Raw genomic sequence first — 109542 nt, forward strand, 5'->3', positions numbered from 1 at the left:
TCCGGATGTCGGCCACCCCCGGCCGCTACCGGCACGTCCTCGTGCCGCGGGGTTCCCGGCGGCCGGAGTGGGAGGCCTGATGCGGATGAAGTTCTGCGAGGTGTTCGGAGTGGAGCACCCGATCGCCCAGGGCGGGATGCAGTGGGTGGGGCGGCCTCCGCTGGTGGCCGCGGTCGCCGAGGCCGGCGCACTCGGCTTCCTGACCGCGCTGACCCAGCCGACGCCCGACGACCTCGCGAAGGAGATCGCCCGGACGCACGAGCTGACCGGCAAGCCGTTCGGCGTGAACCTGACGATCCTGCCTTCGATCAATCCCCCGCCCTACGCCGAATACCGGGACGTGATCATCGACTCGGGAGTGCGGATCGTGGAGACGGCCGGGTTCAACCCCGCCGACCACCTGCCCGCGTTCCGCGCGGCGGGGATCAAGGTGCTGCACAAGTGCACGAGCGTCCGGCACGCGGTGAAGGCCCAGCGGCTGAGCGTGGACGGGGTCGGCATCGACGGGTTCGAGTGCGCCGGGCATCCCGGCGAGGACGACATCCCCGGCCTGGTGCTCATTCCCGCGGCGGCCGACAAGATCACCGTCCCGATGCTCGCCTCCGGCGGCTTCGGCGACGCACGTGGCCTGGTCGCGGCACTCGCGCTCGGCGCGGACGGCATCAACATGGGCACCCGGTTCCTGTGCACCGCGGAGTCTCCGGTGCACCAGCGCGTCAAGCAACGGATCGTCGAGGCGTCCGAACGCGACACCGACCTGATCTTCCGGCCGCTGCGCAACACCGCCCGGGTGGCGAGCAACTCGGTCAGCAGGAACGTCGTGGGCATCCTGGACGACGGAGGCACGTTCGACGACGTCCGCGCGCTCGTGGCGGGGGCCCAGGGGCGCCGGGTGTTCGAGGAGGGCGACCTGGAGCTCGGGATCTGGACCGCGGGCCTCGTGCAGGGCATCATCACCGACATCCCGACCGTCGCCGAGCTCGTGCGGCGGATCGTCGCCGAAGCCGAGGAGCTCATCACCGGCAGGCTCACCGCGATCACCGGCCCGTGATCACCCCCGGCACCCCCGCGTGGCGGTACTTCGGGGACTTCCGGGCCACGCTGCTCGCCGGGCAGGTGCTCGTGCTGCAGGTCGCACATCCCGTGGTGGCGGCGGGGGTCCGGGACCACTCGAACTACACCGAGGACCCGTGGACCCGGCTGATGCGCACGGCCGCCTCGCTGTCGATCTACGTCTACGGCGGGCGAGCGGGCGCCGAGTTCGAGGCGCGGCGGCTGCGGCAGGTGCACCGGGCGTTCACCGGCGTGCGCGACGACGGCCGGCGCTACTCGGCGCTCGACCCGCACGCCTACGCCTGGGTGCACGCGACGCTCGTGCAACTGGCCGTGGACACGCAGGCGATCTTCGGGCGCGGGATGCGGCCGGGCGAGGTCGAGGAGTACTACGCGCAGATGCGCCAGGTGGGGGTGATGCTCGGTGTCAAGGACCACCACCTGCCCCCGGACTGGGCCGCGTTCCGGGACTACTACGACAGGATGGTCGAGGGGTTCGGTCCGAACGGGACGATCAGCACGCTGTTCGACACGATTCGCACAGTGCCGAAGCCGGTCCGGTGGCTGCCGGACTTCGCGTGGTCGTGGTTGCGGGACAGGCAGGCGCGGCTGCAGCTGTTCCTCATCGCCGCGACGCTGCCCCCCGCGTTCCGGGAGCGCCTCGGTCTGGAGTGGACGGACGCCCGGCAACGGCGGTTCGACCGGTTCCGGCGGGCGGTGCGGTGGGTGGCGATGCTGGTGCCGCCGCCATTGCGGGCCGCCCACGTCCGGGCACTGGCGAAGGTGAACGTCCGGCACCGCGCACGGCCGGCCCGGCAACGGTAGCCGCGACGCGACTCCCCAGGGACTCGGCGGCCCCACGCAACCAGGACGCCCACACCCCCGCGCTCAGTTGAGCATCGGGTTCGCGGGCAGCTGCACGGCGAGCCGCGACCACGGCGCGACCGGGTGCCCGTGGGCGGGCATCGGCAGCGTCAGGTAGGCCCAGATACCCATGTTCTGCTCGCGGTAGTTGACACCCCAGCCGGCCGCTCCGGCGTCCTCGCCGCGGTCCATGAAGCCCGGGCGGCCGGGCGCGGCGAGCTCCGGGCCGTCGATGTCGACGCGCAGGTAGTGCGGGTCGACGCCGCGCACCAGGCACACCTCGATCGGGAACGCGCCCCGCTCCGACGCGGTGCTGCACACCTCGTCGACGAAGAGCAGCACGCTGACGACGGTCTCCGCGGCGCAGTCGAACAGCAGTCCGCAGATGGCGTTGCGCAACCGGTTGAGGTCGGAGAAGCCGGTCACCCTTCGCCAGACGATGTGCTCCCGATGAACTCGATCCAGGGTCATGCCGGACTCCTCCGCTGTTTCTCAACGGCCGGTTCCGGCGGATACCCGGATTCCGCCGCGGCAAACCACCCGATGGGACCCCGGCGGTGGCGGCGACCCCGCGGGGGGACGAGACTGGGCGGCATGACCGAGCGCGTGGCACCACCGAGGGACAACCCGGAGGAGAGCGAGCTGGGCATCGCCGCCGCGCTGGGCTCGGTCGTGCGCACCCTGGAGGCCGAGCCGGACGTCGACAGCACGGTCGAGCACATCGTCACCGCGGTCGTGAGCGCCGTGCCCGGCACCGAGGACGCCGGGGTCTCGCTGCTGGAGCAGGGCCGGATGCGCTCGGTCGCGCCGACCAGCGAGGTCGTCGCCAAGCTCGACCTGCTGCAGCACGAGCTGCGGCAGGGGCCCTGCGTCGACGCCGTGTTCGACGACCCGGCCTACCGCACCGGCGACCTCGCCACCGACCCCCGCTGGCCCGACTTCGCCGCCGCCGCGACCAAGCTCGGCATCGTGTCGATGCTCGGCGTGCGGCTGTTCACCAGCTCCACGAACCTCGGCGCGCTCAACCTCTACTCGACCAAGCCGCAGGCGTTCGACGCCGAGGCCGAGCAGGTCACCGGGCTGTTCGCCGCCCACGCGGCCGTGGCGCTGGCGGGCTCGCGGCGCCAGGAGCAGCTGCGCGAGGCGCTGCGCACCCGCGACACGATCTCCACGGCCAAGGGCATTCTCATGCAGCGGCACAAGGTCGGCCACGACGAGGCGTTCCACCTGCTGGTCAAGGTCTCGCAGCGGTCCAACCGCAAGCTGCACGAGGTCGCGAGCTGGCTCGTGCAGGAGGTCTCCCAGGGCCGGGACTGACACCACCGGCCGCGTCGCTCAGGCGGCGTCCTCGGCCAGCTTCGCCAGCACCTGTTCCGAGATCTCCCGCAGGGTCTCGACCTGCTCGGGCGTCAGCACGTCGAACACCAGGCGGCGCACGGTCTCCACGTGCCGCGGCGCGGCGTCCTCGATCGCCGCCCTGCCCTCGGCGGTCAGCACGATGAACGCCCCGCGGGCGTCCGACGGGCACTCCTCGCGCGCGACCAGCCCGCGCTTCTGCATCCGCGCCAGGTGGTGGGAAAGGCGGCTCTTCTCCCACTGCAGCTGCCTGGCCAGCTCGAACACGCGCACCCGGCCGTCGGGCACGTCGGTCAGCTGCACGAGCACCGCGAAGTCCGCGTGCGAAAGCTCCGAGTCCGCCTGCAGCTGCCTGCCCAGCCGGGCGGTGAGGCGCGCCTGCATGGTCACGTAGCCGCGCCAGGCGCGCTGCTCGGCATCGGTCAGCCAACGAGTCTCGGTCACGCCGTCGAGTATAGCGGGAATAGTTGACACGTCACCCTGGTTGGCTAGGCTGGATGACACGTCACCGACCCCAAGGAGGCATCCGATGACCGCTCCCGCGAAGTACGCGGACCTGACCGGCACCTACACCCTCGACCCGGCGCACACCCGGATCGGGTTCGTCGCGCGGCACGCGATGGTGACCAAGGTGCGCGGCGCGTTCAACGAGTTCAGCGGTACCGCCGAGATCGACGGGGCCAACCCGGAGAAGTCGAGCGCGACGGTGACCATCAACGTGCACAGCATCGACACCCGCAACGCCGACCGCGACGGTCACCTGCGCAGCAACGACTTCCTGCAGATGGACGAGTACCCGGAGATCACCTTCGTCTCGACGGAGGTCGCGCGGAGCGGGGACGACACGTTCGACGTGACCGGCGACCTGACGATCAAGGGCGTGACCAGGACGCTGACGATCCCGTTCAGCTACGAGGGCACGGCGCAGGACCCGTTCGGCAACACCCGGATCGGGTTCGAGGGCTCCGTGGTGATCAACCGCAAGGACTTCGGCATCACCTGGAACGCGGCGCTGGAGACCGGCGGCGTGCTGGTGAGCGACAAGGTGACCCTGGAGTTCGAGGTCTCGGCGGTCAAGAACGCCTGAGCCCCGGCACCGGTGAAGGAGGGCCCCGCCACCCGGCAGGGCCCCCTTTCGCGCGTCAGGCCGCGGCGGACTCCAGAGCCCGCTTCGTCAGCACCCGCGCCAGATGGGACCGGTACTCGGCGCTCGCGTGCGGCTCGGTGACCGGGCTGGCGTCCTGCGCGGCCAGTGCCGCGGCGTCGGCGACGGACGCTCCCGAGGCGAGCGCCTGCTCCGTCGCCGTGGCGCGGATCGGGGTGCCCGCCATGTTGACCAGCCCCACGGCCTGCCCGACGACCGCGACCCCGACGATCGCCCAGTCGATGGAGCGGCGGGTGAACTTCTCGAAGCCCCAGCCGACCCCGGCCCGCGCCGGCACGCGGACCTCGGTGATCAGCTCGTCCGGCTCCAGTGGCGTGGTGAACGGCCCCAGGAAGAACTCCGCCGCGGGGATCTCCCGCTGCCCGCCCGGGCCGCGCACGACGAGCGTCCCCTCCGACGCCAGCAGCGCGGCGGGCAGGTCGGCCGCCGCGTCGGCGTGCGCGAGCGAGCCGCCGATCGTGCCGCGGTGGCGCACCTGCTGGTCGCCGATCGCTCCCGCCACGTGCGCCAGCAGCGGCGCGTGCTCGCGCAGGACCTCGTCGTGGTGCAGGTCGTGGTACCGCGACAGCGCGCCGATCGCGACCGTCCCGTCCTCGACCCGCACGTAGCGCAACTCCTCCAGCGGCGCGACATCCACCACGATCTCGGGCGTGGCGAAGCGCAGCTTCATCAGCGGCAGCAGGGAGTGCCCGCCGGCGAGGACCTTGGCTTCGTCACCGTGCTCGCCGAGCACCGTCAGCGCTTCGTCCACAGTGGACACTCGCCGGTAGCTGAACTGGGCCGGGATCACCGGTCGACCTCCTGTCCCGACGCGTCGATCACGGCGCTGACGATGTTGTGGTACCCCGTGCAGCGGCACAGGTTGCCTTCCAGGCCCTCGCGCACCTCTTCGCGCGTGGGCTTGGGGTTGTGCGCCAGCAGCGACACCGACGCCATCATCATGCCCGGCGTGCAGAACCCGCACTGCAGCCCGTGCTGTTCGCGGAACGCCCGCTGCACGGGGTGCAGCTCGCCGTCCTCGCCCGCCAGGCCCTCGACGGTCATCACCCGGTGCCCGTCGGCCTGCGCGGCCAGCACCGTGCACGACTTCACCGACTCGCCGTCGAGCAGGACGGTGCACGCACCGCACGAGGTCGTGTCACAGCCGATGTTGGTGCCGGTCAGCCCGGCGTTCTCCCGCAGGTAGTGCACCAGCAGCGTGCGGTCCTCGACCTCCTCGGTCACCGCCTTGCCGTTGACCTCGATGGAGACCTTCACTTCGCCTCACCTTTCGCAGAAAGCGCTTCCCACACCCGCTGCGGGGTCGTGGGCATGTCCAGGTGGCGCACGCCGAGGTGCGCCAGCGCGTCCACCACGGCGTTGTGCACCGCGGGGGTGGAACCGATCGTCGCCGCCTCGCCGATCCCCTTGACGCCCAGCAGGTTGCGCGTCGTCGGCGTGGCCGAGTCGACCAGCTCGAAGTCCGGCAGCTCGGTCGCCGTGATGAACGAGTAGTCGGCCAGCGTGGCCGTGGTCGGGTTGCCGTCGGGGTCGTAGGCCATGACCTCCAGCAGCGCCTGCGCGACGCCCTGGCCGAGCCCGCCGTGCCGCTGCCCGCGGAACGCCAGCGGGTTGATCACCGGCCCGGCGTCGTCGGCGGCGATGACGCGGCGCACCACGACCTTGCCGGTCTCGGTGTCGACGTCGACGACCGCGAGGTGCGCGCCGAACGGGAACGTCGGCGAGCCCTCGCCGAACCACACGTCCGCCGAGAGAACGCCCTGCTCGGCCCGCGCCGCGAGCTGCACCCAGTCGACCGAGCCGCTCGCCGGCGCGCCGCGGACCTGCCAGGCGCCTTCGTCGACGTTCAGCTCCAGGTCCTCGGGCGCCGCTTCGAGCATGTCGGCGGCGATCTCCCTGGCGTTCGCGATCACCTTGTCCGCGGCCTGGCGCACGGCGGACCCGCCCAGCTGCAGCGACCGCGAGCCGAAGGTGCCGATCGCCTTGGGCACCTCGTCGGTGTCGCCGTGCCTGATGCTGATCCGCTCCATCGGGATGCCGAGCTGGTCCGACAGCAGCATCGTCAGCGACGTGTCGAGCCCCTGCCCGTGCGGGGAGCTGCCGGTGTACGCGGTGACCGTACCGTCCGGGTTGATGTCCACCCGGCCGCTCTCGCCGCCGGAGTCGCCGCCGGTGATCTCGACGTAGCTGGCGATGCCCAGCCCGAGCACGACCGGCTCCCCGGCCTCGCGCCGCCGCCGCTGCTCGGCACGCAGCCCGGCGTAGCCGGCCGCGTCGAGCACCTTGTCCAGTGCCTGGGCGTACTCACCGGTGTCGTAGTTCGCGCCGGACTTCGTCTTGTACGGGAACTCCTCGGGCCGGATGAAGTTGGCCTTGCGGACCTCCGCCGGGTCCATCCCGATCTCGGTGGCGAACAGGTCCATCGCGCGCTCGATCGCGGCTGTCGCCTCGGGACGGCCCGCGCCCCGGTACGCCGCGATCGGCGTGGTCGTGGTGACGACCCCGCGGCTGCGCGTCTCGATCTTCGGGAAGTGGTAGACGCCCGACGCCATCAGCTCGGTCAGCGTCGGCAGGAACAGCGTACGCGGGTAGGCGCCCGCGTCCTGGACGACGTCGAGCCGGAACACCTCGACCGTGCCGTCGCGGCGGCCGCCGACGGTGACGGTGTTCTGCTGGGCGCGCCCGTGCGTCATGGAGGTCAGGTTCTCGCTGCGCGTCTCGGTCCAGCGGATGGGACGCCCCGCGCGCTGCGCGGCCCAGCCCAGCACGACCGGCTCGGGGTCGGAGCCGATCTTGGCGCCGAAGCCGCCGCCGACGTCCGGGGTGATCACCCGGACCTTCTCCTCGCCCACGCCGAGCCCGGCGGCGAGCAGGGTGCGGCCGATCTGCGCGTTCTGGGTGGACAGCCAGACCGTGAGCCTGTCGTCCTCGCCCCACGCGCACGCGGCGCCGCGCACCTCCAGCGGAGCGGGCGCGACCCGCTGGTTCACGATGGTCTGGGTGACCACGACCTCGCAGCCGTCGAAGGTGTCCGCGGGAAACTCGGGCATCCCGTTGACCTGGACGACATTGGAACCCATGTCGGGGAACACCAGCGTCTCGTCCGACAGTGCGGCGTCGATGCTCGCGACGGCGTCGAGCGGGTCGTAGTCGATGTCGATCAGCTCGGCGGCGTCCGCGAGCTGGTAGCGGTGCTCGGTGAGCACCAGCGCGACCGGCTCGCCGACGTAGCGCACCACGTCGGACGCGAGCCACGGTTCCACGACCGGCCCCGCCTGGCGCGGCCCGAGATCCAGGTCCGCCGCGGTGTAGACCGCCACGACGCCGGGCGCCGCGAGCGCCTCGGCCGTGTCGATCGAGGTGATCCGGGCGTGTGCGATGGGACTACGCACGAACATGGCGTGCACGGCGCCGGTCAGCGCCTCCTCGCGCACGTCCTCGACGTACGTGCCGCCCTTGGTGATCAGTTTCTGGTCCTCGATCCGGACCACCCTGGTACCGACGATGCTCAACTCTGGGCCTCCAACTCCGGGTACCTGGAAGATCATGCCTCACCGAAGGCCCAACATACCCTCAGGACTTTTGTCTTCGTGCATGCGGAATCTCTGTCACGCGGTGAAGGCCTGCCAGCCGAGCGCCGCCGCGAGGCCGAGCCCGGCGAGCCCGATCGCGATCCGCAGCGGGGTGGCGGGCAGCCGCCGGACGATCGCCGGGCCGATCCACGAACCGAGCACGGATCCCAGGCACAGCACCACGACCGCCGGCCAGACGACCTTGCCGGTGCAGGCGAACACGACGGCGGCGACGAGGTTGGCCGCGCCGGTGGCGAGGTTCTTCGCCGCGTTCGACCGGGCCAGCGACTGCGCCCACACGGTCGACAGCAGTGCGAGCATCAGAACTCCTGCCGCGGCACCGAAGTAGCCGCCGTAGATCGCGACGGCGAACGCCGCCACGCCGGCGGCCGGGCTGAGCCCGTGTGCGTTCGCGTGCTCGGCGTACTTCCGCAGACGCGGACCGAGGAACAACAGTACCGACGCGCCTGCGATCAGAAACGGGACTATGACGGTGAATGTGCCGGAGGGGGTCAGCAGCAGCAGCGCGGCCCCGAACGCCCCGCCGACCGCGGTGATGAGGCAGAGGACCTTGAGGCGGGCGCGCTGGCCGGCCAGCTCGGGCCGCGACCCCGCGGTGGCGCCGACGGTCGTGCCGAGCATCGCGATGGTGTTGGTGACGTTGGCGGACACCGGCGGCAGCCCGACGGCGAGCAGCGCGGGATAGGAGACCAGCGACGCCAGGCCGGCGATCGACCCGGTGAGCCCGGCCCCGGCACCGGCGACGAACAGCAACAGCAGGGCAGGCAGGTGCGGGGTCACGATGATCCATTGTCGCCGATGGGCCGATCGGCCCAGCCGCCGGGCGTGGTGGGGCGCGCACGGGACCGCCGTCGTGGCGGGGATGTTCCCACCGCGGCGGCGCCGGTTCGGCATTGTGCGAGTAGGGCACCAAGGCCCGGACCGCGGCGAGTGGCGCCGTCGTGCGTGAGCACCGGACCGTGCCGGGGGCCGTGGTGGCGGAGGCGGCCACGGCCGGGACCGAGGCGCCCGGCGGAAATCGCCAGCCCGCGTTTCCCCGCACGACCGTCGCCACAGCCGAACTCTGCCCGGGCCGGAAAATACCTACCTAAGTCCCTTGAAGGTCTGGACCACTAGCTCCATACTTTTGTTTCCGCTGACAACAAAGTGCTGAGAGGCAGTGATGTCGATGAAGACCTCCACCCGCCTGTCCCGCCTCCTGCGGCTGACCGCGCCCGCGCTCGCGGTGGCCGCCATGCTGGTGGCGCCTGGCAACGCCGGCGCCGCCACGGTGTTCAGCGACGACTTCAACGGACCCGCCGGCGCGGCCGCCGACGCCTCCAAGTGGACGATGGAGACCGGGGACAACGTCAACAACCACGAGCTGGAGTGGTACACCCCGGGCGCGCAGAACGCCGCGCTCGACGGCCAGGGCCACCTGGTGATCACCGCACGCCAGGAGGGCGGGCACACCTGCTGGTACGGCCCGTGCACCTACACCTCCGCGCGGCTGAACACCTCCGGGAAGTTCACCCAGACCTACGGGCACTTCGAGGCGCGGATGAAGCTGCCGCGCGGGCAGGGTATGTGGCCGGCGTTCTGGGCACTGGGCAACGACATCGGCTCCAACGGCTGGCCGAACTGCGGCGAGATCGACTTCATGGAGAACGTCGGGTTCGAGCCGAACACCGTGCACGGCACGATCCACGGCCCGGGCTACTCGGGCGCGAACGGGATCGGCGCGGCCTACAACGGCCCGAACTTCTCCGACGACTTCCACACCTACGCCGTCGACTGGTCGCCGAACAGCATCAAGTGGTACGTCGACGGGAACCTGTACCAGACCCGCACCCCCGCCGACCTCGGCGGCAACCGCTGGGTCTTCGACCACCCGTTCTTCCTGATCCTCAACCTCGCCGTCGGCGGGGACTGGCCGGGCTCCCCGAACGGCAGCACGCAGTTCCCGCAGCAGCTGGTGGTGGACTACGTGCACGTGACGGCCTGAGGCCGCGGCCCTGCCGGCGAGGCGTCCCGCCTCGCCGGCAGGGCGCACGTGCTCGCCAAGCCTGGGTAGAACGTGTTCTAATCTAGCCCATGCGCCACGGCATCGTGTTGTTCACCAGCGACCGCGGGATCACCCCCGCTCACGCCGCGAAAGCGGCCGAGGAGACGGGGTTCGACTCCTTCAACGTGCCCGAGCACACGCACATCCCGGTCAAGCGCGAGGCGGCGCACCCGCGCACCGGCGACGCGACCCTGCCCGACGACCGCTACCTGCGCACCCTCGACCCGTGGGTCGCGCTCGCCACCGCCGCGGCGGTCACCACCCGGATCCGGCTCTCCACCGCCGTCGCGCTGCCGGTCGAGCACGACCCGATCACGCTCGCGAAGACCATTGCCTCCCTCGACCACCTCTCGGGCGGGCGGGTGACGCTCGGCGTCGGGTTCGGCTGGAACGTCGACGAGCTGACCGACCACGGCGTGCCGTCCGGGCGGCGCCGGACGATGCTGCGCGAGTACCTGGCGGCGATGCGTGCACTGTGGACGGACGAGGAAGCCGCCTACGAGGGCGAGTTCGTGAAGTTCGGCCCGTGCTGGGCGTGGCCGAAGCCGGCGGGCGAGGTGCCGGTCGTGGTCGGCGCCGCGGGCACCGAGAAGACCTTCGGCTGGATCAGCCGGTCCGCCGACGGCTGGCTGACCACCCCGATGGAGGACGAGCTGCCCAAGAAGATCGCGCTACTGCACCGGATGTGGCGCGACGCGGGGCGGGACGGCGCGCCCGAGGTCGTCGTGCTCGCGGGGAAGCCGCAACCGGAAACCCTTGCCGACTACGAGGAACTGGGCGTCACCGAACTCCTTTTCGGACTTCCCGACCGCTCGCCCGAGGACGTCGTCGGGTACCTCGCCCGGCTGGCCGGGAAGCTCGGCCTTCACTCCGAAGCCACCTCCGCCACCGGAAGCAGCACCTGAAACCGGGTGTTCCCCGGCTGCGAGCGGACCCGCAGGTCACCGTGGTGGCGTTCCACCACGATCCGCCACGAGATGTCCAGCCCCAGCCCCGTGCCCTGCCCCACCGGCTTGGTGGTGAAGAACGGCTCGAAGATCCGCTGGCGGATCTCCTCCGGGATGCCCGGCCCGGTGTCGCCGATCTCCACGCACACCTGGTCCTCGACCAGTGCGGTGTGGACGGTCAGCGTGCCGGTGCCGCCCATCGCGCCGAGGGCGTTGTCGATCAGGTTGGTCCACACCTGGTTCAGCTCGCCCGGGTACGCCGGCACCTCGGGCAGCGTGCGGTCGTAGTCCTTGACGACCTTCACCCCGGGCCCGATCTTGCTGCTGAGCATCACCAGCGTGGAGCCGAGCCCGTCGTGCACGTCGATCCACTGGTGCGGGGCGCGGTCCATCTGGGAGTACTGCTTGGCCGCGCCGACGAGCGCGGAGATCCGGGTGGTCGAGTCCTCGATCTCGCCCATCAGCATCTCGGTCTCCAGCGCGTAGGCGAGCCAGCGCACGGCACCGTCGATGAGCGAGTCGCCGACCGAGTCCAGGACCTCGTCGAGGTTCTGCCCGGACAGCCCGGCGCTGACGAAGATCGGCGCGAGGTCCCAGCCCTGTTCCAGCCCGTGCTCCTCGAGCCAGTCGCCGACCTCGTCCTCGCGGTCGGACTGCTGCATCGCGGTCAGCGGCGGTGCCGCGGCCACCTGCTTGACGAGCTGCTCCTGCACGTCGAGCAGCTGTTCCAGCAGGTTGGGGTCGATGTCCTTCTTCGCCAGTATCGCCAGCTTGTGCCGCATGCCCGCGACGCGCTCGCGCAGCGCCGCGGTCGCCCGGACCGCCGCGGCCGCCGGGTTGTTCAGCTCGTGCGTCAGGCCCGCGGACACCTGGCCCAGCGCCAGCAGCCGCCGCCGGGACCCGATGAGCGCGTCGGAGTTGCGCCAGCCGAGGTAGGAGCCCTCGAGCAGGTGCGTCGCCATCGGGAACCAGCCGCGGAACTGGTCGGCGAACTCGGCCGCGGGCAGGGTCAGGAACGTCAGGTCGCTCAGCGCGTAGACCGAAGCCGCGTAGCGCTGCTGGTTCTGCCCGTAGAAGAACTGGGTGGCACCGCAGTACGCGCCGCGCTGGTCCGAGCGGGTGGTCTCGACCTCGCCGCCGGAGTCCTGCTTGGTCATCCGCAGCGCGCCCGAGAGCAGCACGTAGAAGCAGGTGGCCGGCTCGCCCTCGGTGATCACCTTGGCCCCGCCCGGATAGTGCTCGACCGAGGCGTGCGCGAGGATCCAGTCCAGCTGGGCGTCGGAGAGGCTGGTGAACAGGAACAGGTCCCGGAGGAACTCCCGGGTCACGACGGGGTCGGTCATTGCTGCTCCAGGTATCGATGCACCAGCGTGACCGCCATCGCGCCCTCGCCGACCGCCGAGGCGACACGCTTCACTGACTGCGAGCGTACGTCTCCGGCGACGAACACACCCGGGATCGAGGACTCCAGGTGCTGCGGGTCGCGGTCGAGGGACCAGCCCGGCGGCCGCCGCCCCTCGACCAGCAGGTCCGGCCCGGTGCAGACGAACCCGTGCTCGTCGCGGACCACCTGCTCGCCCAGCCACTCCGTGCGCGGCGCCGCGCCGATGAAGACGAAGAGGTGACCGGCTTCGACCGTCTCCCGGTTGCCCTGCTGGTCGCACAGCGTGAGCTTCTCCAGGTGCTCCTCGCCGTGCGCCTGCACGACCGAGGTGTGCGTGCGGACGTCGACGTTCTTGATCTGCTCGAGCTGCTCGATCAGGTAGTGCGACATCGACGCGTGCAGAGACGGCCCGCGCACCAGGATCGTCACCTCGCTCGCGTAGCGGGAGAAGAACACCGCGGCCTGGCCGGCGGAGTTCGCGCCGCCGACGATGTAGACGTGCTGGTCCGAGCACTCGGGCGCCTCGGTGGCGGCGGACCCGTAGTAGACGCCGCGGCCGGTGAGCGGTGCGCAGCCCTCGGCCTGCAGCGCCCGGTAGGACACGCCGGTGGCGAGCACGACCGAGTGCGCGGCCAGCTCGGAGCCGTCCCCGAACTTGATCACCCGGGCCGAGCCGCGCGCCTCGAGGCCGACGACGTCGCGGGCGGTGAGCACCTCCGCGCCGAACTTCTGGGCCTGACGGCGGGCGCGGTCGGTCAGCTGCGCGCCGGAGACGCCGTCCGGGAAGCCGAGGTAGTTCTCGATGCGGGAGCTCTGCCCGGCCTGGCCGCCGGTCGCCTTGCGCTCGACGAGCACCGTGCGCAGCCCTTCGGACGCGCCGTACACCGCGGCGCCGAGGCCGGCGGGACCGCCGCCGACGACGATGAGGTCGTAGAACTCCTCCGCCGGCCGGGTGGACAGGCCGACCGCGCCGGCGATCTCCTCGCCCCCGGGCTTGCGCAGCACCGTGCCGTCGGAGGTGATCAGCACCGGGATCTCGTCGGCGGTGGCCCCCGCCGCCTCCAGCAGGCGCGCCGCCTCGGGCTCGTCGACGGGATACCAGCGGTAGGGCACCGAGTTGCGCGCGAGGAAGTCACGGACCTGGTAGGACGGGGCGGACCAGTGATGGCCGACCACCTTGATCTCCTGCACCGGCCGGTCCCCCGCCGCGCGCCAGGCGTCGACCAGCGCGTCCACCACCGGGTAGAGCTTCTCCTCGGGCGGGTCCCACGGCTTGAGCAGGTAGTGGTCCACGTCCACCACGTTGATCGCCTGGATGGCCGCGTCGGTGTCGGCGTAGGCCGTCAGCAGCGCGCGGCGGGCGTGCGGGAACAGGTCCATGGCCTGCTCCAGGAAGGCGATGCCGTCCATGTGCGGCATCCGGTAGTCGGCGAGGATCGCGGCGACCGCGTCCCCCCGCAGCTTGATCTCGCGCAGGGCGTCGAGCGCGTCGGCGCCCGAGCCCGCGCGCACCACGCGGTAGTCCTGGCCATAACGACGGCGGAGGTCACGAGCGACCGAACGGGATACTGCCGGGTCGTCGTCGACCGTCATCAGGATGGGCTGGCTCACGAGCAAACCCTACGGGCGGCGGGCACGTTAGTCGATTGTGTGCCCACCGTTGACCGTGATGCGCTCCCCGGTGAGGAACGACGCGGCGTCGGAGGCGAGGAAGCACACCGCCGCGGCGATCTCCACCGGCGTCCCGAACCGGCCCAGCGGCACCTCCGCCACGTAGTCGCGCCGATCCTGCTCGCTCACGTCCGCGTGCCGTTCCACCGGGATCCAGCCGGGCGCGACGAGGTTGACCGTGATGTCGTGCGGCCCGAGCTCGCGCGCCCAGCTTCGGGTCAGGCCCAGCTGCGCGCCCTTCGCCGCGATGTAGGCCGACATCCGGGGCAGGCCGCGCTCGAAGATGTCGGAGCCGATCTGGACGATCCGGCCGCGGCCCTTCCTCTTCATCCCGGGCAGCACGGCCTGCAGCAGCAGGGTCGGGCTCTTGACGAAGAACTCGAGCTGGTCCAGGTGCGCCTGCCAGGTGAGCTCCTCGACCGGCACCTCCGGCTGCGGGCCCGTCGCGTTGGCGACGAGCACGTCGACCGGGCCCAGCCGCGCCTCGACCTCCGCGACCAGGCCGCACACGCCGTCTTCGTCGGTCACGTCCGCGGCGAAGGCGTCCGCGACGCCGCCGTCCGCCCGGATCTCGCCGACCACGCGCCGCGCGCCCTCGGCGTCGGTGCGGTAGTTGACCGCCACGGCCCAGTCGTCGGCGGCCAGCCGCGCGGCGATGACCGCGCCGAGCCCGCGCGACGCGCCGGTCACGAGTGCGACCCCGCGGGGTGTGCTCACCTGGCCTCCTGGGTCAGTAGTAGTGCCGCAGGCCCGACCATAGCGCCGACCACGGCGCGGTGGTGCCGGTGCACAGGGCGATCCGGGTGCCCTGCTCGTCGTTGTCGATCGGGTTCTCCTGCGTGGCGTCGATCTGGCAGCCGGTGAACCCGGCGCGCGCGGCGTCGCCGACCAGCACGACGGGCGCGGTCATCGCGTCGGGCGGCGGGCCCCAGTCACCGAAGGACATGTGCCCGGAGTAGGGGGCGGGCAGGCCGTGGCCGCCGCCGTACTCGTCGATCGCGCCCGCTTCCCCGTAGTTGCTGGTGACGATCACCGCCCGGTCTCGGTCCTCGTCCGGAATGCGGTGCCACACCTGGGAAACCGTCGCGACGAACTGCGACCAGCCGACCTGCTCCCCCTGTTCGGCGTTCATGCCCAGCACGGGGCTCAGCGCCGTCACCGGGAGCACGGGCAGCGCGACCACGACGGAGATCACCACGCACGCCAGCGCCGGCGCGCCCAGGACCGCGCGCCGGGCGGCACCCCTGGCCAGCCACCGCAGCGAGGGTTGCGCGCCGGCCGCGACGAGCACCAACAGCATCGGCACGGCGTAGTACGGCTTTCCGCCCAGCGCCAGGAGTTCGACGCACAGCACGGGATAGCTCAGCGCGATGGCGCGGTAGCGGGGGTCGCGCCAGAGGCGCACGATCCCGGCGATCCACACGGGCACCAGGATCGGCGAGAGGTAGACCACCTGCATGGGCACGAACAGGATGCGGTTCTCCGTGCCGTCGTCCTCGCTGATGCCGCCGGCGACGGTGAGCATCGGAAAGCCGTTGCGCGCCTGCCAGACGACCGCGGGCGCGGCGATCGCGAGCCCGAGGACGAGCCCGGCCACGAGCCAGGCGCTGCGCAGGATCGCGCGTGGCCCGGCGACGAGCAGCGCGATGGCGAGCGCGGAGACGAGGAGGAACACGAGCCACTTGTTGAGGCTGCCGACGCCGACCGCCGCGCCGAGCGCCGGCCACCACCGCGGGTCCCGGGTGCGCAGCAGCTTCACGGCGAACAGCGCGACGACCGTCCACACGAGCATGTCGACGCTCGTCGTGGACAGCATGTGCGCCACCACGAGCGTCGCCGTGGACAACGCCGCGGCCACCGCGGCGAAGGCCTGCGCGCCGCGGCCGGCGCCGAGCTCGCGTGCGATGAGGGCGACGACCACGACGGTCAGCACGCCGGTGAGCGTCGCCGCGACACGCAGACCGACCGGTGTCTCACCGAAGATCGTCACCGCCGCTTTCGCCAGCAGCGGGGTCAGCGGCGGCTGGTCGGCGTAGCCCCAGGCGGGATGCTCGCCCGCGACGAGGAAGTACAGCTCGTCGCGATGGAAGCCGTAGCGGCCGGACAGGGCCGTCAGCACCGCGGTCTGCAGTACGACGACGAGGGCGACCGGCCCGGCCGCGAAGCCGGCGAGCCCGGTCGGCGTGGCCGGGCGGGCTTCCTGCGTGTGATCCATTGTGCTCATGGAACTCCCGCCACGCGGAAGCGCAATCGCCCAACCAGTCCAACCGGCGGCACCCGGGTGTAACGGAACGGCCGCCCGCCGAGAGTTCCACAGAAAGCAGGAACGAGGACTCGCGGTGTTTCGATTTCCTTTCGGCCGCCCGGCGCTCCGCCGCCCGCCCCGGGTGGCCGCCGGTGCGGCTGAGCTGTTCGTGCTCGGGGTCTGCCCGAGTGCCCTGCACGTGCGGTGGCAGCGGCCCGACGGCGTGGTGGCCGGCGCGCTCGCGGTGGCCGACGAGCCGACCGTGTTCTGGGACGGAAGTGATGCGGCGCAACGGATCGACCAGTGGCGGGACCAGGTCGGCTGGTCGGCGGACTGGGGGTCGGCCGGTCCCGCCGCCGGCAACGGCAGCTCCGGGCGCCACGTTGCCGAGCACGTGCTGCGGCCGCTCGGCGTCTCCGTGACCCGCGCGTATCTCACCGACTGCCTGCCGACGTACTTCGTGAAAAGAGGACCGTCTTCGCAGACGGCGGTGATCCGGAAGCTGTACGACCCGTTCGCCATCGAACAGGGTCTGCCGACCGCGGACCTTCCCGAGCGGCCGCCGCCGGAGGACCTCGTCGGGAAAGCGGTCGGGGAGGAAGGGCCGAGCCTGATCGGGCAGCTCGTGGACTCCGCCGCGCCGCTGGTCGTCACCCTCGGCCAGGAGGCCGCGGACGTGCTGGCCGCACTCGTGTCCGCGGACCGGGTACTGCTCAGCCCGGACGCGGGCTACGGCCGGACCCTGCCCGTCACCGTGGCCGGGCGCCGCAAGGAGTGGCTTCCCCTCGTGCACCCCGGCGACAGGGGCGGGCGGTGGCGCCGGGCGCACCGGGAGTGGACCGACGGGCTGGTCTAGACCGGGTCGACGCGGAACACCGCGATCCGCCCGGCGGCCGCGGCCACCCCGTCCGGAGTGGACGATTGCGCCAGACCTGTTGTCACGTAACGCCGTCCGACGCTGGCCGGGCTCGTCCGGACGAGCTCGTGCAGCAGCGGGCCGCGCTCGTCGACCGGGAGCTCGACCATCCGCACCGTGCGCGAACGCCGCCCCCGCGTCAGGGTGACCGTCTCGGCCCCGCGCACGTTCGCGACCCACGCCGCCTTCGGGAACGCCTGCACGACGTACTCCCCGCCGGTCAGCGGCAGCACCGCGACGGGGAACGTGCGCAGCTGCCCGCTGCGCCGCCCCCGCACGGCCAGCAGCTGCGTCGGGCCGAACGCGAGACCGAGGCGCTGCAGCCCGGTGATCACCTTGTTGATGGAGTTGACCTTGCGCCGGTAGCTCTGTGCCTGATCTGTCATGCCTCCAAGTTACTACGGAACTCGTAAAGTATCTACCTCGGAAGACCTACAGTGCGCGGGTGCGACCGCCGTCGACCGGGATCATCGCGCCGGTCAGGTAGGACGCGGCCGGGGAGAGCACGAAGGCGGCGACGCGGCCGAACTCCGCCGGCTGCGCGACCCGCCGGAGGGGGATGCTCGTGGTGTCCGGCGCGGCGACGTCGCGCATCCGGGCGGTCGCGGTGATCCCGGGCAGCAGGCCGTTGACCCGGATACCGGCCGGCCCCAGCTCGGCCGAGAGCGACTTCGCGACCATCGCCAGTCCCGGGCGCAACCCGTTGGAGATCCCGAGCTCCGGGATCGGCTCGTACACCGAGGTCGACAGCACGAACGCGATCGAGCCGCCCTCGCCCAGCTTCGCGGCGGCCGCGCGGGCGAGCCGGACAGTACCGAGGAAGACCGACTCGAACGAGGTCCGCCAGTCCTCGTCGGGCGCGGCGAGCACGGTGCCCGGCGGTGGCCCCCCGACGCTCACCAGCAGCCCGTCCAGCCGGCCGAACCGGCTCAGCGCCGTGTTCACCAGCAGCTCCGCCGCACCCGCGTCGGCGTTGTCGGCGCAGACGCCCTCGGCGTTCTCGCCGCCGAGCGCTTCGGCCGCCCCGTCGAGCCGGGACCGGTCACGCCCGCTCAGCACGACACGCGCGCCCTCGGCCACCAGCACCTCGGCGGTGGCCAGCCCGAGACCGGCACTTCCCCCGGTCACCAGGAAAACCCGGTCGCGCAGACCCAAATCCATTGCTGCCCCTCAGCCTCGACGCCCGCCGTGGCCGTCTCCCGTCGAACCGGGGACGACAGTACGCAGAGGCACCCGGCAAGTGACTCCCGGGCGCGGGGGGACAAGGGAGCCCGCACCCGGGAGCACCCGCCCACCACGACGCCCCGAGGGGGAGTCCGAGCGCCGGGCGAGACGGTTTCGCTGCCGGAACTACCGGCACGTTCCCGTTGTGACCGGTAGTCGCCGCTCCCCGCCACGCCGTTACAGCTTCGGGTTTCGTGGCCTTTTGTCATTCCGTGTCCGGTTGCGGCACGAAAGGGCCGGGAAAATGCCTCGAACGTGTAGCGGTGCCGTCAATTCCGCCGACTACACGCGGGTGCGGGAGTTTCTCCCCCTGCGGAAGGAAACGACTGTGGCGGAACGAAGACCCGTGGCTGTGGTGGTCGGCGCGACCGGGGGGATCGGCCGGGCGGTCGCGGCGAGCCTGGACGGCGAAGGCTACGCCGTATGGCTCGCGGGGCGGGACGAAGCGGCGCTCAAGTCGATGGCGGCCGGGCTGGCGGACGCGGCCTGCTGGACCCTCGACCTCTCCGACGGCGACACCGAGGTCCCACTCGAGCTCCCCGACGTCGACGTGCTCGTGCACTGCGCCGGGGTGTTCGAGTTCGGCGGGATCGAGCAGATGCCGGAAAGCCGGTGGCGCCAGGTGTTCTCGGTGAACCTGTTCGGCGTGGTGGGCACGACCCGGGCGCTGCTGCCGCGGCTCCGGGCCGCACACGGGCACGTGGTCGTGGTGAACTCGACCGTCGTACGGCGCTCGGCGGCGGGCCGTTCCGCCTACGCGGCGAGCAAGGAGGCGCTGCGTGTGTTCGCCGAGGCACTGCACCAGGAGGAGCTCGACCACGGGATCCGGGTGACGACCATCTACCCCGGCCGGGTGGCGACCGGGATGCAGCGCACCGTCCGCCGCTACGAAGGCGGACCGTTCGAACCGCGGCGCTACCTCACGGCGGAGACGGTGGCGGGCGCGGTGCTCGTGGTGCTGTCCGCGCCGCCGGACGCCCATCTCACGGAGTTCGTGCTGAAACCGGCCCCGCGCCGGTGATCAGCTCCGCCAGCCGTGAAAGCGCTTCCCGGACGTTGTCCTCGGTGGCCCCGGCACGCGCTTCGGCCACAGTGAGCCAGCGCAGCGGTGCGTCGGGCCGCTCGGGGCGGACCGCGTCCGGCTCGCCGGTCGCGAGCACGAAGCGCAGGTCCGCGTGCTCGTGTGCCGGTTCATCGCCCTTGGCGGCCACCGGGACCACGACCACCTGCAGCAGCGACGCGTCCGGCCAGGGAACCAGGTCGGCGAGTCCGGTCTCCTCCCGGCCCTCGCGCAACGCCACGGCGATCGGCTCGCGCTCCCCCGGGTCGCCGTGCCCGCCGACCTGGAGCCAGCCGCGCTGACGTGGATGCCACCGCAGCAGCACGCGACCGGTGCCGGGATGCACCACGAACGCGGAGGCGGTGACGTGCAAGGGGTGTACCCGCCGCCAGGGGTCGGCCGCCGAGCCGGCCAGCGTGCGCACCCTGGCGACATCGGCGGCTTCGGTGGCGGTCCTGGGCCGGTATCCGGCGAGCAGCTCGGCGACGGTCACGGGGGCGACCCTAGCTTGTGTTTCATCAGCGGTGGAGCCGCTTGCGCCTGCGCCGTCTGCTTGCACCGCCGCGGGTTTGACTGGGGCAGCCGCGCGGAGCGCGTCGGTTGAGGGTGGTGGTGGGCCGGCGGGTGGGCGGTTCCTCGCGAGGACAGCGCCGACGTGGTGACCTGGCGGTCATGAGGAGGCGATCCCACAGCGAGGAGCCGCCTCAGGTTCCGCCACCCGCACCGGCCCGCAAGCCACGTCCGAAACAGTCACTAGCCGGGAACGTCGAACTGGTATCCCTGCGCCACGAGCCAGGGCAGCAGCACGCCGAGCGCCTCGACGGTCTGCGCCCGCTTGCCGCCACCGTCGTGCAGCAGGACGACCGCACCGGGCTGGACGGTCTGCTGCACCGTGGTCACGATCTGCGCGGTGCCGGGCAGCGTCCAGTCGCGCGAGTCCACGCTCCAGGACAGCGGCTTCATCCCCTCCCGCGCGGTGACCTCGCGCATCACGTCCGACCAGGACCCGCCGGGCGCGCGGAAGTAGGACACCGGCACGTCGGCGTCGGCCGCGACCTGCAGGTCGGACCAGCAGCCCGCGATCTCCGCGGTGACCCGCTGCTCGGTGCGCTTGTCCAGGTCCTCGTCGTGGCTGACGGTGTGGTCGCACAGCCGCATGCCGTGGGCGAGCACGGCACGCACCAGCTCGGGATGACGGGTCACGTTGGCGCCGATCATGCAGAAGGTCGCCACCGCCCCGGCGCGTGAGAGCGCGTCGAGGATCTGCGGGGTGTAGACGGGATCGGGGCCGTCGTCGAAGGTGAGCGCGACGAACTTGCCGGTGCGGGCGGTGTGGCGCACCAGACCGGCCGGCTCGGGTGCGGCGGCGGGGGCCTCGGCCATGGCCTGCGCCGCGGCGACCGGTGCCGGGCTCGGGGCGCCCTCGGCGGAGTGGAACATCGAGACCGTCGCCGTGACGGCCACGACGAGTGCGCTGAGCAGCACCGCCCACCGGTAGCAGTACGGCGGGCGCAGCACCCGGTAGCGCATCTCCACCTCCAGCCCGGACACCCGGCGGAGTCAACTTGTCGACTCGCGCTGCACGATAGGGTGAAGGAAGGAGAAATCGGGGGAACTCGCCCGGAGTTTCGTGTCGTGGCGCCCGGAACCCCGGGGGTCATTCACGGGCGAGCGCGGCCCACTTCAGCTTTTCCTGTTCGCGGCGGGGAAGCCCGGCGACCACGAGGTCGTAGGAGTCCTCGATCATCTCGCGCACGAGCCGGTCGGGCACCGAGCCGTCCACGACGACGGTGTTCCAGTGCCGCTTGTTCAGGTGGTAACCGGCGGTGATCACCGGGTACTGCAGGCGCAGCTGCACCGCGACGTCCGGCTCGCACTTGAGGCTCACCCGCAGCGGCGCGCTGCGCAGCGGGCACAACGCGAACATCTTGCCCGCGACCTTGAACACGCTGCTGGCCTCGTCGAAGGGGAACTCCTCCCGCGCGCCGGGCAGGCCCAGGCAGACGCGCTTCAGCTCCGCGGGCTTCATGCCGACAGCCTAACCCGACTTCCGCACCAGGCCGGTGAACCCGGCGACGAACAGCGTGACGAACGCCCACGCGAGCGCCTGCAGCAGCCAGCTCGCGGCGACCACCAGCCCGCCGGCGCCCGCGGTGGCGAGCTGGCACCGTTGCTGCACATCGGGTTTGACGAGCGGGGTCGCGGTGTTCAGGGCCAGCCCCACCTGCTCGACGAGCGCGCAGGAGCCGGGCTGCCCGCCGTGCAGGGTCAGCCCGGCGGGCCCGGCCACCCCGACGACCAGCAGCACCGACAGCAGGAGCGCGCCGAGCCACCACAGCAGCGCCACGGCCGGGCGGTACCCGAAGCCGACGGTCAGCCCGGTGAGCCGGTGCCACAGCCGGGCGCCCGGCGCGAGATCGCCGCGGCGCAGCAGATCCCGTTGCCGCGCCAGGTGGATCCGGCGCACGTCGCGCTCGTTGCCCGCGCCGCGGTGCGCGGCCGCGAGCTGGAAGTACGGCTGGCTGGTGTAGTGCGATGTGCGGTGTGCCAGCAGGTGCAGCCACTCCCCCAGCCGGGCGCCGCGGGGCACGCCGTCGTAGCCGAACCCGTCGAGCTGCACCAGGCCCGGGGTGAAGGCGACGGGCAGCAGGACGTCGCCGCCGACGTGGGCCTGGGACAGGTTCAGCGCGAGGCTGCCGGGCTCGGCGGCGAAGGCGTGCCCGTCCAGCGCCGTCAGCCGCCCGCCGATGCGGGCGCCGACGAACCGCAGGGTGCCGTTGTCGCCGCGGCCCTCGGCGTGGAACCCGTTGTCGAGCATGAGGTTGCTGCGGGTGACGAGGTAGTCGGCGACGAGCGTGGGACCGTGCAGGTTCACCAGCCAGGCGCCGCCGAGGTTCAGCTGCCCGCCCAGCTCGGCGCCGGAGAGCCGGACCGTGCCGAGCGGGCCGCCGCCCTCGGCGCGGAACCCGCGGTTGAGGAACACCCCGCCCGCGGTGGTGAGGTTGTTGCCGTGGAAGGCAGGCCCGTCCGGCCCGGTGTTGACCAGGTGCGCACCCGAGAGGTCGAGCACCGACCCGACGTGCGCGGCGGCGAGGTCGACCGTGCCGTCGGCGCTCGCGCAGCTCAGCCGCGCGCCGACGAGCAGCAGGGCGCGGTCGAACCGCGTCTCGACGGCGACGACGTTCCGCCCCGCCAGCCCGGAAAGGTCCACAGTGGACAGCCGGGCGCCGCTGAGCACGACCGGCTCGGTGGTGCGGCAGTCGACCAGGCGCAGCGGCAGCCTGGTCTCGACCTCGCCGAGGTCGAGCCCGCCGGCCAGCTCCGCGCCCCGCAGCCGGATGCCGCGCGGGTCCGGCCCCGCGCCGTCCGGCCACGGGAACCGGCCGAGCAGCATCCGGCGGATCACCTCGCCGCGTACCGGTTCCCCGGCCGCGTCGAACCACTCCCCGCTCGCCACCGCCTTGGCCAGCCCGCGCTCGGCGGCGGTCGGCGTCTCCTCGTCCACGCCGGGCAGACTACGGCTTTCCCGCGCCCGCCGGGCCGGAACGCCGCACCGACACGGGATCGGTTCGACCCGGCGACCTGCAGCGGCATCGCCCGGCAGCCGCTGGACTTCACCCCCTGAGGAGAGCGGTCTCCCGCCCTCCTCAGGTGACCGGGCTCAGCAGCCGCCGTTGTCGGCCCAGACACCCGCCGGGCCGCCCGGGGTGTCGCCGTAGGTCCACCACTTCGCGGTCCACTTGTGTCCGTTGTAGGAAACAGTCGCGCCGCCGTTGTACGCCGTGGTGGCGTTCCAGGCCGCGACGGCGCAGCTGCCCCCGCCGCCGGTCGTGGTCGTCGTCGTGGTGGCCGGGGCGGTCGTCGTCGTGGAGACCGGCGGGGTCGCCCCGGCGAACTTCGCGGTGAACTTCGTGAAGTCCCAGTCACTCTGCGGCACGTTGCTGCACACGCCGTTGTCCGTGGTCGTGGTGCAGGCCCGGTCCCGGTTGACCGACCAGTACGTGAACCGGCCGAGGCGGTGGCTCGTCGCGTAGTCCAGGACGGTCTGGAAGTCCGCCTGGTAGAAGTACTCCGCGGCGTCGCTCTTGCCGTTCATGCCGGAGAACCCCTCGTGCGCGTAGGCGGTGGCGCTGTCCCAGCCGAGGTGACTCATCAGCAGCGAGTGGAAGGCCTCCAGTGCCGAGGTCTGGCTCGCGGCGCCGTTGAACCCGCCGTCGAAGGGCATGATCGAGAAGTTGTCCGGGGTGAAGCCGAGGGCCTTGGCCTTGTCGAGCAGCTGGGTGCCGAACCAGCCGGTGCCGGCGGCGGTGCCCGGCATGGTGACCGAGACGAACAGCCCGGAGTTGGCGCGCTGCAGGATCTGTGCCGCGCCCAGCTCGTTGCCGATCGCGGCGTCGTTCTCGTACTCGGGCTCTTCGAGGTCGAAGTCGATGGCGTGCAGCCCGTACTTGTCGATCACCTGCTGGTAGGCCGCGGCGGAGGCGGCCGGGGTGGCGCAGGTCTGGCCGAGCTTGGTGCCGCCGTAGCCGCCGACCGAAACCGAGACGTCGCCGCCGGCCGAACGGATCCTGCCGATGACGCCGGCGACCGCGGTGTCCGACGAGACCGCGGAGGTGCCGTCCCAGGTGGGCGTGCAGCCACCGCCGTTCGGGGCGAGGATGAACGCCAGCTGGAAGGCCTTCTGCCCGGTCGCGGCCATCACGGCGACCGGGTCGGGCGGGTTGTTGCTCTGGGGCATGAGATAGGGCGCCGAGGCGTACCAGTTGCTGCTCAGCGCGGTCGTGCCGACGGCGGCCGAGGCCCCGGCGTGCGAGACGAGCGTGAGCGCGGTACCGGCGACGACCGCGGCGGTGGCGAGTAGGGAGGCGATTCTCCGACGGTGCACTTGTCCTCCTCGGAAACGGGAGCTGCGCTCCCCGTAATCTGGACTAGACCATTGCGGAGGTCAAGGCTTTGGACTGGACCACTACCGGAGGACCGACTTTCGTCCGGCGAATCCGGGCATTTCGCAGCGGTGAGACGTCGCTGCCGCCGCCTGCCGATCCCGGACGACGCGTCCCGGAAATCCGGGGTCCCCTTCCGGGGAGTTCCCGATGCGGCGCGGCGCCGTGGGCGGGATCGTGGAGGCATGACGAACACGAAGACGTTGACCAGGTCGCGGTCGGACCGCGTGATCGCCGGTGTCTGCGCCGGCCTCGCCGAGCGGATGGGCTGGCGCCCCGGCACCGTGCGACTGCTGTTCGTGCTGTCCTGCCTGCTGCCGGGCCCCCAGTTCCTGATCTACCTCGTGCTCTGGGCGATCATGCCGCGGGGCGAGCGCTGAGCGCCTGGCTGTCGCGGCAGGCGCTGCGGATGCTCGGGGACGACGCGAACTAGGATCGTCGCCGACGCCACGAGAGGAATGCGCGTGACCCGCTGTGCCTGGGCCCTCGGCTCGGAGCTGATGACCACCTACCACGACACCGAGTGGGGCCATCCGTCCCACGACGACCGGTACCTGTTCGAGCTGCTGCTGCTCGAAGGCGCGCAGGCCGGGCTGTCGTGGTCGACAGTGCTGAACAAGCGGGAGAACTACCGCAGCGCGCTCGACGGGTTCGACTTCGCCCGGATCGCCCGCTACGACCAGGCGAAGCTCGACCGGCTCCTGCTCGACCCCGGCATCGTGCGCAACCGGCTCAAGATCTCCTCGACGGTGAAGAACGCGCGGGCGTTCCTCGCGGTGCGCGAGGAGTTCGGCACGTTCGACGCGTACCTGTGGCAGTGGGTCGACGGCACCCCGGTCGTCCACCGCCGCGGTCCCGCGGTCCCGCCGCCGGCGAGCACCGAGCTGTCGGACCGGATCTCGAAGGACCTCAAGCGCCGCGGCTTCACCTTCGTCGGCACCACGATCGTCTACGCGTACCTGCAGGCGGTCGGCGTCGTCGACGACCACGTGACGGGCTGCACCGCCATCCGGTGAGTTCCGGGCGCCCGGCGGGTCCACCGATCGTGGACGAGCTGCGGCGGGAGCGGCCGGCCCGGCTCGAAGGCGGGACCCCGGGCGGCAACGACGCGGTGCCACCGGAGATCGCGCCCACCGCCGAGGTCGGCAACCGCCCCGACGTGCTCGCGGCCGACATCCCCGCGAGCGGCAAGACCTCGGCCCGCGCGACCGCCCGGCTCTACCCCGCGCTCCTGGACGGCACGTTCGTCCCGGTGCGCCGTGTGGTGGCGCGAAGGGCGCACGGACTGCAGGATGACGGTCAGCCGGAGATCCCACGCGCAGGAGGTACCGGATGGGCCGCGGCGAGCGCTTCACCCCGCTGCCGCCCCGGCCCGGCGGCAGCCGCATCGCGTCCGTGCCGCTGCCCTACTTCTCCCCCGGGCTGCTGCGCTTCCTCGCCCGCGAGTCCGGCAGCGCCGCCGTGCTGCTGGCCTGCACGCTGGCGGGACTGGTGTGGGCCAACGTCCCCGGCGCGGGCTACGAGGCGTTCTGGACCACCGAGACCCTGTTCCGGGCCGGCTCCTGGGAGATGGCGCTGGACCTGCGGCACTGGCTCAACGACGCGGCGATGGCGGTGTTCTTCCTCAACATCGGCCTCGAGATCAGCCGCGAGGTCTCGGTCGGCTCGCTGCGCGACCGGCGGACGGTGATCGTGCCCGCGCTCGGCGCGGTCGGCGGGCTGGTCCTGCCCGCGCTGCTCTACCTCGCGTTCGAGCACAGCGGCCCGGCGGCGGCGGGCTGGGGCGTCCCGATGTCCACCGACACGGCGTTCCTGATCGGCATCCTCGCGCTGTTCGGCCCGCGCTGCCCCGACCAGCTGCGACTGTTCCTGCTCACGCTCGCGATCGTCGACGACATCGGCGCGATCACCGTGATGGCCGTCTTCTACACCGACCACGTGTCGGTGCTCGCGCTGGTGATCGCGGCCGGCCTCGTCGTGGTGCTCCTGCTGCTGCGCTGGACCGGGGTGTGGCAGCTCGCGCCGTACGTGCTGGTCGGGCTGGCGCTGTGGGTGGCGGTGTTCTCCTCCGGGGTGCATCCGACACTGGCCGGGGTCCTGGTGGGGCTGATCGTGCCCACGGTGCAACGCGACCCGCACGCGCACGACCGGCTGCGGTTCTACGGGCGCGCGGTGCTCGAGCACGCCGACCCGTTCCGCGCACGGCTGGCCACGGCCGCGGCGCGGGCCACGGTGCCGGCCGGGGACCGGCTGCAGGACGCGGTGCACCCGCTGAGCGCGTTCGTCGTGGTGCCGCTGTTCGGGATGGCGAACGCCGGGGTCCGGCTGGACTGGGAGATCCTGCGCGGCTCGCTGACCTCCGGCGTGACGATCGGGGTGTTCGTCGCGCTGGTCCTCGGTAACGCGGTCGGTATCTCGGTGATCACCGGTGTCGCGTTGCGGACGGGGCTGGGCGAGCTGCCGGGCCGGGTCCGCTACGGGCACCTGATCGGCGGCGCCGTGCTGGCCGGGATCGGGTTCACCATCTCGCTGTTCCTGACCGATCTCGCGTTCACGCAGGAGAGCCTGCGCACCGACGCCAAGATCGGCGTGCTGGCCGGGTCATTGGTGGCCGCCGTGCTGGGCTCGGTGCTGCTGCGCTACCTCGGCGAGCGGCTGCCGCTGTGCTCGATCGACACGGCCGCCGGTCCGCCGCCGCTGCCGTCCGGCCCGTGGCGGGACCCGACGCTGGCCTGACGTCAGCGGCGCAGGCCGAGCGCGCTGCGCAGCGCGGCGAGCTCCGCGCGCCCGGTGTAGAGGCGGCCGTCGACGAACAGCGTCGGCGTGCCGCGCACCCCGTCCGCGCCGCCCGCCGCGTAGTCGGCTTCGACCGCGGGCCGCAGCGCCTGGGCCGGTTCGCCCACCGCGCCGTCCACGCCGAGCTCGGCGGCGTAGCGGGCGAGGTCGGCGTCGGTGAGCCGGTCCTGGTGGGCGAACAGCAGGTCGTGCATCGACCAGAACCGGTCACCGGCGGCCTCGGCGGCCAGTGCGGCGGTGAGGGCGAACGGGTGCTTCTGGAACAGCGGGAAGTGCCGGAAGATCAGCCGGACGCGGTCGTCCGCGGCGTCGACGAGCCGGCGCAGCACCGGCGCCGCGGCACCGCAGTAGGGGCATTCGAAGTCCCCGTACTCGACGACCGTGATGGGCGCGTCCACGGGCCCGTAGCAGTGCCGGTCGAGGTTGACCGTCTCGGTGGCGGCGCCCCGCTGTGTCATGGAGCGAGTCTAGGCCGGGCGTCCGTCAGCAGCAGCGATTCCCGCGCCAGGCCTCCCGCCCCTCGCGCCCGGCGACCGCCGCGATCACCAGCGCCGCCAGGGGATCGGCCCAGTACCAGCCCCACAGCGCGTTCAGCAGCAGCCCCGCCAGCACCGCCGCGGACAGGTACGTGCACAGCAACGTCTGCCGCGAGTCCGCGACCGCGCTCGCCGAGCCCAGCTCCCGCCCCGCGCGGCGTTGCGCGTACGACAGCAGCGGCATGATCACGAGTGAGACGGCGGCGAGCACGATGCCCGCGACCGACTCCCCCGCCTTCCCCCGTCCCGCCAGCGACAGCACCGACTCCACCGTCACGTACGCCGCCAGCGCGAAGAACGACACCGCGATCACCCGCAGCGCCACGCGTTCCCGCGCCTCCGGGTCGGCACCCGAGAACTGCCACGCGACCGCGGCGGCCGAGGACACCTCGATCACCGAGTCGAGCCCGAACCCGATCAACGCGGTCGAACCGGCGACCGTCCCGGCCCAGATCGCGACGACGGCCTCGACGACGTTGTAGGTGATCGTCGCGGCGACCAGCAGGCGGACCCGCCGGGTCAGGACCGCTTTCCTGGCCGGCACGGCTCAGTCCACGCAGGCCGGGCCGGGGTCGACGGCGAGGACGACCTGCGCGAGCTCCGTCAACGCGCGGGCCAGGTGCGCATCGGCCAGTGCGTAGCGGACCTGCCGCCCCTCGTACGACGCGACGACGAGACCGCAGCCCCGCAGGCAGGCGAGGTGGTTGGACACGTTGGACCGGCTCAGGCCCAGCTGCTCCGCCAGCCGCGCCGGATAGGCGACCCCGTCGAGCAGCGCCACCAGGATCCGGCAGCGCGTCGGGTCGGCCAGCGCCCGCCCGAGCCGGGCCAGCGCGTCCTCCCTCGTCTCGGACTTCAGCACAGACCGAACAGTACAGCAGACGCTGAACTCAGGGAACGACGACGACCTGGTCCTTCCGCGTCGCCGACGCCAGGTCGTGCGCGGTCTCGCGCGGGGCGATCCCCTCGGTGATCCACTGGCCGAGCAGCAGCGCAACCTTCGCGCGCATCTCGGTGCGCAGGCGGTGGAACGAGTCCTGCGGGTCAGCGCCCACCTGCCCCAGCAGCAGCCACCACGCCCACGCCGCGGCACCGGCGTTCGCCACGAAGTCCGGGATCACCGGGATCCCGCGGGCCGCGAGCATCGCCTCGGCCTCGGGCGTCGTCGCCGCGTTCGCCGCCTCCACGACGACCTTCGCGACGACGTCGACGCTGTTGTCCGGGGTGAGCGCGTAAGAGATCGCAGCGGGCACGAAGATGTCCGCCTCGATGCCGACGACCGCGGCGCGCTGCAGCTGCCGTACCCCGGCCGGCAGCCGCGAGCGGTCGATCTCGCCGAAGCCGTCGCGCAGCTCCAGCAGCGCCGGGACGTCGAGACCACCCGGGTGGTAGAGCGTGCCGGCGGCGTCGGCGACCGCGACGACCCGCATGCCCGCCTCGTGCAGGTACCACGCCGCGCCGCCGCCCATGGTGCCGATGCCCTGGATGGCGACCGTCGTCCCGGCCGGTTCCCAGCCCCACGCGCTCGCGGCCCCGAAGCAGGCCTGTGCGACGCCGTACCCGCCGATCACGTCCCCGAGCAGGCCGCCGGGCACCGGCGCCGTCAGCCCCGCCCGCACCCGCGCCAGGGTCCGCTCCGGGTCGGCCGACCGGCTGATCGCCGCGTGGTAGGACTGCTGCAGGCCCAGCCGCGCGAACACCTCGTCGATCAGGTGCTGCGGGACGCCGAGGTCCTCGGCGGTCACCCAGTGGTCGTCGAGCCAGGGCCGCATCGCGGCGCAGAACCGCTCGAGCACGCCCACCGCCCGCGGGTCCTTCGGGTCGAAGTCGATGCCGCCCTTCGCGCCGCCGACGGGCAGCTCGAACGTCGCGGTCTTGGCCGCCATGCCGCGGGCGAGGTCCTCGACCTCCCGCATCGTGCACCCGGCACGCATCCGGGTGCCACCGGTGGCCAGGCCCGAGACCAGCGTGTGCACCACGAGGTAGCCGTGGGCCCCGGTGACCGGGTCGGTCCAGGTCAGCCGCAGCAGTGGTTCGGCCTCCCGCCGCGCGATCGAGAGCTCACCGCTCGTGCTCTGCCACGGGTCCTGCATGGTGGTCATCCGACCCCGCCCTCCTGTCACCGGATCTGCGCCTGCCGCGCGGCGGGCATGACGGGACCACTCACTGCTGGAGCAGGGGAATCCCGGGTCGTGCCCACCGGGTGCGACAAGTCCAGAGTGCGGGCGCGCACGCCTCCGCGTCCAGTTACGGATCATGCATGGTCGTGTTCACGCTTGCTGCACAACCGCGCCCCGCCTCTTAACCTGGACGCATGGAGCTTTCGTTGCACCGGCTGCGGATGCTTCGGGAGCTGCGCCGCCGCGGCACCGTCACCGCGGCCGCCGCCGCGCTGCACTACACGGCCTCCGCCGTCTCCCAGCAGCTCGCGCAGCTGGAGCGGGACGTGGGCGCCAAGCTCATCGAGCGCCTCGGCCGCCGCGTCCAGCTGACCGAGCTGGGCATGCTGCTCACCGACCACGCCGAGGAGATCCTGCGCACGGTGGAGCGGGCCACGACCGCGCTGGAAGAGGCGCAGGACGGCGTCACCGCCCGGCTCACCGCGGGCGTGTGGGCGTCCGTGGCGTCGGGCCTGCTGCCCTACGCCCTGACCGCGCTGGCGGCCGAGCATCCGGGCATCGAGGTGCGCACGAAGGAGCTCGCGCCGGAGGACACCGCGGGCGCGGTCCGCGACGGCGCGCTCGACTTCTCGTTCGTCATCGAGTACTCCGACTACCCCATGCCGTGGGATCCGGCGCTGACGAAGGTCGTGATCGCGGTCGAGCGGATGCACGCCGCGGTGCCGGAGGGCTCGGTGCCGACGGGCAGCGTGAAGATGATCGAGCTGGGCGAGTACCCGTGGATCCTCGCCGGCCCGCGGTCGCACTTCGGCCGCGCGGTGCGGCTGGCGTGCCAGCGCCACGGGTTCGAGCCGAAGATCGACCACGAGGTCGGCGAGCAGGCGACGGCGCTGGCGATGGTGGGGGCCGGGCTCGGTGTCACGCTCGTGTCGGACCTGGGGCTTACGCTGCTCCCGGCCGGGGTGGACATCGTCGCGCTGACCGAGCCGGTGATGCGGACGGTGTCGATCGCGCACCGCACGTCCAGCGGGACCCGGCCGTCGCTGCAGCTGGTGATCGACGCCGTCCGCGCCGCCGCGGCGGAGAAGGGCCTCGGCGCGGGAGCACCGCTGCCCTAACGGCGGACCGGCCGCCCGGGCAGCGCACCGGGCACCACCTGCCCGTCGCGCACCACGAACTCGCCGTTGACGAGCACGTGGACCGTCCCGGCCGAGGGTACGCTGCCGTGGTCGTAGGTCGAGCGGTCTTCGAACCGCGCCGGGTCGAGCACGACGATGTCCGCGTCGCTCCCCCGGGCGAGCCTTCCCTTGCGCCGCATGGCAGGCACCGCTTCTTCGAGCGTGCGGGCGGGCACCAGCGAGCAGCGCGCGATCACCTCGGGCAGGGTGAGCGCGCCGCGTTCGCGGAACAGCGTGCGGACGGCCTTGGCGAACGTGCCGGCCGTGCGCGGATGGGTCAGCGCCCCGGGCGGCAGCGGCCAGGCGAGAGGGTCGGGCGGGCCGGCGGGCCAGGTCAGCGGCATCGCGTCGCTGGCGATCGCGGTGTCCTCGAACAGCAGTGCGCGCTCGAGGCAGGCCCGGTCGGCCGCGTCGTTCTCGTCGAGGAAGTGCAGGATCGCCAGTGCGCCCGGGTCGGCGGCCCGCACCTCGAGCAGCCTGCGAGCGTCCGCCATCCGCTCCCCGGTCGCCACCGCGACCACGGCGTCGGGCCGCAACCCTTGTGCGGCAAGGGCTTCCGGATGCAGGAAGCCGGCGCCGATCGCGGTGGACCCCGCGCCGTAGGGGTAGGCCTCGGTGGTGACCACGGAGCCCTCCGCCCGGCACTGCCCGACCAGCGCGAGTACCCGGTCGACCCGGCGCGCGGACGTGCTGTTGACGTGGCAGTAGTGCATGTGCGCGCCCGTTTCCCCGGCCGCGCGCACGATCTCCTCGGCGCCGTCGACGGGCACCGCGGGGTCGACCTCGGCCAGCGCCCTGGCGTGGGTGAAGGTCGGCGCGCCCGCCTGCGCGGCGAGGCGGGCCACGGCGAGGTACTCGGCGGGGTCGACCAGCGGCGCGTACCCGAGGAGGACGCCGATGCCGAGCGCACCGTCGGCCAGGTCCCGGTACAGCCGGCCGAGAATCCGTTCGCGCTGGGCGGCGGAGGCCTCGCCCTGCCAGGCCGGGTCACCCAGATGCCGCAGGACGGTCCCTGCGCCGGGCGCGCCGTCGACCCCGGCCAGCTCGATCATCCGGGCCAGCGCCCACGACGTCGAGTACCCGTAGTTCAGCGGCCGCCCCTCGGCCGCGGCGTGCGCGTACGCGGTGGCGACCGGCGTGGTGCCCGCTTCCAGCTCGAGTGCCGTCGTCACCCCGTCCAGCGCCTGCAGCCGGTGCTCGGGCACAGCCTGGCCGTGGCTGTGCAGGTCGACGAACCCGGGGCTCACCACGAGGCCGGTGACGTCGAGCCGGCGCCCGTTTTCCAGCGGGGCGGTGGAAACGCCCGTCACGGACCCGTCCCGGACCTCGACGTCGGCCACCGCGTCGAAACCGCTTTCCGGGTCGATCACCCGGCCGCCGCCGAGCACGATCGAAGAGCTCATCACCCGAACGTAGCCGCGGCGGATCCCCTCGTGGCGAAAATTCCCCACCGATGTCGTACCCGGGTGGTAGGAAGGCCTGGTGACCACCGATGACCCGTTCGCCGACCTCGACGGCTACGTCGCACTGCCCCGGGCCGCGGGCCTGACCCTCTCGCCCGACGGGCGCCGGCTCGTCGTCGGCGTGTCGGCGCTCGACGCCAAGAAGACCAAGTACGTGCCCGCACTGTGGGAGGTCGACCCGGCGGGCGCACGCCCGGCCCGGCGGCTGACCCGCAGCAAGCAGGGCGAACCGGGCGCCGCCTTCACCCCCGGCGGCGACCTGTTGTTCGTCTCGGCGCGCCCGGTGCCCGACGCCGAGGAGGACGAGGCGCCCCAACCGGCGCTGTGGCGGCTGCCGGCGGACGGCGGGGACGCGGAGCTGCTCGCGGCGCCGCCCGGCGGCGTGCAGGGCGTGGTCGTCGCGCGCGAGGCCGGCACCGTGGTGATCGGCTCGCCGATGCTGCCCTCGGCCAAGGATGCCGCGCAGGACAGGGAGCTGCGGGCCAGGCGCAAGGAGACTGCGGTCTCGGCGATCCTGCACGAGGAGTACCCGGTCCGGTACTGGGACCACGACCTCGGCCCGGCCCGCACGCGGCTGCTCGCGGGCGCACCGGAGGACGAGCTGCGGGACATCACCGGGCACGCGGGGCGCGCGCTCGAGTTCGACCCGGTCTGGGACATCACGCCGGACGGCAGCACAGTGGTCGCCGCGTGGGCGGTGCCGGAGGCCGGGGGCTCGCAGCGGTTCGCCCTGGTGGCCATCGACGTCGCGAGCGGGGAGCGCCGGGTGCTCGCCGACGACGTGGACCACGAGTACGAGAGCCTGCGCATCTCCCCCGACGGCAGCCAGGTCGCGGTCGTCGTGCAGGAGCGCCCGACCGCGTCGAAGATCGGCGACAGCTGGCTGGCGCTGCTGCCGATCGGCGGTGGTGAGCTGCGCGCGCTGACCGCGTCGTGGGACCGCTGGCCGCACGGTCCGGAGTGGACACCCGACGGCAGCGCGCTGGTGGTCGTCGCGGACGACCAGGGGCACGCGCCGCTGTGGCGGGTCGACGCCGCGAGCGGCGAAGTCACCAGGCTGACCGAGTCGGGCGCGTACGGCAACGTGCAGATCTCGCCCGACGGGCAGTGGGTGTACGCCTTGCGTTCCTTTGTGGACAGTCCACCCGCGCCGTACCGGGTCGCGATGGACGGCACCGGAGCGGAGGCGCTGCCGGGCCCGGTGCCGGCCGTCGAGGTGCCGGGGCGGGTCGAGGAGGTCACCACGACGGCGTCCGACGGCGCGCGGGTGCGCGCGTGGCTGGCGTTGCCGCACGGGGCCAGCGCCGAGGAGCCGGCACCGTTGCTGCTGTGGATCCACGGCGGGCCGCTGGGTTCGTGGAACGCGTGGCAGTGGCGGTGGAACCCGTGGCTGGCGGTCGCACAGGGCTACGCGGTGCTGCTGCCCGACCCGGCGATCTCGGTCGGGTACGGGCTGGAGTTCATCCAGCGCGGCTGGGGCGAGTGGGGCGGCACGCCGTACACGGACCTGATGTCGATCACGGACGCGGCCGTCGAGCGGCCCGACATCGACCAGACCCGCACGGCGGCGATGGGTGGTTCGTACGGCGGGTACATGGCCAACTGGGTGGCCGGCCACACGGACCGCTTCAAGGCGATCGTCACGCACGCGTCGGTGTGGGCGCTGGACCAGATGGGCCCGACGACCGACGGCGCGTTCTACTGGGGCCGGGAGATGAGCCCGGAGTCGATCGCGAGGAACTCCCCGCACGCCTTCGCGGACGCCATCACCACCCCGATGCTGGTCATCCACGGCGACAAGGACTACCGCGTCCCGATCGGCGAAGGCCTGCGGTTGTGGTGGGACCTGCTGTCCCGCTCGACCGCCCCGGACGGTTCCAGCCCGCACAAGTTCCTCTACTTCCCGGATGAGAACCACTGGGTCCTCACGCCGAACCACACGAAGGTCTGGTATTCGACCGTGCTGGCCTTCCTGGCGCACCACGTCCGCGGCGAGGAATGGCACCGCCCGGAAATCCTGGGTTGACAGCGGCGCGGGCCGTGCCGGCGGTGTGGGCGGTGCCGGCCGTGCCGGCAGTGCCGGCGGCGCGGGCGGCGCGGGTGGCCGATGGCAGGGTCACCTCCCTGCCGCGGTCGGCACCGGGGGCCCGGACGCCACGGCGCCGACGGCGACTCCGGCCCCGTCGGCGGCTCGGGTTCGGGCCGCCTTCGGGTTCGGCCCTGTCGGCGGCTCGGGCACCAGGCGCCGCCAGTCCTGTCGGCCCACCGGCGACTCCGGCCCCGTCGGCGGCTCGACTCCGGCCCCGTCGGCGGCTCGAGCACCAGGCGCCGCCAGTCCTGTCGGCCCACCGGCGGCTTCGGCCCTGTCGGCGGTTCGGTTCGGGCCGCCTTCAGGTTCGGCTCCACCGGACGGCTCCGACGCCTGTGGCGCAGGCGGCGCATGGCGCCGGTGGCGGCACCGCTACGTGTAGGCCGCGCCGCGGTGGCGGTAGGTCCCCTACCTCACCGGCGACGACGTGCGCGGGTGGCGGCGGGAAGCTGGAGGTCACCGATGTTCCGCTGAAAGCGCTTTCAGCGCGATCCCGCGGCTGATCTCCGACCACAAAGGCGGCTGTAGCGTGCCCAGCCGTAGCCTCCCCGCCCGCGCCAACGTCGCCCGGCGCGCACCCGGGCCCCGTCCCACCGGAAAAGCTGCCACCCGGCCCCCGCCACGGGCGCCCCGCCCCGCGCGGCCGGGCACTCCACGAGTGCAAGCGCCAACGCGAACGTCACCCCTCCACCCCGCCCTGCGCCCAAACACGCCGCAAAGCGCCCTCAAAGACCCACAACACCCACCCTCAAACTTCAACAGTCAGTTGACCTCTTCAACAGGCCGTTGTACCGTCCCTCCTCATCGCGCCGCCTGCGACGCGGCCCACGAACCGAGGAGAAATGCGATGTCGGCCAGGTCACGTTTCGTGCGCTGGGGCGCACTGGTTGCCGGTTGCCTGCTGACCGTGACCGCCTGCGGCGGCGGCCCCGACGGAGCGGGCGGCACCGGCGGCACCGGCGGCACCGCGGGCAGCGGCGGCACGTCGGCGGGGATTCCCGACAACGCCGCGATCCTGCAGGCCGTGACCAAGGACGCCCAGCTGGCCGCGACCGTCCCGCCACAGATCGCGCAGGCCGGCTCGCTCAACATCGGCTCGAACCTGCAGTCCGCGCCCAACAACTTCTACGCCGCGGACGGCAAGACGCCGGTCGGCTTCGAGGTGGACCTCGCCAAGGCCATCGCCGCCAAGCTCGGCCTCACCGTCCGCTACAGCGACATGCCCTTCGGCTCGCTGATCACCAGCCTCCAGTCCGGCCGCCTCGACCTGACGATGGCCGGCATGAACGACACCAAGGCCCGCGAGCAGCAGATCGACTTCGTCGACTACTTCACCTCCGGCATCACGATCATGATCCGCAAGGGCAACCCCGACGGCATCACCGGCCCGGACACCCTCTGCGGCAAGACCGTCGCCGTCGTGCAGGGCACCAGCCACCAGGCCTTCGCCGCCGAGCAGAGCACCAGGTGCACCCAGGCCGGCAAGCCCGCGATCACCGTCACCGCCACCGACAGCGACTCGCAGAACCAGACCCAGCTGCGCACCGGCCGCGTCAACGCGATCCTCAACGACCTGCCCACCGCCGCCTACGTCTCCCAGAACGCGGGCAACGGCCAGTTCTTCGAGGTCGTGCCCGGCCGGCCGATCGACGGCGGCCCCTACGGCATCGGCGTCAACAAGACCGACCCGCAGCTGCGCGACGCGATCGCCAAGGCGCTGACCACCCTGGTGGACGACGGCACGTACGCCAAGATCCTCGATGCCTGGGGCATCAAGCAGGGCGCGCTGACCAAGGTGAGCGTCAATGCCGGAAGCTGACCTCCGCTCCCGCCACGGCATCGAGCTGCCGATCGTCCGGCTGCGCCACTGGGGCCGCTGGGTCAGCGCGGTGATCATCCTCGCCGCGCTCGCGGGGCTCGGGGTGCTCCTCGCCCAGGCGAAGATCGAGTACAACTCGGTCCCGGCCTTCCTGTGGTACCGCGTGATGGCCGTGGGCCTGCTCAACACCGTGCTGCTGGCGGTGATCTCGCAGGCCGTCGCCATCGTCATCGGCATCGTGGTCGCGCTCATGCGCCGCTCGGCCAACCCGGTCGCCCGCGTGGTGGCCGCGGTCTACGTGTGGCTCTTCCGCGGCCTGCCGGTGCTGCTGCAGATCCTGCTGTGGTTCAACCTGGCGCTGGTGTTCGAGTTCATCTCGATCCCGCTGCCGTTCGGCGGCTACCTGGTGCACGAGCCGACGAACGTCCTCGTCAGCGCGTTCGTCGCCGCGCTCCTGGGCCTGGCGCTGAATGAAAGCGCTTACATGGCGGAGATCGTGCGCGCCGGGCTGAACAGCGTCGACCGGGGGCAGACCGAGGCGGCGAAGTCGATCGGGATGACCCCGGCCGCGACGTTGCGCCGCGTGGTGCTCCCCCAGGCGATGCGGGTGATCATCCCACCGACCGGCAACGACTTCATCAACATGCTCAAGGGCACCTCGATGGCGTCGGTGATCGGGGTGACCGAGCTGATCCACGCGGCCAACAACATCTCCTCGAACAACCTGCTGGTGATGGAGACCCTGCTCGCGGCCGCGATCTGGTACATGGTCGTGGTCACCGTGGCGAGCATCGGCCAGCACTACCTCGAGCGCGCGTTCGGCGCCGCCGACCGGGCGGGCGTCGCGCCCGGGCCGTGGTCGCGGGTGGGCCGCGCGCTGCGCGCCATGCCGTTGCGGAGGGCCTGATGAACGAGCCACTGCTGCGTGCGGTCAACGTGCGCAAGCACTTCGGCGGCGTCGAGGTGCTGCGCGGGATCGACCTGTCCGTCCGGAAAGGACAGGTCGTCTGCCTGCTCGGCCCCTCCGGCGCGGGGAAGAGCACGTTCCTGCGTTGCGTCAACCACCTCGAGACGATCGACGGCGGGCAGGTGTGGGTCGACGGCGAGCCGATCGGCTTCCGGCTGCACAGGGGAAAGCTGTACGAGCTGCGTGAGCGCGAGGTGGCCCGGCAACGGCGCGACATCGGCATGGTGTTCCAGCGGTTCAACCTCTTCGCGCACCGCAGCGTGCTGGAGAACGTGGTCGAGGGACCGGTCCGGGTGCTGGGCCAGTCCCCCGCCGCGGCGAAGAAGACCGCGCTGGAGCTGCTCGACCGGGTCGGCCTCGCACACCGCGCGCGTGACTACCCCGAGCAGCTGTCCGGCGGCCAGCAACAGCGCGTCGCGATCGCGCGCTCGCTGGCGATGAAACCGAAACTGATGCTGTTCGACGAGCCGACGTCCGCGCTGGACCCGGAGCTCGTCGGCGAAGTGCTGGAGGTGATGACCTCGCTCGCGGCGGAGGGGATGACAATGGTCGTCGTGACGCACGAAATGGGCTTCGCGCGCGAAGCGGCCGACGAGATCGTGTTCATGGCCGACGGGGCCGTGGTCGAGACCGGGCCGCCGGGCGAGGTGCTCAGCGCGCCGGCACACGAGCGCACCCGCCAGTTCCTGGCGCGCATCCTCTGATGGCCAGGATCTCGCCGCGGTACCTGCTGCAGTTCGACGAGCCGGCCGGATATCTGGACTTCGCCCGGTTCGGCCCGCCTTCGCACGCCGTCCTCGACACCACCGCCCGGCTGCTCGAACAGTCCGCCAAGGCCGGTCCGTCCACTGTGGACGAGCTGATGCGGCAGGAGGTGCGCGCCAAGGCGGCGGTGGCGCGGCTGTGCCGCAGCGACACCGACCACGTCGTGCTCGTGCCGAACACCAGTCAGGGCCTGTTCCAGGCCGCGTTCGCGATGCCGGCTGGTGACGTGCTGGTGTCGGGCGCGGAGTTCCCGGCCAACACCTACCCGTGGGCGCGCGCGGAGGAGGCCGGGCGCCTGCGCGTCCGGCGCATGGACCCGCCCGGCTGCCACGTCACCGCGGACGCCGTCGCGGCCGGGCTGACCGGCGACACCACCGCCGTCTCGGTGAGCGTGGTCGACTTCCGCACCGGCTACCGCGCGGACCTCGCCGCGATCCGGGAGGTCGTCGGCGACCGGCTGCTCGTCGTCGACGGCATCCAGGGCTTCGGCGTGCTCGACGCGCCCTGGGAGGTCGCGGACGTCCTCGTGGTGGGCGGGCAGAAGTGGCTGCGGGCGGGCTGGGGCACGGGTTTCGCCGTGCTGTCGGACCGGGCGCTCGAGCGACTGAGGCCGGTGTTGTCGGGCTGGACCGGCGCGCACGACGCGGGCTTGTTCGACGACGAGATCCATCCGCCGACGGACACCGCGGCCAGCTGGTCGATCAGCAACCTGAGCCCGGTGACCTCGGGTGCCTTCGCGGCCGCGCTGGAGCTGGTGGAGGAGACCGGCGTCGCGGCGATCGAGGCCCGGATCGCGGAACGGGTCGGCGAGCTGGAGGAGACGCTGCTCTCGCTCGGCGCCGAGATCGTGTCCTCGACCGGACGGCGGGCCGGGATACTCGCGTTCACCCTACCCGGCCGGCCCGCGGAACAGGTCGGCGCGGTGCTGGCGTCCGAGGGCGTGGCGGCGACGGTGCGGGTCGAGCACGTGCGCCTGTCCCCGCACGCCTCCACCCCGCCCGCCGCGGCCGAGCAGCTGCGTTCGGCGCTGGCCCGCGGCGCGCGGACGAGCACGGACATCGTGTTCGGCACGGCCACCGGCGGCGATTCGGTGCTCACCGCGCTGATCCCGGCGGTGGAGGGCCTCGCCGCGATGCTGGGCCCTGGCAACGAGGTCGTGCTGCACGACCTGGGCAGGCTGCCGAACTCGATCGTCGCCATCGCGGGCACGGTCACCGGCCGCACGCCCGGGGGCCCGATGACGGACCTGTTGCTGGGCCTGGTCCGCCGCGGCACGACGCACGATCTGACGAACTACGAGACCCACGGCCCCGACGGGACGCCGATCAAGTCATCGACGATCTTCCTGCGGGACAACGAGGGCGTCGCGATCGGCTGCCTGTGCGTGAACAGCGAGCTGCCGGCCAGCGCCGCGGCGAGCGCGACCCGGCAGGAGACCTTCCCGCCCGACGTCGACAGCCTGCAGCGGTTCCTCGTCGAGCGGGCGGTGCGCAGCACCGGGATCCCGGTGGAGCTGATGAAGAAGCCGCACAAGGCCGCCGTCGTGCGCGAGCTCGACGAGGCGGGGTTCTTCCTGATCAAGGACGCCGTGGACTTCCTCGCCGGCGAGCTGAAGGTCACCCGCTACACCATCTACAACTACCTCAACGAGATCCGGGGCTGATCCTGTCCACGGTGGACGCGATGAACGCGGCTGCCGGACGCCGCGAAACGCGTACCGTGGCGGCATGGAGCTGCTGTCCGTCAACATTGGCAAGCCGCGCCCCAACCCGTGGAAGCGGCTCGCCGCGACGGGGATCGACAAGCGGCCCGTGACGGGGCCCGTCGCCGTGCACGTGCCCACCGCCACCGGCACCGGCGAGGTCGGCCTGGCGGGCGACCGCGCGCACGACGTCAAGCACCACGGCGGCCCGGACCAGGCCGTGTACGCCTACGCCCGCGAGGATCTCGACGACTGGCAAGCCACCCTGGGCACCCACCTCGCGAACGGCGGCTTCGGCGAGAACCTCACGACGAAAGACCTCGACGTCAACGGCGCGCTGATCGGCGAGCGCTGGCGGGTCGGGCCCGACGTCGTGCTCGAGGTGTCCGCCCCGCGCACCCCCTGCGCCACCTTCCAGGGCTGGCTCGGGCGCGCCGGCTGGATCGCGGAGTTCGTCCGGTCGGCGCGGCCCGGCGCCTACCTGCGCGTGCTCGAGCCCGGCGAGATCCGGGCCGGGGACCGGATCGAGATCGTCCACCGGCCGGCGCACGACGTGACCGTGGCCCTGGCCTTCCGCGCGCTCACCGGCGAGCCCGAGCTGCTGCCCCGCCTGCCGGCCGCCGACGCGCTGCCGGAGTCGACCAAGGACCTGGTGCGCCGCAGGACGGGCGCGGCCGCTGACAGAATCGGCGGGACCGGGTCGTGAACGTGGGAGGACCGCCATGCCGTTGCCCTCGGAACCGTTGCGGAAGCTGGGCTTTCTGACCATCGGGCTGTTCGACGACGCCGATCCGCGTCCGGGCCACGAGTCCACGCTGGAGATCATCCGGCTCGGCGAGGAGCTCGGCTTCGACAGTGCGTGGGTCCGCCACCGCCACCTGCAGTACGGGATCTCCTCACCCGTCGCGGTGCTGGCCGCCGCGTCGCAGCGGACCAGCCGCATCGAGCTCGGCACCGCGGTGATCCCCCTCGGCTGGGAGAACCCGCTGCGCCTGGCCGAAGACCTCGCCACGGTCGACATCCTCTCCGGCGGCAGGCTCAACCCGGGGATCAGCGTCGGGCCGCCGAGGCACTACGACCAGATCAAACGCGCGCTGTACCCGGACTCCGCCGACGCCGAGGACTTCAGCTACGAGCGCGTCCGGCGCCTGCTCGACTGCGTGCGTGGCGAACCCGTCAGCGATTTCGGTGGCACCGAAGGGTTCGAGGTGTTCTCCCAGCGCGTCCAGCCGCATTCGCCGGGTCTCGGCCGGCGGCTGTGGTACGGCGGCGCGAGCCTGCGCTCGGCCGAGTGGGCCGGGCGGCACGCGATGAACTTCCTCACCAGCAGTGTGGTCAAGGCCGAGGAGTCCGAGGGCTTCGCCGAGGTCCAGCTGTCCCACATCCGGGCCTTCCGGGCACACCATCCCGACGGGGACACCGCACGCGTCTCGCAGGGGCTCGTCGTCATCCCCACCGACTCCGCGACGTCCGCGCAGCGCGAGAAGTACGAGCGGTACGTGGCGGAGCGCACGCCGCGGACCGCGGTCCCGCAGGGCCCGGCGCGGATGATGTTCGCGCGGGACCTGGTCGGCACCTCCGCGCAGCTCGCCGGACAGCTTTACTCCCACCCCGCGTTCCGCGAGATCGACGAGGTCGCGTTCGCGCTGCCGTTCACCTTCGAGCACGAGGACTACGTGCAGATCCTCACCGATCTCGCCACGAAGCTCGGGCCCGCGCTCGGCTGGGCACCCAGGTAGTGCTGGTGTTCCCGTGGGGGTCACCCGAGGCGGTGGTCGCACGCGCGAAAAGTTCGTCGCTGCCCTGGTGGCGGGTACTCCATCCGCGTTCGCAAGCAAAAAACGGCGCAGGATGAGGAGTGGTGACGATGCGACGAATCGGAACACTGGCAGGTGCGCTCGCCCTGACCGCCGGGGCCGTGCTCGGAATGGCGGGAACGGCGTCGGCGCAACAGGTCAGCGTGCCGCCGGACATGTGCGTGGGTGGTGGCGGGACGCTGTCGCTCGTCGGGGAAGGTCCAGACCTCGTCTGCACGGGCGGCTGGTTCAACGGCTTCCCCGTCGTCATCGACAGCGACGGCGGTTGATGCACGGCAGGAGGGCCGGCCCGGAAGTTCCGGGCCGGCCCTCCTGCCGTCAGAGGGCGTCGCCGCCGGTGCGGTACGGGCCTCCCTGTTCCAGGTTCGGGCTGACGCGGGGGTGCCGGCCCTCCTGCCCCGGCACGGGCGAGGTCGTCGGCTCCTGCAGCTGCTGCTCCATCTCGTCGGCGCCCCGCTGCGGCTCGGCGACGGCGGCGCGCGCGTTCCAGTCCTCGACGACCTGCTCTTCGCGCCGCTGCGCGAGCACGGCGATCGTGATCGCGTGGGCGAGCGCCAGGATCAGCAGGTACACCCCGACCCGGCCCATCACGGCGGGGAACGAGCCGCCGCCGGGGAAGTGCACGGTCGAGATGAGCGCGAGCGCCCCGAGGACCACGACGTAGAACAGGGCCGTGACGAGCATCGTCATCGCCGATGCCGCCTCCGGTCGCCCGCGGTCGCCCTGGAGGTAGCGCGCACCGCTGCGGTAGATGATCTGGCCGTCGATCGCGGCCAGCAGGATCCCGATCACCAGGAAGGAAACATAGCTGTTCGTGTCCACGACCGACTCCCCTTCAGATCGCCGAGAACGCTCCTTTCCCGGCTACCCGCTGAAGGCCCTGGTCGCGCACCACCATGGGGTGAACTAGCGCTTGATCAGCGCCACGATCGAGCCGATCACGCCGACCGCGCCCGCCCCGAGGAACAAGTAGTAGCCCGGCGCGGTGCTGTCGGGGTTGGGCTCGCCCGAGGTGAGCCAGAAGATCATGCCCACGATCATCACCAGGGACACCACCAGCGCCAGCGCACCGACGATCCGCTTGTTGCGCATCGGGATGAACAGGACCGCGCCGGCGAGCAGGGCCAGGCCGCCGCCGATGAGCACGAGGTACACGCCGATCTGGATGATCGTGCCGCTGGAGCTGCCGAAGTCGCTCGCCTGCCCGGCGGCGTCGGCGACGTCGATGCCCGCCAGGCCCTGCCCGCGCACGCTGAACCACGGCAGGAAGAACTGCAGCACGCCGGCCAGGCCGCCGAGGACGAGCACGATGGCGGCCGGGATGTTGTTGCTCGCCGCCGTGCCGAACTGGCCGGGGCCCTGCGGGCCGTACCCGTACTGCGGCGCGGGATAGCCGTACTGGCCGGGATAGCCGTACTGGGGCGGGTAGCCGGGCTGCTGTGGCGCGCCGTACCCTGGCTGGCCCGGCACCGGCGCGCCGTACCCCGGCTGCTGCGGCGGCCCGTAGCCGGGCTGGCCTTCGCCGTATCCGCCGGGCTGCTGGCCTGGATAGCTCATGTCTCTCCCCCTCGACGACCGGCGCCGACCGCGCCCGAGGGTTGATGCTACTGCGCGTGGCGTGCTCGGTGGGTGAACGACGCCCGCGAGGTCAGCCGACCGGGGCGCGGACGTCGTCGAGACCGAACCAGAACAGCACCACGTCCGGGTTCTCGCTCCACGCCACCTGGTGCGCCTGCACGGTCCGGCCGCCGACGGTGCTGGTGATCCGCGCCGCGGGGCCCACGTAGTAGCCGAACACCGGCACGGTCGGCGGCAGCCCGGGGTCCCCGCCGTCGAGGATCCGGAAGCCCGGCGCGAGGTCGGAACCGTGGTGGACGTTGCTCATCAGCTGGCCTTCGAGCCGGCCGGCAGCGGTGCGGTGGCCTGCCATCAGTCCGAAGTGGACACCCGGAAGATCCGGTGTCCGGATCGCGACGAAGTAGAACACCCGCTCGCCCGAGGAGTCACGCGTCATCGCCGGCACGACCTCGCCGAGTAGCAGGCGTCCCGCCGGTCCGGCGGATCGCTCGCCGGTGCCGGGGCGGTGCTCGCCGGGCCGCCGCCAGCGGGTACGCGGCGTGCGTGAGCCGGTTGAGCCGCGGCGGCCGGAACTTCCCGGCACCGGAGCGGGGGCGGCAGCGAAGCCAGGGCTGCGGCACGGTGGCCGCCGGGGTGTAGCAGGATGTACGCATGCAGGCCCCAGACCCGGACTTCGCCGGGGTGCCGAGGATGACGGTCCGTACCGAACGCGCCGGTGACGCCGTCGTGCTGGCCGTCAGCGGCGAGGTCGACATGACCACCGCGCCCGAGCTGGACGCGCACACGAGCCAGGCGCTGCGGGACCGGCCGCCCGTGCTGGTGATCGACCTGACCGAGGTTACGTTCCTGGGTTCGGCCGGCATGTCCTCCCTCGTCGCCGCGGGCCAGGACGGCGGGGACACCTCGGTGCGGATCGTCGCCAGCGGGTCGGCCACCGCGCGGCCGATGCAGCTGGTCGGCCTGGACCAGCTGCTGGCCATCCACCCGACCCGCGCGGCGGCGCTGGCAGGCTGAGCGGGCGCGCATGTGTCGCGCGGCGCTGGGTACTTTCCGGACGACGGCCCGAGGACGGGCCCGCACCGAGAGGGGTGCGCGATGAACCCGCGTCACGACCCGGCGCGGCCGGCGGACCCGGCGTTCCGCCGCCGGGGGCCAGCACTGCCACGGCACGCGACCTGGCTGCGCCACGAGCTCGACGACTGGGCCCGCGCCCGTGCCCTCCCCGACCCGGTCCGTGAGGCGCTCGCGCTCGCGGGCTACGAAGCGATGGCCAATGCCGTCACGCACGCGTATCCCGCGCGAACAACGGGGTTCCTGGAGGTGACCGCGTGCGAGGAGGCGGGCGCGGCGACCGTCGTCGTGACCGATCACGGCCAGTGGCGCCCCCCGCCGCCGGTCGCCGGCGCGCTGCGCGGGCGCGGCCTGGCGCTCATCCACGCGTTGGCGGGCCGGACGTCGGTCGACACGCGCGAACACGGCACGACGGTCACGATGACCTGGCCGTTGCCGTGACCCGTCGCCGTAACCCGTTGCCGTAACCCGTCACCGTCCCGCCAGGTTTGCCGCGGCGGTGCACGGGGTAGCCGGGCGCGGCTTGACCGACCAGGCCTCCGGCGCGTGATGGGAACGATGAGCGGCAACAACTCCGGCGAGGACGCCCCTGCGCTCCTGCTCGACCTCGCACCGGACCACGTGCCACCGCTGGTGGAGGTCCGGCAATGGGCGGCCCGGACCCTGCCGCCCGCCGGGCCGGACTTCGTCTCCGACGTGCAGCTCGTGGCGACCGAACTGGTCAGCAACGCCTACGAGCACGCCGGGGGCGCCCGGCGGGTGCGGCTCGGCTACGACAAGGACACCGGGCGGCTGCTGGTGGAGGTCGAGGACGGCAGCAGCGACCCGCCCGTGCGCCAGGAGGCAGGCGGGTTCCGCGGCCGGGGGCTGGCGCTCGTGGACGCGCTGGCGCACGCCTGGGGCAGCCGCCCGCGCGCCGGCGGCGGGAAGACGGTCTGGGCGGTGCTCATGGCCGGGGGTCGTTGAGCCCGAGCTCCACCGCCCGGCGGATCTGCTCCCGGTTCTCCCGTACGACGGTGGAGAAGAACTCGTCGATCCGCGGGTCGAGCAGCACCTCCAGCAGCACCCGGAACGACGTGTCGACGACCCCGCGCACCAGCTCGTCGTGGAAGGGCATCCGCCGCAGGCGCCCGAGCTGCGGGTCCTGCGACACCTTCTCGGTGATGATCGCCCGCAGCTCGGCGCGGTGGGCGTCGAGGGAACGGGCGAGGTTCTCCGGGTAGCTGCCCGTCTCCAGCACCTTGACGACCTCGTCGAGCACGGCGATCGTCACCGGCTTCTTGACCGCGCGCACGATCGGCTCGGACAGCTTGTCCACCAGCCGGTAGGTGAACTGCTCCCCCACCGCCCGGTCGGCGGCCCGGCCGATGCGCACCAGCAGCAGCACCACCACGACGAACCGGTGCCCCAGCAGCGCCGGGTGCGCGACGGGGAGCATCGCGAACAGCTCGTACCAGTTGCGCATCAGGAAATGCTTGGCCCAGCGGCGTTTGCGCCAGCGCCACAGGAATTCCCCGAGGAACACCAGGCAGATCGCGCAGTCGGTGTAGAAGATCGCGAGCCCGGCCCCGCGGGAGGGCGGGCTGAGGATCATGAAGCCGAGCAGGCCCACGGAGACGACCGCGAGCGCGAGCATGACCCAGTCGTCGGCGCGCACGTTGCCGGGCATGATCCCGGAATTGAGCTCCGGCTCTCGAACGTCGCGCAGGCTGGCCATGGGCCCGATCATGGCATGCGCGCCCGCACCGGGCGGGGCGAGCCCGTCGGCGTGTCCGGCTCCGGCTCGTCGCGGAGCTCGGGCAGGCGGGGCACCACCGGGTTCGCGAGCCACTTCGGGGAACGGGCCCACCGATCCACAGTAGACAGTCCGCTCCGCGCGAAACGCGGCCTCTTCCGGTGGCCCGCCTGGCAGGCCCGGCCCATGGACGGGTTGCTGCGACAACGGAACTTCCGGTTGCTGTGGCTGGGCCGGACCACCAGCCGCTTCGGCAGCAACATCTCTGCCGTCGCGCTGCCCCTCGTCGCCGTGGTCGTGTTGCACGCCAACGCCTTCACGGCCGGGCTGCTCGCGGCCGCGGCGTGTTCCCGTGGCTGCTGCTCGGCCTTCCGGCGGGTGCGTGGGCCGACCGCGTCGCCCGGCGGCCGCTCATGGTGGCCTGCGATCTCACAGCAGCCGTGCTGATCGCCTCCGTGCCGGTCGCGGCGTGGCTCGGCGTGCTCACCATGGCACAGCTGCTCGCGGTCGCCCTGCTCGCGGGCGGCGCAAACGTGCTCTTCACCACCGCCTACCGCGCCTACCTGCCCGACACCGCGGCTCGGCGCCGGGAACGCGCTCCTGCGCGGCAGCGAGTCCGCGGCGCAGATCGCGGGGCGGGGGCTGGGCGGCGTGCCGGCCCAGGCGCTCGGCGCGGTGTCCGGCCTGCTCGCGGACGCGGCGACGTTCGCGGTCGCCCTGGTGTGCCTGCTGCGGATCCGGGCGCCCGAACCACGCGGCGCCACGGCCCGCTCGCTGCGCGAGGAGATCGCCATCGGACTGCGGTGGACGCCGGCCGATCCCCACCCGCGGGCGCCGGCGGCCTTCGGGTGCCTGACCAACCTGGGGCTGACCGGGTTCCAGGCGCTGCAGGTCCTCTTCCTCGTCGGTGACCTCCACGCGATCCCGGCGGCGGGGGTGGTCGCCGCGAACGTCGTCATCGGCGCGTTCCAGCAGAGCTACCCCCCGACCGCGATCCCGGGGCCGCGTGATCGCGACGGCCACCGTGGTGAGCTGTGCGGCCGACCCCGTCGGCGCCACTCTGCTCGCGACGCCGCTGCGCCGGACCCGTGAGCTCCCGCGGCCCGTCAGCTCCTGACCTCGCCCAGTCGCGGGATCAGCTCGGCGAGCCGCGCGGTGCCGCCGGGACGGAGGGTCAGGGTCCGGCCGTCGTCGTCGACGGCGACGGCGACGAGGTCCTCGGCGCGGAACCAGGTCAGGATCTCGTGGCCGAGAGCGCCGCCCAGATGCGGGCGGCGCAGGGTGCGGTCCACGCAGCTCGTGGCCACCTTGCGCCGGGTCGCGGCCAGGGCGCCGACGTCGATCCCGAAGCGGGGCAGCACTTTCCCGGCCGCCGGGCCGAGCTCGAGCGCGTCGCCGCCGCCAGCAGGCCGCCGTAGCGCGCGGTCGGCGAGCAACTGGTCCAGCAGCGCGACGCCGAGGCGGCCTGCCGCGTGGTCGTAGCAGAGCCGTTCCGGGGCCGCGGTCGCGCTCGGCAACGGCAGCGCCCCGCCCGCGTAGTCGGCCAGGACGTCGAGTACGGCCGTGACAGCCGGGTCCTTGAGCCGGTAGGTGACGTGCCGCCCGGACTGCTCGCCGACGACCAGCCCCGCGGTGCGCAGCTTCGCGAGGTGGTTGCCGAGCCGGGCCGGGCTGACGCCGAGGATGTCGGCGAGCTGGGTCATCCCGTGCGGGCCCTCGTGCGCGAGCAGCTGCAGCACGGTCAGCCGGATCGGGTCCGCCAGCTCACGGGCGAGTCCGGTCACCGTCGCGACGACGGGCTGCTCCGCGCTGGTCCATCCGGGAGACACGGACCGATCATAACAGAGCTTTCATATTTCACTGATACGTGATAGATGTCTGTAGATGGCTGCCGTGCGCAGGTACTGGCGCGAACAGGTCCCGCCCCTGGGCCCGTTTCGCGTGCTGGCGCTGGGGGTGCTCGTGACGACCGCGGGCGAAGGAGCCTGGTACACCACCTGGGCCGTGTACTTCACGACCGCGGCGGGGCTGCCCGCCGCGTCGGTCGGCCTCGGCCTGCTGCTCGCCGGGGCCGTGGCCCTGCTCGCCGCCACCCCGGTCGGCGCGCTGGCCGACCGGCTCGGCCCCCGCACGCTGCTGGCCGTCCTGATCGCGGTCGAGGGCGTGTCGATGGCCGCCTTCCTGTGCACTTCCCGCTTCGCGGTGTTCCTGCCCGTCGCGGTGGTCAACACGGTCGCCGACCGGGCTGCCGCCGGCGTCAGGACCGCCTACGTGGCCGGGCTCGCGGACGCGGGCAACCGGGTCGGGCACCTGGCGCGCCAGCGCGTCGCGAGCCATGTCGGCTACACGGTCGGCGCCGCGGGCGGGGCGCTGTGCCTGAGCCTGCACACGGCCGCCGCGTTCCACGTCGTGATCGTGCTCAACGCGGCCACGTCGCTGTTCCACGCCGCACTGCTCGCCCGCATGCCCGTGGTGCCCGCGGCACGGGTGCGCACCCCGGCCCTGGCCAGGGATCCGGCGTTCCTCGCCGTCGCGACGACGACCGGCCTGCTGTCGCTGTGCTGGGGCCTGGTCTCGACCGCGCTCCCGCTGTGGCTGCTGCGGAACACCGGCCTGCCGACGGCGCTGGCGGGCGCCGTCGTGATCGTCAACTCGCTCGGTGTCGCGTTGTTGCAGGTGCCGGCGAGCCGGGGCTGCACCACGGTCCGGCGTGCCGCCGCACGGGCGCTGTGGTCGGGTGCCGCGCTCGCCGGCGCGTGCCTGGTCCTCGCCGCCACCGCCGGCGGGCACGGCCTGCTCGCCGCCGGGCTCGTGCTGGTCGCCGCGGGCGCCCACCTGGCGGGCGAGCTGTGGTTCATCGCGGCCCGCTGGACCCTGACCCTCGACCTCACCCCGGCCGGTGCGACCGGGCGCTACCAGGGGGTCACCGCGACCGCAGAGGCGGCGGCGCAGATGCTCAGCCCGGCGGTGATGACCGTGCTGATCGGCACCTGGGGGCGCTCCGGCTGGTTCGTGCTGGCCGCCGTGTTCCTCGCCGCGGGCGCGGCCACCGTCCCCGCCACGCGGTGGGCGGTGCGGACCCGGACCAACGCCGTTCCCGGCGCAGCGTGACGAGCCCCGCGATCGAGCGCGGGATGAACGCGAGGACCACCAGCCCGGCCACCACGTACTCGGCCACCCGCCCGCCGTTGAGCGCGCCGCGCGTGACGACGAGCGCCCAGACCAGGAAGGCGAGCAGTACGAAGCCGAGCACCACGTTGAAGTAGGCACGGCCGAGGGTGTCGGGAACGATCTTCGTCCAGCTGACTTCACGCATGACACCCAGTCTCGGCGTCCCCAAGGCCCCGGCCTTCCCCCGCGGGACCGATTCCGGCCCGGTTCCCTCGACCGAAAGGACTAACCGGCGTCCCGCAGCGCGGCGGACGCGGCGGCCACGGCTTCGAGCACGCTCCCCGCCAGCTCGCGGCCCACCCGCTTGGTGCCCATCCGGCTCGAGGGCAGCACGACGTTGATCGACGCCACCGGCGCGCCCATCAGGTCGCGCACGGCCGCCCCGACCGCGCTCACGCCGTTCTCCCCCTCCTCCACGTTCATCGCGAAGCCGGCCTTCCGGATCGCGGCCAGCTCCCGGGTGAGCTGCGGCCAGCCCGAGATCGACGCGGTGGTGCGCCGTTCCAGGCTCCGCCCGGCGAACCGGCGGTCGAACTCGACCTCGGAGAGCACGGCCATGATCGCCTTGCCCGCCGCGGTGCAGTGCGCCGGGATGAGCACGCCGGTCCGGTTGCCGACCCGGACCGTGCGGTTGCCTTCGATCCCGTCCACGAACCGGATGTGCCGTCCCTCCAGGACCCCGAGGCTGACCGTCTCGCCGGTCGCCGTCCACAGCTGCTCGAGCATCGGCCGGACCACCTGCCGCACGTCCATCCGGTTGAGCGAGGCCAGGCCCAGCTCCTCGAGCACCGGACCGGGGCAGTACGGGCCGTTGCGCGAGCGCTGCTCGGCGAAACCCTGTGTGCGCAAGGAGTTCAGCAGCCGGTGCGCGGTCGAGGGCGCGACCCCCAGCAGGTCGGCGACCTCCGACAGGCGCAGCGCCCGGTGCTGGGCGAGCAGCCGGACGAGCTGGAGCGCGTTGTCGACCGAGCTCAGCGCGGGCTCGGTGCGCGATTTCGTCATAGCAGAATTGTAGAGGCTGAATCTTCCGCTCTCGCAAAACGCGTGCTTCGCTCGACCTCAGCCGCTTTCCGCCTCGGACAGCCAGGAGTGAACCGTGTCAGCACCAGTGCCGGTCGACGCGATCGAACAGCTGCGGACCGCGAGGTTCGGCCGCTTCCACCTGATGCTCGTCGTGGGCGTCATGCTCTCGATGGTCTTCGACGGGTACGACACGCTCAACCCGTCCTACGTCATCCACTACACCGCGAAACCCTGGCAGCTCAGCCACAGCGCGACCGGGCTGATGGTCGCCTCGGGACTGATCGGGTTCCTCGTCGGCGCGCTGGCGCACGGCCCCGTCGCCGACCGGATCGGCCGGCGGCCGGTCCTGCTCGGGGCGCTGTTCGGCACCGGCCTGCTCAGCCTGCTCACCGCCGTGGCCGCGAACGGGTTCGGCTCGTTCATCCTGCTGCGGCTGCTGACCGGGCTGTTCCTCGGCGTGATCATGCCGCTGGGCACGGCCTTCGTCAACGAGTTCGCCCCCGCCCGCTCGGCGAACCGGGTCGTCGCGGTGACGATCGCCGGGTACTGCCTCGGCGGCGTCCTCGCCTCGCTGGTCGGCATCTACATCACGCCGCACCTGGGCTGGCACTCGCTGTACTGGATCGGTGCCGCGCCACTCGTGCTCGGCTTGCTGCTGCTGCCGCTGCTGCCCGAGTCGGTGCAGTTCCAGGTGCTGCGCGGGCGGCACGAGGACGTCGCGAAGACGCTCGCGAAGATCCGCCCCGGCCAGGACTACGGCGGCGTGCGGTTCCTGCAGCCGCGCGAGCGCGCCTCGGCCAGGGAGATGATCGGCACCGTGGTGGGCCGCCCGTTCCGGCGGACGAGCATCGCGTTGTGGGTGTGCGCGTTCATGATCCTGTTCTGCATCTACGGGCTGTCGGGCTGGCTGCCGTCGGTGATGGAGAGCCGTGGCAACGACTTCGCCGCGTCGTTCTTCTTCCTGGCGATCCTGCAGCTGGCCGGGATCGTCGGCGGGATCACCGTCGCGATCGTGTGCGACCGGCGCCGGGGCGGGCTGGCCGTGGGCCTGGTCGTGCTGATGGTGGTCGCGGCGGTGGCCGTCCTGCTGGTCGGCGTGAGCACCGGATCGGCGGCACAGCTGGTGTTCACCGGCTTCGCCGGGTTCGGCATCATCGGCGGCCAGTCCGTTCTGGACACCCTGTCGGCACAGACTTATCCGGCGCACCTGCGCAGCACGGGCACCGGGATGATGTTCGGCGTCGGCCGCGTCGGCGGCATCCTCGGCCCCTACCTGATCGGCTGGCTGCTCGACTGGACCGGCGGCGCGACCGGGGTCGTCTTCGTCGTGATGGTGGTCGCGACGAGCGTCGCGGCCGTCACCGGTGGCGCGCTGGTCGTCTTCCGCCGCGGCATCCCGTCCACTGTGGACAGCCTCAGTGCCACCCGAGTCCCCGTTTCCTGAACACCGAGAGAGGAAGAGGATGACCGACACCAGCCCATTGACCACCGGCGGCGAGATCGGCTACCTGCGGATCGCGACCGAGGAGGCGTACGGGCCGCCCGAGCTGTTCGACCTGTACCGCAAGCTGCTCGAGACCACCGACGACATCGGTTTCCGCAGCCTGATGGGCCACTACCTCACCAGCGACGCCGAGCGGCCCCGGTTCGTCCGCGACCGGCTGCAGGACGCCGGGGAGAAACGGCTGTCCGAAATGGACGCGGCCGGGGTCGACCACGCGGTACTGGCACTCACCTCGCCCGGCACCCAGGTGCTCGCCGACGACGACGCGCGCGAGATCGCCACCATCACCAACGACCGCATCGCCGAGGCGACGGCGACGTATCCGGCCCGGTTCTCCGGCCTGGCGGCGGTGGGGTTCGGGGACGTCCCGGCCGCGGTGAAGGAGCTCGACCGGGCGGTGTCCTCGCTGGGGCTCAAGGGGCTGATCTGCAACTCGCACATCAAGGGCCACTACCTCGACGAGGCCCGGTTCTTCCCGCTCCTGGAGGCGCTGGAGTCCCTCGGCGTGCCGCTGTACCTGCACCCGAACACGCCGAACAACGACATGATCAAGCCGTTGTACGAGGCCGGGCTGGACGGCGCGATCTTCGGGTTCGGCCTGGAGACCGCGATGCACCTGCTGCGGATGATCACCGCCGGGGTGTTCGACCGGTTCCCGCGGCTGAAGGTCGTGGTCGGCCACCTGGGCGAGGCGCTGCCGTACTGGCTCTACCGGCTGGACTACATGCACGCCGGGCAGGTGAAGGCCAACCGGTACGAGGCGATCAAACCGCTGGAGCTGAAGATCAGCGAGTACTTCCGCCGCAACATCTGGCTCACCACGAGCGGGATGCCGTGGGCGCCGACGATCATGTACGCGCGGGAGGTGGTCGGCGCCGACCGCGTGATGTACGCGATGGACTACCCGTACGAGTACGTGCCCGACGAGGTCCGGATGCAGGACGCGCTGCCACTGGAGCCGGCCGAGCTCAAGCAGTTCTACCAGGACATCGCGATCGAGGTGTTCGGCCTCGACGAGGCGGTGCTGACCGGCGGCTGAGCGCGGGTGCGGGGCCGGACCGGCCCCGCACCCCCGGTCGTCTCAGGACAGCCGGCGGCGGATCCAGAAGAAGCCGAACCCGCACAGCGCCGCGGTCGCCAGCAGGAAGATCCCGGTCTCCAGTCCCTGGAACAGCCAGAACCGGCTGTCGGGCTGGTAGGTGATCCGCTGCTGGTAGCCGTTGTCGGCGAGCTGCGCGAAGCACGCCTTCTGCGCCTCGCCCACGACGGGCTCGTGCCCGTTCGGCGGCCCTATGCAGTCCTGGACCCAGCTGGGCAGGGTCGTCGCGGCCGCGCCGGACCGGTCGACGGTCTCGCTGGAGAGGATCCACGCGCCCGGCTGGCCGACGGTCACCGTCAGCTCCGTCGTGCCGTCCGGGCCGTTCACCCCGATGCCGTGCAGGTTATCCGCGGTGATCGCGGTGGTCACCGCCACCGGCGGGACCAGGTGCGGCCGGACCCACAGCGGCATCGCGAGCTGGACCCCGACGAACACCGCCAGCGTCACCGCCATCGCGGGAATGGTGCGCCGCACCAGCATCCCGACGACGACACCCAGCACGAAGGCGAACGCCGCGTACCCCATGGGCGCGATGTCGCGCGCGGCGAACCCGAGCGGGGCGAGCCGGGCGTACCCCGGGCCCGAGGCCTGCTGGACCGGGCCGGACCACCAGTTCACCGCGAAGCTGACGATGCCGGCGACGAGCATCGCGGTGAGGCCGACGAGGCCCAGCTTGACGGCCAGCCACCGGGTCCTGGTCACGCTCTGGCTCCACACCAGCCGGTGCGTCCCGGTCTCCAGCTCGCGGCTGATCAGCGGCGCGCCCCAGAACAGGCCGAGGATTCCCGGCACGACCATCGTGAGGATCGCGAGCGCGGAGGACACCGCCGTATGGCTGCGGGCGAACTCGGTGGTGAACGCCAAGCACGTGTCGTTCGCCTGCACGCCGCCATCCCCGCGCGGTAGAGCTCCGCCAGGTTCCCGCCGGTGAACGCGAGCACGGCTACCAGCACGGCGACCCCCGCGAACACCACGTACGCCTGCGTGCGGAACTGACGCCAGGTCAGCCGAATCATCGCAGCACCTCCAGCGCGGGCCGCGTGCCGGCGTGCCCGGACGTGGACATGTAGGCGAGGACGTGCTCTGCCGGTCGGTGTGGCTGGCGGAGACCACCTGCAGGTCCGCGGGGAGCGAGGCCGGGTCACGGCGCGGGCCGGTGAGCAGGTGGTGGCTCGCGAGCAGCTCGTCGACGTCACCGGCGATCCGCACCCGCGAGCCGACCAGCACGACCAGGTGGTCGCAGACGCGCTCGAGGTCGGCGACCAGGTGCGAGGACAGCACGACACTCAGCTCGTACTCAGCGGCCGCGGCCATCAGTCCCTGCAGGAACTCCCTGCGGGCCAACGGGTCCACGGACGCGACAGGCTCGTCGAGGATCAGCAGCTCGGGTCGTTTGGCGATGCCGAGGGTGAGCGCGAGCTGGGCACGCTGGCCGCCGGAGAGCTTTCCCGCCCGCTGCCGCCGATCCAGGCCGAGCCGCTCGACGCGCTCGCGGGCGATCGCGGCGTCCCAGCGCGGGTTCAGCCGCGCGCCCAGCCGCAGGTGCTCGCCGACGGTGAGCCCGCTGTAAGTGGGCGTGTCCTGGGCGACGAAACCGATCTTGGCCAGCTGCGGCGGCCCGGCGGCGGGACGCTCCCCGAGCACCTCGATGCTGCCCGAGGTGGGGGTGAGCTGGCCCGCGGCCAGGTTCAGCAGGGTGGACTTCCCGGCGCCGTTGGGCCCGACCAGGCCGACGACCCGCCCGGCGGGGATGGCCAGGGTGCAGTCCGACAGTGCCCAGCGGCGGCCGTAGCGCTTGCCCAGCCGCCGGGTCCGCAGCACGGTTGTCATGCTATTTCCTCCTCGGCGGCGGCCCGAAAGGTCGCCAGGAACAGGGCTTCGATGCTCTCGTCGTCGAGACCGGCCCGGCGCGCCTTCGCCAGCCGGCGGCGCAGGTCCTGGCGCAGCGGCCCGTGTGCGGCAAGGGATGCGTCGCTGAGCGTGCGCGTGACGAAGGTGCCCACGCCCGGGCGCGCCGCGACGAGGCCGTCGCGCTCGAGCTCGCGGTAGGCCTTGAGCACGGTGTTCGGGTTGATCGCCAGCCGCGACACCACTAGGTATAGGCGGGTCCGCTGTCAACCGGCGAGGTGATCCTCCCTGGCCGCGAGAGCAGCTCCCCGTTTCGCGGCCGGGCGGGGATTTCCGCGCCGCGCCAAGGCGAACGCACCGGCGAGGATGAGCACACAGCCCGCCAGCTGCGGCGGCGACGGGCGCTCGCCGAGCACGAGCGCGCCGAGCAGCACCGACCCGATCGGGGTCAGCAGCAGGAGGACCGCGCCGAGCTGGCTCGGCAGCTCCGGCGAGCACACCGCGACCAGCAGCCAGCCCACCACCTGCGCGCAGATCGCCGCGGCGGCGAGCCAGCCGAACGACGCGGCGCCCGGGGCGAGGTCGACACCGTGCCAGCAGACGCCGACGGCGAGCGACACCACGGCCGCCGACGCCATCACGAGCAGGTAGGGCTGGACCGGCGGCCCGCCCTGCCCGCCGCGGCGCAGGAGGAACAGGAAGCCCGAGTAGCACACCGCGGCCAGCAGGGCGTGCACCGTCCCCCACGTGGGGTCGGGGCCCGAGGGGGCGTGCCCGACCAGTCCGGCCGTGAGCACCACGCCCAGCAGCATCACCGGCACGCAGGCGAGGAACCGCCGGGTCATCCGCTCCCGGTCGACCGCCCACGCCAGCACCGGTACCAGCACGACCTGCAGGTTCACCAGCACGGTCGACAGGCCCGCGCCCACCTCGAAGATCGCCTGCGTCCACAACAGCATGTCCCCGGCGAAGAACACGCCGGCGAGCAGGGCGTACAGCGTCGCGCGGCGGGCAGGCGCACCGGCCGTGCGGCGTTCGCGCAGCGCCACGAGCAGCAGTGGCGGAAGCGCGATGACGCAGCGCCAGAACGACGCCGTGCCGGGCGAGACGGCCGACAGGCCGATGAGCACCGCCGACGCCGACACGCTCAACGCCGCCGTCGTCATCCCCCACACCGGATGGTTCCGCACGTCCGGGGGCTACCACCGGCTCTAACGACCGAAACGCCTTATTCTTGTTAGATGAGTTCCGAGCGCCCACTGGTCGGCGGCCATGTCGCGGTCGACCTGGTCAACACGGTGGCCTGGCGGCTCGACCCGGCCAGGCTCGTCGACGACGTGACCGACCCCGACGCCCTCGTGGCATGGCTGCGGCGGACCGGGTTGGCGCACGGGAAGCTCGCGGCGACCGAGCGGACGGTCGAGGAGGTCCGGCGCCTCCGGGAAGACCTCTACGCCGTGCTGTTCGCCTCGATCGAGCAGCGGGACCCGCCGCCGGAAGCGGCCGAGTCGCTGCGGGCGGCGATGCTGGCGGCGCTGTCCCGGGCGCGAGTGGCGACGATCGTGCCGCTGCGCTGGGAGTTCGAGCCCGCGCGGCCGGCGGACCTGCCGGTGCTGCTGACGCTGGAGGTCTGGCGGTTCCTGCAGTTCACCGACCTGACCCGGCTGCGCCAGTGCGCCGACGAGGGCTGCGGCTGGCTGTTCCTGGACGCGAGCAGGAACGGCTCCCGGCGCTGGTGCAGCTCGGCCGACTGCGGCAACCGCGCCCGTGCGCGCCGCCACTACCGGCGGGCGCGGGCCTGATCCCGGCCGCGCCGAACACGGGATGCCGGCCCTTGGCACTTCCGCCGCCGCGGCGCTGCGGGAGGTGGAAGTGGCCTCGTCCGACGGTAGCGTGGCCCGGTGGACACCTACGACTCCGTTCTCGACGCCATCGGAAGCACGCCCCTGATCCGGCTGACGCGGATCGCCCCACCGGGTGGCGCGCCGGTCTACGCCAAGGCGGAGTTCTTCAACCCGGGCGGCAGCGTGAAGGACCGGGCGGCGCTGTCGATGGTGCGGGCGGCCCGCGACGCCGGCACCCTCGTGCCCGGCGGGCGCATCGTCGAGGGCACCTCGGGCAACACCGGCATCGGCCTCGCGGTCGTCGCCGCGCAGCTCGGGCATCCGCTGACCGTCGTGGTCCCGGACAAGACCAGCGGCGAGAAGATCGCGGCGCTGAAGGCCTATGGCGCCGACGTCCTGGTGACCGCCGGCGGGGTGCCGTCGGACCATCCCGAGCACGTGCGGCAGCTGGCCCGCCGGATCGCGGACGAGACCGGCGGATGGCTCGCCGACCAGTACGACAACCCGGCCAACCCCGCCGCGCACCGGGAGTACACCGGGCCGGAGCTGTGGGCGCAGACCGGGGGCCGCCTCACGCATTTCGTCGCCGGGGTGGGCACCGGGGGCACGATCAGCGGGACCGGGGGCTACCTCAAGCAGGTCAGCGACGGGCGGGTCCGGGTGATCGGCGCGGACCCCGAGTACTCGGTCTACGGCGGTGGCGACGGCAGCCCGTACTTCGTAGAGGCGATCGGGCACTACGTCCACCCCGAAACCCGGGAGGACCAGTGGCCGCTGTCGTACCACCGGGAGGTCGTGGACGAGTTCGAGCGCATCGGGGACCGCGAGTCCATCCTCGCCGCCCGCCGCCTCGCCCGCGAGGAAGGGCTGCTGGCCGGCGGTTCGGCCGGGACCGCGCTCGCCGCGGCCCTGCGGGTCGCCGCCCGGCTGGGCCCGGACGACCTCGTGGTGGTGCTGCTGCCGGACACCGGGCGCGGCTACCTCAGCAAGTACTTCGACGATGACTGGTTGCGCCGCAACGGTTTCCTCGAGGAGCCCGAGGGCGCGACGGTCGGGGCGGCGATCGGCCGCGCCGCGCCGCCGCTACCGGCGCTGCCCGCGACGGCGACCGTCGCACAGGCGCGAGCGCTCGTCTCGGACGCGCCGCTGCCGGTGTTCCTCCCCCGGCCGAAGCCCGCGGGACCGCCCGCGGCGGCCGAGGTGCTCGGCACCCTGCGGGTGGAGCCCACGTGGGACCCGGCGGACCCGGTGTCGTCGCACCTGCTCGCCCCGCTGCCGACGGTGGGCATCGGCGAGGACGCGGGGGAAGCGCTGGCCCGCGTCGGTTCCGGCGAATGGGCCTGGGTGCTGCTCGACGGCCGCATCACCGCCGCGGTGCACCGCGACCAGCTCAAGGCCTGAGGCCCGGCCGACCGCACAGCTTCGCGACCGAAGCACCCCTGGTCACGGCTCACATCCCGCCCTCCCGATAGCAGCGGGTGACCGCTTGCGCAGTGCAGATTGCACCGCCAGCACCCGCAAGCCGCGCCCATGCCGGTCATTACACCCTTGCCCGGATCTCGCCGATCAGGGAGGATTCGACGGTTGCCGCAGGTCAGGAGGGGCGGGTGGACGCGTGACTGTTGCCGCATCGTCGGCGAGCACGCCGATGGGCCGCAAACTGCAACTTGCGGCACTACTTCGTCGCCTTCGCGAGCAGGCGCAGTTGACGCAGCGTGACGCCGGCGCTGCGGTCTGGCCGCAGTCGAGCCCGGGCAGCGTGCAGAACAAGGTCGCCCGGCTCGAAAGCGGAGACACCGGGATCGCGCTGGCGGACCTGCACCGGCTGCTCGGGGTGTACGGGGTGACCGACGGGGCGGTCACCGACCTCGCGTTCTTCCTGCAGGCGGCGCCGTCGCAACGCGGCCGGTGGAGCGGCTACCGCGCGGTCTACGACGACGCGGCCCGCCGGTACATCGACCTCGAGGAGGACGCGCGGCTGATCCGCTTCGTCGCCACCGAGCAGGTGCCGGGCCTCCTGCAGAGCCCCTCGTACCTGCGCGCCGAGTTCGGGACGGCGGTCTCGCCGGCACTGCGGGCCCGGCAGGGCCGCCAGCAGGCCGTGCTGTTCCGGGAGAACCCGGCCGACTTCTACGCGGTGCTCAGCGAGTCCTGCGTCCGCCGCGTACAGGGCGACCACGCCGTGATGCGGGAGCAGATCGAGCACCTGCTCGCGCTGTCGCGGCAGCCGCACATCACCATCCAGATCGTGCCGTTCGCCTCCCGCCCGACGCCGATCGCCGCGACCGGGATGCTCGAACGGTTCGCGCTGCTGCGCCTGGCCGCGCCCGGGGTGCTCGGCGAGCTGCCGGAGTACCTGGACTACGCGTTCAACCGAACCGGTACGGAGCTGAACTGGAGCGACAACGTGCGGCGGTACGAAATACTCTGGAGCCAGGCCACCGGCGCGGCGCTGACCCCCAGCGAAACCCGGTCCTTCCTCACCACGGCATTGCGCGATTTCCACTGAACCGGCAGAAGGCGGTACTCGATGTCCACCATCGGCGAAAGCTCCCGCAAGGTCCGCACCCAGGCCACCGCGGCCGGGGTGTACGAGTGGTTCCTCGGCGGCCGGTACAGCCAGGAGGCCGACGCGAACGCGGCGATCGCGAGCCAGCGGACCTTCCCGCTGCTGTCGCGGACGATGCGGTACAACCGGCAGTTCCTGCAGCGGGTGGTGCGCCACCTCGTCGGCGAAGGGGTCCGGCAGTTCCTCGACCTGGGCTCGGGGTATCCCAGCTCGGGGAACGTGCACGAGGTGGCACAGGAGCTCGCGCCCGGCGCACGGGTGGTGTACGTCGACTACGAGCCGGACACCGTCGAGGTCAGCCGCTCGATCCTCGCCGCCAACCCCGACGCCACCTGCGTCCTGGGCGATGTCCGGAGTCCCGGTGAGGTGCTCGCGAACCCGGAGGTGCGGGAGCTGCTTGACTTCGACGAGCCGATCGGGCTGCTGATGATCGCGGTCCTGCACTTCCTGCCGGACACCGACGCGATCACGCGGCTCGTGCGCCGGTACTCCGACGCCCTCGCGCCGGGCAGCTACCTCGCGATCAGCCATGGCCTGGTCGCTTCGGGCCGGGTGCGCGAGATCCAGTCGGAGGCCACGAAGGTGTACAACCACACGGTCAGCGAGAACGGCTATACCCGTAGCCTCGCCGAGATCGAGCAGCTGTTCGGCGGGATGGCGATGGTGCCGCCGGGGGTCGTGCTCGCGACCGACTGGCACCCCGACGACCCGGACCACCACCACGACGACGAGGACGAGGCGAGCGCCATCCTGGCCGGCGGGGTGGGCCGGGTCGAGCGCCGTCTCACGAAGGGATCCGGCGCGTCCTGACCTGTTCGACCACGAGGGCCGCCGCGGCGATCAGCATCAGCGCCGTCGCGTAGACGAGCGCCGTGGAGCGGAGGCCGAAGGCCGTGGTCGCCAGGCCCGCCGCCACGGCGGGCAGGCTGAACGCCACGTACGAGATCACGTACGCCACCGCGAACAGCTCGCCCCGCTCCGCGGGCGCCGAGATCCGCACCACGGTCCCGAAGCCGGCGAGCGCCGAAGCCCCGAAGCCCGTTCCCGCCACCAGCGTGCCCACGATGCCGAGCGCGACCGAACCACCGGAGATGCCGGCCAGGGTGACCGCGAGCCCCGTCGCCAGCAGCGCAGCCCCGGCACGCAGGATCTTCTGCACCGGGCGGTTCCGCAGCAGGAACGTCGTCATCGCGCCGGTCCCGCACAGCAGTGTCACGACGAGTCCGCCGATCAGGTGGTTGGTCAGGCCGAACAGCCCCGCCGCCACCGACGGCCCGAGCGAGAGGTACAGCCCGCCGAGGGACCAGCTCGCGATCAGGATCGGGACGAGCGCGAAGAACTCGGTGCGCAGCCGGGCCGGCACGCCGAGCCGCGGCAACAGCGACCGCAGCCCACCGGGACGCCGCGCCGAAGTCTCGGGCATCGCGGCGACGATCGCCACGGCGAGCACCATCGCACCCAGCAGCAGCGCGAACACCAGATGCGTCGGCGAAGGCGCGAACTGGATCAGCGCGCCACACCCCAGCGCACCGAGCGCCAGCCCGCTGGTCGGCGCGATGCCGTTGACGACGCCGGCGCGTGCCGGCCGGTGCGGTGGGTTGAGGTCGACGAGCGTCGCGGCCATGGTCGTCATCGCGGCGCCGGTCGCGACACCCTGCACCAGCCGCGCGAGGAACAGCACCGACACGTCCCCGGCGACGAGGAACAACACGAGCGCCACCGCCTCCAGGGCGATCGCGGAGGCCAGCACCGGCCGTCGGCCGACGTGGTCGGACAGTGCGCCCAGCACGAGCAGCGAAACGATCAGCCCGAGCACGTACACCGCGAACACAGCGGTGAGCGTGGTGGCGGAGAAATCCCAGTTCTGCTGGTAGACGACGTAAAGCGGAGACGGCGCGCTCGAGGCCGCCATGAACAGCACGAAGATCGCCGCGATCGCCACGAACGTGACGGCGTGCGGCAGGCGTCTCGGCAGTGCGGCAGGCGCCGGCAGCACGGCGACGGGTGACTCGGACAAGACCCACTCCTCAAAAAGCAATGATCAGTGCGTTAGCACACCATAGCGCAAAAGCAGCGATCGGTGCGATAAAGTGGTGTCATGGCCGTCACCACGAACACCACCAGGCCGGGCGGACGGTCGGCACGGGTGCGCGCGGCCGTGCACCGCGCCGTCGAGGAGCTGCTGGCCGAGAACCCGGCGGAAGCGGTCACCCTGCCGCTCATCGCGACCCGCGCCGGCGTGCACCCGACCACGGTCTACCGCCGCTGGGGCTCCCTCGCGGACCTGCTGAACGACGTCGCGACGAGCCGGTTCAGCGGGGACATAGTGGTGCCCGACACCGGCGACCTGCGCGAGGACCTGGAGCGCTGGGCGATCGCCGTGGCCACCGACCTGGCCGACCCGGACGTGCTCGCGCTGATGCGCGCGACGCTCGGCGCCTGCCCCGAAGGCGGCAGCGCGTGCGTCACCGACCGGCACGCCCAGCTCGAGGCGATGCTCGAACGCGAGCGGGCACGTGGCGGCGCGGCGCCGGGCGTCGAGGCGGCCGCCGACGCGCTGCTCGGGCCGCTGTACTACCGCGCCGTGTTCACCGGCCAGGTGGTCGAACCGGATTGGGTGCGCGGGCTGGTGCGTGCGCTGCTGACTTGACCTGGAGCGCACTTCAGGTTCGAGACTGGACGGCGTGGACGGACGAGACATGCACCAGATCGAAGTCGCCGCCTTCGGCGGGCCCGAGGTTCTGCGAGTCAGGCATGTCCCCGGGCCGGAACCGGGGCCGGGCCAGGTCGCGATCGACGTCGCGGCGGCCGGCGTCCTCGGGGCCGACCTCGTGCTCCGAGGACGCCGCGGCGCGGCCGAGCCTCCGTACGTGCCGGGCACCGGCGTGGCAGGCCGGGTGAGCGCGCTCGGCGAGAGCGTGCCGGCCGCGTGGCTCGGCAGGCGGGTGCTGGCCGAGCCGGTCGGCGGCGGCTACGCCGAACGGGTCCTCGCCGCGGAGTCCGGGCTGATCGCCATTCCCGACGCGGTGCACGAGCAGGAGGCGATGGCCCTGCTGCACGACGGCAGCACCGCGCTGGCGCTGCTCGACGCCGCCGAGGTCCGAAGTGGAGAGTCGGTGCTCGTGCTGCCTGCCGCGGGCGCGCTCGGGAGCCTGCTCGTGCAGCTGGCGCACGCCGCCGGGGCACGCGTGGTCGGCGCGGCCCGCGGCCGGACGAAACTAGAACTGGCCGAGGCCCTCGGCGCCGACGTCGTCGTCGACTACAGCGAGCCGGGCTGGGCCGAGAAGGCCGGGTACGCGGACGTCGTCTTCGACGGCGTCGGAGGCGAGATCGGCCGGGCCGCGTTCGAGCGCGCGAAGAGCCGGTTCGCCGGCTACGGCTGCGCGGGCGGCAACCGGGCGGACATCCCGCCCGGCGAGGGGCGCGGGGTCACGGTGCTCGGGATCGACCGGCTGAGCGGGCTCGCCCCGGACCGCGTGGCGCGGATCCTGCGTGAAGCCGCGCTGGGCCGGGTCGTCCCCCTCATCGGGCAGACCTATCCCCTGGTGCGCGCCGCCGAGGCGCACGCGGCGATCGAGTCGCGGCGGGCGATCGGGAAGACGCTTTTGCTGACCTGAGCCGGGTTTCTCCGGGTCCTGTCACATCTCGCGGGGCTGTTCCGTCAAGCAGGTGTAAGCACCGGCAACGGCGAAGGAGCCCTCATGCACGCGCGCTTGGACCTCTTCGGCAACCCGATCGGAGCGCAGTTCCTCAAGTACATCAACACGGCCGGACAGGCGGTGTCGAACTCGGCACTGCCGGCCGCGACCCAGGAGCTGGTGAAGCTCCGGGCCAGCCAGATCAACGGCTGCGGTATGTGCACGGACATGCACACCAAGGACGCGGCGCAGGCCGGGGAGACCCCGGTGCGCCTCAACCTCGTCGCGGCCTGGCGCGAGGCCACGGTCTTCACCGAGGCCGAGCGCGCGGCACTGGAGCTGGCGGAGCAGGGCACGCGGATCGCGGACGCGGCCGGCGGGGTCACGGACGAGGCGTGGGCGAACGCGGCCAACCACTACGACGAGGACCAGCTCGCCGCCCTGGTGTCCCTGATCGCCGTGATCAACACCTACAACCGGGTGAACGTGATCGTCCGGCAGCCCGCCGGCGACTACCAGCCCGGCCAGTTCGGCTAGGCCGGCCCCGCACTGACCTCGATCAGCTCGAGGCGGCCCAGATCGGCCGGGGACAGTGCGTTCGCCGCGGCGAGCACGCGTTCCTGGTGCTCGCTGATCCGCCGGTCGACCAGCGCACTGAGCCGGTAGGCCAGCGCGCCGGTCTGCCGGACGGTCACCTCGTCCAGCGGCGGCTGCGGCACCCCGGTGATGGCGATACCGCCGACCCGGCCGTCGGCGCTCGTGGCCGCGCCGACCTCGTAGCGCTCACGCGGGTTCGTGGCGGGATCGGCGTAGTGCTTGCGCAGCTGCCGCAGGACCTTGTGCCACTCCAGCACCTCGCCCGGCAGTTCGATCGAGCGCACGTCGTCCTCGGTGAGGCCCATTCCCCTTGCCCCGCCGGTGAAACAACGCGCGTACGAGATCAACGCAGTGGTCCAGACCCCTTCCACGACCACGTCGTCCGGGCGCCCGGCCAGCTCCCGCACCAGCCGTTCGCAACACCGCAGCACGGTCTGCAGGTCGTTGAAGATCGAGGCCAGGTCCGCCAGGGCCTCCGCGGCCGGGGTCACCAGTCGCCGTACGGTCGCCGGTTCGTTGATCGCGTTCGTCACCCGCTCACGGTAAGCGCCGCGGCGCGCTCGGCGTGTCTCAAATTGAGACAGGCCACCGCGCCGGGCCCGGGCCTCGCGGATGTGAGAACGTCTGACCATGGAAGCTGCCGACGGCCCGGCGGAACGGGGCTACCGGCGCTCGGCAGGCTCGCCGCGTGGCGAGGCCCGGCGCCAGGACCTGCTCGAACGGGTCACCGACGACCTCGCCGTCAACGGTCTGGTCGACTTCTCGCTCCGTCGTGCCGCGCGGGCGGCCGGCACGACGCACAAGGTCCTGCTCTACCACTTCGACGGGGCCGAGGACCTGCTCCGCCAAGCCGTCGCGAGGCTCCGCGAGCGGCGGATCGGCAACGCGCTCACCGCGATCGCCGGGGACACCGGCCACCCCACGCTCGCGGACCGGGTGCGCGCCGTCTGGCGCACGCTCACCGAGGAGGAGGCAGGGCTGCGGCGGGTGCTCGACCAGGCCATCGGGCTGTCGATGTACGACCCCGCGCGTTACAACGAGCTCAGCCGCGAGGCCTCGCAGCTCTACCTGCCCCTGCTGGAGTCCTTCTGCCCGCCGGACTGGCCGCCCGGTCGCAAGCTCGAAGTCGCCGAGATGATCCTCGCGACGCTGCGCGGCTTCCTGCTCGAACGCCTGGCGATCGGCGACTCCGCCGGGGTGGACGCGGGTTTCCGGGCACTGGTCCGGGCGCTGGAGCGCGAGGACGCCGCCGGATAGCCGTGGACAGTTTGCGAACCACGTGGTTCACTTGATCTCGAGGCGGGTATCCCCAGGAGGTCGGTATGCGGCGGAAAGTTCGGTTCACCAGCGGCGGCGACGAATGCGTCGGATGGCACTACCCGGGCACCAACGGCGGTTGCGTCGTGATGGCAGGCGGGTTCGCGGTGACGAAGGAGCCGGGCACGGACCTGTTCGCGCACCGGTTCCACGAGGCGGGGTTCAGCGTCCTGGCCTTCGACTACCGGCGGATCGGTGAGAGCGGCGGCAGCCCGCGCCAGGTCCTGCCGCTGAAGGACCAGCTCGCCGACTGGCAGGCCGCGGTCGCGGTCGCCGCGACCCTGCCCGAGGTCGACCCGGCACGCCTCGCCGTCTGGGGCTTCTCCGCCAGCGGTGGGCACATCTTCCGGGTGGCGGCGGAAAACCCGCGGCTCGCCGCGGCGATCGCGCAGACCCCGAACGCCGACGGGGTGGCCGCGGCGCGCAACGCGGCCCGGTACCAGAAACCTTCCGCGATGCTGCGGTTCGTCGGGCGCGCGATCCTCGACGTACTCGGCGGTCTCGCCGGCCGGGAGCCGCGGCTGGTGCCGCTCGCGGCCGAGCCGGGGACGGTCGCGATGCTCACCACGCCGGACGCCCTCGACGGCGAGCGCGCGCTCAACCCGGGCGGCAAGTACCCGCAGTGGCGCCAGGAGGTTGCGGCCCGCTCCGCGCTGTGCCTCGGCTTCTACCGGCCCGGCCGGCACGCCGCCCGCGTGCGCAGCCCGCTGCTCGTCCTCGTGTGCGAGGAGGACCGGACAGCCCTGGTCCAGCCGTCGGTCGATGCGGCGAACCGGGCTCCACGGGCTGAGCTGGTCCGGCTGCCCGGCGGGCACTACGAGCCGTTCCTCGGCGGGCACGAGCGGGCGCTCGACGCCGAGTTGTCCTTCCTGCGGCGGCACGTGCTCGCCGCCGCGCCCGCTACCCGATGAACTCCGCCGCGAACCGGCGGACGGTCGCGGGCTCGAGGGCGTCGTGGAAGCCGACGATCAGCTCGTCGACCCCGGCGTCCTCGAAGGCCGCGAGCCGTTTGCGGATCGTGCCGGCGGTGCCGATCAGGCCGTACTCGGCGAGATCGCCCGGAAACACCATGGGCGCCCACGGCGGGACGGCGGCCAGTGCCTCCTCGTCGGTGTCGGCCATGATGCAGTAGCCGGTCGAGGTCTTGGTGATCTCGGTGAAGTCCCGGCCCACGGCTTCGCAGTGCCGGGCGAGGATCGCGTACTTGCGGGCGACCTCGTCCGGCGGCTCCTGCACGTTGCACAGGTCGCCGTAGCGGGCGACGAGCTTGAGGGTCACCTGCTCGCCACCGCCGGCGATCATCAGCGGGATGTGCGGGCGCTGCACCCCGGCCGGCTGGTTGACGACCTCCCGCACCTGGTAGTACTTCCCGTCGAAGGTGGTGACCGGCTCCGTCCACAGTGCACGGATGAGCCGCACGGCCTCGCCGAGCTGCCGGAGCCGTTCGGGCCCGCTGGGGAACTCGTAGCCGAAAGCGGTGTACTCGTCGCCGTACCAGCCCGCGCCGATGCCGAAGGTGAGCCGGCCGCCCGAGATGACGTCGAGCGTCGAGGCCATCTTCGCCTGCAGCGCGGGGTTGCGGTAGCCGTTGCCGGTGACCAGCTGTCCGAGGCGGATCCGCCGGGTCTGCGTGGCGAGGGCCGCCAGTGTCGTCCACACCTCGAACACCGGGTCGGCGCCGGGGCCGAAGGGGATGAAGTGGTCGGGGGCGTACAGGCCGTGGAAACCGCTCTCGTCGGCCGCCACCGCGAGCTCCCGCACGGTCTCGAACGCCGCGACCGGGTCCGCGACCCGGGCGAACTCGTGGGTGGTCCCCGTCGGGAGGTACAGGCTGAGCTTCATGGGCTTCCTTCCCCTGGTGTGCGTGTCTCGGGAAGGAAGACCGCACGACGACCGGAAAGGAACCGGGCCCGGTGCGAGCAGCTTTCCGGCGGCCCTGGCGGACACCCGTCCGCGGTCCGGGAGCGCGGGTTAACCTCTTCGTATGCGGCGAGACGGAAACCCCGAGTTCATCGAAGCCCTGGCTCGTGGGCTCGACGTCCTGCGCTGCTTCGAAGCCGCGCGCCCGGCGATGACGCTGAGCGAGGTCGCGACCGCGACCGAGCTGGCGAGACCGACCGCGCGGCGAATCCTGATCACGCTCGAACAGCTCGGCTATGTCCGCAGTGCGGACGGCACCTTCTCCCTCACCCCGCGGGTGCTGGAGCTGGGCATGGCCTACATCGGCTCGGCGAACCTGTGGGAGCTGGCCCGGCCGCACCTGCGCGCGCTGGTGGACGAGACCGGCGAGTCGTGCTCGATCGCCCAGCTCGACGGGTCCGACATCGTCTACGTGGCCCGCGTCGCGGTGCCCAAGCTCGTGGCGCTGGCGGTGACCATCGGCACCCGGTTCCCGGCGCTGCCGACGTCGCTGGGCAAGGTGCTGCTCGCCGCGCTGCCCCCCGCCGAGCTCGACCAGGCACTCGCCGAACCGAGCCGGGCCGGCGTGCCCGCGCGGTGGACGCCCGGCCGGGAGGAGGTCGACGCGGCGCTACGGGAGGTGCGGGCCCGGGGCTGGGCCGGCACCGACCAGCAGCTGGCGCTCGGCATCCGGTCGGTCGCCGCCCCGATCCGGGACGGGGAAGGCCGCGTGGTCGCGGCGGTCAACGTCAACGCCCACGCGGCCGAGACGCCGATGGAGACGCTCGTCGAGCACCACCTGCCGTTGCTGCTGCGCGCGGCGAGCGCGATCAGCGCCGACTGGGCCGCCTGGCACTCCCGTCCACTCGAGACGGTGCGGCGCTAGCTGGTCCGGCGTTACGTCGCGATGTCCGGGTAGGGCAGCGTGAAGTGCGCCAGCCTGCGGGCGTACTCGGTCTGGAAGCCCATCGGCTCGTGGTCGCGCTCGAACAGGCCGATGAACAGCGTCAGCGTCAGGAACGGGTGCGCGCCCAGCTCGAACAGCCTCGGATAGTCGTGGGTGGACAGTGCGTCGCGCTCGGTGTCGTCGAAGCGCAGCCACGTGGAGGACTCGCCGCCGACGCAGTTGAGGATCCGGTTGGCCTGCTCGGCCTCCCACCACGCCACGGTGCCCACCGGGTCCTCGCGGTAGCGCTCGACCAGCTCCGGGTCGCGGTCGACGGTGTACAGGAACTTGTTCAGCAGGTACTTGCTCACCGCACGCCTCCGCCGGGGTACCAGGTGAAGTAGGCCTCCATGGTGTGGAACAGGTCGTAGCTGTCGACGTAGTCCGCCCGCTGTCCTTCGCCTGCCACCCCCATCATGAGCATGAAGTCCATGAACCCGTGGGTGGCGTTGCCGGGCAGGTGCAGGCTTTCCAGCGTCACCTCGCCCAGGCACTTCTCCAGGTCGCCCCCGGCGATCCAGTCCACGGCCTTGCGGTCGAACTCCGGGTCCGGCCCGTGCGGCCCGAACTGCCGCGGCCCGCCCAGCTCCAGGGACAGGTGCCCGGTACCGATCACCGCCACCCGCTGCTCCGACGGCCAGGACTCGACGAGCTCCCGAATCGTCTGTCCCAATTGGACGAAGCGCTTCGGCTGCGGCAGTGGCGGGGCGAAGATGTTGGTGTAGACCGGCACGATCGGCAGGTCGTTCTGCGGGCGCAGGGTGATGATCGGGCAGGTGATGGAGTGGTCGATCCGCAGCTCGTTGGAGAAGGCGAGGTCGAAGCCGGCGTCCAGGCCCTCGCGCAGCACGTACGCCGAGAGGTCCTCCTGTCCGCGCAGCAGCATCTTCGGCAGCCCGAACTCACGCTCTTCGTTGTAGAAGTTGGCGTCGTAGAAGGGCGCTTTGCCCACCAGGAACTGCGGCATGTTGTCCAGCCACAGCTGGTGGAAGTGGTCCGAGCCGACCATCACCAGCACGTCCGGGCGCGCCCGCGTCAGCGTCTCGCGGAACGACTCCACCTTGCGCACCCACTCGTCGGCGAACGGCGGCCGTTCCTCGCCGGTGGCGGTGCTGGCGCGGTAGTAGAACGGGTGGTGCGTGGACGCGATCACCGCGACCAGCTCAGCCATCGGTACCTCCATCGGGATCGGGTGGCACGGACACGTTGTTGAGGTCCACGGACAGGAAGATCTGGTTCGCCACCGGGTTGCGCAGCTCCTCGGCGAGCTGCCCGATCAGCCCGGCGGTACGGGCCAGCAGGGCGAAGCCGCGCAGCAGCTCCAGCGGCAGGCCGAGGTCGGCGAGCGCGGCGCCGCACGCCCCGGCGCCGTTGAGCGGCAGCGTCTTGCCCAGCACCCGCGGGTGCACCCGGCCGATCGCGGCGAACAGCGCGAGGTGCGGTCCGGCCCGGCCTTCTTCCTCCGCGATCTCGAACAACCGCGGGGTCCGCGGATCGCCGTTCTTGTGCACGTGATGCCCGAGCCCCGGGACGAACTTCCCGGCAGCACGCCGCGCGCGCACGGTCTCCAGTGCCAGCGCGTCCCAGCCCTCGTCGTCCAGCGGCGGCTGCACACCGGCGAGCACCTCGTGCAGGAAACGCCCGCAGTCCTCGGTGACGCCGAGGAACCGCGACCCGCCGCCGAGCAGGCCGGCCGCGAGCGCGCCCTGGATGGAGTCGGGGGCCGAGAGGTAGGTCAGCCGGGTGACGATCGCGGTCGGCGTGAAGCCGTGATCCGCCAGTGCCGCGAGCACCGCTTCGAAGACGCGGGTCTCCCCCGGCGTGGGCCGGCGCTGCGTCGCCAGCCAGAACGCGAGCTCGCCGAAGGACACCTTGCCCATCACGTCCTGGGCCAGGTCCTGGCCCAGCAAGGTGATCTTCTCCAGTGAAGACGCCCCGAGCGCGGTGGGATACTCAGTCACCCTTGTCCTCCAGCCACTTGCGCAGTTCCGCCCCGTGCTCGTCCAGCTCCGGCGGCGGCAGCCGGTAGCTCACCGGCGTCCCGGAGAACCGGATCGGATGCCTCGTCGTGGGCACGCCGCCGACCTCGACCACCGGGTCGAGCTCGAACCGTTCCGCCATCGCGAAACCGCCGTCGATGGTGTTGATCGGTCCACACGGGACACCCGCATCGACGAGCAGGTCGAACCACTCCAGCGCGCCGCGTTCGCGCAGCTGCGCGGCGAGGATCGGGCGTAGCTGCGCGCGTCGCTCGGTGCGGTCGGCGTTGCGTGCGAACCGCGGATCGTCCGCGATCTCCGGGATCCCGAGCACCTCGCACAGCTTGCGGAACTGGCCGTCGTTCGCGGCCGTGACGATGAGGTCGTTGTCCTTGGTGGGCAACGGTTCGTAGGGGAACACGCTCGGGTGCGCGTTGCCCATCCGGTAGGGCACCGTGTCCCCGGCGACGAAGGCCGAGCTGTGGTTCACCAGCCCGGTCAGCGCCGAGGACAGCAGGTTCACCTCGACGTGCTGGCCCTGCCCGGTCGCGTCGCGGTGCCGTAGAGCGGCCAGGATCCCGATCGTGGCGTGGTTTCCGGCCATCACGTCGAACACCGAGATCCCCGCCCGGTACGGCGGGCCGTCCGGGTCGCCGGTGAGGCTCATCAGCCCGGAGATCGCCTGCACCATCAGGTCGTAGCCCGGCACGTTCCGTCCCGCGCCCGAGCCGAACCCACTGATCGACGCGTAGACCACGCCCGGGTTCGCCGCGCGCACGGCGTCGAAGTCCAGGCCGTACCTGCCCAGCCCGCCCGGCTTGAAGTTCTCGATCACCACGTCCGCGCGGCGGGCGAGCTCACGCGCCACCCGGGCATCCCCGTCGTCGTGCAGGTCCAGCGCGATGGAGCGCTTGCCGCGGTTGACGCCGAGGTAGTACGTCGACACCCCGTCGCGCACCGGCGGCATCCACGTCCGGGTGTCATCGCCCTGCGGGCCTTCGACCTTCACGACGTCGGCGCCCATGTCGGCCAGCAGCATGGTCGCGTAGGGGCCGGCCAGGATCCGCGAGAAGTCGGCCACCAGGATGCCCGCCAGCGGACCGGTGGCGGGCGTGTGCTCAGGCATGGCGGCTGTGCGTCGCGGCGCTGCGGTAGTCGGTGTAGGTGTAGGGGTTGTCGAGGATCTTGGTCGCCGGGATGTCGGGGTTCATCCCCGTGCGCCAGGCCTCCTCCCCCATCGCCGAGCGCAGGTGACCGACCGTCTCCTCGACCTCCCGGCGGACGGCGGCGAGGTCGATGCCGACGAGCCGGTGGTCGTGCTTGACGACCCGGCCGTCGACCAGGACGGTGTGCACGTCCCCGCGCTGCGCCTGGAACGCGACGTGGCCGTAGGGGTTGAGCAGCGGGAACGAGACCGCGGAGTGGTCGTTCTTGAGCAGCACCACGTCGGCCTTCTTGCCCGGTTCCAGGCTGCCGAGTTGACCGTCGCGGCCGAGCGCACGCGCGCCACCGCGGGTCGCCCACGCCACCACCTGGTCGGCGCGCAGGCTGCAGTGGGTGACGGTGTCGCCCTCGGCGTGCGCCTGCAGGTGCTCGCGGGAGCGGTCGGCGCCGAGCGTGCTCCGCATGGCCGAGAACAGGTCGCCGCTCCACCACACCGAGGTGTCCATCGACAGCGAGACCGGGATGTCGTGCGCGCGGATGGCCCAGGTGGGCGGGTAGCCCTGCCCCGCGCTCTGCTCGCTCTCGGTCGAGACCGAGATGGAGCCGCCGGTCGCGGCGATGCGGTGGTAGGAGTCGGCCGAGAGCGACGCGGCGTGCACGTACACCGTCTCCGGCGTCATGAACCCGTTGTCGTGCATGAGCCGGATGCCGTCGTCGTTGGTCGCGCCCCACACGCCGGCGTGCGTCGTGACCGGGACGCCGAGGTCGCGCGCGACCTCGAAGGCGGGCTTCTCGGGGAACGCCGGGTCACCGGTGACGTCGAAGGCGATCTGGAAGCCGAGCATGTCGTCGCCGGTGATGCGGCGGTTCACGAAGTCGCGGAACTCGGGCGTGGCGGTCCATTCCGCGGGCGGGGCCTGGATGTTGCCGTAAGCGAGGACGAACCGGCCGGGCACCGACCGCAGCGCGTCGGCGGCGGCGTCGGCGTGCTCGACCGTCTGCAGCCCGTGGGACCAGTCGACGACCGTGGTGACGCCGGATTCGAGCGCCTCCACCGCGGCGAGCACGTTCCCGGCGTGCACGTCCTGCGGCCGGAAGAGCTTGCCGCTTTCCAGGTAGTACCAGACGAAGTACTGCGTCAGCGTCCAGTCGGCGCCGTAGCCGCGCATCGCGGTCTGCCACATGTGCCGGTGGGTGTCGATCATGCCGGGCATGACGATCCCGCCGCTCGCGTCGATGACGGCCGCGTCCGCGGGGACCGCCAGCTCCGGCCCCACGGCGCTGATCCGGTCCCCGGTCACGAGGACGTCGCCGCGCTCGAACACCTGGCGGCGCTCGTCCATCGTCAGGACGGTGCCACCGCGCAGCACCACCGGCCGCCCCGGGGCGAACTCGCTCGGCTGGTCCATCCGCCGCTCCTCACTGCGTCGTGCGGTTCCTTGTCCGTCAGGCGGACGGCTGTACGCCGTCACGATGGTCCGTCGTGGACGGGAAGTCAAGAGCCTTCCGGGCACGAAGCCGGGCCACGCGGACAGGCGTCCACCGCGCCCGCGCGAGGTAGTGTGGGCAGTCGTATCGAGCGGATCGAGGAGTCAGGTCATGGAGGGGATCGACCCCGGCGCGCGGCCCAGCGGAACCGGATGCGCGGAGTGCGAGGCCGCGAACCCGCCGGGATGGTGGTTCCATCTGCGCCGCTGTGCCCACTGTGGACACGTCGGCTGCTGCGACTCGTCGCCGATGCAGCACGCCACCGCGCATTTCCAGGAGACCGGCCACCGCTTCGTCCGCAGCTTCGAGCCGGGCGAGGAGTGGTTCTGGGACTACCGCGAGGAGGCCCTCCACGAGAACGGCCCCGCGCTCGCCGCCCCCGAGCACCATCCGCTCGAGCAGACGGCGCCGGGCCCCTCGGACCGGGTGCCCGAGGACTGGACCGAGCGCCTGAACGCCTGAGCACCGGTTTCCCGGCCACCCGTACGCGGCCGGGAAAACGAGTGCCTCAGCCCAGACCGGGGTCCGTCAGCGTGATCCGGCCGGTCTCGACGTGCCCCGCCAGGCGCCGCACGAACTGCCCCGCCGTGACCGACAGGTCGTACCAGCCCGCCGTGTCGCCGGTGCGCACCGGGTGCACGACCCGCGCGCCCGGGCGCAGCTGGTACCCCGTGGGCCGATCGCGGCCGTAGCCGCCGGCGGTGGCCACGGTGACGCTGACAGGCGCGGAGCCGCTGTTGGTCAGGACGACGTTCAGGTCACCGCTGCCCCCTGCCGGACGGGCGCTGACCTCCACCCCGGCGCCGTTCCCGGCGAACCGCCGCAGGAAGCCGTTCGGCCCGTGCACCGTGAAGTCATAGCCACCGGACACGCTCCACTGCGCGGACAGCCGTTCGCCCGCGCCCACCGTGTAGCTCCACGGCCCGGTCCGGTCGGTGGTGGACCTGACGTGGAAGCAGGCGCCCGCCGTGCCGTCGCTGGCGAACTGCAGCGAGAGCCGCCCGTCCTGGACGCGGCCGTCGACGGTCAGGTCGTAGGGCAGCGGCAACGCCGGCCTGCGGCCTCGCTCCTGCTCCGGCAGGGCCGGGACGGCCGGCGGAGTGGGCACGTAGTCGGGATGGCGGTCGGCGTCGGGTGGCGCGTACGCCGCGGTCGAGGGCAGGGCCGGCACCGAGGTCTCGGTGCGCGAGAAGTCGAACGCCGAGGTCAGGTCGCCGGACACGGTGCGCCGCCACGGCGAGATGTTCGGCTCGTGCACGCCGAAGCGCCGTTCGATGAACCGGATGACCGAGGTGTGGTCGAACACCTCGGAGCAGACCCGGCCACCCTTGCTCCACGGCGACACCACGAGCATCGGCACCCGTTGGCCCAGCCCGTAGGGCAGGCCGTCGAGCAGCTCGCCCGTGGTGTCCACAGTGGACGCGCCCTGCGCCGGGGACGACGGCGGGTACGGCGGCACGACGTGGTCGAAGAATCCGTCGTTCTCGTCGTAGGTGATCAGCAGCGCGGTCTTGCTCCACACCTCGGGCACGCTGGTCAGCGCGTCGAGGACCTGCGAGACGTACCAGGCGCCGTAGTTGGCGGGCCAGTTCGGGTGCTCGGTGAACGCCTCCGGGGCCACGACCCACGACACCTGCGGCAGCTGCCCGGCGCGGACGTCGGACTTGAGGATGTCGAAGAACCCGTCGCCGTTCTTGGCGTCGGTGCCCGTGCGCGCCTTGTCGTAGAGCGGGTCGCCGGGCTGGGCGTTGCGGTAGTTGTCGAAGTACAGCAACGAGTTGTCGCCGTAGTTGCCGCGGTAGGCGTCGTCGATCCAGCCCCAGCCGTGCGCGCCGTCGAGTCCGTCCCCGATGTCCTGGTAGATCTTCCACGACACCCCGGCCCGCTCGAGCCGTTCCGGATAGGTGGTCCAGCTGTAGCCGCGTTCGTCGTTGCCGGTCACCGGGCCGCCGCCCGTGCCGTCGTTGCCCGTGTAGCCGGTCCAGAGGTAGTAGCGGTTCGGGTCGGTGGAGCCCAGGAACGAGCAGTGGTAGGCGTCGCAGATCGTGAAGGCGTCCGCGAGCGCGTAGTGGAACGGGATGTCTTCACGGGTCAGGTACGCCATCGTGGTGGTTCCCTTGGCGGGCACCCACTTGTCGTAGCCGCCCTGGTTCCACGCCGCGTGGGTGTCGGCCCAGCTGTGCGGGAGGTCCTGGACGAACTGCAGGCCCAGATCGTCCACCTGCGGCCGGAAGGGCAGCAGGTCCCTGGTGCCGTCCGGCTGGTACCACACCGGCTTGCCGCTCGGCAGCGTCACCGGCCGGGGGTCGCCGAAACCGCGGACCCCGCGCAGCGACCCGAAGTAGTGGTCGAAGGAGCGGTTTTCCTGCATCAGCACCACGATGTGCTCGACGTCGCGCAGACTGCCCGTGCGGTGACTGGCCGGGATGGCCGCCGCGCGCGCGATGCTCGACGACAGCATCGACGCGGCGGCCGTGCCACCGGCCACCTGCAGGAACCGGCGGCGGTTGAGGTCGGTCATGAACTCGTCTCTTTCCGGGATCGGTGAAGCGTCCGCTGCCCCCTCGCCGGACCAGTCTGGTGATCCAGGACGGCGCGGAGACGTCCGGACGGCGAAGCTCCGGGAAACATTCGCTCCCGGCGCCCGCCGACCTCAGCCCGCGGTGCCGGACAGTCCGACCGTGTGCGCCTGGTTCACCGGCAGGCTCGCGGTGGTGACGGTGACCGTGCGGCTGCCGGCGTCGTAGGACCAGCCGGTGCGCGGCAGCCGGACTCCGTCCACGGACACCGCGGCGGGCTCGGCGGCGTTGGTCAGCCGCAAGGTGTACGCCCGCGCGGCCACCGCCCCCGGGTAGGTTCCGGCGCTCGCGCCGACGGTCAGCGTCCGGCTCGCGTCGTGCCAGCCGATCGCCGTGGTGGTGGACCGGCCGGACCGGTACCCGCTGCCCTCCCCCGCGTCCTGGTACAGCGCGAAGCTGCCGTCGGCTCCCGCGCCGACGGTCAGCGTGAGCTGCGTCAGCGGGCGCTGCTGCTGGTTGTCGACGTAGTCGGTGCGGGTGGGCAGGATGCCGCCCGCCTTGACCAGCACCGGCATCCGCGACAGCGGCGCGGTGAGCGTGACGCTGCGCGGGCCCTGGTACGTGGCGCCGGTGAAGTAGTCGGTCCAGGTGCCGGGCGGGATCCACGCGCCGACCGAGCCGGTGCCGGCCGCGTCGTCCGGGGTGGTGATCGGCGCGACGAGCACGTCGTCGCCGTAGAGGTACTCCTGCGGATGGGTGTAGGCGTCGTCCTGGGCCGGATAGTCCAGGTACAGCGGCCGCGTGATCGGCACACCGGTCCGGTTCGCCTGCTGTGCCAACGTGTAGGTGTAGGGCACGAGTGCCTCGCGCAGGCGCAGGAACTGCTCGGCGCTCGCGGCGGCGTCCCCGGTGTAGTTCCAGGGCAGCCGGTCGCCGTGGTCGGAGTGCAGCCGGTCGACGGGCTGGAACGCGCCCAGCTGCACCCAGCGGGCGTACAGGTCGTCCGGCAGGTGGCCGCCGTGGAAGCTGCCGATGTCGTGGCTGACGTTGCTCAGCCCCGCCGCCGCCTCGTCCGGGGTGAACCGCGCCTCGAACGCGAGCATGTCCCACGTCGCCGGGGTGTCGCCGGTGAACTGCAGGGTGTTGCGCCGTTCCGACCACGGCCCGGTGGCGTAGTTGCTGTGGATGCCGCCCTGCTCCGCGCCGCCGATCCGGGCGAAGGAGAAGCCGCGCAGGCCGCGGGCGGTCGCGTCGGCGGCGTAGGCCTGGTTGATGAAGTTGTCCGCGCCGATGTGCGGGTCGCCCGCCCGCGAGGCGCCGCAGCCGGTGCAGTAGTCCAGCCACCACTCGCGCACGCCCTGCTGCTCGAACGGATCCTGCAGGCCGAGGTAGGACTTCAGGTGCGCGGGATCGGTCCAGTTCCAGGCGTACTGGTTGCCGCCCTCGGCGACGAGCCCGCCCGCCTGCTGGTTCGTCGCGGCGAAGCGCGGGTCGTCGCCGGCGATGGACGGGTGGACGTTGAGCGAGACGGCCAGCCCCTGCTGTCCGGCCCAATCCAGGAAGGCCTGCGGATCCGGGAAGAGTGCGGGGTTCCAGTTCCAGCCGTTCCACTGCGACGGGGACTTCCAGTCGGTGTCCACGACGAGCCAGTCGAGCGGGGTCCGGCCGGCGCGGAAGGCCGGCAGGAGGGAGTTCTGGTAGTCGCTCGTGGTGTAGGCGTAGTAGCGGGAGTACCAGACGCCGTAGGCGGACTGCGGCAGCAGTGCCGCGGCGCCGGTGAGCGCGTTGAGGTCCGCCAGCCCCTGCTTGTAGTCCTGGCCGTAGCCGAACAGGTAGCCGTCCTGGTAGGGCTGCGCGCCGTGGGACGGGCGGTCCGCGATGGTGCCGCCGGGGCCCGCCAACGGGGTGCGGGTGTCGTCGAGCAGGTACCAGCCGTCGCGGTCGAGCAGGCCCGGATGTTCCGCCGTCGGCACGGCTTCCGGGTTGTCCAGCGACCGGTCCCAGCCGCCGAGCACGTTGGCCGGGCCCGCGCCGTAGGCCGTGCTCAGCAAGGTCGTGTCCGCGGCGGGATAGGGCGCGGAGACCGGCGTCAGCGCGACGCTGTCGAGGTTGACGTTGCCGGACTTCCCGGCGTCCTGCCCGATCCGGAGCGTGTGGGTGCCGGGGCGCACGTCGAGGGTGACCGACGCGGTGGACCAGGTGTCCCAGGAACCGGTGACCGGCAGGGAGAGGTCGGGCCCGGCCGCGCCGTCGACCGACGTGGCGAGCGTCCTGGTGACCGACTGGCCGTCGCCGCCCTGGGCGTTGGCGTAGCGCACGGAAAGCCGGTAGGTCCCCGCCTCGGGCACGTCGGACACGTCCTGGATCAGGCTCGCGCCGGTGCCGGTGAAGCCCGCCAGGAAACCGGAGCCGGTGTAGCCCTGGTGGTCGTAGGCGGCCGAGGCGGAACCGCCGAAGAGCCCGTTTTCGGCCTGGCACGCGGTGCCGAAGGCGCAGTAGGACGGGAAGGCCGGGGCGCCGGTCACGTTCGTCCCGGTCAGCTGGACGCTGGTGTTGGCCGGGGTGAACGGGCCGCTGCGGAGGCGGTAGCGCAGGGTCATCCCGCTCGTGCGGATCTCGCGGTAGCCGTGGGCGACGCTCGTCGTGAACGGCGGCGGCGGGAACTTCCGGGTGGTGGCGTTGAAGGTGGGAGCATCGGAGAACGCGTCGTCCCCGGCGTACTCCAGGCGGATCAGCGTCGGCGTCAGCACCTCGAACCGGGCGTGCCCGTCGATGACGACGCCGGGGTGGGCAGCCGCGGCCGCGGCCGGAAGACCGGCCACGGTGGCGGCGAGGAGCACGAGTGCGGCGCCGAGGGACCGGCACAACGGGACGGAGCGCGACATGGTCCAAACCTGCTCGTTGTCCACCGGACATTTCATCCGCCAAAAGCAGGAATGCCCCAGGTGCCGGCAGTCAGTCCATTGAGGACGCTCGCGCTCCGCCCGCGCCGGGGTCAGCCGACGGCGACCATGTCCGCCTGGGTGGGCATGGGTTCCGCCGGGACGTCGCTGTCGAAGCGGGTGAACTCGAAGTGCACCTCGTCCCGGTCCGGCCCGCACACCCGTGGCGTGACGACGCCCGTGGCGCCGACCGCGGCCAGCCGGGCGAGCAGCCGGGCCAGCTCCTCCGGCGCCTGCCGGGCTTCGCGGTCGCTCTGCACGAGGGTGCGGTGCAGGCTCGTCAGGTCCCAGCTCTCCGCGCTCCCGCTGCCCGCCGGCACGGCGAGGGACACGGTGAGCAGCCAGCGCGCGGGCTTGCCGGACAGGCTGGGCGTCCGGTGGTTGGCGATGCCGATCACCTGATCGGCACGGATCAGGCCGTCGCCGAGGGTACGGATCCAGATGCCGGCCATTCCCATGTCGCTCATCCTTCCTGTTCGCCGTCCGTTGCCGAAGGTCCGGCCGCCCGGTTGCCGAGCCGCCGCAGCAGCTTCGCGTTCTCCGCCCGTGACTCGGCGAGCTCGTCCTCCAGCCGCACGATGCGGTCGGCCGCCGACAACGGCATGCCGCTGTCGAACAGCCGCCGCATCCGCGCGGCCAGCCGGAGCTGGCGCCGCGTGTAGCGCCGGTGCCCGCCGGTGGAGCGGTGCGGCTGGACGACGTCGGCCGCGTCGAGGCTGCGCAGGAACGCGGGTTGCACGCCCAGCACGTCGGCGGCCTGCCCCATGGTCCACGCGGGGTAGTCCTCGTCGTCCAGCTTGTCTGAAGCCACGGCAGTATTTTATCTCTGGCGGCAGCTGCACACAATCTCTAGTCACGACTGCAGTTTCAGCCCTCGTGCAGGATGATGCCCCGGATGTTGGTGCCGGCGTGCATGTCGGCGTAGGCCTGGTTGACCTCGTCGAGCCGGTAGGTCCTGGTGATCAGCTCGTCGAGCTTGAGCCGCCCCGCCTTGTACAGCGCCGCGAGCCGGGTGATCTCGAACGACGGGGTGCCCATACCGAAGATGACGCCCTGGATGCGCTTCTGCATCATCGAGAGCAGCCACAGGTTGATCGGCAGGCCCTCGGCCTTGATGTCGCCGATGCCGGTGACCGCGACCGTGCCGAACTTGCCGACGGCGTTGACCGCCTGCGCCACGTGCTCGCCGGTGGTCACGCCGACGGTGACGATCACCGAGTTCGCACCCTGCCCGTTGGTGACCGAGCGGGCGAAGTCGGCGGCCTGGTCGATGTCGGCGAAGGTGTGCGTGGCGCCGAAGGTGCTCGCCTGCTCGCGTTTGAACGCGGCCGGGTCCACCGCGATGACGTGCGCCGCGCCGCGAACGGCGGCCGCCTGGACGGCGTTCATCCCCACGCCGCCGGTGCCCATCACGATCACCGTGTCGCCCGCCTTGACCTCGGCGGCGTACTCGGCCGAGCCCCAGCCGGTCGGCACCCCGCAGGAGAGCAGAGCGGCGACGGGGAACGGGAGGTCTTCGTCGACCTTCGTGACGGAGTACTCCGAGACGACGGCGTGCTGGGCGAAGGTGCCCACCATGGTCATCTGCCCGACGTCCGCGCCGTCGAGGTGGGCGCGGTAGGTGCCGTCGGCCTGGGAGCCGGCGAGGGCGTAGATGCCCAGGTCGCACAGGTTCCCGCGGCCGGACGAGCACGGCTGGCAGCGCCCGCAGGAGGGGACGAACTGGGCGACCACGTGGTCGCCGACCGCGAGCGAGCGCACCCCGGGGCCCACGGACTCGACGACGCCCGCGCCCTCGTGGCCGCCGATCAGCGGCAGCCGCCCGACGGGCATGTCGCCGGTCGCGGCGTGGTCGTCGGAGTGGCACAGGCCGGCGGCCACGAACCGGACCAGCACCTCGTTCGCCCGGGGTTCGTCCAGCTCGACGTCGACGAGCTGCCACTTGCCAGGCTGCTCGAGCAGCGCCGCCGCACGGGTTCGCATCGTTGCCCACCTCCTGTTAGAACAAGTTCTATCAGGAGTAGAGCACAGCGGAACCGCTCCGACAAGGCTCTTCCAGCGCAGGTTTCAAAGGAGGGGGAACACGTTCTATGCGCATCAGCGGCCGGGTGCCGGGACCAGCCCGTCGGCGACGAGCCCGGCCAGCACCGCCTCGCTGAGCGCCTGCACCGCCGAGAGCGGGCGGACCATGACGGTGAACTCGGCGATGCGCCCGTCGTCGTCGAACTGGAGCAGGTCGATGCCGTGGATCTGCTTGCCGTTGACCGTGGCCCGGAAGACCAGCACTGCCGAGGGGGCGTCGTGCCCGCCGGTTTCGGCGGTGCCGTCGAGCGCGCCGACGTACCGGAAGTCCTCGAACGTCCGCAGCAGGACCCCGAACAGGCCCAGCACCATCGGCTTGCCCTCGAAGGGGGTGAACTTGACCGGGCTGTAGAAGCGGACGTCCTCGGTGAACAGGTCCTCGAGGGCGCTGCCGTCGCGAGCGTCGACGGCGGCGCGGAAGCGTGCGGTGGTGTCCATCGCCCTCCTCGTCGGGTTGCGGCCGAGACTACTCACGCGGTGTCGTTTCGTCCCCCGTCCTGTGGTCGTCGGGCGGGTAAACTGGGCACGGTCCCGGAAGAAGGAGTGACGACTATGACAGCGCCCACGGAGAAGGCCGTCCTCGCCGGCGGATGCTTCTGGGGGATGCAGGACCTGATCCGCAAGTACGACGGCGTCGTCGCCACCCGCGTCGGCTACACCGGCGGGGACGTGCCCAACGCGACCTACCGCAACCACGGCACGCACGCCGAGGCCATCGAGATCGGGTACGACCCGTCGAAGATCAGCTACCGGCAGTTGCTGGAGTTCTTCTTCCAGATCCACGACCCGACGACCAAGAATCGTCAGGGCAACGATGTGGGACTGAGCTACCGGTCGGCGATCTTCTACACCAGCGACGAGCAGAAGCGCGTCGCCGAGGACACGATCGCGGACGTCGAGGCCTCCGGGCTCTGGCCGGGCAAGGTCGTGACGGAGGTCGTGCCGGCGGGGCCGTTCTGGGAGGCCGAGCCGGAGCACCAGGACTACCTGGAGCGCTACCCCAACGGGTACACCTGCCACTTCATCCGGCCGGGCTGGAAGCTCCCGGCGCGCTCCGCCGGCTGATCTGTCCACGGCGGACGGTCTTTGAGACGGGCCGGGCTGACAACGGTCCGGCCCGACCTCTCGCGAAAATGCCCTCCGGTGACCAAGGCTCCGTCAGGCATGTTCGCGAACAGCCCTTTGAGCTTGTTGTTCAAGGACCGGATCGCAGGCGTGCACCCCAGTTGCTCACGAGTGCAGCCCTTGGGTTGTTCGAGCTGGCGGACGCGGTGCTGTGCACCGAGGCGCCGGTCCGATCGTTGGTCGGGTTGTCCCTTGGTCGGGTTGTCCCTGGCGTCTGAGCATCGGCGCGGTCATGGCGGTCTGCACGACGCGATCGACAACGGCCGGATCGGCGGTGACCGGCCGCGGACCGCGTTGTGCGGTTTCCGCTTCCCCGCGCTGCCGGCGGTCGGCTGGTGCTGGCGGCGGATGCCTCCCCGTGGCCGCGGCTCGACGGCGCGACCTGTCCGGACCGCTCGTTCTGCCACACCTTCGGGCGGGGCAAGGACGAGCACCGGATGATCCCTGGCTGGCCGTATTCCATCGTCACGCCCCTGGAGACCGGCAAATCTCGTGGACGGCCATGCTCGACGCGATCCGGCTATTACCCGGCGCCGACGCACCGCGGTGACCACCAGGCAGATCCGCGACGTCGTCGAGCGGCTCATCGTCGCAGGCCAGTGGCGAGAAGGTGATCCGGAGATCCTGGTGGTCCCCGACGCGGGCTACGACGCCCCGCGCATCGCCCACCTGCTCGCCGATCTGCCGGTGCAGATCCTCGGCCGGATGCGCTCGGACCGCGTGCTGCGCCGCCCAGCCCCACCCGGGACGCCTGGCACCAACGGCCGGCCCCCAAACATGGCGGCGAGTTTGTGTTCGGTGGCCCGGCAACTTGGGGCGCTGAACACGCGGCGACCAGCACCGGCATGTGCCTCTGCGAGACAGCGACCGCACAGGCGTGGAATCGGTTGCATCCCAGGCTGACCAGCAGAGCCGCGTGGGCGATCACGACGGGCCGTTGCCGATCCGGCACCGCGTCGAGCGCCTACCCGACGGCGGAGTCAACAAGCCGGTGCGGCTGTGGTTCTGCGGCCTCGACGCCACCCAGCCGAGGTCGGCCACTGCTGGCATATGTTCCTGCGTCGGTTCGACATCGGGCATACGTTCCGACTGAAGCAGACGCTCGGCTGGACACGGCCCCGACTGCGCAGCCCCGAAGCCGCCTACCGCTGGACCTGGTTGGCGATCGCCGTCTACGCCCAGCTTCGGGTGGCCCGCTCGTTGGTTGCCGATCTGCGCCGCCCGTGGGAACGTCCCGCCGACCGGACCAGGCTGACCCCGGCCCGGCTCCGGCGCGGGTTCCGCGTGGGTTCCGCGACATCCACACGAAGACCGCACGTCCAGCGGCGGCACCGAAACCGACCCGGCCGGGACCAGGCCGCCCCGCCGGCCCGAAGAACTCCGTTGCCGTGCAACGCTTCGACGTCGGACGCGCCCTGGCAACCGGCCAGGCGCACACCCGATCAGCACACCACAGGAAGAGCACCAAACCCCGGCGGCACCACTTGGCAACAAGCTTGAGGTAGCGCGACGACGTCGACTGGCCGCGTGGTTTCGCCGGCGCAGAGCCAGGTTCCGCGTCTGAGGATCAGCACCGGTAAACACCCCGCTAACCGTGCTGGGTGCGTTCGCGGGCTTCGAGGATTTCGGTGACGTGGGTTTCCGCCCATTCGCGTACGGCGCGCAGCGGGATCAGCAGGGACTGGCCGAGGTCGGTGAGCCCGTATTCGACGCGAGGTGGCTGTTCTGCGTAGTCGACTCTGCGTAGTCGACGCGGACAAGCAGGCCGTCTTCCTCCATCGCCCGCAGCGTTTCGGTCAGGACTTTCGGGGTGACGCCTTGGATTTTCACCACCAAGGCGGTGAAGCGCAGCGGGCCGTGCTCCAGCGCGTTGACCACGAACACCGTCCATCGCGCCCCGATGCGATGCAGCACCACCCGGGACGGGCAGGTGACGGACATGACGTTGTAGCCCACGGCGATTGCTCCGGCTCCGGTTACGTTGAAGTACCCAGTTACTTTTCCATAGCCTAAGTCGGCAACGACAATCGGCGGAACGGAGAAGCACCATGGGCAACCGGCTGGCCGGTCAATCAGTGCTCGTGCTGGGCGGACGGCACCTGGGTACGGCGATCGGCGGTTTCCGATCCCCGGCGCCCTCAGCGTCGTCGCGACGGTTCTTGCCGCGGTGGCGTCGGGACTCGCCGGGCGCTGGGCGGCGGCAGCCGCGGCGGTAATCGCCGCGCTCGCGCTCGTGATTTGGCTGGGGATCTACCGCAGGGTCAACGCGCCCGTCAACCGAGAGCTGACCGCCGCAGCCCAAGACGGACGGGTGCCGGAGAACGCGCGGGCCCTGCAGACCCGGTGGGACAGCGTGATCACCGCACGCTTCACCCTGCAGGGCATCGCACTCGCCGCATTGTGTGGCGTGCTCGCCCTGCCGTGAGCCGCGGCGCGAGAGACCACGCAGGGGCGTGGGGTCGCTCCGGCTGGGGGCACCGCTCAGGCCCGGGCTACAGCGAACCGCCACAGCGACCACCGCCACGGCGAGCGACCCGCCACAGCCCAACCACCCCAGCGACCTACTCACGGCGGGCACCCCCACGCGAGAGCGAACCAACCGCCATACGCGCCCCCAAGCGCCGCAACGAACCACCTGCCATAACGCCCCAGCCGCCACAGCGACCCCACCGCCACAGCAACTCGCCCGCCACAGCGATCCCAGTGCCACAGCGACCCCACCGCCACACCGACTCGCCTGCCACAATGACCCATCGGCCGCAATGCCCCATGCGCCACAGCACACACAGCACCCCTACCCCCGGGCCACCGCCGCGTCGGCGGTCACCGGGTACCCGGGACCACCGCCAGCACCCGCGCCCAATCGCGTTCCGCCGCCCTTGTTCGGCGGGCGTGGCCGGTTTCAGGCGCACCGGCACGTCCTTCTGGTGCGAGGGTCCCGGCGATCGGCCGAGGGCGTCCGTGATCAGGTTGATCTCAGCGCGCACACGAAGCGGCCGTCCCGAATGGACAGTCCGCACCCGGTCTTGGGCAAGTCCGTCACGACGAGCTCTCCCGGACCAGATCGATCGCGCGCGCCAGCGTGGTGAGCCGCGCGTCGAGGGTGTCGCCCGCCGGGTACAGGCGCACCGTGTCCACCCCGGCGCCACGCCACACGCGCAGCCGGTCCCGCACCATGGCCTCGGTGCCGATCAGCGTCGTGCCGAGCACCATGTCGTCGGTGACGAGCGCGGCCGCGCCGTCCCGGTCGCCGGCCTGCCACCGCGCACGAACCTCGGCGGCGGCCTCGGCCCAGCCTTGGCGACTGTAGGCTTTGTTGTAGAAGTTGGCCGACGACGAGCCCATCCCGCCGAGGCTGAACGCCAGCTCCTTCTTGCGGCCCGCCACCATCGCGCGCAGCGCGTCCTCGTCCGGGGCGAACGCCACCTCCGCACCTTGGCAGATGTCGAGGTCCGCGCGCGAGCGGCCGCTGCGGGCCAGGCCCTCGTCCAGATGCGCGAAGTAGGCCCTGGCCGAGCCTTCGGGCACGAAGCTCGTGCCGAGCCAGCCGTCGGCGACCTCCCCGGTCAGCCGCAGCATGCCAGGCGACAGGGTGGCCAGGTAGATCGGGATCTGGTGGCGGGCGCGCGCCGACAACCGCATCGGCACCGCGTCGCCGCCTGGCAGCGGGATCCGGAACTCGTTGCCGGCGTAGGAGATCTTGCCGCCGTCGAGGACCCGGCGGACGATCTCGACCGTCTCGCGGGTGCGCGCCAGCGGCCGGTCGAACGGGACGCCGTGCAGACCCTCGATCACCTGTGGACCGGAGGCGCCGAGGCCGAGCAGGAACCTGCCGTCGGAAAGGTTCGAGAGCGTGATGGCCGTCTGCGCGACGGCCACCGGCGTGCGCGTGCCGACCTGCATGATGCCCGAGCCGAGCAGGATCCGTTCGGTCCGCGCCGCGTAGAACCCCAGCGCCGACGGGCCGTCGGACCCCCACGCCTCGGCGACCCAGCAGACGTCCAGGCCCAGCTTTTCGGCCTCCACCACGAAGTCCGCCTGCTCCCGCCAGCGGTCCCCGGCCGAGGCCTCGACGGTCGTCGCCGTGCGCATCAGCCTTCCGCCAGCGTCTTGAGCCGCTCCAGGGTCGCGGTGATGTTGCGCTCGAACTCGCGCAGGCGCACGAAGACGATCTTCTGTTCCTTGTCGGGCATCTGGTCGATCGCGAACGACAGGCCCGAGCGGCCGGGACCCAGCTGCACCCACTCCGACAGCCGCGTACCGCCGTCCTCGGGCTCGACGCGGAACCGCCACAGGGCGCTCGGACGCTCCGGATCCTCCACCGCCCAGCCGAACACACGGCAGGGCTCGCACTCGACGACGTGCGAGGTGGTCGCCCACTCGCCGAGCGCGTCGTGCTTGCTGCGACCGACGAACCTCGCGCCGACCGCGGGTCCGCTCGCGTCGCCGAGCCACTCGACCGACTGCAGCTCGTCGCTGAGCGTGGGCATCAGCCCGACGTCGGAGACGAGGGCCCAGACCCGCTCCGGCGGCGCCGCGACCCAGGTCGAGACCTCCACCGTGGGCTTGTCCGCATACCGCGCGCCCGTCCACTCCATGCCGGCACCGGCCTCCCCTCAAGCAGTCTGAGCACCAAGGTTGCTCAATGAGACTCACCGTGTCAAGGACCGCGCGGTGGGTCAGGCGACGGAGAACCGCCGCTGGATGTCAGGGCGCTGCTTGAGCCGCTCCGGGTAGCCGGGGCCCATCCGGATCTTCGTGTCGGCGGCGCGCAGCGGCTCGCCGCACTGGGCGCAGACGACCTCGGCGTGGGTCTCGTGGCCACAGGTGCGGTGGTGGAACACCACCGGCGCGCCCTCCTCCCCCGCGAGCCACCGGTCGCCCCAGCGGGTCATCGCGGCGAGCACGCCGAAGAAGTCCTTGCCCTTCTCGGTCAGCACGTAGTCGTGGCGGACGGGGTCGCGCTGGTAGGGCTGCTTCTCCAGCAGGCCCTCCTCGACCAGCCGCCGCAGCCGGTCGGCGAGCGTGTTGCGGGCGATGCCCAGCGCCTGCTGGAACTCGTCGAACCGGCGGATGCCGTAGAAGGCCTCGCGCAGCACCAGGGGCGTCCACCAGTCGCCGAGCAGGTCCATGGTCCGGGCGATGGAGCACGGCCAGTTCGCGAACGAAGTCCGTTTCATCAGGCCAGGATAGGCGAGTCCAAGCGAGAAACTCGGCAGGTCGCCCGCCCCTAGTTCGGCGATCGGGCCCCCGGTTCGAACGGGCCGAGCACAACCCCGCCCGGCAGCGCGCCCGGCACCCGGCTCGCGACCAGCGCGACGTCGGCCCAGAACGTGACGCCACGGCGCCACCGCCGGACACCGGAGTCCCGCGCCAGGTGCCGGACCAGCAGCGCGCCGATGTCCGAGCCCAGCGACCGGGGTACCGCACGCTCGTCGTCGACCTCGATCCGCAGCCGGTTGCCGGTGCGGTAGGACAGCCGGACCTGCGCGGGCCGCCCGCCGCGGCACACGTGGTTCGCCAGCTCCTCCAGCACGACCACCACGTCGAGCACCGTGTCCTCGGTCCACTCGCCGGTGAGCACGCTGCGCGCCCACGTGCGCAGCTTCCCTGATGCGGTACCGCGGGTGGTGGTCCTGGCCGGCACCGAGTCGCCCGTCACGGCTCAGTCCCGGTCGACGCCGAGCCTGGCCAGGGCCGCCTGCTGGCTCTCGTGCGTCGAGAACAGGCCCCACAGCCCGGCCGCCCGCAGCACCCGCCGGACCGGCTCCGGCACGACCAGTTCCAGCGGCACGCCCGCGACGTCGGTGCGCCGCTGCAGGCTCACCAGCAGATGGAGCCCGCAGGAGGCGCAGAAGGAAACCCGGGACAGATCCACGACGAGCGCCGCGGTGTCCGACGCCGGCTCGTGCTCCACGGCGCGGTCGAGGTTGGCGACGCTGGCCCAGTCGATCTCGCCGACCGCCATCACGCGGGTCACCGCGGCCGGGCCGCGCACCACCGTGACCGCCAGGCCGTCGCCGTTCGTCGTCTCACCCGGCTCACGCAGGTCACGCTGGAAAACCACGGCACTCCTCCCGGCAGTCGACTGTCGCACCCGGACTCCCGACGCTACGACTCGACCGACAATGAATCAACCGAGCCGGTCGGGGCCTCGTCGTCGCGGTCGTTCGACTGCAACAGGGGCGAGCGGGCCAGCAGCACGGTGCTCGCGACGATGGCCGCCACCCCGGCCAGATCGGCGGCGAACCAGGCGCCGCCCCGCACGTGCTCACCGAACACCGCCACGCCCCAGCCGACCGCCGCCAGCGGGTTGGACAGTGTCAGGCCCGGCTGCGACGCGACCAGCCGGCCCGCCCGGAGTGCGTTCTGCAGCAGGAAGAACCCCGCCGGCCCGGCGACGAGCAAGGCATACGTCTGCCACGCGCGGAACCCGTTGCCCGCGGCGAACTCCGCGGTCAGGCCGGAGACCAGCGCCGCGGTGAAGCCGAACCAGATCCCCGCCGCGACGCCGAGGCAGGCGGCCCGCCGCTCGCGCCGGAGCCGGTGCCCGGTCAGCACGAGCGCGGCCACGACGGCGGCCGTCACCCCGCACCCCAGCGCCCACTGCCCGCCCGAGGCGGCGCGCGGGTCGCCGCCGGACGGGGCCAGGGAGACCAGCAGCAACGCCACGCCGCCGCTCATGCCCAGGATCGCGATCCACTCCCTGGCGTGCAGCTGAGCGTGGAACACGACGCTCGAGAGCAGCAGCGTGAACGCCAGCTCGACGATCAGGATCGGCTGGATCAGCAGGATCGGCCCGGTCGCGAGCGCCGCGACCTGCAGGGCGAACCCGGTCAGGATCGAGCCGATGCCCCCGAGCCACGCGGGCTGGCGGACCAGGTCCAGCAGGATCTTCAGCGACAGCGCGCCATCCTCGGGCTCGTTCCGCGCGGCCTTGCGCTGCAGCACCGATGCGGCGGCGTTCGCCATCGCGGCGAGCACGGCCAGCACCACACTCAGCGCCATCCGGCCACCTTTCCCTCGCGACAGGCCGGGGTTACCCGTCCAGGTGACTCCGTACGCCTGAGCAGCCGGGATTAGCCGGACGAGGACCGGGTACGCCCACCCCTCGAACACGAAGGGAGGACCGGCGTGGGCGAACGGGTGGTCGTGGTGACGGGCGCGACCGGGGGCATCGGCCGGGCGACGGCACGGAGGTTCGGTGCGCGCGGGGACCGGGTCGCGGTGCTGGCCCGGGGCGGAGGGGCTCGAGTCCGTGGCCACGGAGATCGAGGAGGCCGGCGGGCGGGCGCTGCCGGTTCCCGTCGACACCGCGGACTTCGCGGCGGTCGACGCCGCCGCGACCCCGATCGAGGTCTGGGTCAACGACGCCTTCACGTCGGTCTTCGCGCGCTTCACCGACATCGCGCCGGAGGAGTTCAAACGCGTCACCGAGGTGACCTACCTCGGCTTCGTGCACGGCACCCGGGCGGCGCTGGACCGGATGCTGCCGCGCGGGCGCGGGACGATCGTGCAGATCGGCTCCGCCATGGCCTACCGCGGCATCCCGCTGCAGACCGCCCACAGCGGCGCGAAGCACGCGATCCAGGGCATGCACGAGGCGCTGCGCGCAGAACTGTTGCACGACAAGGCAAACGTGCACGTGACGATGGTGCAGCTGCCGGCGGTGGACACCCCCCAGTTCGACTGGGTCACCTCGCGCCTGCCGCACCGCGCCCAGCCGGTGCCGCCGATCTACCAGCCCGAGGTCGCGGCGAAGGCGATCGTCCACGCCGCGGACCACCCGCAGCGGCGTGAGTACTGGGTCGGCGCGAGCACCGTGGGCACCCTGCTCGGCGACAAGATCGCGCCGGGGCTGCTGGACCGCTACCTCGCCCGCCCGGCTTCAGGTCGCAGCAGACGGGGCAACAGCGCGACCCCGGGCAGCCGGAGAACCTCTGGCATCCGGCCGACCGCGCCCGCGACTTCGGCGCCCACGGCCGGTTCGACGAGCGGGCCCACCCGCGCAGCCCGCAGGTGTGGGCGTCGCAGCACCACGGCCTGCTCGCCGCGCTGGGCACGAGCGCGCTGACCGGCGGCCTGCTGGCGTGGCTGCGGCGCCGCTGACCGGAAGCCGGGCGGCGTTTTCCTCGGTGCCCGCGGCGGCCTTCACGACTGCGGCCCTTACCCGGACCGGTGGTGGCACACTGGGCCGCACAGGCCAGGGAAGGAACGCGGATGAGCGACGACCCGACGCAGTCCAGGGAACCCGCGGTGATCGAGGGAGAGCTGGTGCAGCCGATCCCGGCCGACTACACCGAAGCCGGGGTGCCGACCTTGGACTTCGTTCGCGACCGCATCGAGCGCCGGGCCGCCACCGCCGACGGTGCGACCGAACTCGCGGGCGAGCCGACCTCGATCGACGAGCAGATCGCGGAGCGCGACCGCGCGGCCCGCGAGAAGCTCGAGCAGATCCGCCGCTCGGTGCGCGGCGACTGAGTTCCCCGCGGGGAAGGTGGACGAGCGGCGGGCATGGGGGGCGGTGCCCGCCGCTCGTCCGGTAGCGGCGGCTCCCACTGGAAGAAGGGCCGGGGAGCCGCCGCCGCTGGGGGGCGCTGTCAGTGGCCGGGCGGGCCACCGGGATGCGCCGGATGGTTCTTGTCGGAGTGCTTGCCGGTCGAGGGCTTGTCCGGGTGCTCGGGCTTGGCGGGCTTGCCCTCCTTGCCCGCAGGGGAGGGATCCGCAGGGGTGAGCGGGGCCGCGCTGGTGCTGCTGCCCACGCCGGCCGCCCCGACCGTCCCCTGCCCGGCCGGGGCGGCCGTGGTGGCTGTGGCGCCCGGCGTGCCGACGGACGCCTGACTGGTGGGAGGCGGCGCGGGCGCCTCGTTACCCGGGCGCAAGGGCGGAACGCCCGTCACGGCGGCGAGCGCGACCCCGCCCACCGCCACGGCGCCGACGGCGACGGCCGCGATCTTCACCGTCAGCACCTGTGCCACCACGGTTCTGAGCGAGCCTCGCCGGGCCTGCGCGACCGGTGCCAGCCGGGTGGCCCGGAACGCCGCGACGGCGGCCGCCTCGCCTGCCAGCTCCCGTTCGGCAGCGGGAGCGGCCGCCACCGACAGCAGTTCGCCCAGTGCGTCCGGCACCCCCACAGGCTTCGGCCCGCCGCGGAGCAACTGCTCGGCGGCGTGCCGGTCGACGTGACGGGGTGGGTGCGCGCTCATCTCAAATCCTTCAGCGTCGCGGGCCGCGAAAGTGTCACTTCCGGCGGCAGGTTTTTTCCCGATCCGGCATCGGCGCAGGTCAGTGGCCCTGTTCGAGCTGCTCGGCGAGCTTGCGCAGACCGCGGTGGGCCGCCATGCGCACCGCGCCGGGTCGTTTGCCGAGCACCCGGGCGGCGCCTGCGGCGTCGAGCCCCACGACCACCCTCAGCAGCACGGCCTCGGCCTGGTCGCGGGGCAGTCGGGCGATCAGCGCGAGCGCGGCGCCGGTGGTGAGCGCGTCGACGGCGGAACCCGCGGTGTCGTCGGGCGCCCGAAGCCGGGCCAGCTCCTCGGTGGCGCCCTCCGCGACGGGTGCCCGGCGCCTGCGGCGCAGGTGGTCCATGGCCCGGTTGCGGGCGATCGTCGCGGTCCAGCCGCGGAACCCGTCGGCATCGCCCCGGAACGCCCGGATCCCCTTCGCGATCTGCAGCCACGCCTCGGACGCGACGTCCTCGGCGTCGTCGCCCACCAGCACCCGCAGGTACCGCAGGAGGCCGGGCTGCAGGCTGCGGTAGAGGCTCCGGAACGCGTCCTCGTCGCCGTGCTGCGCCGCGGCCAGCGCGGCACGCAGGTCCGGTTCGCCGGGCTCCCGCCGGAGCGGATCGTCGCCGGAGCCATCGCTGAAAGCGGCCACGCTGTGCACCCGCGACATCCTGAGCCATCACCCTGGCGAGCGGAAGCCCGCCCCGCCGGAGCGTCAGGCCGCGGGCGAACCGGTCAGGATGTCGTCGGGCAGCGCGAGCAGCTCGTCGAGCACGTCGCCGGCGGCGCCGCGACAGTGCCAGAGGGTCTTGCTGGGCGCGAGGAGGTCCTGCTCGTCGGCCGGCACGCGCAGGGCGGTCGCGTCGTTCTCGGCGTCGAGGCGCAGAATGTCGATGACGGTGCCGTGCGGGCGGACCCCCACCACAGCGACGATGGCGCCGTCGGAGTCACGAGGATGGATGAAGCGGTACCCGCGCCCGATGAGGTCCATCAGCCGGGTTTCGACCGAACCGGTTTCGTCCGTGGAGCACATCGTCGAATTCGCCGTCCTTCGTGCCCGCGAGGTCCGCGGTGGTGCGCTGGTTCCCGGAGTGACTGAAGTGCACGTGCATCTTGCAGCCAGCAAGCTACCACCGGCGACTGCACGGGTAAATGCACGTGCTGGGTGCACGTGCATCTCGGGTAGAAAACTCCGGTTCCGTTTTCCTCGAAGGAGCGGTTTCCACCCTGCCGAGATGCCGAAAGTGGTAACGGAACGTGATACAACGGGCGAAAGTCGCCCGTTACAGGAGCTAAGGGTGAGCTTTCTGGTCCGATCGGGTGGTTGCCGGGACCGCCCTGCCGGCTTCACCCGAACCGCCGCGGGATGCTCGGAAGTTCCGTAAGGTGGCGTCGGCGACGCGGAGGTGAGCAGGTGGATCACCACCCCCTCCGGGGCAACCCCGGGGAGCTTCAGGACACGCAGGTATGGCGCCCCACGCGAACGCGGCACGCTTCGCGTACAGAACCGCGCGGATGAACGGAGAAAAGGTCACCTCCGTGTCGCCCCTCGGGCCGAGGCCGGTCTGGCGCTCGCCCGTCCCGCGCTGGACCACGTTCGACGACTGTGCCGCCGCGCTCGACCTCACCCCGGGCGAGCTCGCCTGGTTCGCCGACGCCCGGTCCTGGAACCGCCGCGCGGGCACCGCGCTGCGGCACTACCGCTACCGCTGGCTGGCGACCGCGGGTGCCGGGATCCGCCTGCTGGAACAGCCCAAGCCGCGGCTCGCCGAACTGCAGCGGCGGGTGTGCCGGCACGTCGTCGGCGCGCTGCCGGTCCACGAAGCCGCGCACGGGTTCCGCCGGGGCCGCTCGGCCATCACGTGCGCGGCGCCGCACGCGGGCCGCGCACTCGTGGTCCGGATGGATCTCGAAGGATTCTTTCCCGCGGTGTCCGCGCGGCGGGTCCGGTCCCTGCTCGAACTCGCCGGATATCCCGCCGCGGTGGCGGCCGCGCTCGCCGGCATCCTCACCACCGCGGCGCCGGTGGACGTGCTGGCCGCCGCCCCGGACGGACGGCGCGACCCGGCCCGCACGCGGCTGCTGAACAACCTCGCCTCGACCCATCTGCCGCAGGGCTCGCCGTCGGCACCGGCCGTGGCGAACGCCGTCACCCATCATCTCGACCGCCGGCTGGCAGGCCTCGCCCGGACGCTCGGCGTGCGCTACACCCGCTACGCCGACGACCTCGCGTTCTCCGGCGACGCGACGTTGCCGTTGCACCGGTTGCTTCCCGGGGTGCGGCTGATCGTGCGGGACGAGGGCTTCCGGCTGCGCGAATCGAAGACGTCCGTGACCGGCACGCACCAGCGGCAGCGGATCGCGGGGCTCGTGGTCAACAGCTCCCCCGCCGCCGCCCGGCCCGACTACGACGCGCTCAAGGCCCTGCTGCACAACCGCGTCCGCACCGGGCCGCAGCCGCAGAACCGCCTGTGCCACCCGGACTTCCGCGCGTACCTGCTGGGCCGCATCGGCTGGATCGCGGCCTCCCACCCGCGCCGCGGCGAGAAGCTGCGGGCATTGTTCGACCGGATCAGCTGGCAAGGCTGACCCGGCCGGACAACACCTCGAGAGCCGCTACGACCGGATGCGCACGACGCTGCCGAGACCTGCGGGGCAGGCGCCGCAGTTCGACACGTACGCGTCACCGCCACGGAAGGTCAGGCCGCCCGGCAGGATCAGGTTCTGCGACACGATCTGCCGCGAACCGTGCTCGCCCACCCGGATGAGGGCACCGGACGGGTCCTGGTCCGCCGTCAGCAGACCGTTCTGCGCGATCTCGAGGACATACAGCTTCCCGTCGTGGAAACCGATGTCGATGATGTTCGTGAATCCCTGTGCGTACACCTGGGGCGCGTGTCCCGGCACCACGCGGTACACCCGCGCCGCGCCCTTCGGGAACGGGAAGCCCGTCAGCTCGCCGACGTAGAACGCGCCGTCGGGGCCACGCACGACCGAGGTCGGAACCGCCTGCATCGGGACTTTCATGCCCGGCGCCGTGCCGGGCATCGGCGGGGCGTCGACCATGCGCAGCGGGAAGACCGCCAGCGTGGAGATCTTTCCCTCGTCGGAAACCCAGAGCAGTGAGTTTCCGCCCGCATCCGCGACCGCCTGGCCGCCCGGCAGCGCGAGCACCGAGTTCGGGTTGCTGTTGATCTCGATCTTGTCCGGGTCGGCCTTCGCCTCGTAGCCGGCGACGTCGGTGGCCGGTCTGCCGTCACGCAGCAACCAGCCCATCTTCTGCCCGGTCGCGGGCAGGCCGGGGCGGATGGCGCCGGGGTCACCGCCGAGGCCGAGCGTGACGTACATGTTTCCCTTGCCCTGGAAGGAAATGTCCGAGGGCCCGATCGCCTGCGCGCCACCCGGGGCGGCCAGCGACGGCAACCCGGTCAGCACGCGGGTCTGGTGCCCGCGGTCGATCTTCGTCACCGATCCGCTGGTACCGAAGCAAACCGTGTCGCCTTCGGGGCCTCGGATGCAGGGTGCGGTGCCGCCGCTGCCCGACTCGGCCACGTAAAGCGCGCCGTCAGGCGAGAAAGCGAGCCCTCTGGGCTCGTTCAGTCCACTGGCGACCGTCGTCTGCTGTGCGCCACCGGCCGCCGCGGTCGCCGGCACCAGGGCCACCGCGAGCGCGGCGGCGACTGTCAGCAAGATCCGGGTTGTTCTCATGGGCACGTCCTTTCACGACGTTGTGCCCCCTGGGAAAAGACGAGTCGATAAAGGTCCGCGTTACGAGAACTACTCCGGGTCGTGATCCGGGCGCGCCCCGCGGGCGAGACGCAAGTCGGGGAAAAACCCTGACGTTTTTGTCGGTGCCTGGTCCTATGTTGTCCTCACCACCGAAGCAAGGGGGAAACCACCATGACGCAGCCGGAGCCGGGCATCGCCGTCCGGGCACGCGCGCTGGTCAAGAGATACGGGCAGACGCGCGCGCTCGACGGGGTGGACCTGGACGTCCCGGCCGGGCAGGTCCTCGGCCTGCTCGGCCCGAACGGCGCCGGGAAGACCACCACCGTGCGCATCCTGACCACACTGCTGCGCCCGGACTCGGGCGCCGCCTGGGTCGCCGGGCACGACGTGCTCGCCGACCCGGACGCCGTCCGCCGCGAGATCGGCCTGTCGGGCCAGTACGCGGCGGTCGACGAGAGCCTCACGGGGTTCGAGAACCTGTACATGGTCGGCAGGCTCTACGGCCGCCGCAAGGCCGCCGCCCGTTCGCGGGCACGGGAGCTGCTCGCGCGGTTCCAGCTGGAGGAGGCCGCGGACCGGCCGGCGAAGGGCTATTCCGGCGGGATGCGCCGGCGCCTCGACCTGGCCGGCGCGCTCGTCGGCGAGCCTGCCGTGATCATCCTCGACGAGCCCACGACCGGTCTCGACCCCGGCGGGCGCCTCGACACCTGGCAGGTCATCAAGGAGCTCGTCGCGGACGGCACGACGGTGCTGCTCACCACGCAGTACCTGGAGGAGGCCGACCAGCTCGCGGACATCATCGTGGTGATCGACAAGGGGAAGGTGATCGCGCGCGGCACGGCCGATGAGCTCAAGGCGCAGAGCGGTGGCGAACGGCTGGAGCTGGTGGTCGCCTCGGCCGCGGATCTGCCGGTCACGCTGCAGGTGCTCCGCGAGGTCGGGTCGGGCGAGCCGAGCGGGGACGAGCACACGCGTCACGCCGAGATCCTCGTCGACACCGGCCCGAAGGCACTCATCGAAGCGTTGCGCAGGCTGGACGCGGAACAGATCACGGTGCAGGACGTGGGCCTGCACCGGCCCACCCTCGACGACGTGTTCCTGTCGCTGACCGGGCACGGGGCGAGCGAGGAGGCACGGTGAACGCGATCACCAAAGGGCTTTCCGACGGGGGCGTCATCACCTGGCGCAACCTGATGAACGTGCGGCGCAACCCGGACTGGCTCATGGCCGCGACGCTGCAGCCGATCATGTTCGTGCTGCTGTTCGCGTACGTCTTCGGCAACGCGATCGGCGGGGACGCCGGTGGCGCGGCGTACCGCGAGTTCCTCATCGCGGGGATCTTCGCGCAGACGGTCGCGTTCAACTCGGCGTTCACCGTGCTGGGCTTCGCCAACGACCTGCAGAAGGGCATCATCGACAGGTTCCGCTCGCTGCCGATGTCGCGGCTCGCGGTGATTCTCGGCCGCACGACGTCGGATCTCGTGGTGAGTGTCGTCGCGCTGATCGTGATGTCGCTGTGCGGGCTGCTCGTCGGCTGGCGCATCCGCGGCAGCGTGCTCGACGCGGTGCTCGGGTACCTGGTGATGCTGATGTTCGCGTGGGCCCTGTCGTGGGTCGGCGCGCTCATCGGGCTGGCGGCGCGCAGCGTCGAGGTGGCGCAGAGCGCGGGGCTGATCTGGATGTTCCCGCTGAGCTTCATCTCCTCGGCGTTCGTCCCGCTGGACAAGCTGCCCGGGGTCCTGCGGGTGCTCGCCGAGTGGAACCCGTTCACCGCGGTCATCAACGCGACGCGGGACCTGTTCGGCAACCGGTTCGGCGCCCCACTCACCGGCTGGCCCGCGCAGCACGCGGCGCTCTACTCGGTGCTGTGCTGCGTGGTGATCATCGCGGTGTTCGCCCCCTTGACGACGGCGCGCTACCGCCGGGTGGCGAGCAAGTAGGGGATTCGAGGGCAGGGAGGGGTGGTGCTTTTCGGGGCCTCGGGTGGCGGTCGGTCGGTCGGGTCGGTCGGGGGGTCAGGGGCAGGGCTGCGTGGCGGCGGGCCGGGTGACCAGGTGGCAGCCGTGGGGGCAGCCCCCTGCGCCGCCTCCACGACCACCCCACCCGGCCAGCCGGGCTCGCGGCGGCCACCGCTCGCCCCACCCGGCCGCGGGCACACCCGGCGGCCATCGCCCGCACGGCCGCCGCCCGCCCCGCACGGCCGACCCCGCCGCCGCGGGCACACCACCCGCTCAAGCGCCCGCCCGCCCGGCTGCCACCGTCCGCCCGGGCACGCCGCCCGCACGGCCACCGCTCGCCCCGCACAACGCCCGCACACCACCCGCCCGCACGCCACCCGCCCGCACGCCACCCGCCCGGCCGCCCGGCCCACCCACGACCCGGCCCGGCCGCGACCGGGCCCGTCCGGCGCCGGCCGGCGGCCGGGCCCGGCCGCCGGGCCTCAGCCCGGCGTGATGACCACCTTCAGCGCCTGGTGGTCCGCCGCGTTGTGAAAGACCTCGTAGGCCTCGTCGATCCCGGCGAAGGTGAACCTGTGCGTCCCCATCTTCTCGGCCGGGATGCGGCCGCTCGCGACCATCTTCAGCAGCGTCGGGATGGACACCGTGTCCACCAGCCCCATCGTGAGCGTCACGTTGTGGATCCACAGGTCCTGCATCGGCAGCGCCACCGGCGCCCCGTGCACGCCGATGTTCGCGACGTGCCCGCCCGGGCGGACGACGGCCGCCGCGGTCAGCAGGGTCTCGGGGTAGCCGACGGCCTCGATCGCGACGTCCACGCCGAGCCCGTCGGTCAGCGCGAGCACCTCGCCGACCGCGCCGGGCCCGGCCTCCACCGTGTCGGTCGCGCCGAACTCGCGGGCCTTCTCGAGCCGGAACTTGTTGGAGTCCAAAGCGATCACCCGCGAAGCGCCCCACAGCCCGGTGGTCAGGATCGCCGCGAGACCGACCGCCCCGGACCCGACGACCGCGACGGTGTCGCCCGGGCGCACCTGCCCCGCCAGCACCCCCACCTCGTACCCGGTGGGCAGCGAGTCGGCCAGGAAGATCGCCTGCTCGTTCGTCACGTCCTCCGGCACCTTGTAGAGCGACGTGTCGGCGTAGGGGACCCGCACGTACTCCGCCTGCGTGCCGTCGATGAGGTGCCCGAAGATCCAGCCGATCCCGCCGACGGTCTGGCAGTGCGAGGGCATGTTCCGCTGGCAGTACGCGCACCGCCCGCACTTGGTCACCGCCGGCACGAGGACCCGGTCCCCCACCGCGAAGCCCTTCACCGCCTCACCGGTCGCGGTCACCGTGCCGACCGCCTCGTGCCCGAGGATCCGCCCGTCGGTCACCGCCGCGACGTCGCCCTGCAGGATGTGCAGGTCGGTGCCGCAGATCGTCGTCGTGTCGACCTTGACCACGACGTCCGTGGCCTCCTGCACACGCGCGTCGGGAACGTCCTCCCAGGCCTTCTCACCAGGGCCGTGGTACACGAGCGCCTTCATCGCCACCTCCACGTTTTCCCCAGAACGCTAGGGGCGGGCGGCGCGGGCGCGGGTCGCAAAAAGAGACACCCCGGTCCTGCCCCGGTTTCGCGCGCCGACCTGCGGGTAGCCCGGGCGCAGGAGGTGGCCCGGTGGCACGACGGGACGGGATCACGCAACCATGGGGATCGCGCACCCCCTACGGCCCGGGCGAGGACTGGCCGGCGCGGGTCGACAGCAGGCTCGCCGAGGGCGTGGATCCGGGGGAAGTGGACCGCTGGGTGCGCACGGCCGCCGTGCTGCATTCGAACGGCGACGGGCTGGACCTGGCCGTCAAGGACGGGCGCATCGTCGGCGTCCGCGGCCGCACGGACGACCGGGTGAACCGCGGGCGGCTCGATCCCAAGGACCTGTTCGGCTGGCAGGCCAACCACTCCGCCGACCGCCTGGGCACCCCGCTGGTCCGCGACAACGGCAGGCTGGTGGAGTCCACCTGGGACGAGGCGATGGGCCGGATCGTGCCCCGCAGCAAGGAACTTCTCGCCGAGCAGGGGCCGAGCGCACTGGGCTTCTACACCAGCGGACAGCTTTTCGCCGAGGAGTACTACACGCTCGGCGCCATCGCGCGCGGGGCGATCGGCACCAACCATCTCGACGGCAACACCCGGTTGTGCACCGCGACCGCGGCGCGGCGCTGAAGGAGTCCTTCGGCTGCGACGGGCAGCCCGCCTCCTACTCCGATGTGGACCACGCGGACGTGATCGCCCTGTTCGGGCACAACGTCGCCGAAACACAGGCCGTGCTGTGGGACCGGATGCTCGACCGGCTCGCCGGACCGCGGCCGCCGACGCTGCTGTGCGTCGATCCGCGCGAGACCCCGGGTGGCGCGCGCCGCGACGCTGCATCTCGCACCGCTGCCGGGCACCAACGTCGCGCTGATGAACGGCATCCTGCACGAGATCATCGCCCAGGACCGGGTCGACCACGACTACGTGCGCCGCTGCACGGTCGGCTACGACACGCTGGCCGCGATGGTGGCGGACTACCCGCCCGAGCGGGTCGCGCCGGTCTGCGGGCTCGAAGCGGAGGAAATCCGTGCCGCGGCGAGGCTTCTGGGTTCGGCGGAACGGCTGCTGTGCACGGTCCTGCCGGGTTTCTACCAGTCCCACCAGGCCACCGCGGCGTCCGTGCAGGTGAACAACCTCGTCCTGCTGCGCGGCATGCTCGGCCGGCCGGGCTGCGGCGTGCTGCAGATGAACGGCCAGCCCACGGCGGAGAACACCCGCGAATGCGGTGCCGACGGCGATCTCACCGGTTTCCGCAACTGGGCCAACGACAGCCACGTCGCCGAGCTGGCCCGGTTGTGGAATGTCGACCCGCTGCAGATCCCGCACCACTCCCCGCCCACGCACCTGATGCAGATGCTGCGGTACGCCGAGAACGGGACGCTGCGGTTCTGGTGGATCTCCGCCACCAACCCCGCGGTTTCGCTGCCGGAGCTGCACCGGGTGCGCTCGATCCTCGCGCAGGAGCGGCTTTTCGTCGTGGTCCAGGACGGCTTCCGCACCGAGACCGCGGAGTTCGCCGATGTGGTGCTGCCCGCCGCGATCTGGGGCGAGAAGACCGGCACCTTCACCAACGCCGACCGCACCGTGCACCTGTCCGAGAAAGCCGTGGAGCCACCGGTCAGGCGAAGGCTGACCTGGACATCTTCCTCGACTACGCGCGGCGGATGGACTTCCGCGACCGCGACGGCAACGCCTTCCCGCCGTGGCACGACGCGGAATCCGCCTTCGAGGCCTGGAAACGCGCGTCCGCCGGGCGCCCGTGCGACTACACGGGACTGAGCTACGCCAAGCTGCGCGAAACCAGCGGCGTGCAGTGGCCTTGCGACGCCGAACACCCCGACGGCACCGAACGGCTCTACACCGCCGGGCGGTTCTTCGCACAGCCGGACTACTGCGAGGACTACGGCCGCGACCTGGTCACCGGGGCGCCGACCGAACCGCAGCGGTACCGGGCGATGAACCCGGACGGCAAGGCCATGCTCAAGGCCGCCGAACACCTGCCACCGCACGAGCCACCCGGCGGGGAACACCCGTTCGCCCTGATCACCGGCCGCACCCTCTACCACTTCCACACCCGCACCAAGACCGGCCGCACCCCGCAGCTGCAGGAGGCGGCGCCGGAGGTCTGGGTCGAGATGTCCGCGCGCGACGCCGAACGCCACGGCCTCGCCGAAGGGGACCTCGCCGAGATCAGTACCCCCCGCGGCTCGGTCCACGCCCGCGTCCGGGTGGGCGGCATCCGCGACGGCGTGCTGTTCCTGCCCTTCCACTACGGCTACTGGGACACCCGGGGACCCGGCCGGGGACAAGGGCGGGCGGGCCGCGAACGAGCTGACGATCACCGGCTGGGACCCGGTCTCCAAGCAACCCCTGTTCAAGAGCGGCGCCGCCGCGATCGCCAGGGCGGGCACCGCGGAGCCGCCACCGGAGGCGAGCGCGCCGACCGCCGTCGAGGAGGCGCTGCCCCGATGAAGATCGGACTCGCCCTGCGCGAACTGCACCGCGCCGAGACCGCCCTGACGCGCGAGCTGCTCCGGCTCTCCGACCGGCACCACGCCGAACACGAGATCCACCACGTGGCGCGCGACCTCGCCGGCTGGTCGCAGTGCCACGCCGCCCGGCTCGCCGACGCCGCCCGCGGCTACGACGTGCACCTGCGGTCCGAAGCCCCGCAGACCTCGGGCCTGCTCGGGCCGCTGCGCACCACGCTCAGCGACCTCACGCGCGGGCGCGACGAGCCCGGACTGCTGTTGCTGGCCGACCTCCGGCGGCTGCACCGGCGGATCGCCGGTGTCCCACTGGACTGGGAGCTGCTGGCGCAGGGCGCGCAGGCCGTCAAGGACGGGGAGCTGCTCGACCTGGCCACCGCCTGCCACCCGCGGACCCTGCGTCACCTGGCCTGGTCCAACGCGATGCTCAAGACCCTCTCGCCGCAGGTCCTGACGAGCTGACGCTCAGCCGGCCGGGGCGGCGGTCACCCGTGGTTCGGTGGAGCCGCCCGCGGGGCCGCGCCCGCGAACAGCAGCGCGACGCCCGCGCCGATGCCCAGCACCAACCGGAAGCGGCACCAGCGTCAGCACCAGCCCGATCGCGCCGAGGCCCGCCGCCGTCCGGAACAGCACGTGCCGGTCGGCGCGTTCGGCGAGGAACGCGACGGGGGCGCGCCGCCCAAGCTGGGCGACGCGCTCGTCAGGGCGGTCGCCGAGCCGAGCCGCCGCGCGGACATCGAGATCGCCGGGCAGACGATCCGCGCGGGCGAAGGCCTGATCCTGGCCAACGACTCGCGAACCCGGACGCGGCGGTCTTCCCCGAGCCCGACCGCCTCGACCTGCCCCGCGACGCGCACCGGCGGGTGGCGTTCGGGTTCGGCGTGCACCAGTGCCTCGGCCAGCCGCCGGCCCGGCTCGAGCTGCCGGTCACCTGGTGATGCGGTGCCGAATCCACCACCGCGCTCCACAGTGGACGATGCGGGCCCGTGCCGGACCGGGGGACTAGGCTGGGCGGTGGCGCGCACGGACAGCGGAGGGAGCGGCGGATGGGCGGCGAAGGGGATCCCGGGCGGAGTGCGGCCGAGCTGATCGTGGCCTGCCTGCGCACCGAGGGCGTCGAGTTCGTCTTCGGCATCCCCGGCGAGGAGAACATCCACCTCACCAACGCCCTCGACGCCTCGCCGATCCGGTACGTGCTGACCCGGCACGAACAGGCCGCGTCGTTCATGGCGGAGATGTACGGCAGGGTCACCGGCAAGGCCGGGGTGGTGTCCGCGACGCTGGGCCCTGGCGCGATCAACCTCCAGCTCGGCGTCGCCGACGCGACGACGAACTCCACCCCGCTGGTCGCCCTGTCCGCACAGGTCGGGCGGCACCGGGAGTACAAGGAGTCCCACCAGTTCGTCGACCTGGTGCGGATGTTCGCGCCCATCACGCAGTTCGCCGCGACAGTGCCCTTGGCCGCGGCGATCCCCGAGATGGTGCGGCGGGCGTTCAAGACGGCGCAGACGGAACGGCCGGGTGCGGTGTACCTCGCGGTGCCCGAGGACGTGGAGGACGCACCCGTCCCGCCGGAGGCCAAGCCGATGCCCCTCAACGTCGTGCGCCCCGAAGCGCCCTCGGCCGCACAGGTCGAGCGGGCCGCGACGATCCTGCGCTCGGCGGTGCGGCCGGTCCTGCTCGCCGGCCACGGCGCGGCCCGGGCCGGCGCCGGCCCCGCGCTGGCCAAGTTCGCCGAGCACACCGGCATCCCGGTGGCGACCACCTTCCACGGCAAGGGCGTGCTGCCCGACGACCACCCCTGCTCGCTGGGCACGATCGGCTTCATGCGCCACGACTACGCCAACTTCGGCTTCGACGAGGCGGACGTGGTCATCGCCGTCGGCTACGAGCTGCAGGAGTTCGACCCGGTCAAGATCAACCCGCGGGCGGACAAGGCCATCATCCACATCCACCGCTTCCCCGCCGAGGTCGACGCCCACTACCCCATCGCCGTCGGCATCGAAGGCGACATCTCCGCGTCGCTCGACGAACTGCGCGCGGCGGTCCCGCCGCCGACCGAGCCCACACCCGTGCCGCAGCGGGTGCGCGCGCTGCTGGCGGACGAGCTGGCCCGGGGCGCGGCCGACGACCGCTGGCCGCTGTCCCCGCAACGGATCGTCGCCGACACCCGGGAAGCCCTCGGGCGCGCCGACATCGCCCTGGTGGACACCGGCGCGGTGAAGATGTGGATGGCGCGGCTGTACCCGACGTACGAGGCGAACACCTGCCTGATCTCCAACGGCCTGTCCACCATGGGGTTCGCGCTGCCCGGTGCGATCGGGGTACACCTGGCCGCACCCGGGCGGAAGGTCCTCGCCGTCACCGGCGACGGTGCGTTCCTCATGCACTCCCAGGAGATCGAGACCGCCGTCCGCGAGCGCATCCCGCTCACCGTCCTGGTGTGGGAGGACAACGGCTACGGGCTGATCGAGTGGAAGATGCGCCTAGAGACCGGAAAAACCTCCAACGTCTCCTTCGGCAACCCGGAGATCACCGCCTACGCCGCGAGCTTCGGCGCGAAGGGCTACCGGGTCGAACGCGCCGCTGACCTGCTGCCGACACTGCGCGAGGCACTGGCCGACGACGGCGTGTCCATCGTCGTGGTGCCCGTCGACTACTCGGAGAACCTGCGGCTGACCGACCGGCTCGGCCAGCTGACCGACCCGCTCTGACCCGGATCGTGAAGTTCCGGGCACAGCGTCGGCGTCCGGCTGCCGATGCCGGTCACGGCCGCCCCGCTGCGGAGGGCGACTGCTCGAATCGCCTTCGCTGACCGGAAAACCGGATCACTGGGCCGAACGGAGCAGTAACCCGGCACGTCTCGCTCGCCCGGGCGAAACTCAGGGTGACTCGAGGAGGCGGTCCGATGGCGAACGGCACCAAGCCAGAGCAGGCGTCGCGCAAAGCGTCCCGCGGCGCGTCGCGGCTGGAGGGGAGCCGGACGGCGCAGGTGGCCGGGCGGCTGGGCATGGCGTGCTGGGGTGTGGTCCACCTCGTTGTCGCCTACCTCGCGGTCCGCGTCGCCTTCGGGGCCGGCGGGCAGCCCGACCAGAAGGGCGCGCTGCAGGAGATCGGCTCGACGTCGGTCGGCCAGGCGCTGCTGTGGGTCCTCGCGGTCGGGCTGTTCGCGTTCGGCCTGTGGCAGTTCGTGATGGCCGCCACCGGCTACTCCTGGGTGGCCAAGAAGGGCAAGCGCGTCCGCAAGCGGATCGGCTCCGGCGTGCGGGGCGTCGTGGTGCTCGGCCTCGCCTACACCGCGATACGGCTCGCGACCGGCAGCGGTTCGGCGGGCGGCTCGGGTGACCAGACGCAACAGGAGTTCACCGCGCGCCTGCTCGCGCTGCCCGCGGGACCGTTCCTGGTGGCCGTGGCGGCCGCCGTCGTGCTCGGGGCCGCGATCGCCGCGCTGGTGAAGGGGTTCAAGCAGAGCTTCCTCGACGACCTCGACACCGGCGACCTGCCGGCCGGCACCCGCAGCTGGGTCAAGTGGCTCGGGACGGCCGGCTACGCCGCGAAAGGCGTCGTGTACGCGATCATCGCCGTGCTGCTCGGGTACGCTGCGCTTCGCTCCGACGCACGCGAAGCCGGTGGGCTCGACAAAGCGTTGCTGACCCTGGCGGCCCAGCCCTTCGGCGTCGTCCTGCTCGTGATCGTCGCACTCGGGCTCGCCGCCTTCGGCGTGTACTGCTTCGCCGCCGCCCGTGCCCACAAGAGCTGACGACCGTCAGGGCACGGGGACGGAGCTGCGCCGCCTGACGATGGCGAGCGAGACGCACGCGGAGGCGAGCGCCGCTACCACGAGGAAGACCCAGCCGCGCCGGAACGACTCCATCGTCGGCACGGGTCCATAAAGGACGACCAGGATCGCCGTGCCCAGCACCGCGCCCACCTGACGGGCGGTGTTGATCATCGACGAGCCCGCGCCCCACCGCGCGGCCGGCAGCGCCGCTCCCACCACGCCGGAGAGGCTCGGCATCACCAGGCCCACCCCGGCGCCGGTGCACAGCTGCCCCGGCAGCAACGTGCCCGGGTAGTCGGGCACCGGCCCGGCCCGGCACAGCCAGATCGCCGCCCCGAGCGCGAACAGCAGCCCGCCCGCGGCGGCGATCGGGCCAGGGCCGAAGCGGTGCGTCAGCCTGCCGCCGACCGTGAGCGAGACCAGGACGACCATCGCCGGCCCCGGCGACAGCGACAACCCCGCGGCGACGACCGGCTCGTGCCACTGCCCGGTCAGGAACAGCACGTTGCCCACCAGCATGCTGCCGAACCCGGCGGTGAACAGCAGCATCGCGAGGCACGCCCGCCACATCGCCGGCACCCGCAGCGAGGCCAGGTCCAGCACCGGCACCGGATGCCGCGCCGAGCGCGCCGCCACCCAGACCAGGCTCAGCAGCGCGAGCGCGAACCCGCCCAGCACGCCGGCACTCGTCCAGCCGTGGTCTGGCCCCTCGACCAGCGCCCAAGCCAGGGCGCCGACGCCGGCCACCAGCCCCGTCGCGCCCAGCAGGTCCGGCACCCCGGAGCCGCTCTCCTTCGTCTCACTCAGCACCCGCAGGCCGAACAGCAGCGCGAGCACGCCGACCGGGACGTTGACCAGGAACACCCACCGCCACGACACCTGCACCAGCAGCCCGCCGAGCGGCGGTCCGAGTGCTCCCGCGGCGCCACCGACCGCGGCCCACGCGCTCACGGCGACCGCGCGGCGCGCCGCCGGGACCGCGGTCATCAGCAGGGCCAGCGAGGTGGGCGTCACCAGGGCGGCGCCCGCGGCCTGCAGCACCCGGAACGCGACCAGCATCGGCACCGAGGTCGCGGCCGCGCACGCCGCGGAGCCCGCGGTGAACACGACCACCCCGACGAGGAAGACCAGCCGCCGCCCGTAGCGGTCGGCGAAGCGCCCGGCCAGCGCCAGCAGCGCCGCGAAGACGACCGTGTACCCGTTGAGCACCCAGGAAGCCGTGGCCAGGTCGCTGCCGGGGAAGCTCGCGCGGATGTCCGGCAGCGCGATGTTGACGATGAACAGGTCCAGCGTCGCCAGGAACGCCGCCGCGGACACCACCAGGAGCACGGCACCGGGCCGGGACGCGGTCATCTGCCCTCACAGGGTCGGTAAGTTGTGTTTTCCAACTTAACCGATCGGGGCGGAGACGCGCCAGGCCCGTCCCGCTCGCCGGGATATCGGCCGCGGCGAGCCTTTCAGTCCACAGTGGACACTGGGCCCGGCCGGTCGAGGGCCGCGACGAGGCGGCCGAGGTCGCGCCGGTGGGAGTGGGCCGACCAGACCGCCCACGTCCGGCGCACCAGCGGCTGACCGGCCAGTGCAGACCACACCACCGAACCCGGCAGGGGCTGCGCCCAGTCCGGCGGCGCGAGCGCGAAGGCGCCCCCGGTGGCGACCGCGGCGAGCTTGACCTCGGGGATCAGCTCCTGCCCCTGCGGCGCGTCCGGCCCCAGCTCCAGCCCGTGGCTGCGCAGGATCGCGGTCAGCTCGTCGTACCAGGCGGGACTGCCCGAGCGCGGGAAGCCGACCCAGCTCAGCCCGGCGAGCGCGGCCAGCGGGATGCCACCAGGCCCCGCCAGCTTCGCCGTGAGTGTCGCGGTGAGCAACACGCCCAGCCTCTCCTCGACGACCAGCATCGCGTCGAAGTCGGGGCCGACCGGGTGCTCCCGGACCAGCGCGAGGTCCAGCTCCCCCGCCGTCAGGGCGGCCAGCTGCGCCGCGCTGGACAGGTGCCGCGCCTGCACCCGCGTCTCCGGGTCGGCGGCGGTGACCTCGGCCAGCGGCCCGGACAGCAGGTCCCCGGGCAGCTCGAGCGGGATCCCGATGCGCAGCACGCTCCCGCCCGCCGCGCCGCGCCGGGTGACCGCCGCGATCGCCTCGTCGTGCCGGGCGAGCACGGCCCGCGCCCCGGCGAGCAGGGTCATCCCGGCGTCGGTGGCTTCGACCCCGGTACTGCTGCGCACGAGCAACTGCACACCCAGCCGGCGTTCCAGCGTGGTCATCGTCTGGGACAGCGCGGGCTGGCTCACGTGCAGCCGCCGGGCCGCGGCGGAGAGCCCGCCCTCCTCCACGACCGCGACGAACGCCCGCATCTCCCGTATCTCCACGTGTTCATGACAGCACGCCCCTCCGGGCCCGCCCATGCGGACGGGCCCGGAGGGCCAGGCGTCACACCGCGATCCGGCCGCCGTCGACGGGGACGATCGCGCCGTGGACGAAGCTCGCCCGCCCGGCCGCGAGGAACGTGATCACCTCGGCGATCTCCTCCGGGGACGCGGGCCTGCCCGCCGGGCCCGCCGCGGCGAGCTGGTCGAGCGCCTCGCCCATGACCGCGGTGCCCTCGGTGCGCGTCGGCCCGGGGCTGACGGCGTTCACCCGCACCCCGCGCGGACCGTACTCGGCGGCCCACGACTTGGTCAGCAGCCCGAGCGCGGCCTTGCTCGACCCGTACAGCCCCATCCCCGCGGCGCCGAACTCGGCGACCATCGTGGTCACGTTCACGATCGCCCCGTGCCCGCGCCCGGCCATCGCCGACGCGAGCGCGGCCACCAGGAAGTACGGCACCTTGACGTTGACCTCGAACACCGCGTCGAAGTCGGCTTCGGTGGTGTGCTCGGTGGGGCCGAAGGGGAACAGCCCCGCGTTGTTGACCAGCACGTCGACCTGGCCGAGCCGTTCGGTGGCCCGCTGCGCGAGCGCCCGCGCGGAGGCCTCGTCCCGCAGGTCGCCGGGCAGGAACTCCGCCTGCCCGCCCGCCGCCACGATCTCCTTGACGGCCTGCTCGCCGCGCTCGGCGTTGCGTCCCGACAGCGCCACGTGCGCACCGGCGCGGGCGAGCGCGACCGCCGTCGCCCGGCCGATCCCGCTCGTGCCGCCGGTCACCAGCGCCGAGGTCCCTGACAGTTCCGACATCTCTTCCCACCGTCCGTCGAATCCAGGCGGTCTGCCCGCCCGGCGAGTCGTTGCTCGCCTGTCGCGGTACAAGTCCGCGGCGGGGGCGAGACTTCCCGCTGCGCTATCGGCCTCGCCTATGGCGGCCATCAGCGGGGGCGAAGCGACCACCGCGTCCGAAGTGGACAGTCAGGGCCGTCGCCCGCCGCCACCGTCGCGCCGGCCCCGGCAGCCGCTGTGAAGCGCCAGGCCGTCTTGCCCCGCCGCGGATTTCTCCGTACCGTCGGCAGGGACGGCTCTAGTCAACTGGTCGTCGTACTTCGCTCGAAACCCGGACCTGGCAGCGTCCATCCGCGCCGACCCCGTCCGAGCGACACCCTCGATGACCGGAGCCTCTCCTTGCCCTTCTTCCCCGAACCCGACGCGAACCGGTGGCCGCCGCCGCTGGACACGCCCGGTGTGACGGTGACCGTCACCCGTGACCGCGCCTCGCTCGCGCAGGTCGTGGTCGTCGGCGAACTCGACCTCGCCACCGTGGGCGAGCTCGAGGCCGCGACCGGGGGCATCTCCCGCGACAGCGTCGGCGTGCTGCTGGACCTCTCGCGGGTCGACTTCTGCGCGGCCACGGCCGCCCGTTTCCTGGTCAGCCTGCGCGAACGCCTCGCCGACGCCGGCGTTCCGCTCGCGCTCGTGGTCGGCAAGGGCGCTGTCCAGCGCTGCCTCGACGTGACCGGCGCCGCCGCGCGCCTGCCGATCCACCACAGCCGTGCCGCGGCGATCGCCGAGCTCGAGCACACCTGACGCGGTCAGCCGCGCAGCGCCGCCTGGACGACGGCCCGCCCGGCCGCGACGAGTGAACGCGACCGCGCCTGCGTCACGGTCCCCAGGTAGCCGCCGACCATCGCACCGTCGCGCAGCATCATCAGGTGCTCGACCGCGGGCGCCGGGGCGGCGACCCCGAGCTCGGCGAGCAACTCGGTGAGCAGGCCGGCGAACCAGGCCCGGTGCGCCGCGACCGTCCGCCGGACCGGGTGCCCGGGGTCGGCGTACTCGGCGGCGGCGTTGATGAAGGGACAACCGCGGAATCCCGCCGCACAGCTGGTTTCCGCGATCGCCTCCGCGAGCAGGGTCAGCGCGGCCGCCGGATCCCCGGGACGGGCGGCGCGCGCCTGCTCGACGACGCTGCGCTCCCACTCCGCGCGGCCCTGCAGGTAGGCCAGCACGAGATCGTCCTTCGCCGGGAAGTGCCGGTAGAAGGTCACCTTGCTGACCTGGGCCTCGGCGATGATCCGGTCGGCACTGACGGCCCGGATCCCCTCGGCGTAGAACAGCGCGTCGGCGGCCGCGAGGATGCGCTCGCGCACCGGCGAAGGGCGCTGCCCCGTCTCGGCCTGTGCCCGCACCATCGGTCCTCCTTCCCCGCCGCTCCAGGCTAGCGGCCTGCTGTCGCGCCCCGACGATCGATGCTACCTTGTAGACGTACTAGTTCGTCTACCTAGAGGGACCACCATGACCGACACGCTGTACACGGGCATCGCCACTTCCACCGGCGATGGGCGCGCGGGAGGCCGCGCCGCCACGGACGACGGGCTTCTCGACGTGACGCTGGCCATTCCGCGCGAGATGGGCGGGCCCGGCGGCGCGACGAACCCGGAGCAGCTGTTCGCCGCGGGCTGGGCGTCGTGCTTCCACTCGGCGCTCAAGGCCGTCGCGGCCCAACAGAAGGTCGCGGTCGCCGACTCGGCCGTCGTCGCCGAGGTGAGCGTGCATCCCAACGGCCAGGGCGGGTTCACCCTGAGCACCGCGCTGCACGTGGAGCTGACCGGCGTCGACCAGGCGACGGCCGACAAGCTGGCCGAAGGCGCGCACGCGATCTGCCCCTACTCCAACGCGACCCGCGGCAACATCCCGGTCACCGTGGACGCGACCGTCGCCTGAGCGCCGCTGCGCCGCCGGGATCCCGGGTCGCGGTCATTCCTCCGACGCGACGAACAGGAACCCGGCGGCGATGACCCCGAGCAGGAACCACCACGCGTCGGCGTTGACGGCGGCGGCCAGGATGCCCGAAGCCAGCGCCGCGATGCCGAGCACGCGGGCCGGGCCCAGTTCCGCCCGGCGTTTGGCAGGTGTGTCCATCTGCTCAGTGTGGCCCTGCCGGGGCGCCATGGCACCCGGAATCCGGGTGAGGATTCCAGTGCGGCCACTCGCGCGGCCGGCCCGGCGCACAAGGCGCCGGGCCGGGTGGGGCGATGTCACTTGTTGGTGCCCGGGGTCAGCACGGTGTCGATCACGAACACGGTCGCGTTCTTCGTCGGAATGTTGCCGCACAGGACCTTCGCCCCGTTGACGGTCATGTCGTCGCCCGAACCGGAGATCTTGACCGGGCCGCCGTCGGTGTTCAGCGTCTGCACGGTGCCCGCCGCCTCGAGACCCTTGGCGTCGTAGCGCTGCGGCAGCACGTGGTACTGCAGGATCGGCGCCAGCTGCGACGGGTTCTGCGCCAGCTGGGTGAACTTCGCGTCACCGAGGGCGTTGAAGGCGCTGTCCGCCGGAGCGAACACGGTGATCGCCTGCTGGCTGTTGAGCGTGTCCACGAGGTTCGTCGCCTTCACGGCCGCGACGAGCTTGGTCAGCAACGGGTTCGTCGACGCGGCGCTCGCCACCGGCTGCGGGCCCATCGAGTCCAGGCTCCCCGGCGCACTCCCCTGCGGCAGCTGGCCGCACGCCGGGCCGAACACGTCGGAGTTCGTGGTCACCCCGGTGCCCATGGCTGC

The 109542-nt window shown here is 72.4% G+C and carries 119 protein-coding genes and 2 pseudogenes (2 of these 121 only partly in view); 57 read left to right on the forward strand and 64 right to left on the reverse strand.

All coding sequences use genetic code 11. The features are described 5' to 3' along the window. The 3 genes in view from LWP59_RS21975 to LWP59_RS21985 are tightly spaced (each overlapping or abutting the next) and all read left to right on the forward strand, a layout consistent with a single transcriptional unit that may run on beyond the window. A protein-coding gene (locus tag LWP59_RS21975) for a CoA transferase (protein ID WP_144645383.1) crosses the window boundary here: on the forward strand, positions 1-80 show its 3' end. Its footprint begins 1396 nt before the window's first position; 80 of the gene's 1476 nt are visible here — the last part of the coding sequence; the start codon falls outside the window, past its left edge; the stop codon is at positions 78-80. Beyond that, positions 80-1051: an NAD(P)H-dependent flavin oxidoreductase gene (locus LWP59_RS21980; RefSeq protein WP_191334772.1), complete on the forward strand. Its 972-nt coding sequence runs from the start codon at positions 80-82 to the stop codon at positions 1049-1051. The genes LWP59_RS21975 and LWP59_RS21980 overlap by 1 nt, the downstream gene beginning before the upstream one ends. Then, positions 1048-1878, forward strand: a complete 831-nt coding sequence (locus LWP59_RS21985; RefSeq protein WP_144645017.1) for an oxygenase MpaB family protein — start codon at positions 1048-1050, stop codon at positions 1876-1878. The genes LWP59_RS21980 and LWP59_RS21985 overlap by 4 nt, the downstream gene beginning before the upstream one ends. Positions 1879-1941: 63 nt before the next feature. On the opposite strand, the gene LWP59_RS21990 is transcribed toward LWP59_RS21985, so the two are convergent. Next, positions 1942-2388 (reverse strand): hypothetical protein, encoded by a 447-nt coding sequence (locus tag LWP59_RS21990; protein ID WP_144645016.1) that lies wholly within the window; start codon positions 2386-2388, stop codon positions 1942-1944. A 123-nt stretch (positions 2389-2511) separates the two neighbouring features. On the opposite strand from LWP59_RS21990, the gene LWP59_RS21995 reads away from it, so the two are divergent. Further along, positions 2512-3234 (forward strand): GAF and ANTAR domain-containing protein, encoded by a 723-nt coding sequence (locus LWP59_RS21995; protein WP_144645015.1) that lies wholly within the window; start codon positions 2512-2514, stop codon positions 3232-3234. Positions 3235-3252: 18 nt separating this feature from the next. Here LWP59_RS21995 and LWP59_RS22000 read toward each other — a convergent pair whose 3' ends face one another. After that, positions 3253-3657: a MarR family winged helix-turn-helix transcriptional regulator gene (locus tag LWP59_RS22000; RefSeq protein WP_144645019.1), complete on the reverse strand. Its 405-nt coding sequence runs from the start codon at positions 3655-3657 to the stop codon at positions 3253-3255. Positions 3658-3802: 145 nt separating this feature from the next. Here LWP59_RS22000 and LWP59_RS22005 point away from each other — a divergent pair, with 145 nt between their 5' ends. Continuing rightward, positions 3803-4360: a YceI family protein gene (locus LWP59_RS22005; protein WP_144645014.1), complete on the forward strand. Its 558-nt coding sequence runs from the start codon at positions 3803-3805 to the stop codon at positions 4358-4360. 55 nt (positions 4361-4415) lie between these two features. Here LWP59_RS22005 and LWP59_RS22010 read toward each other — a convergent pair whose 3' ends face one another. The 4 genes from LWP59_RS22010 to LWP59_RS22025 all read right to left on the reverse strand — a co-directional run bounded on the left by LWP59_RS22010 (position 4416) and on the right by LWP59_RS22025 (position 8817). After that, positions 4416-5228: an FAD binding domain-containing protein gene (locus LWP59_RS22010; protein WP_144645013.1), complete on the reverse strand. Its 813-nt coding sequence runs from the start codon at positions 5226-5228 to the stop codon at positions 4416-4418. Next, a complete protein-coding gene (locus tag LWP59_RS22015) occupies positions 5225-5695 on the reverse strand; it encodes a (2Fe-2S)-binding protein (protein WP_144645012.1) in 471 nt (156 codons plus the stop codon). The genes LWP59_RS22010 and LWP59_RS22015 overlap by 4 nt, the downstream gene beginning before the upstream one ends. After that, the gene (locus tag LWP59_RS22020) at positions 5692-7950 is read right to left on the reverse strand and encodes a xanthine dehydrogenase family protein molybdopterin-binding subunit (protein WP_144645011.1); all 2259 of its coding nucleotides are present in this window, start codon (positions 7948-7950) and stop codon (positions 5692-5694) included. Before LWP59_RS22020 ends, LWP59_RS22015 begins: the two co-directional genes overlap by 4 nt. A 96-nt stretch (positions 7951-8046) precedes the next feature. Continuing rightward, entirely contained in the window at positions 8047-8817 is a 771-nt protein-coding gene (locus LWP59_RS22025; protein ID WP_144645018.1) for a sulfite exporter TauE/SafE family protein, read from the reverse strand. A gap of 382 nt (positions 8818-9199) precedes the next feature. Here LWP59_RS22025 and LWP59_RS22030 point away from each other — a divergent pair, with 382 nt between their 5' ends. Together LWP59_RS22030 and LWP59_RS22035 are read left to right on the forward strand one after the other, a co-directional pair. Next, positions 9200-10015, forward strand: coding sequence for a glycoside hydrolase family 16 protein (locus LWP59_RS22030; RefSeq protein ID WP_229857216.1), 816 nt, complete (start codon positions 9200-9202; stop codon positions 10013-10015). Between the two features lie 89 nt (positions 10016-10104). Continuing rightward, positions 10105-10980, forward strand: coding sequence for an LLM class F420-dependent oxidoreductase (locus LWP59_RS22035; RefSeq protein WP_144645009.1), 876 nt, complete (start codon positions 10105-10107; stop codon positions 10978-10980). On the opposite strand, the gene LWP59_RS22040 is transcribed toward LWP59_RS22035, so the two are convergent. From LWP59_RS22040 to LWP59_RS22055, 4 genes are read right to left on the reverse strand one after another with little or no spacing between them, the layout of a single operon-like run. Beyond that, positions 10941-12365, reverse strand: a complete 1425-nt coding sequence (locus LWP59_RS22040; RefSeq protein ID WP_144645008.1) for an ATP-binding protein — start codon at positions 12363-12365, stop codon at positions 10941-10943. The two genes, LWP59_RS22035 and LWP59_RS22040, sit on opposite strands and share 40 nt — an antisense overlap. Next, positions 12362-14017: an FAD-dependent oxidoreductase gene (locus LWP59_RS22045; RefSeq protein ID WP_144645006.1), complete on the reverse strand. Its 1656-nt coding sequence runs from the start codon at positions 14015-14017 to the stop codon at positions 12362-12364. Before LWP59_RS22045 ends, LWP59_RS22040 begins: the two co-directional genes overlap by 4 nt. 27 nt (positions 14018-14044) lie before the next feature. Continuing rightward, a complete protein-coding gene (locus tag LWP59_RS22050) occupies positions 14045-14794 on the reverse strand; it encodes an SDR family oxidoreductase (RefSeq protein WP_144645004.1) in 750 nt (249 codons plus the stop codon). 13 nt (positions 14795-14807) lie between these two features. Then, the gene (locus tag LWP59_RS22055) at positions 14808-16292 is read right to left on the reverse strand and encodes a glycosyltransferase family 39 protein (protein ID WP_144645002.1); all 1485 of its coding nucleotides are present in this window, start codon (positions 16290-16292) and stop codon (positions 14808-14810) included. 124 nt (positions 16293-16416) lie between these two features. On the opposite strand from LWP59_RS22055, the gene LWP59_RS22060 reads away from it, so the two are divergent. Next, on the forward strand, positions 16417-17178 hold the full coding sequence (locus LWP59_RS22060; RefSeq protein WP_144645000.1) for a hypothetical protein: 762 nt from the start codon (positions 16417-16419) through the stop codon (positions 17176-17178). Here LWP59_RS22060 and LWP59_RS22065 read toward each other — a convergent pair. Further along, on the reverse strand, positions 17175-17624 hold the full coding sequence (locus tag LWP59_RS22065) for a nitroreductase/quinone reductase family protein (protein ID WP_144644998.1): 450 nt from the start codon (positions 17622-17624) through the stop codon (positions 17175-17177). The two genes, LWP59_RS22060 and LWP59_RS22065, sit on opposite strands and share 4 nt — an antisense overlap. A 46-nt stretch (positions 17625-17670) precedes the next feature. Continuing rightward, positions 17671-18399, reverse strand: coding sequence for an SDR family oxidoreductase (locus tag LWP59_RS22070; RefSeq protein WP_144644996.1), 729 nt, complete (start codon positions 18397-18399; stop codon positions 17671-17673). A 409-nt stretch (positions 18400-18808) separates the two neighbouring features. Between LWP59_RS22070 and LWP59_RS22075 the strand changes: the two genes are divergently transcribed. Then, positions 18809-19483, forward strand: coding sequence for an SDR family oxidoreductase (locus LWP59_RS22075; protein ID WP_233921921.1), 675 nt, complete (start codon positions 18809-18811; stop codon positions 19481-19483). Here the strand turns inward: LWP59_RS22075 and LWP59_RS22080 are convergent. From LWP59_RS22080 to LWP59_RS22100, 5 genes are all read right to left on the reverse strand, one after another. Next, positions 19446-20015 carry an NUDIX hydrolase gene (locus LWP59_RS22080; RefSeq protein WP_144644992.1) on the reverse strand — a complete coding sequence of 190 codons (570 nt, stop codon included), beginning with the start codon at positions 20013-20015 and terminating at the stop codon, positions 19446-19448. The genes LWP59_RS22075 and LWP59_RS22080 overlap by 38 nt on opposite strands. A gap of 260 nt (positions 20016-20275) precedes the next feature. Next, positions 20276-21073: a polysaccharide deacetylase family protein gene (locus tag LWP59_RS22085; RefSeq protein WP_229857214.1), complete on the reverse strand. Its 798-nt coding sequence runs from the start codon at positions 21071-21073 to the stop codon at positions 20276-20278. 106 nt (positions 21074-21179) lie between these two features. Beyond that, the gene (locus LWP59_RS22090) at positions 21180-21551 is read right to left on the reverse strand and encodes an MmcQ/YjbR family DNA-binding protein (protein WP_144645567.1); all 372 of its coding nucleotides are present in this window, start codon (positions 21549-21551) and stop codon (positions 21180-21182) included. A 9-nt stretch (positions 21552-21560) separates the two neighbouring features. Continuing rightward, complete coding sequence (locus LWP59_RS22095; protein ID WP_144645569.1) at positions 21561-23027, reverse strand: hypothetical protein; 1467 nt, start codon at positions 23025-23027, stop codon at positions 21561-21563. A 156-nt stretch (positions 23028-23183) separates the two neighbouring features. Further along, positions 23184-24407 (reverse strand): carbohydrate-binding protein, encoded by a 1224-nt coding sequence (locus LWP59_RS22100; protein WP_144645571.1) that lies wholly within the window; start codon positions 24405-24407, stop codon positions 23184-23186. Positions 24408-24650: 243 nt separating this feature from the next. Here LWP59_RS22100 and LWP59_RS22105 point away from each other — a divergent pair, with 243 nt between their 5' ends. The 3 genes from LWP59_RS22105 to nhaA all read left to right on the forward strand — a co-directional run bounded on the left by LWP59_RS22105 (position 24651) and on the right by nhaA (position 27201). Further along, positions 24651-24845 carry a PspC domain-containing protein gene (locus tag LWP59_RS22105; protein WP_144645573.1) on the forward strand — a complete coding sequence of 65 codons (195 nt, stop codon included), beginning with the start codon at positions 24651-24653 and terminating at the stop codon, positions 24843-24845. A gap of 84 nt (positions 24846-24929) precedes the next feature. After that, positions 24930-25481 (forward strand): DNA-3-methyladenine glycosylase I, encoded by a 552-nt coding sequence (locus LWP59_RS22110; protein WP_222425746.1) that lies wholly within the window; start codon positions 24930-24932, stop codon positions 25479-25481. Between the two features lie 316 nt (positions 25482-25797). Then, on the forward strand, positions 25798-27201 hold the full coding sequence (gene nhaA, locus LWP59_RS22115) for a Na+/H+ antiporter NhaA (protein WP_144645577.1): 1404 nt from the start codon (positions 25798-25800) through the stop codon (positions 27199-27201). Between the two features lie 2 nt (positions 27202-27203). On the opposite strand, the gene LWP59_RS22120 is transcribed toward nhaA, so the two are convergent. Genes LWP59_RS22120 through LWP59_RS22135 form a run of 4 tightly spaced genes read right to left on the reverse strand, consistent with a single transcriptional unit; the run spans position 27204 to position 29890 of the window. Further along, positions 27204-27719 carry a DsbA family protein gene (locus LWP59_RS22120; RefSeq protein ID WP_144645579.1) on the reverse strand — a complete coding sequence of 172 codons (516 nt, stop codon included), beginning with the start codon at positions 27717-27719 and terminating at the stop codon, positions 27204-27206. Positions 27720-27744: 25 nt separating this feature from the next. Continuing rightward, positions 27745-28341: a cation transporter gene (locus LWP59_RS22125; protein WP_144645581.1), complete on the reverse strand. Its 597-nt coding sequence runs from the start codon at positions 28339-28341 to the stop codon at positions 27745-27747. 3 nt (positions 28342-28344) lie between these two features. Next, a complete protein-coding gene (cmtR, locus tag LWP59_RS22130) occupies positions 28345-28659 on the reverse strand; it encodes a Cd(II)/Pb(II)-sensing metalloregulatory transcriptional regulator CmtR (RefSeq protein ID WP_144645583.1) in 315 nt (104 codons plus the stop codon). Positions 28660-28687: 28 nt separating this feature from the next. Further along, complete coding sequence (locus tag LWP59_RS22135) at positions 28688-29890, reverse strand: Glu/Leu/Phe/Val dehydrogenase dimerization domain-containing protein (RefSeq protein ID WP_229857252.1); 1203 nt, start codon at positions 29888-29890, stop codon at positions 28688-28690. Between the two features lie 221 nt (positions 29891-30111). Here LWP59_RS22135 and LWP59_RS22140 point away from each other — a divergent pair, with 221 nt between their 5' ends. Next, complete coding sequence (locus LWP59_RS22140) at positions 30112-31035, forward strand: LysR family transcriptional regulator (RefSeq protein WP_144645587.1); 924 nt, start codon at positions 30112-30114, stop codon at positions 31033-31035. Here the strand turns inward: LWP59_RS22140 and LWP59_RS22145 are convergent. After that, positions 31032-32498 (reverse strand): amidohydrolase family protein, encoded by a 1467-nt coding sequence (locus LWP59_RS22145; RefSeq protein ID WP_144645589.1) that lies wholly within the window; start codon positions 32496-32498, stop codon positions 31032-31034. The two genes, LWP59_RS22140 and LWP59_RS22145, sit on opposite strands and share 4 nt — an antisense overlap. A gap of 79 nt (positions 32499-32577) precedes the next feature. Between LWP59_RS22145 and LWP59_RS22150 the strand changes: the two genes are divergently transcribed. The 8 genes from LWP59_RS22150 (at position 32578) to LWP59_RS22185 (ending at position 41986) form a co-directional block, all read left to right on the forward strand. After that, the gene (locus LWP59_RS22150; RefSeq protein WP_144645591.1) at positions 32578-34584 is read left to right on the forward strand and encodes an alpha/beta hydrolase family protein; all 2007 of its coding nucleotides are present in this window, start codon (positions 32578-32580) and stop codon (positions 34582-34584) included. A 910-nt stretch (positions 34585-35494) separates the two neighbouring features. Continuing rightward, entirely contained in the window at positions 35495-36466 is a 972-nt protein-coding gene (locus tag LWP59_RS22155) for an ABC transporter substrate-binding protein (protein WP_144642169.1), read from the forward strand. Further along, positions 36453-37373, forward strand: a complete 921-nt coding sequence (locus LWP59_RS22160; protein WP_144642168.1) for an amino acid ABC transporter permease — start codon at positions 36453-36455, stop codon at positions 37371-37373. The genes LWP59_RS22155 and LWP59_RS22160 overlap by 14 nt, the downstream gene beginning before the upstream one ends. After that, on the forward strand, positions 37373-38137 hold the full coding sequence (locus tag LWP59_RS22165) for an amino acid ABC transporter ATP-binding protein (RefSeq protein WP_144642167.1): 765 nt from the start codon (positions 37373-37375) through the stop codon (positions 38135-38137). Before LWP59_RS22160 ends, LWP59_RS22165 begins: the two co-directional genes overlap by 1 nt. Next, positions 38137-39861 (forward strand): aminotransferase class V-fold PLP-dependent enzyme, encoded by a 1725-nt coding sequence (locus LWP59_RS22170; protein ID WP_144642166.1) that lies wholly within the window; start codon positions 38137-38139, stop codon positions 39859-39861. Before LWP59_RS22165 ends, LWP59_RS22170 begins: the two co-directional genes overlap by 1 nt. A gap of 64 nt (positions 39862-39925) precedes the next feature. Further along, positions 39926-40606, forward strand: a complete 681-nt coding sequence (locus LWP59_RS22175) for an MOSC domain-containing protein (protein ID WP_144642165.1) — start codon at positions 39926-39928, stop codon at positions 40604-40606. A gap of 16 nt (positions 40607-40622) precedes the next feature. Further along, complete coding sequence (locus LWP59_RS22180; protein ID WP_144642164.1) at positions 40623-41639, forward strand: LLM class flavin-dependent oxidoreductase; 1017 nt, start codon at positions 40623-40625, stop codon at positions 41637-41639. Positions 41640-41767: 128 nt separating this feature from the next. After that, entirely contained in the window at positions 41768-41986 is a 219-nt protein-coding gene (locus LWP59_RS22185; protein ID WP_144642163.1) for a hypothetical protein, read from the forward strand. Between the two features lie 49 nt (positions 41987-42035). On the opposite strand, the gene LWP59_RS22190 is transcribed toward LWP59_RS22185, so the two are convergent. The 3 genes from LWP59_RS22190 to LWP59_RS22200 form a co-directional block, all read right to left on the reverse strand. Beyond that, positions 42036-42539 carry a hypothetical protein gene (locus LWP59_RS22190; RefSeq protein ID WP_191334771.1) on the reverse strand — a complete coding sequence of 168 codons (504 nt, stop codon included), beginning with the start codon at positions 42537-42539 and terminating at the stop codon, positions 42036-42038. 84 nt (positions 42540-42623) lie between these two features. Then, positions 42624-43274, reverse strand: coding sequence for a hypothetical protein (locus LWP59_RS22195; protein ID WP_144642161.1), 651 nt, complete (start codon positions 43272-43274; stop codon positions 42624-42626). A 91-nt stretch (positions 43275-43365) separates the two neighbouring features. Next, positions 43366-43731, reverse strand: coding sequence for a hypothetical protein (locus tag LWP59_RS22200; protein WP_144642160.1), 366 nt, complete (start codon positions 43729-43731; stop codon positions 43366-43368). Positions 43732-43946: 215 nt separating this feature from the next. Between LWP59_RS22200 and LWP59_RS22205 the strand changes: the two genes are divergently transcribed. The 3 genes from LWP59_RS22205 to LWP59_RS22215 all read left to right on the forward strand — a co-directional run bounded on the left by LWP59_RS22205 (position 43947) and on the right by LWP59_RS22215 (position 45332). Next, the gene (locus LWP59_RS22205; RefSeq protein WP_144642159.1) at positions 43947-44309 is read left to right on the forward strand and encodes an STAS domain-containing protein; all 363 of its coding nucleotides are present in this window, start codon (positions 43947-43949) and stop codon (positions 44307-44309) included. An 81-nt stretch (positions 44310-44390) separates the two neighbouring features. Next, complete coding sequence (locus LWP59_RS22210) at positions 44391-44807, forward strand: ATP-binding protein (RefSeq protein ID WP_144642158.1); 417 nt, start codon at positions 44391-44393, stop codon at positions 44805-44807. Positions 44808-44924: 117 nt separating this feature from the next. Next, positions 44925-45332: an ATP-binding protein gene (locus tag LWP59_RS22215; RefSeq protein ID WP_144642157.1), complete on the forward strand. Its 408-nt coding sequence runs from the start codon at positions 44925-44927 to the stop codon at positions 45330-45332. Here LWP59_RS22215 and LWP59_RS22220 read toward each other — a convergent pair. Next, positions 45313-46083 (reverse strand): ion transporter, encoded by a 771-nt coding sequence (locus tag LWP59_RS22220; RefSeq protein ID WP_373299395.1) that lies wholly within the window; start codon positions 46081-46083, stop codon positions 45313-45315. The two genes, LWP59_RS22215 and LWP59_RS22220, sit on opposite strands and share 20 nt — an antisense overlap. A 15-nt stretch (positions 46084-46098) precedes the next feature. On the opposite strand from LWP59_RS22220, the gene LWP59_RS22225 reads away from it, so the two are divergent. Further along, positions 46099-46548 (forward strand): hypothetical protein, encoded by a 450-nt coding sequence (locus LWP59_RS22225; protein WP_186383380.1) that lies wholly within the window; start codon positions 46099-46101, stop codon positions 46546-46548. Then, the gene (locus LWP59_RS41105; RefSeq protein ID WP_186383379.1) at positions 46446-47012 is read left to right on the forward strand and encodes an MFS transporter; all 567 of its coding nucleotides are present in this window, start codon (positions 46446-46448) and stop codon (positions 47010-47012) included. The genes LWP59_RS22225 and LWP59_RS41105 overlap by 103 nt, the downstream gene beginning before the upstream one ends. A gap of 195 nt (positions 47013-47207) precedes the next feature. Here LWP59_RS41105 and LWP59_RS22235 read toward each other — a convergent pair whose 3' ends face one another. Next, entirely contained in the window at positions 47208-47930 is a 723-nt protein-coding gene (locus LWP59_RS22235) for an ArsR/SmtB family transcription factor (RefSeq protein WP_144642156.1), read from the reverse strand. Positions 47931-47985: 55 nt separating this feature from the next. On the opposite strand from LWP59_RS22235, the gene LWP59_RS22240 reads away from it, so the two are divergent. Together LWP59_RS22240 and LWP59_RS22245 are read left to right on the forward strand one after the other, a co-directional pair. Beyond that, the gene (locus LWP59_RS22240) at positions 47986-49212 is read left to right on the forward strand and encodes an MFS transporter (RefSeq protein ID WP_144642155.1); all 1227 of its coding nucleotides are present in this window, start codon (positions 47986-47988) and stop codon (positions 49210-49212) included. Next, a complete protein-coding gene (locus LWP59_RS22245; RefSeq protein ID WP_191334770.1) occupies positions 49209-49367 on the forward strand; it encodes a hypothetical protein in 159 nt (52 codons plus the stop codon). The genes LWP59_RS22240 and LWP59_RS22245 overlap by 4 nt, the downstream gene beginning before the upstream one ends. Positions 49368-49497: 130 nt before the next feature. Here the strand turns inward: LWP59_RS22245 and LWP59_RS22250 are convergent, their stop codons facing one another. Beyond that, positions 49498-50274: an IclR family transcriptional regulator gene (locus tag LWP59_RS22250; RefSeq protein ID WP_144642154.1), complete on the reverse strand. Its 777-nt coding sequence runs from the start codon at positions 50272-50274 to the stop codon at positions 49498-49500. Between the two features lie 94 nt (positions 50275-50368). On the opposite strand from LWP59_RS22250, the gene LWP59_RS22255 reads away from it, so the two are divergent. After that, a complete protein-coding gene (locus LWP59_RS22255; protein WP_144642153.1) occupies positions 50369-51739 on the forward strand; it encodes an MFS transporter in 1371 nt (456 codons plus the stop codon). A gap of 19 nt (positions 51740-51758) precedes the next feature. Then, positions 51759-52838: an amidohydrolase family protein gene (locus tag LWP59_RS22260; protein ID WP_144642152.1), complete on the forward strand. Its 1080-nt coding sequence runs from the start codon at positions 51759-51761 to the stop codon at positions 52836-52838. Between the two features lie 42 nt (positions 52839-52880). Here the strand turns inward: LWP59_RS22260 and LWP59_RS41110 are convergent, their stop codons facing one another. Genes LWP59_RS41110 through LWP59_RS22280 form a run of 3 tightly spaced genes read right to left on the reverse strand, consistent with a single transcriptional unit; the run spans position 52881 to position 55936 of the window. Next, positions 52881-54728, reverse strand: a complete 1848-nt coding sequence (locus LWP59_RS41110; protein WP_222425632.1) for an ATP-binding cassette domain-containing protein — start codon at positions 54726-54728, stop codon at positions 52881-52883. After that, entirely contained in the window at positions 54725-54991 is a 267-nt protein-coding gene (locus tag LWP59_RS22275; RefSeq protein ID WP_144642151.1) for a GntR family transcriptional regulator, read from the reverse strand. Before LWP59_RS22275 ends, LWP59_RS41110 begins: the two co-directional genes overlap by 4 nt. Positions 54992-55012: 21 nt before the next feature. Continuing rightward, a complete protein-coding gene (locus LWP59_RS22280) occupies positions 55013-55936 on the reverse strand; it encodes a DMT family transporter (protein ID WP_229857210.1) in 924 nt (307 codons plus the stop codon). A 51-nt stretch (positions 55937-55987) separates the two neighbouring features. On the opposite strand from LWP59_RS22280, the gene LWP59_RS22285 reads away from it, so the two are divergent. The 4 genes from LWP59_RS22285 to LWP59_RS22300 all read left to right on the forward strand — a co-directional run bounded on the left by LWP59_RS22285 (position 55988) and on the right by LWP59_RS22300 (position 59969). Continuing rightward, positions 55988-56548, forward strand: a complete 561-nt coding sequence (locus LWP59_RS22285) for a CGNR zinc finger domain-containing protein (protein ID WP_144642150.1) — start codon at positions 55988-55990, stop codon at positions 56546-56548. Between the two features lie 99 nt (positions 56549-56647). Next, a complete protein-coding gene (locus LWP59_RS22290) occupies positions 56648-57991 on the forward strand; it encodes a PLP-dependent cysteine synthase family protein (RefSeq protein ID WP_144642149.1) in 1344 nt (447 codons plus the stop codon). A 214-nt stretch (positions 57992-58205) separates the two neighbouring features. Next, positions 58206-59099 carry a DUF5753 domain-containing protein gene (locus LWP59_RS22295; RefSeq protein ID WP_144642148.1) on the forward strand — a complete coding sequence of 298 codons (894 nt, stop codon included), beginning with the start codon at positions 58206-58208 and terminating at the stop codon, positions 59097-59099. Between the two features lie 21 nt (positions 59100-59120). Continuing rightward, the gene (locus LWP59_RS22300; protein ID WP_144642147.1) at positions 59121-59969 is read left to right on the forward strand and encodes an SAM-dependent methyltransferase; all 849 of its coding nucleotides are present in this window, start codon (positions 59121-59123) and stop codon (positions 59967-59969) included. Here the strand turns inward: LWP59_RS22300 and LWP59_RS22305 are convergent. Then, positions 59944-61176 (reverse strand): MFS transporter, encoded by a 1233-nt coding sequence (locus LWP59_RS22305; RefSeq protein WP_229857209.1) that lies wholly within the window; start codon positions 61174-61176, stop codon positions 59944-59946. The genes LWP59_RS22300 and LWP59_RS22305 overlap by 26 nt on opposite strands. 81 nt (positions 61177-61257) lie before the next feature. Here LWP59_RS22305 and LWP59_RS22310 point away from each other — a divergent pair, with 81 nt between their 5' ends. From LWP59_RS22310 to LWP59_RS22320, 3 genes are all read left to right on the forward strand, one after another. Then, the gene (locus LWP59_RS22310) at positions 61258-61809 is read left to right on the forward strand and encodes a TetR/AcrR family transcriptional regulator (protein ID WP_144642146.1); all 552 of its coding nucleotides are present in this window, start codon (positions 61258-61260) and stop codon (positions 61807-61809) included. A gap of 49 nt (positions 61810-61858) precedes the next feature. Next, positions 61859-62776: a zinc-binding dehydrogenase gene (locus tag LWP59_RS22315; RefSeq protein WP_144642145.1), complete on the forward strand. Its 918-nt coding sequence runs from the start codon at positions 61859-61861 to the stop codon at positions 62774-62776. Positions 62777-62860: 84 nt separating this feature from the next. After that, on the forward strand, positions 62861-63334 hold the full coding sequence (locus LWP59_RS22320) for a carboxymuconolactone decarboxylase family protein (RefSeq protein ID WP_144642144.1): 474 nt from the start codon (positions 62861-62863) through the stop codon (positions 63332-63334). Here LWP59_RS22320 and LWP59_RS22325 read toward each other — a convergent pair. Then, positions 63331-63927 (reverse strand): hypothetical protein, encoded by a 597-nt coding sequence (locus tag LWP59_RS22325; protein WP_229857208.1) that lies wholly within the window; start codon positions 63925-63927, stop codon positions 63331-63333. The two genes, LWP59_RS22320 and LWP59_RS22325, sit on opposite strands and share 4 nt — an antisense overlap. Positions 63928-64024: 97 nt before the next feature. On the opposite strand from LWP59_RS22325, the gene LWP59_RS22330 reads away from it, so the two are divergent. Then, positions 64025-64651, forward strand: a complete 627-nt coding sequence (locus LWP59_RS22330) for a TetR/AcrR family transcriptional regulator (protein ID WP_144642143.1) — start codon at positions 64025-64027, stop codon at positions 64649-64651. Between the two features lie 65 nt (positions 64652-64716). Beyond that, a complete protein-coding gene (locus LWP59_RS22335; protein WP_144642142.1) occupies positions 64717-65622 on the forward strand; it encodes an alpha/beta hydrolase in 906 nt (301 codons plus the stop codon). Here LWP59_RS22335 and LWP59_RS22340 read toward each other — a convergent pair. Then, positions 65612-66553 carry a TIGR03560 family F420-dependent LLM class oxidoreductase gene (locus tag LWP59_RS22340; RefSeq protein WP_144642141.1) on the reverse strand — a complete coding sequence of 314 codons (942 nt, stop codon included), beginning with the start codon at positions 66551-66553 and terminating at the stop codon, positions 65612-65614. The genes LWP59_RS22335 and LWP59_RS22340 overlap by 11 nt on opposite strands. Positions 66554-66695: 142 nt before the next feature. Between LWP59_RS22340 and LWP59_RS22345 the strand changes: the two genes are divergently transcribed. Continuing rightward, on the forward strand, positions 66696-67496 hold the full coding sequence (locus LWP59_RS22345; RefSeq protein WP_144642140.1) for an IclR family transcriptional regulator domain-containing protein: 801 nt from the start codon (positions 66696-66698) through the stop codon (positions 67494-67496). 11 nt (positions 67497-67507) lie between these two features. On the opposite strand, the gene LWP59_RS22350 is transcribed toward LWP59_RS22345, so the two are convergent. From LWP59_RS22350 to LWP59_RS22370, 5 genes are read right to left on the reverse strand one after another with little or no spacing between them, the layout of a single operon-like run. Continuing rightward, entirely contained in the window at positions 67508-67867 is a 360-nt protein-coding gene (locus LWP59_RS22350) for a hypothetical protein (RefSeq protein WP_144642139.1), read from the reverse strand. After that, entirely contained in the window at positions 67864-68727 is an 864-nt protein-coding gene (locus LWP59_RS22355; RefSeq protein ID WP_144642138.1) for a DODA-type extradiol aromatic ring-opening family dioxygenase, read from the reverse strand. The genes LWP59_RS22350 and LWP59_RS22355 overlap by 4 nt, the downstream gene beginning before the upstream one ends. Continuing rightward, a complete protein-coding gene (locus LWP59_RS22360; RefSeq protein WP_144642137.1) occupies positions 68720-69517 on the reverse strand; it encodes a citryl-CoA lyase in 798 nt (265 codons plus the stop codon). The genes LWP59_RS22355 and LWP59_RS22360 overlap by 8 nt, the downstream gene beginning before the upstream one ends. Further along, positions 69510-70661, reverse strand: coding sequence for a CaiB/BaiF CoA transferase family protein (locus LWP59_RS22365; protein ID WP_144642136.1), 1152 nt, complete (start codon positions 70659-70661; stop codon positions 69510-69512). The genes LWP59_RS22360 and LWP59_RS22365 overlap by 8 nt, the downstream gene beginning before the upstream one ends. Next, positions 70654-72108: an amidohydrolase family protein gene (locus tag LWP59_RS22370; protein ID WP_144642135.1), complete on the reverse strand. Its 1455-nt coding sequence runs from the start codon at positions 72106-72108 to the stop codon at positions 70654-70656. Before LWP59_RS22370 ends, LWP59_RS22365 begins: the two co-directional genes overlap by 8 nt. A gap of 190 nt (positions 72109-72298) precedes the next feature. Between LWP59_RS22370 and LWP59_RS22375 the strand changes: the two genes are divergently transcribed. Further along, a complete protein-coding gene (locus tag LWP59_RS22375) occupies positions 72299-72649 on the forward strand; it encodes a UBP-type zinc finger domain-containing protein (RefSeq protein WP_144642134.1) in 351 nt (116 codons plus the stop codon). A gap of 46 nt (positions 72650-72695) precedes the next feature. On the opposite strand, the gene LWP59_RS22380 is transcribed toward LWP59_RS22375, so the two are convergent. The 6 genes from LWP59_RS22380 to LWP59_RS22405 all read right to left on the reverse strand — a co-directional run bounded on the left by LWP59_RS22380 (position 72696) and on the right by LWP59_RS22405 (position 80168). Next, on the reverse strand, positions 72696-74708 hold the full coding sequence (locus LWP59_RS22380; RefSeq protein WP_144642133.1) for a phosphocholine-specific phospholipase C: 2013 nt from the start codon (positions 74706-74708) through the stop codon (positions 72696-72698). A 132-nt stretch (positions 74709-74840) separates the two neighbouring features. Continuing rightward, the gene (locus tag LWP59_RS22385; protein WP_144642132.1) at positions 74841-77591 is read right to left on the reverse strand and encodes a TIM-barrel domain-containing protein; all 2751 of its coding nucleotides are present in this window, start codon (positions 77589-77591) and stop codon (positions 74841-74843) included. A 110-nt stretch (positions 77592-77701) separates the two neighbouring features. Then, the gene (locus LWP59_RS22390; protein ID WP_373299394.1) at positions 77702-78115 is read right to left on the reverse strand and encodes a hypothetical protein; all 414 of its coding nucleotides are present in this window, start codon (positions 78113-78115) and stop codon (positions 77702-77704) included. Beyond that, complete coding sequence (locus tag LWP59_RS22395; protein ID WP_144642171.1) at positions 78112-78414, reverse strand: helix-turn-helix domain-containing protein; 303 nt, start codon at positions 78412-78414, stop codon at positions 78112-78114. Before LWP59_RS22395 ends, LWP59_RS22390 begins: the two co-directional genes overlap by 4 nt. Before the next feature lie 101 nt (positions 78415-78515). After that, entirely contained in the window at positions 78516-79631 is a 1116-nt protein-coding gene (locus LWP59_RS22400) for an NDMA-dependent alcohol dehydrogenase (RefSeq protein WP_144642131.1), read from the reverse strand. A 114-nt stretch (positions 79632-79745) separates the two neighbouring features. Next, the gene (locus LWP59_RS22405; RefSeq protein ID WP_144642130.1) at positions 79746-80168 is read right to left on the reverse strand and encodes a nuclear transport factor 2 family protein; all 423 of its coding nucleotides are present in this window, start codon (positions 80166-80168) and stop codon (positions 79746-79748) included. 114 nt (positions 80169-80282) lie between these two features. On the opposite strand from LWP59_RS22405, the gene msrA reads away from it, so the two are divergent. The 3 genes from msrA to LWP59_RS41120 all read left to right on the forward strand — a co-directional run bounded on the left by msrA (position 80283) and on the right by LWP59_RS41120 (position 81758). After that, positions 80283-80795: a peptide-methionine (S)-S-oxide reductase MsrA gene (gene msrA / locus LWP59_RS22410; RefSeq protein WP_144642129.1), complete on the forward strand. Its 513-nt coding sequence runs from the start codon at positions 80283-80285 to the stop codon at positions 80793-80795. A 356-nt stretch (positions 80796-81151) separates the two neighbouring features. Continuing rightward, positions 81152-81469 (forward strand): transposase, encoded by a 318-nt coding sequence (locus LWP59_RS41115; RefSeq protein WP_373299393.1) that lies wholly within the window; start codon positions 81152-81154, stop codon positions 81467-81469. Continuing rightward, on the forward strand, positions 81402-81758 hold the full coding sequence (locus tag LWP59_RS41120) for a transposase (RefSeq protein WP_267903791.1): 357 nt from the start codon (positions 81402-81404) through the stop codon (positions 81756-81758). Before LWP59_RS41115 ends, LWP59_RS41120 begins: the two co-directional genes overlap by 68 nt. Before the next feature lie 685 nt (positions 81759-82443). On the opposite strand, the gene LWP59_RS41125 is transcribed toward LWP59_RS41120, so the two are convergent. Together LWP59_RS41125 and LWP59_RS22415 are read right to left on the reverse strand one after the other, a co-directional pair. Next, positions 82444-82533: a hypothetical protein gene (locus LWP59_RS41125; RefSeq protein ID WP_407653128.1), complete on the reverse strand. Its 90-nt coding sequence runs from the start codon at positions 82531-82533 to the stop codon at positions 82444-82446. Beyond that, positions 82527-82811, reverse strand: a complete 285-nt coding sequence (locus tag LWP59_RS22415) for a winged helix-turn-helix transcriptional regulator (protein WP_233921922.1) — start codon at positions 82809-82811, stop codon at positions 82527-82529. Before LWP59_RS22415 ends, LWP59_RS41125 begins: the two co-directional genes overlap by 7 nt. A gap of 211 nt (positions 82812-83022) precedes the next feature. Between LWP59_RS22415 and LWP59_RS22420 the strand changes: the two genes are divergently transcribed. Then, positions 83023-83280, forward strand: a complete 258-nt coding sequence (locus LWP59_RS22420) for a hypothetical protein (RefSeq protein WP_308431676.1) — start codon at positions 83023-83025, stop codon at positions 83278-83280. Between the two features lie 614 nt (positions 83281-83894). Here the strand turns inward: LWP59_RS22420 and LWP59_RS22425 are convergent. The 6 genes from LWP59_RS22425 to LWP59_RS22450 all read right to left on the reverse strand — a co-directional run bounded on the left by LWP59_RS22425 (position 83895) and on the right by LWP59_RS22450 (position 87863). Further along, complete coding sequence (locus tag LWP59_RS22425) at positions 83895-84947, reverse strand: LLM class flavin-dependent oxidoreductase (RefSeq protein ID WP_144642127.1); 1053 nt, start codon at positions 84945-84947, stop codon at positions 83895-83897. Then, entirely contained in the window at positions 84947-85453 is a 507-nt protein-coding gene (locus LWP59_RS22430) for an SRPBCC family protein (protein ID WP_144642126.1), read from the reverse strand. The genes LWP59_RS22425 and LWP59_RS22430 overlap by 1 nt, the downstream gene beginning before the upstream one ends. An 81-nt stretch (positions 85454-85534) precedes the next feature. Continuing rightward, entirely contained in the window at positions 85535-86035 is a 501-nt protein-coding gene (locus tag LWP59_RS22435; protein WP_144642125.1) for a winged helix-turn-helix transcriptional regulator, read from the reverse strand. 50 nt (positions 86036-86085) lie between these two features. Beyond that, positions 86086-86517: a hypothetical protein gene (locus tag LWP59_RS22440; protein WP_144642124.1), complete on the reverse strand. Its 432-nt coding sequence runs from the start codon at positions 86515-86517 to the stop codon at positions 86086-86088. A gap of 3 nt (positions 86518-86520) precedes the next feature. Then, the gene (locus tag LWP59_RS22445) at positions 86521-86922 is read right to left on the reverse strand and encodes an STAS domain-containing protein (RefSeq protein WP_144642123.1); all 402 of its coding nucleotides are present in this window, start codon (positions 86920-86922) and stop codon (positions 86521-86523) included. 44 nt (positions 86923-86966) lie between these two features. Then, positions 86967-87863: a DMT family transporter gene (locus LWP59_RS22450; protein WP_144642122.1), complete on the reverse strand. Its 897-nt coding sequence runs from the start codon at positions 87861-87863 to the stop codon at positions 86967-86969. A gap of 196 nt (positions 87864-88059) precedes the next feature. Here LWP59_RS22450 and LWP59_RS22455 point away from each other — a divergent pair, with 196 nt between their 5' ends. Together LWP59_RS22455 and LWP59_RS22460 are read left to right on the forward strand one after the other, a co-directional pair. After that, positions 88060-88929 carry an SDR family oxidoreductase gene (locus tag LWP59_RS22455; protein ID WP_308431675.1) on the forward strand — a complete coding sequence of 290 codons (870 nt, stop codon included), beginning with the start codon at positions 88060-88062 and terminating at the stop codon, positions 88927-88929. A gap of 146 nt (positions 88930-89075) precedes the next feature. Further along, the gene (locus LWP59_RS22460; RefSeq protein ID WP_229857207.1) at positions 89076-89336 is read left to right on the forward strand and encodes a hypothetical protein; all 261 of its coding nucleotides are present in this window, start codon (positions 89076-89078) and stop codon (positions 89334-89336) included. A gap of 119 nt (positions 89337-89455) precedes the next feature. On the opposite strand, the gene LWP59_RS22465 is transcribed toward LWP59_RS22460, so the two are convergent. The 3 genes from LWP59_RS22465 to LWP59_RS22475 form a co-directional block, all read right to left on the reverse strand. Then, positions 89456-90061, reverse strand: a complete 606-nt coding sequence (locus tag LWP59_RS22465; protein WP_144642121.1) for a hypothetical protein — start codon at positions 90059-90061, stop codon at positions 89456-89458. Between the two features lie 79 nt (positions 90062-90140). After that, entirely contained in the window at positions 90141-90752 is a 612-nt protein-coding gene (locus LWP59_RS22470; RefSeq protein WP_144642120.1) for an RNA polymerase sigma factor, read from the reverse strand. A 45-nt stretch (positions 90753-90797) separates the two neighbouring features. Beyond that, positions 90798-91115, reverse strand: a complete 318-nt coding sequence (locus tag LWP59_RS22475; protein WP_144642119.1) for a hypothetical protein — start codon at positions 91113-91115, stop codon at positions 90798-90800. Positions 91116-91597: 482 nt separating this feature from the next. Here LWP59_RS22475 and LWP59_RS22480 point away from each other — a divergent pair, with 482 nt between their 5' ends. Next, positions 91598-92671: a reverse transcriptase family protein gene (locus LWP59_RS22480; RefSeq protein ID WP_144642118.1), complete on the forward strand. Its 1074-nt coding sequence runs from the start codon at positions 91598-91600 to the stop codon at positions 92669-92671. A 27-nt stretch (positions 92672-92698) separates the two neighbouring features. Here the strand turns inward: LWP59_RS22480 and LWP59_RS22485 are convergent, their stop codons facing one another. Then, complete coding sequence (locus LWP59_RS22485; RefSeq protein WP_144642117.1) at positions 92699-93790, reverse strand: ScyD/ScyE family protein; 1092 nt, start codon at positions 93788-93790, stop codon at positions 92699-92701. Between the two features lie 192 nt (positions 93791-93982). Here LWP59_RS22485 and LWP59_RS22490 point away from each other — a divergent pair, with 192 nt between their 5' ends. Both LWP59_RS22490 and LWP59_RS22495 read left to right on the forward strand, forming a co-directional pair. Next, positions 93983-94951: an ATP-binding cassette domain-containing protein gene (locus LWP59_RS22490; RefSeq protein WP_144642116.1), complete on the forward strand. Its 969-nt coding sequence runs from the start codon at positions 93983-93985 to the stop codon at positions 94949-94951. Then, positions 94948-95751 (forward strand): ABC transporter permease, encoded by an 804-nt coding sequence (locus LWP59_RS22495; RefSeq protein ID WP_144642115.1) that lies wholly within the window; start codon positions 94948-94950, stop codon positions 95749-95751. The genes LWP59_RS22490 and LWP59_RS22495 overlap by 4 nt, the downstream gene beginning before the upstream one ends. Positions 95752-96251: 500 nt before the next feature. Here the strand turns inward: LWP59_RS22495 and LWP59_RS22500 are convergent, their stop codons facing one another. Continuing rightward, complete coding sequence (locus LWP59_RS22500) at positions 96252-97298, reverse strand: alcohol dehydrogenase catalytic domain-containing protein (RefSeq protein ID WP_144642632.1); 1047 nt, start codon at positions 97296-97298, stop codon at positions 96252-96254. Between the two features lie 149 nt (positions 97299-97447). Between LWP59_RS22500 and LWP59_RS22505 the strand changes: the two are divergent. The 5 genes and pseudogenes from LWP59_RS22505 to LWP59_RS22525 all read left to right on the forward strand — a co-directional run bounded on the left by LWP59_RS22505 (position 97448) and on the right by LWP59_RS22525 (position 103594). Further along, positions 97448-99817, forward strand: a pseudogene (locus tag LWP59_RS22505) (molybdopterin oxidoreductase family protein). Further along, the gene (locus LWP59_RS22510; protein ID WP_144642634.1) at positions 99814-100296 is read left to right on the forward strand and encodes a hypothetical protein; all 483 of its coding nucleotides are present in this window, start codon (positions 99814-99816) and stop codon (positions 100294-100296) included. The pseudogene LWP59_RS22505 and the gene LWP59_RS22510 overlap by 4 nt, the downstream one beginning before the upstream one ends. A 270-nt stretch (positions 100297-100566) precedes the next feature. Further along, positions 100567-100769: pseudogene (locus tag LWP59_RS22515) on the forward strand (cytochrome P450); the annotation flags it as partial. Between the two features lie 111 nt (positions 100770-100880). Further along, positions 100881-102548, forward strand: a complete 1668-nt coding sequence (locus tag LWP59_RS22520; RefSeq protein WP_144642635.1) for an acetolactate synthase large subunit — start codon at positions 100881-100883, stop codon at positions 102546-102548. Positions 102549-102742: 194 nt separating this feature from the next. Further along, the gene (locus tag LWP59_RS22525) at positions 102743-103594 is read left to right on the forward strand and encodes a DUF1206 domain-containing protein (RefSeq protein WP_229857206.1); all 852 of its coding nucleotides are present in this window, start codon (positions 102743-102745) and stop codon (positions 103592-103594) included. Positions 103595-103600: 6 nt separating this feature from the next. On the opposite strand, the gene LWP59_RS22530 is transcribed toward LWP59_RS22525, so the two are convergent. The 3 genes from LWP59_RS22530 to LWP59_RS22540 all read right to left on the reverse strand — a co-directional run bounded on the left by LWP59_RS22530 (position 103601) and on the right by LWP59_RS22540 (position 106789). Further along, positions 103601-104968, reverse strand: a complete 1368-nt coding sequence (locus tag LWP59_RS22530; RefSeq protein WP_144642636.1) for an MFS transporter — start codon at positions 104966-104968, stop codon at positions 103601-103603. Positions 104969-105072: 104 nt separating this feature from the next. Continuing rightward, positions 105073-105984, reverse strand: coding sequence for a LysR family transcriptional regulator (locus LWP59_RS22535; protein WP_229857205.1), 912 nt, complete (start codon positions 105982-105984; stop codon positions 105073-105075). 61 nt (positions 105985-106045) lie between these two features. Then, positions 106046-106789 (reverse strand): SDR family NAD(P)-dependent oxidoreductase, encoded by a 744-nt coding sequence (locus LWP59_RS22540; protein ID WP_144642638.1) that lies wholly within the window; start codon positions 106787-106789, stop codon positions 106046-106048. A 378-nt stretch (positions 106790-107167) separates the two neighbouring features. Between LWP59_RS22540 and LWP59_RS22545 the strand changes: the two genes are divergently transcribed. After that, a complete protein-coding gene (locus tag LWP59_RS22545; protein ID WP_186383409.1) occupies positions 107168-107569 on the forward strand; it encodes an STAS domain-containing protein in 402 nt (133 codons plus the stop codon). Between the two features lie 5 nt (positions 107570-107574). Here LWP59_RS22545 and LWP59_RS22550 read toward each other — a convergent pair whose 3' ends face one another. After that, the gene (locus LWP59_RS22550) at positions 107575-108174 is read right to left on the reverse strand and encodes a TetR/AcrR family transcriptional regulator (protein ID WP_144642640.1); all 600 of its coding nucleotides are present in this window, start codon (positions 108172-108174) and stop codon (positions 107575-107577) included. Positions 108175-108277: 103 nt separating this feature from the next. Here LWP59_RS22550 and LWP59_RS22555 point away from each other — a divergent pair, with 103 nt between their 5' ends. Continuing rightward, a complete protein-coding gene (locus LWP59_RS22555; protein WP_144642641.1) occupies positions 108278-108706 on the forward strand; it encodes an organic hydroperoxide resistance protein in 429 nt (142 codons plus the stop codon). 33 nt (positions 108707-108739) lie between these two features. Here the strand turns inward: LWP59_RS22555 and LWP59_RS22560 are convergent, their stop codons facing one another. Together LWP59_RS22560 and LWP59_RS22565 are read right to left on the reverse strand one after the other, a co-directional pair. Next, entirely contained in the window at positions 108740-108904 is a 165-nt protein-coding gene (locus LWP59_RS22560) for a hypothetical protein (protein ID WP_186383410.1), read from the reverse strand. Positions 108905-109020: 116 nt separating this feature from the next. Next, positions 109021-109542 carry the 3' portion of a fasciclin domain-containing protein gene (locus LWP59_RS22565; RefSeq protein ID WP_144642642.1) on the reverse strand. It continues 150 nt past the right edge of the window, so the window shows 522 of its 672 coding nt (coding positions 151-672); its start codon lies beyond the right edge, outside the window; it ends in the stop codon at positions 109021-109023.

Origin of the sequence: Amycolatopsis acidiphila, from assembly GCF_021391495.1 — a bacterium.
Taxonomy (GTDB): Bacteria; Actinomycetota; Actinomycetes; order Mycobacteriales; family Pseudonocardiaceae; genus Amycolatopsis_E; species Amycolatopsis_E acidiphila.

Bases quoted from the DNA above. Each gene is read 5' to 3' on its own strand.
- LWP59_RS22400 (WP_144642131.1), bottom strand. From the start codon at position 79,631: ATGCGAACCCGTGCGGCGGCGCTGCTCGAGCAGCCTGGCAAGTGGCAG.
- LWP59_RS22485 (WP_144642117.1), bottom strand. From the start codon at position 93,790: ATGAGAACAACCCGGATCTTGCTGACAGTCGCCGCCGCGCTCGCGGTG.
- LWP59_RS22355 (WP_144642138.1), bottom strand. From the start codon at position 68,727: ATGGCTGAGCTGGTCGCGGTGATCGCGTCCACGCACCACCCGTTCTAC.
- LWP59_RS22385 (WP_144642132.1), bottom strand. From the start codon at position 77,591: ATGTCGCGCTCCGTCCCGTTGTGCCGGTCCCTCGGCGCCGCACTCGTG.
- LWP59_RS22540 (WP_144642638.1), bottom strand. From the start codon at position 106,789: ATGTCGGAACTGTCAGGGACCTCGGCGCTGGTGACCGGCGGCACGAGC.
- LWP59_RS22035 (WP_144645009.1), top strand. From the start codon at position 10,105: ATGCGCCACGGCATCGTGTTGTTCACCAGCGACCGCGGGATCACCCCC.
- LWP59_RS22335 (WP_144642142.1), top strand. From the start codon at position 64,717: ATGCGGCGGAAAGTTCGGTTCACCAGCGGCGGCGACGAATGCGTCGGA.
- LWP59_RS22105 (WP_144645573.1), top strand. From the start codon at position 24,651: ATGACGAACACGAAGACGTTGACCAGGTCGCGGTCGGACCGCGTGATC.
- LWP59_RS22140 (WP_144645587.1), top strand. From the start codon at position 30,112: ATGGAGCTTTCGTTGCACCGGCTGCGGATGCTTCGGGAGCTGCGCCGC.
- LWP59_RS22205 (WP_144642159.1), top strand. From the start codon at position 43,947: ATGCAGGCCCCAGACCCGGACTTCGCCGGGGTGCCGAGGATGACGGTC.
- LWP59_RS22315 (WP_144642145.1), top strand. From the start codon at position 61,859: ATGCACCAGATCGAAGTCGCCGCCTTCGGCGGGCCCGAGGTTCTGCGA.
- LWP59_RS22175 (WP_144642165.1), top strand. From the start codon at position 39,926: ATGGAGCTGCTGTCCGTCAACATTGGCAAGCCGCGCCCCAACCCGTGG.
- LWP59_RS21980 (WP_191334772.1), top strand. From the start codon at position 80: ATGCGGATGAAGTTCTGCGAGGTGTTCGGAGTGGAGCACCCGATCGCC.
- LWP59_RS22160 (WP_144642168.1), top strand. From the start codon at position 36,453: ATGCCGGAAGCTGACCTCCGCTCCCGCCACGGCATCGAGCTGCCGATC.
- LWP59_RS22285 (WP_144642150.1), top strand. From the start codon at position 55,988: ATGAGTTCCGAGCGCCCACTGGTCGGCGGCCATGTCGCGGTCGACCTG.
- LWP59_RS22435 (WP_144642125.1), bottom strand. From the start codon at position 86,035: ATGAAACGGACTTCGTTCGCGAACTGGCCGTGCTCCATCGCCCGGACC.
- LWP59_RS22330 (WP_144642143.1), top strand. From the start codon at position 64,025: ATGGAAGCTGCCGACGGCCCGGCGGAACGGGGCTACCGGCGCTCGGCA.
- LWP59_RS22370 (WP_144642135.1), bottom strand. From the start codon at position 72,108: ATGGACCAGCCGAGCGAGTTCGCCCCGGGGCGGCCGGTGGTGCTGCGC.
- LWP59_RS22480 (WP_144642118.1), top strand. From the start codon at position 91,598: ATGAACGGAGAAAAGGTCACCTCCGTGTCGCCCCTCGGGCCGAGGCCG.
- LWP59_RS22090 (WP_144645567.1), bottom strand. From the start codon at position 21,551: ATGAAGCCCGCGGAGCTGAAGCGCGTCTGCCTGGGCCTGCCCGGCGCG.
- LWP59_RS22560 (WP_186383410.1), bottom strand. From the start codon at position 108,904: ATGGACACACCTGCCAAACGCCGGGCGGAACTGGGCCCGGCCCGCGTG.
- LWP59_RS22340 (WP_144642141.1), bottom strand. From the start codon at position 66,553: ATGAAGCTCAGCCTGTACCTCCCGACGGGGACCACCCACGAGTTCGCC.
- LWP59_RS22510 (WP_144642634.1), top strand. From the start codon at position 99,814: ATGAAGATCGGACTCGCCCTGCGCGAACTGCACCGCGCCGAGACCGCC.
- LWP59_RS22395 (WP_144642171.1), bottom strand. From the start codon at position 78,414: ATGGGGCAGGCCGCCGACGTGCTGGGCGTGCAACCCGCGTTCCTGCGC.
- LWP59_RS22300 (WP_144642147.1), top strand. From the start codon at position 59,121: ATGTCCACCATCGGCGAAAGCTCCCGCAAGGTCCGCACCCAGGCCACC.
- LWP59_RS22470 (WP_144642120.1), bottom strand. From the start codon at position 90,752: ATGTCGCGGGTGCACAGCGTGGCCGCTTTCAGCGATGGCTCCGGCGAC.
- LWP59_RS22465 (WP_144642121.1), bottom strand. From the start codon at position 90,061: ATGAGCGCGCACCCACCCCGTCACGTCGACCGGCACGCCGCCGAGCAG.
- LWP59_RS22145 (WP_144645589.1), bottom strand. From the start codon at position 32,498: ATGAGCTCTTCGATCGTGCTCGGCGGCGGCCGGGTGATCGACCCGGAA.
- LWP59_RS21990 (WP_144645016.1), bottom strand. From the start codon at position 2,388: ATGACCCTGGATCGAGTTCATCGGGAGCACATCGTCTGGCGAAGGGTG.
- LWP59_RS22215 (WP_144642157.1), top strand. From the start codon at position 44,925: ATGAGCGGCAACAACTCCGGCGAGGACGCCCCTGCGCTCCTGCTCGAC.
- LWP59_RS22380 (WP_144642133.1), bottom strand. From the start codon at position 74,708: ATGACCGACCTCAACCGCCGCCGGTTCCTGCAGGTGGCCGGTGGCACG.
- LWP59_RS22225 (WP_186383380.1), top strand. From the start codon at position 46,099: ATGCGCGCCCGCACCGGGCGGGGCGAGCCCGTCGGCGTGTCCGGCTCC.
- LWP59_RS22500 (WP_144642632.1), bottom strand. From the start codon at position 97,298: ATGAAGGCGCTCGTGTACCACGGCCCTGGTGAGAAGGCCTGGGAGGAC.
- LWP59_RS22320 (WP_144642144.1), top strand. From the start codon at position 62,861: ATGCACGCGCGCTTGGACCTCTTCGGCAACCCGATCGGAGCGCAGTTC.
- LWP59_RS22390 (WP_373299394.1), bottom strand. From the start codon at position 78,115: ATGAGCGACATGGGAATGGCCGGCATCTGGATCCGTACCCTCGGCGAC.
- LWP59_RS21995 (WP_144645015.1), top strand. From the start codon at position 2,512: ATGACCGAGCGCGTGGCACCACCGAGGGACAACCCGGAGGAGAGCGAG.
- LWP59_RS22475 (WP_144642119.1), bottom strand. From the start codon at position 91,115: ATGTGCTCCACGGACGAAACCGGTTCGGTCGAAACCCGGCTGATGGAC.
- LWP59_RS22055 (WP_144645002.1), bottom strand. From the start codon at position 16,292: ATGGATCACACGCAGGAAGCCCGCCCGGCCACGCCGACCGGGCTCGCC.
- LWP59_RS22345 (WP_144642140.1), top strand. From the start codon at position 66,696: ATGCGGCGAGACGGAAACCCCGAGTTCATCGAAGCCCTGGCTCGTGGG.
- LWP59_RS22555 (WP_144642641.1), top strand. From the start codon at position 108,278: ATGACCGACACGCTGTACACGGGCATCGCCACTTCCACCGGCGATGGG.
- LWP59_RS22425 (WP_144642127.1), bottom strand. From the start codon at position 84,947: ATGCGCACGGCGACGACCGTCGAGGCCTCGGCCGGGGACCGCTGGCGG.
- LWP59_RS22155 (WP_144642169.1), top strand. From the start codon at position 35,495: ATGTCGGCCAGGTCACGTTTCGTGCGCTGGGGCGCACTGGTTGCCGGT.
- nhaA (WP_144645577.1), top strand. From the start codon at position 25,798: ATGGGCCGCGGCGAGCGCTTCACCCCGCTGCCGCCCCGGCCCGGCGGC.
- LWP59_RS22450 (WP_144642122.1), bottom strand. From the start codon at position 87,863: ATGGCGCTGAGTGTGGTGCTGGCCGTGCTCGCCGCGATGGCGAACGCC.
- LWP59_RS22220 (WP_373299395.1), bottom strand. From the start codon at position 46,083: ATGGCCAGCCTGCGCGACGTTCGAGAGCCGGAGCTCAATTCCGGGATC.
- LWP59_RS22530 (WP_144642636.1), bottom strand. From the start codon at position 104,968: ATGACCGCGTCCCGGCCCGGTGCCGTGCTCCTGGTGGTGTCCGCGGCG.
- msrA (WP_144642129.1), top strand. From the start codon at position 80,283: ATGACAGCGCCCACGGAGAAGGCCGTCCTCGCCGGCGGATGCTTCTGG.
- LWP59_RS22000 (WP_144645019.1), bottom strand. From the start codon at position 3,657: ATGCAGGCGCGCCTCACCGCCCGGCTGGGCAGGCAGCTGCAGGCGGAC.
- LWP59_RS22180 (WP_144642164.1), top strand. From the start codon at position 40,623: ATGCCGTTGCCCTCGGAACCGTTGCGGAAGCTGGGCTTTCTGACCATC.
- LWP59_RS22310 (WP_144642146.1), top strand. From the start codon at position 61,258: ATGGCCGTCACCACGAACACCACCAGGCCGGGCGGACGGTCGGCACGG.
- LWP59_RS22550 (WP_144642640.1), bottom strand. From the start codon at position 108,174: ATGGTGCGGGCACAGGCCGAGACGGGGCAGCGCCCTTCGCCGGTGCGC.
- LWP59_RS22070 (WP_144644996.1), bottom strand. From the start codon at position 18,399: ATGGATTTGGGTCTGCGCGACCGGGTTTTCCTGGTGACCGGGGGAAGT.
- LWP59_RS22460 (WP_229857207.1), top strand. From the start codon at position 89,076: ATGAGCGACGACCCGACGCAGTCCAGGGAACCCGCGGTGATCGAGGGA.
- LWP59_RS22490 (WP_144642116.1), top strand. From the start codon at position 93,983: ATGACGCAGCCGGAGCCGGGCATCGCCGTCCGGGCACGCGCGCTGGTC.
- LWP59_RS22250 (WP_144642154.1), bottom strand. From the start codon at position 50,274: ATGACGAAATCGCGCACCGAGCCCGCGCTGAGCTCGGTCGACAACGCG.
- LWP59_RS22135 (WP_229857252.1), bottom strand. From the start codon at position 29,890: ATGCAGGACCCGTGGCAGAGCACGAGCGGTGAGCTCTCGATCGCGCGG.
- LWP59_RS22405 (WP_144642130.1), bottom strand. From the start codon at position 80,168: ATGGACACCACCGCACGCTTCCGCGCCGCCGTCGACGCTCGCGACGGC.
- LWP59_RS22040 (WP_144645008.1), bottom strand. From the start codon at position 12,365: ATGACCGACCCCGTCGTGACCCGGGAGTTCCTCCGGGACCTGTTCCTG.
- LWP59_RS22170 (WP_144642166.1), top strand. From the start codon at position 38,137: ATGGCCAGGATCTCGCCGCGGTACCTGCTGCAGTTCGACGAGCCGGCC.
- LWP59_RS22030 (WP_229857216.1), top strand. From the start codon at position 9,200: ATGAAGACCTCCACCCGCCTGTCCCGCCTCCTGCGGCTGACCGCGCCC.
- LWP59_RS22525 (WP_229857206.1), top strand. From the start codon at position 102,743: ATGGCGAACGGCACCAAGCCAGAGCAGGCGTCGCGCAAAGCGTCCCGC.
- LWP59_RS41110 (WP_222425632.1), bottom strand. From the start codon at position 54,728: ATGACAACCGTGCTGCGGACCCGGCGGCTGGGCAAGCGCTACGGCCGC.
- LWP59_RS22430 (WP_144642126.1), bottom strand. From the start codon at position 85,453: ATGGAGTGGACGGGCGCGCGGTATGCGGACAAGCCCACGGTGGAGGTC.
- LWP59_RS22120 (WP_144645579.1), bottom strand. From the start codon at position 27,719: ATGACACAGCGGGGCGCCGCCACCGAGACGGTCAACCTCGACCGGCAC.
- LWP59_RS22520 (WP_144642635.1), top strand. From the start codon at position 100,881: ATGGGCGGCGAAGGGGATCCCGGGCGGAGTGCGGCCGAGCTGATCGTG.
- LWP59_RS22065 (WP_144644998.1), bottom strand. From the start codon at position 17,624: ATGACAGATCAGGCACAGAGCTACCGGCGCAAGGTCAACTCCATCAAC.
- LWP59_RS22365 (WP_144642136.1), bottom strand. From the start codon at position 70,661: ATGCCTGAGCACACGCCCGCCACCGGTCCGCTGGCGGGCATCCTGGTG.
- LWP59_RS22195 (WP_144642161.1), bottom strand. From the start codon at position 43,274: ATGAGCTATCCAGGCCAGCAGCCCGGCGGATACGGCGAAGGCCAGCCC.
- LWP59_RS22375 (WP_144642134.1), top strand. From the start codon at position 72,299: ATGGAGGGGATCGACCCCGGCGCGCGGCCCAGCGGAACCGGATGCGCG.
- LWP59_RS22240 (WP_144642155.1), top strand. From the start codon at position 47,986: ATGGCTGCCGTGCGCAGGTACTGGCGCGAACAGGTCCCGCCCCTGGGC.
- LWP59_RS22005 (WP_144645014.1), top strand. From the start codon at position 3,803: ATGACCGCTCCCGCGAAGTACGCGGACCTGACCGGCACCTACACCCTC.
- LWP59_RS22200 (WP_144642160.1), bottom strand. From the start codon at position 43,731: ATGACGCGTGACTCCTCGGGCGAGCGGGTGTTCTACTTCGTCGCGATC.
- LWP59_RS22210 (WP_144642158.1), top strand. From the start codon at position 44,391: ATGAACCCGCGTCACGACCCGGCGCGGCCGGCGGACCCGGCGTTCCGC.
- LWP59_RS22185 (WP_144642163.1), top strand. From the start codon at position 41,768: ATGCGACGAATCGGAACACTGGCAGGTGCGCTCGCCCTGACCGCCGGG.
- LWP59_RS22165 (WP_144642167.1), top strand. From the start codon at position 37,373: ATGAACGAGCCACTGCTGCGTGCGGTCAACGTGCGCAAGCACTTCGGC.
- LWP59_RS22260 (WP_144642152.1), top strand. From the start codon at position 51,759: ATGACCGACACCAGCCCATTGACCACCGGCGGCGAGATCGGCTACCTG.